Annotated in this window: 114 protein-coding genes, 1 tRNA gene and 1 pseudogene (2 of these 116 cut by a window edge); 48 read left to right on the top strand and 68 right to left on the bottom strand. The window is 68.2% G+C overall.

What is annotated here, in order from left to right; translation table 11 throughout:
• The 5 genes from IEY60_RS18645 to IEY60_RS18625 form a co-directional block, all read right to left on the bottom strand.
• On the bottom strand, positions 1-180 hold the 5' portion of the coding sequence (locus tag IEY60_RS18645) for an alpha/beta hydrolase (RefSeq protein ID WP_189030003.1). The gene continues 753 nt to the left of window position 1, outside the view; 180 of the gene's 933 nt are visible here — the first part of the coding sequence; the start codon lies at positions 178-180; the stop codon falls past the left edge of the window.
• Between the two features lie 163 nt (positions 181-343).
• Positions 344-766: an HIT family protein gene (locus IEY60_RS18640; RefSeq protein WP_229739937.1), complete on the bottom strand. Its 423-nt coding sequence runs from the start codon at positions 764-766 to the stop codon at positions 344-346.
• A gap of 71 nt (positions 767-837) precedes the next feature.
• Entirely contained in the window at positions 838-2,259 is a 1,422-nt protein-coding gene (purB, locus tag IEY60_RS18635) for an adenylosuccinate lyase (RefSeq protein ID WP_189029999.1), read from the bottom strand.
• 6 nt (positions 2,260-2,265) lie between these two features.
• The gene (locus IEY60_RS18630; protein ID WP_189029997.1) at positions 2,266-2,919 is read right to left on the bottom strand and encodes a TetR/AcrR family transcriptional regulator; all 654 of its coding nucleotides are present in this window, start codon (positions 2,917-2,919) and stop codon (positions 2,266-2,268) included.
• A gap of 156 nt (positions 2,920-3,075) precedes the next feature.
• The gene (locus IEY60_RS18625) at positions 3,076-4,239 is read right to left on the bottom strand and encodes a pyridoxal phosphate-dependent aminotransferase (protein ID WP_189029995.1); all 1,164 of its coding nucleotides are present in this window, start codon (positions 4,237-4,239) and stop codon (positions 3,076-3,078) included.
• A gap of 463 nt (positions 4,240-4,702) precedes the next feature.
• Between IEY60_RS18625 and IEY60_RS18620 the strand changes: the two genes are divergently transcribed.
• On the top strand, positions 4,703-5,605 hold the full coding sequence (locus IEY60_RS18620) for a M23 family metallopeptidase (RefSeq protein WP_444543805.1): 903 nt from the start codon (positions 4,703-4,705) through the stop codon (positions 5,603-5,605).
• A gap of 56 nt (positions 5,606-5,661) precedes the next feature.
• Here IEY60_RS18620 and purD read toward each other — a convergent pair whose 3' ends face one another.
• A complete protein-coding gene (purD, locus tag IEY60_RS18615; RefSeq protein ID WP_189029991.1) occupies positions 5,662-6,945 on the bottom strand; it encodes a phosphoribosylamine--glycine ligase in 1,284 nt (427 codons plus the stop codon).
• A 219-nt stretch (positions 6,946-7,164) separates the two neighbouring features.
• Between purD and IEY60_RS18610 the strand changes: the two genes are divergently transcribed.
• A complete protein-coding gene (locus IEY60_RS18610; RefSeq protein WP_189029989.1) occupies positions 7,165-7,542 on the top strand; it encodes a PH domain-containing protein in 378 nt (125 codons plus the stop codon).
• A 13-nt stretch (positions 7,543-7,555) separates the two neighbouring features.
• The gene (locus tag IEY60_RS18605) at positions 7,556-7,981 is read left to right on the top strand and encodes an HIT family protein (protein WP_189029987.1); all 426 of its coding nucleotides are present in this window, start codon (positions 7,556-7,558) and stop codon (positions 7,979-7,981) included.
• Positions 7,982-8,092: 111 nt separating this feature from the next.
• Here the strand turns inward: IEY60_RS18605 and IEY60_RS18600 are convergent, their stop codons facing one another.
• The 3 genes from IEY60_RS18600 to IEY60_RS18590 all read right to left on the bottom strand — a co-directional run bounded on the left by IEY60_RS18600 (position 8,093) and on the right by IEY60_RS18590 (position 9,711).
• Entirely contained in the window at positions 8,093-8,515 is a 423-nt protein-coding gene (locus IEY60_RS18600) for a hypothetical protein (RefSeq protein ID WP_189029985.1), read from the bottom strand.
• 236 nt (positions 8,516-8,751) lie between these two features.
• The gene (locus IEY60_RS18595; protein WP_189029983.1) at positions 8,752-9,048 is read right to left on the bottom strand and encodes a hypothetical protein; all 297 of its coding nucleotides are present in this window, start codon (positions 9,046-9,048) and stop codon (positions 8,752-8,754) included.
• A gap of 354 nt (positions 9,049-9,402) precedes the next feature.
• Positions 9,403-9,711, bottom strand: a complete 309-nt coding sequence (locus IEY60_RS18590) for a WXG100 family type VII secretion target (RefSeq protein WP_229739936.1) — start codon at positions 9,709-9,711, stop codon at positions 9,403-9,405.
• A gap of 855 nt (positions 9,712-10,566) precedes the next feature.
• On the opposite strand from IEY60_RS18590, the gene IEY60_RS18585 reads away from it, so the two are divergent.
• Complete coding sequence (locus IEY60_RS18585) at positions 10,567-11,214, top strand: helix-turn-helix transcriptional regulator (RefSeq protein WP_189031408.1); 648 nt, start codon at positions 10,567-10,569, stop codon at positions 11,212-11,214.
• Positions 11,215-11,241: 27 nt separating this feature from the next.
• Here the strand turns inward: IEY60_RS18585 and IEY60_RS18580 are convergent, their stop codons facing one another.
• The 4 genes from IEY60_RS18580 to IEY60_RS18565 all read right to left on the bottom strand — a co-directional run bounded on the left by IEY60_RS18580 (position 11,242) and on the right by IEY60_RS18565 (position 13,680).
• Positions 11,242-12,171, bottom strand: coding sequence for an SMP-30/gluconolactonase/LRE family protein (locus IEY60_RS18580; RefSeq protein WP_189029981.1), 930 nt, complete (start codon positions 12,169-12,171; stop codon positions 11,242-11,244).
• Between the two features lie 119 nt (positions 12,172-12,290).
• Positions 12,291-12,362 (bottom strand) — tRNA-Thr (locus IEY60_RS18575).
• 127 nt (positions 12,363-12,489) lie between these two features.
• Complete coding sequence (locus IEY60_RS18570; protein ID WP_022565839.1) at positions 12,490-12,726, bottom strand: MbtH family protein; 237 nt, start codon at positions 12,724-12,726, stop codon at positions 12,490-12,492.
• A 120-nt stretch (positions 12,727-12,846) separates the two neighbouring features.
• Positions 12,847-13,680: an alpha/beta fold hydrolase gene (locus IEY60_RS18565; RefSeq protein WP_189029979.1), complete on the bottom strand. Its 834-nt coding sequence runs from the start codon at positions 13,678-13,680 to the stop codon at positions 12,847-12,849.
• Positions 13,681-13,852: 172 nt separating this feature from the next.
• Here IEY60_RS18565 and IEY60_RS18560 point away from each other — a divergent pair, with 172 nt between their 5' ends.
• The 4 genes from IEY60_RS18560 to IEY60_RS18545 all read left to right on the top strand — a co-directional run bounded on the left by IEY60_RS18560 (position 13,853) and on the right by IEY60_RS18545 (position 17,829).
• The gene (locus tag IEY60_RS18560; RefSeq protein WP_019044795.1) at positions 13,853-14,011 is read left to right on the top strand and encodes a hypothetical protein; all 159 of its coding nucleotides are present in this window, start codon (positions 13,853-13,855) and stop codon (positions 14,009-14,011) included.
• Positions 14,012-14,076: 65 nt separating this feature from the next.
• On the top strand, positions 14,077-15,606 hold the full coding sequence (locus tag IEY60_RS18555) for an alpha,alpha-trehalose-phosphate synthase (UDP-forming) (protein ID WP_189029977.1): 1,530 nt from the start codon (positions 14,077-14,079) through the stop codon (positions 15,604-15,606).
• A gap of 67 nt (positions 15,607-15,673) precedes the next feature.
• A complete protein-coding gene (locus IEY60_RS18550) occupies positions 15,674-16,390 on the top strand; it encodes a response regulator transcription factor (protein WP_189029975.1) in 717 nt (238 codons plus the stop codon).
• Complete coding sequence (locus tag IEY60_RS18545; protein ID WP_229739934.1) at positions 16,387-17,829, top strand: sensor histidine kinase; 1,443 nt, start codon at positions 16,387-16,389, stop codon at positions 17,827-17,829. The genes IEY60_RS18550 and IEY60_RS18545 overlap by 4 nt, the downstream gene beginning before the upstream one ends.
• A 50-nt stretch (positions 17,830-17,879) precedes the next feature.
• Here IEY60_RS18545 and IEY60_RS18540 read toward each other — a convergent pair whose 3' ends face one another.
• The 12 genes from IEY60_RS18540 to IEY60_RS18485 all read right to left on the bottom strand — a co-directional run bounded on the left by IEY60_RS18540 (position 17,880) and on the right by IEY60_RS18485 (position 29,413).
• Entirely contained in the window at positions 17,880-18,365 is a 486-nt protein-coding gene (locus IEY60_RS18540) for a h domain protein (protein WP_229739933.1), read from the bottom strand.
• Complete coding sequence (locus IEY60_RS18535; protein ID WP_189029972.1) at positions 18,362-19,165, bottom strand: Rv1363c family protein; 804 nt, start codon at positions 19,163-19,165, stop codon at positions 18,362-18,364. Before IEY60_RS18535 ends, IEY60_RS18540 begins: the two co-directional genes overlap by 4 nt.
• Positions 19,162-20,565, bottom strand: a complete 1,404-nt coding sequence (locus tag IEY60_RS18530) for an MCE family protein (protein ID WP_189029970.1) — start codon at positions 20,563-20,565, stop codon at positions 19,162-19,164. Before IEY60_RS18530 ends, IEY60_RS18535 begins: the two co-directional genes overlap by 4 nt.
• On the bottom strand, positions 20,562-21,788 hold the full coding sequence (locus IEY60_RS18525) for an MCE family protein (RefSeq protein ID WP_189029968.1): 1,227 nt from the start codon (positions 21,786-21,788) through the stop codon (positions 20,562-20,564). The genes IEY60_RS18530 and IEY60_RS18525 overlap by 4 nt, the downstream gene beginning before the upstream one ends.
• The gene (locus tag IEY60_RS18520; protein WP_189029966.1) at positions 21,785-23,047 is read right to left on the bottom strand and encodes an MCE family protein; all 1,263 of its coding nucleotides are present in this window, start codon (positions 23,045-23,047) and stop codon (positions 21,785-21,787) included. The genes IEY60_RS18525 and IEY60_RS18520 overlap by 4 nt, the downstream gene beginning before the upstream one ends.
• On the bottom strand, positions 23,044-24,111 hold the full coding sequence (locus IEY60_RS18515; protein WP_189029964.1) for an MCE family protein: 1,068 nt from the start codon (positions 24,109-24,111) through the stop codon (positions 23,044-23,046). The genes IEY60_RS18520 and IEY60_RS18515 overlap by 4 nt, the downstream gene beginning before the upstream one ends.
• The gene (locus IEY60_RS18510; RefSeq protein ID WP_189029962.1) at positions 24,104-25,132 is read right to left on the bottom strand and encodes an MCE family protein; all 1,029 of its coding nucleotides are present in this window, start codon (positions 25,130-25,132) and stop codon (positions 24,104-24,106) included. Before IEY60_RS18510 ends, IEY60_RS18515 begins: the two co-directional genes overlap by 8 nt.
• Positions 25,129-26,328, bottom strand: a complete 1,200-nt coding sequence (locus IEY60_RS18505) for an MCE family protein (protein WP_189029960.1) — start codon at positions 26,326-26,328, stop codon at positions 25,129-25,131. The genes IEY60_RS18510 and IEY60_RS18505 overlap by 4 nt, the downstream gene beginning before the upstream one ends.
• Before the next feature lie 4 nt (positions 26,329-26,332).
• Positions 26,333-27,184, bottom strand: coding sequence for an MlaE family ABC transporter permease (locus tag IEY60_RS18500; protein WP_189029958.1), 852 nt, complete (start codon positions 27,182-27,184; stop codon positions 26,333-26,335).
• Positions 27,185-27,189: 5 nt separating this feature from the next.
• On the bottom strand, positions 27,190-27,954 hold the full coding sequence (locus IEY60_RS18495; RefSeq protein ID WP_189029949.1) for an MlaE family ABC transporter permease: 765 nt from the start codon (positions 27,952-27,954) through the stop codon (positions 27,190-27,192).
• A 324-nt stretch (positions 27,955-28,278) separates the two neighbouring features.
• A complete protein-coding gene (locus tag IEY60_RS18490) occupies positions 28,279-29,181 on the bottom strand; it encodes a 3-oxoacyl-ACP reductase (RefSeq protein WP_189029947.1) in 903 nt (300 codons plus the stop codon).
• Between the two features lie 43 nt (positions 29,182-29,224).
• Positions 29,225-29,413, bottom strand: a complete 189-nt coding sequence (locus IEY60_RS18485) for a ferredoxin (RefSeq protein WP_189029945.1) — start codon at positions 29,411-29,413, stop codon at positions 29,225-29,227.
• Positions 29,414-29,601: 188 nt separating this feature from the next.
• Here IEY60_RS18485 and IEY60_RS18480 point away from each other — a divergent pair, with 188 nt between their 5' ends.
• Together IEY60_RS18480 and IEY60_RS18475 are read left to right on the top strand one after the other, a co-directional pair.
• Positions 29,602-30,795: an acyl-CoA dehydrogenase family protein gene (locus tag IEY60_RS18480; RefSeq protein ID WP_189029943.1), complete on the top strand. Its 1,194-nt coding sequence runs from the start codon at positions 29,602-29,604 to the stop codon at positions 30,793-30,795.
• Between the two features lie 22 nt (positions 30,796-30,817).
• Complete coding sequence (locus IEY60_RS18475) at positions 30,818-31,915, top strand: acyl-CoA dehydrogenase family protein (RefSeq protein ID WP_189029941.1); 1,098 nt, start codon at positions 30,818-30,820, stop codon at positions 31,913-31,915.
• A 77-nt stretch (positions 31,916-31,992) separates the two neighbouring features.
• Here IEY60_RS18475 and IEY60_RS18470 read toward each other — a convergent pair whose 3' ends face one another.
• The 3 genes from IEY60_RS18470 to IEY60_RS18460 are packed head-to-tail and all read right to left on the bottom strand — an operon-like array spanning position 31,993 to position 33,214.
• Positions 31,993-32,364, bottom strand: a complete 372-nt coding sequence (locus tag IEY60_RS18470; RefSeq protein WP_373291732.1) for a type II toxin-antitoxin system death-on-curing family toxin — start codon at positions 32,362-32,364, stop codon at positions 31,993-31,995.
• Positions 32,361-32,558, bottom strand: a complete 198-nt coding sequence (locus tag IEY60_RS18465) for a YlcI/YnfO family protein (protein ID WP_189029939.1) — start codon at positions 32,556-32,558, stop codon at positions 32,361-32,363. The genes IEY60_RS18470 and IEY60_RS18465 overlap by 4 nt, the downstream gene beginning before the upstream one ends.
• A gap of 32 nt (positions 32,559-32,590) precedes the next feature.
• A complete protein-coding gene (locus IEY60_RS18460; RefSeq protein WP_189029936.1) occupies positions 32,591-33,214 on the bottom strand; it encodes a TetR/AcrR family transcriptional regulator in 624 nt (207 codons plus the stop codon).
• A 99-nt stretch (positions 33,215-33,313) separates the two neighbouring features.
• Between IEY60_RS18460 and IEY60_RS18455 the strand changes: the two genes are divergently transcribed.
• Positions 33,314-34,492, top strand: a complete 1,179-nt coding sequence (locus tag IEY60_RS18455) for an FAD-dependent monooxygenase (protein ID WP_189029934.1) — start codon at positions 33,314-33,316, stop codon at positions 34,490-34,492.
• A 58-nt stretch (positions 34,493-34,550) separates the two neighbouring features.
• Here the strand turns inward: IEY60_RS18455 and IEY60_RS18450 are convergent, their stop codons facing one another.
• Positions 34,551-36,194 (bottom strand): acyl-CoA synthetase, encoded by a 1,644-nt coding sequence (locus tag IEY60_RS18450; RefSeq protein WP_189029932.1) that lies wholly within the window; start codon positions 36,192-36,194, stop codon positions 34,551-34,553.
• Between the two features lie 174 nt (positions 36,195-36,368).
• Between IEY60_RS18450 and IEY60_RS18445 the strand changes: the two genes are divergently transcribed.
• A complete protein-coding gene (locus IEY60_RS18445; RefSeq protein WP_189029930.1) occupies positions 36,369-37,151 on the top strand; it encodes a crotonase/enoyl-CoA hydratase family protein in 783 nt (260 codons plus the stop codon).
• A 53-nt stretch (positions 37,152-37,204) separates the two neighbouring features.
• Here IEY60_RS18445 and IEY60_RS18440 read toward each other — a convergent pair whose 3' ends face one another.
• On the bottom strand, positions 37,205-37,621 hold the full coding sequence (locus tag IEY60_RS18440; RefSeq protein ID WP_189029928.1) for a VOC family protein: 417 nt from the start codon (positions 37,619-37,621) through the stop codon (positions 37,205-37,207).
• A 150-nt stretch (positions 37,622-37,771) separates the two neighbouring features.
• On the opposite strand from IEY60_RS18440, the gene IEY60_RS18435 reads away from it, so the two are divergent.
• Positions 37,772-38,770: a sigma-70 family RNA polymerase sigma factor gene (locus IEY60_RS18435; RefSeq protein WP_189029926.1), complete on the top strand. Its 999-nt coding sequence runs from the start codon at positions 37,772-37,774 to the stop codon at positions 38,768-38,770.
• Positions 38,771-38,783: 13 nt separating this feature from the next.
• Here the strand turns inward: IEY60_RS18435 and IEY60_RS18430 are convergent, their stop codons facing one another.
• Both IEY60_RS18430 and IEY60_RS18425 read right to left on the bottom strand, forming a co-directional pair.
• On the bottom strand, positions 38,784-40,319 hold the full coding sequence (locus IEY60_RS18430) for an acyl-CoA synthetase (RefSeq protein ID WP_189029924.1): 1,536 nt from the start codon (positions 40,317-40,319) through the stop codon (positions 38,784-38,786).
• A gap of 22 nt (positions 40,320-40,341) precedes the next feature.
• A complete protein-coding gene (locus IEY60_RS18425; RefSeq protein ID WP_189029921.1) occupies positions 40,342-41,379 on the bottom strand; it encodes an LLM class F420-dependent oxidoreductase in 1,038 nt (345 codons plus the stop codon).
• Between the two features lie 61 nt (positions 41,380-41,440).
• Here IEY60_RS18425 and IEY60_RS18420 point away from each other — a divergent pair, with 61 nt between their 5' ends.
• Genes IEY60_RS18420 through IEY60_RS18400 form a run of 5 tightly spaced genes read left to right on the top strand, consistent with a single transcriptional unit; the run spans position 41,441 to position 45,913 of the window.
• A complete protein-coding gene (locus IEY60_RS18420; RefSeq protein WP_189029919.1) occupies positions 41,441-42,412 on the top strand; it encodes a Zn-ribbon domain-containing OB-fold protein in 972 nt (323 codons plus the stop codon).
• A gap of 9 nt (positions 42,413-42,421) precedes the next feature.
• On the top strand, positions 42,422-43,441 hold the full coding sequence (locus tag IEY60_RS18415) for a thiolase family protein (RefSeq protein WP_189029910.1): 1,020 nt from the start codon (positions 42,422-42,424) through the stop codon (positions 43,439-43,441).
• Positions 43,438-44,607 carry a thiolase family protein gene (locus IEY60_RS18410; RefSeq protein ID WP_189029908.1) on the top strand — a complete coding sequence of 390 codons (1,170 nt, stop codon included), beginning with the start codon at positions 43,438-43,440 and terminating at the stop codon, positions 44,605-44,607. Before IEY60_RS18415 ends, IEY60_RS18410 begins: the two co-directional genes overlap by 4 nt.
• Positions 44,604-45,494 (top strand): TIGR03619 family F420-dependent LLM class oxidoreductase, encoded by an 891-nt coding sequence (locus IEY60_RS18405; RefSeq protein WP_189029906.1) that lies wholly within the window; start codon positions 44,604-44,606, stop codon positions 45,492-45,494. The genes IEY60_RS18410 and IEY60_RS18405 overlap by 4 nt, the downstream gene beginning before the upstream one ends.
• Positions 45,491-45,913, top strand: a complete 423-nt coding sequence (locus IEY60_RS18400; RefSeq protein WP_189029904.1) for a nuclear transport factor 2 family protein — start codon at positions 45,491-45,493, stop codon at positions 45,911-45,913. Before IEY60_RS18405 ends, IEY60_RS18400 begins: the two co-directional genes overlap by 4 nt.
• Before the next feature lie 67 nt (positions 45,914-45,980).
• On the opposite strand, the gene IEY60_RS18395 is transcribed toward IEY60_RS18400, so the two are convergent.
• Positions 45,981-47,276, bottom strand: a complete 1,296-nt coding sequence (locus IEY60_RS18395) for a cytochrome P450 (RefSeq protein ID WP_189029902.1) — start codon at positions 47,274-47,276, stop codon at positions 45,981-45,983.
• Between the two features lie 132 nt (positions 47,277-47,408).
• Between IEY60_RS18395 and IEY60_RS18390 the strand changes: the two genes are divergently transcribed.
• Both IEY60_RS18390 and IEY60_RS18385 read left to right on the top strand, forming a co-directional pair.
• On the top strand, positions 47,409-48,572 hold the full coding sequence (locus IEY60_RS18390; RefSeq protein WP_189029900.1) for a steroid 3-ketoacyl-CoA thiolase: 1,164 nt from the start codon (positions 47,409-47,411) through the stop codon (positions 48,570-48,572).
• A 365-nt stretch (positions 48,573-48,937) separates the two neighbouring features.
• Positions 48,938-49,354 (top strand): helix-turn-helix domain-containing protein, encoded by a 417-nt coding sequence (locus IEY60_RS18385; protein ID WP_019044759.1) that lies wholly within the window; start codon positions 48,938-48,940, stop codon positions 49,352-49,354.
• A gap of 130 nt (positions 49,355-49,484) precedes the next feature.
• On the opposite strand, the gene IEY60_RS18380 is transcribed toward IEY60_RS18385, so the two are convergent.
• The 5 genes from IEY60_RS18380 to IEY60_RS18360 all read right to left on the bottom strand — a co-directional run bounded on the left by IEY60_RS18380 (position 49,485) and on the right by IEY60_RS18360 (position 54,280).
• Positions 49,485-50,519: a hypothetical protein gene (locus tag IEY60_RS18380; protein WP_189029890.1), complete on the bottom strand. Its 1,035-nt coding sequence runs from the start codon at positions 50,517-50,519 to the stop codon at positions 49,485-49,487.
• The gene (locus IEY60_RS18375) at positions 50,516-51,031 is read right to left on the bottom strand and encodes an ImmA/IrrE family metallo-endopeptidase (RefSeq protein WP_189029888.1); all 516 of its coding nucleotides are present in this window, start codon (positions 51,029-51,031) and stop codon (positions 50,516-50,518) included. The genes IEY60_RS18380 and IEY60_RS18375 overlap by 4 nt, the downstream gene beginning before the upstream one ends.
• Before the next feature lie 11 nt (positions 51,032-51,042).
• Positions 51,043-52,245, bottom strand: coding sequence for a hypothetical protein (locus IEY60_RS36245; RefSeq protein WP_189029877.1), 1,203 nt, complete (start codon positions 52,243-52,245; stop codon positions 51,043-51,045).
• Between the two features lie 200 nt (positions 52,246-52,445).
• On the bottom strand, positions 52,446-53,360 hold the full coding sequence (locus tag IEY60_RS18365) for an SDR family oxidoreductase (RefSeq protein ID WP_189029875.1): 915 nt from the start codon (positions 53,358-53,360) through the stop codon (positions 52,446-52,448).
• Positions 53,361-53,503: 143 nt separating this feature from the next.
• Positions 53,504-54,280 carry an SDR family oxidoreductase gene (locus IEY60_RS18360; RefSeq protein WP_189029873.1) on the bottom strand — a complete coding sequence of 259 codons (777 nt, stop codon included), beginning with the start codon at positions 54,278-54,280 and terminating at the stop codon, positions 53,504-53,506.
• A 71-nt stretch (positions 54,281-54,351) separates the two neighbouring features.
• Here IEY60_RS18360 and IEY60_RS18355 point away from each other — a divergent pair, with 71 nt between their 5' ends.
• The 6 genes from IEY60_RS18355 (at position 54,352) to IEY60_RS18330 (ending at position 61,043) form a co-directional block, all read left to right on the top strand.
• Entirely contained in the window at positions 54,352-55,116 is a 765-nt protein-coding gene (locus IEY60_RS18355) for an enoyl-CoA hydratase family protein (RefSeq protein ID WP_189029871.1), read from the top strand.
• 5 nt (positions 55,117-55,121) lie between these two features.
• Entirely contained in the window at positions 55,122-56,000 is an 879-nt protein-coding gene (locus IEY60_RS18350) for a CoA transferase subunit A (protein WP_189029869.1), read from the top strand.
• Entirely contained in the window at positions 55,997-56,797 is an 801-nt protein-coding gene (locus IEY60_RS18345) for a CoA-transferase subunit beta (RefSeq protein WP_189029867.1), read from the top strand. Before IEY60_RS18350 ends, IEY60_RS18345 begins: the two co-directional genes overlap by 4 nt.
• A gap of 71 nt (positions 56,798-56,868) precedes the next feature.
• On the top strand, positions 56,869-57,954 hold the full coding sequence (locus tag IEY60_RS18340) for an NAD(P)H-dependent flavin oxidoreductase (RefSeq protein ID WP_189029865.1): 1,086 nt from the start codon (positions 56,869-56,871) through the stop codon (positions 57,952-57,954).
• A 374-nt stretch (positions 57,955-58,328) separates the two neighbouring features.
• Positions 58,329-59,768 carry a basic amino acid/polyamine antiporter gene (locus tag IEY60_RS18335; protein ID WP_189029856.1) on the top strand — a complete coding sequence of 480 codons (1,440 nt, stop codon included), beginning with the start codon at positions 58,329-58,331 and terminating at the stop codon, positions 59,766-59,768.
• A gap of 24 nt (positions 59,769-59,792) precedes the next feature.
• Positions 59,793-61,043: an arginine deiminase gene (locus IEY60_RS18330; RefSeq protein WP_189029854.1), complete on the top strand. Its 1,251-nt coding sequence runs from the start codon at positions 59,793-59,795 to the stop codon at positions 61,041-61,043.
• Positions 61,044-61,052: 9 nt separating this feature from the next.
• Here IEY60_RS18330 and IEY60_RS18325 read toward each other — a convergent pair whose 3' ends face one another.
• The 5 genes from IEY60_RS18325 to IEY60_RS18305 form a co-directional block, all read right to left on the bottom strand.
• Positions 61,053-63,023, bottom strand: coding sequence for a molybdopterin-containing oxidoreductase family protein (locus tag IEY60_RS18325; protein ID WP_189029852.1), 1,971 nt, complete (start codon positions 63,021-63,023; stop codon positions 61,053-61,055).
• Between the two features lie 145 nt (positions 63,024-63,168).
• Entirely contained in the window at positions 63,169-64,359 is a 1,191-nt protein-coding gene (locus IEY60_RS18320) for an acetyl-CoA C-acetyltransferase (RefSeq protein ID WP_189029850.1), read from the bottom strand.
• A 10-nt stretch (positions 64,360-64,369) separates the two neighbouring features.
• Positions 64,370-64,981 (bottom strand): TetR/AcrR family transcriptional regulator, encoded by a 612-nt coding sequence (locus IEY60_RS18315; RefSeq protein ID WP_189029848.1) that lies wholly within the window; start codon positions 64,979-64,981, stop codon positions 64,370-64,372.
• Positions 64,982-65,045: 64 nt separating this feature from the next.
• Entirely contained in the window at positions 65,046-65,843 is a 798-nt protein-coding gene (locus tag IEY60_RS18310; protein ID WP_189029846.1) for an SDR family oxidoreductase, read from the bottom strand.
• On the bottom strand, positions 65,840-67,036 hold the full coding sequence (locus tag IEY60_RS18305; RefSeq protein WP_189029844.1) for an acyl-CoA dehydrogenase family protein: 1,197 nt from the start codon (positions 67,034-67,036) through the stop codon (positions 65,840-65,842). Before IEY60_RS18305 ends, IEY60_RS18310 begins: the two co-directional genes overlap by 4 nt.
• A gap of 55 nt (positions 67,037-67,091) precedes the next feature.
• On the opposite strand from IEY60_RS18305, the gene IEY60_RS18300 reads away from it, so the two are divergent.
• The 8 genes from IEY60_RS18300 (at position 67,092) to IEY60_RS18265 (ending at position 75,649) form a co-directional block, all read left to right on the top strand.
• Complete coding sequence (locus IEY60_RS18300; protein WP_189029842.1) at positions 67,092-68,642, top strand: FadD3 family acyl-CoA ligase; 1,551 nt, start codon at positions 67,092-67,094, stop codon at positions 68,640-68,642.
• On the top strand, positions 68,639-69,508 hold the full coding sequence (locus tag IEY60_RS18295; RefSeq protein ID WP_189029840.1) for an enoyl-CoA hydratase: 870 nt from the start codon (positions 68,639-68,641) through the stop codon (positions 69,506-69,508). Before IEY60_RS18300 ends, IEY60_RS18295 begins: the two co-directional genes overlap by 4 nt.
• The gene (locus IEY60_RS18290) at positions 69,509-70,651 is read left to right on the top strand and encodes an acyl-CoA dehydrogenase family protein (RefSeq protein WP_189029838.1); all 1,143 of its coding nucleotides are present in this window, start codon (positions 69,509-69,511) and stop codon (positions 70,649-70,651) included.
• A 49-nt stretch (positions 70,652-70,700) separates the two neighbouring features.
• Positions 70,701-71,723 carry an acyl-CoA dehydrogenase family protein gene (locus IEY60_RS18285; protein ID WP_189029836.1) on the top strand — a complete coding sequence of 341 codons (1,023 nt, stop codon included), beginning with the start codon at positions 70,701-70,703 and terminating at the stop codon, positions 71,721-71,723.
• Between the two features lie 67 nt (positions 71,724-71,790).
• Positions 71,791-72,843 carry an acyl-CoA dehydrogenase family protein gene (locus tag IEY60_RS18280; RefSeq protein ID WP_189029834.1) on the top strand — a complete coding sequence of 351 codons (1,053 nt, stop codon included), beginning with the start codon at positions 71,791-71,793 and terminating at the stop codon, positions 72,841-72,843.
• Positions 72,844-72,970: 127 nt separating this feature from the next.
• Positions 72,971-73,423 carry a MarR family winged helix-turn-helix transcriptional regulator gene (locus IEY60_RS18275; RefSeq protein WP_189029832.1) on the top strand — a complete coding sequence of 151 codons (453 nt, stop codon included), beginning with the start codon at positions 72,971-72,973 and terminating at the stop codon, positions 73,421-73,423.
• 19 nt (positions 73,424-73,442) lie between these two features.
• Positions 73,443-74,693 carry an MFS transporter gene (locus IEY60_RS18270; protein WP_229740014.1) on the top strand — a complete coding sequence of 417 codons (1,251 nt, stop codon included), beginning with the start codon at positions 73,443-73,445 and terminating at the stop codon, positions 74,691-74,693.
• A gap of 206 nt (positions 74,694-74,899) precedes the next feature.
• Positions 74,900-75,649: a DUF427 domain-containing protein gene (locus IEY60_RS18265; RefSeq protein ID WP_189029830.1), complete on the top strand. Its 750-nt coding sequence runs from the start codon at positions 74,900-74,902 to the stop codon at positions 75,647-75,649.
• On the opposite strand, the gene IEY60_RS18260 is transcribed toward IEY60_RS18265, so the two are convergent.
• On the bottom strand, positions 75,650-75,982 hold the full coding sequence (locus IEY60_RS18260) for a hypothetical protein (protein ID WP_189029828.1): 333 nt from the start codon (positions 75,980-75,982) through the stop codon (positions 75,650-75,652).
• Between the two features lie 2 nt (positions 75,983-75,984).
• Positions 75,985-77,163: a 3-ketosteroid-9-alpha-monooxygenase, oxygenase component gene (locus IEY60_RS18255; protein ID WP_189029826.1), complete on the bottom strand. Its 1,179-nt coding sequence runs from the start codon at positions 77,161-77,163 to the stop codon at positions 75,985-75,987.
• Positions 77,164-77,357: 194 nt separating this feature from the next.
• Here IEY60_RS18255 and hsaA point away from each other — a divergent pair, with 194 nt between their 5' ends.
• The 5 genes from hsaA to IEY60_RS18230 all read left to right on the top strand — a co-directional run bounded on the left by hsaA (position 77,358) and on the right by IEY60_RS18230 (position 81,531).
• A complete protein-coding gene (gene hsaA, locus IEY60_RS18250) occupies positions 77,358-78,521 on the top strand; it encodes a 3-hydroxy-9,10-secoandrosta-1,3,5(10)-triene-9,17-dione monooxygenase oxygenase subunit (RefSeq protein WP_189029824.1) in 1,164 nt (387 codons plus the stop codon).
• Between the two features lie 3 nt (positions 78,522-78,524).
• Entirely contained in the window at positions 78,525-79,397 is an 873-nt protein-coding gene (gene hsaD / locus IEY60_RS18245; protein WP_189029822.1) for a 4,5:9,10-diseco-3-hydroxy-5,9,17-trioxoandrosta-1(10),2-diene-4-oate hydrolase, read from the top strand.
• Positions 79,394-80,299, top strand: coding sequence for an iron-dependent extradiol dioxygenase HsaC (hsaC, locus tag IEY60_RS18240; protein ID WP_189029820.1), 906 nt, complete (start codon positions 79,394-79,396; stop codon positions 80,297-80,299). Before hsaD ends, hsaC begins: the two co-directional genes overlap by 4 nt.
• 17 nt (positions 80,300-80,316) lie before the next feature.
• The gene (hsaB, locus tag IEY60_RS18235; protein WP_189029818.1) at positions 80,317-80,892 is read left to right on the top strand and encodes a 3-hydroxy-9,10-secoandrosta-1,3,5(10)-triene-9,17-dione monooxygenase reductase subunit; all 576 of its coding nucleotides are present in this window, start codon (positions 80,317-80,319) and stop codon (positions 80,890-80,892) included.
• 93 nt (positions 80,893-80,985) lie between these two features.
• A complete protein-coding gene (locus IEY60_RS18230) occupies positions 80,986-81,531 on the top strand; it encodes a YdeI/OmpD-associated family protein (protein WP_229739932.1) in 546 nt (181 codons plus the stop codon).
• A gap of 99 nt (positions 81,532-81,630) precedes the next feature.
• On the opposite strand, the gene IEY60_RS18225 is transcribed toward IEY60_RS18230, so the two are convergent.
• Positions 81,631-82,455 (bottom strand): GNAT family N-acetyltransferase, encoded by an 825-nt coding sequence (locus IEY60_RS18225; protein WP_229740013.1) that lies wholly within the window; start codon positions 82,453-82,455, stop codon positions 81,631-81,633.
• 228 nt (positions 82,456-82,683) lie between these two features.
• Between IEY60_RS18225 and IEY60_RS36735 the strand changes: the two are divergent.
• Positions 82,684-83,428: pseudogene (locus IEY60_RS36735) on the top strand (ADP-ribosylglycohydrolase family protein); the annotation flags it as partial.
• A gap of 214 nt (positions 83,429-83,642) precedes the next feature.
• On the opposite strand, the gene IEY60_RS18215 reads toward IEY60_RS36735, so the two are convergent.
• The 5 genes from IEY60_RS18215 to IEY60_RS18195 form a co-directional block, all read right to left on the bottom strand.
• Positions 83,643-83,936 carry a winged helix-turn-helix transcriptional regulator gene (locus tag IEY60_RS18215; protein WP_268241486.1) on the bottom strand — a complete coding sequence of 98 codons (294 nt, stop codon included), beginning with the start codon at positions 83,934-83,936 and terminating at the stop codon, positions 83,643-83,645.
• Between the two features lie 7 nt (positions 83,937-83,943).
• Positions 83,944-84,081, bottom strand: a complete 138-nt coding sequence (locus tag IEY60_RS18210) for a helix-turn-helix domain-containing protein (RefSeq protein ID WP_229739931.1) — start codon at positions 84,079-84,081, stop codon at positions 83,944-83,946.
• Positions 84,082-84,201: 120 nt separating this feature from the next.
• On the bottom strand, positions 84,202-85,257 hold the full coding sequence (gene dmpG, locus IEY60_RS18205) for a 4-hydroxy-2-oxovalerate aldolase (RefSeq protein ID WP_189029812.1): 1,056 nt from the start codon (positions 85,255-85,257) through the stop codon (positions 84,202-84,204).
• Positions 85,258-85,269: 12 nt separating this feature from the next.
• Complete coding sequence (locus IEY60_RS18200) at positions 85,270-86,175, bottom strand: acetaldehyde dehydrogenase (acetylating) (RefSeq protein ID WP_189029810.1); 906 nt, start codon at positions 86,173-86,175, stop codon at positions 85,270-85,272.
• Positions 86,176-86,199: 24 nt separating this feature from the next.
• Positions 86,200-86,985 (bottom strand): 2-keto-4-pentenoate hydratase, encoded by a 786-nt coding sequence (locus IEY60_RS18195; RefSeq protein WP_189029808.1) that lies wholly within the window; start codon positions 86,983-86,985, stop codon positions 86,200-86,202.
• A 168-nt stretch (positions 86,986-87,153) separates the two neighbouring features.
• Between IEY60_RS18195 and kstD the strand changes: the two genes are divergently transcribed.
• Together kstD and chsH3 are read left to right on the top strand one after the other, a co-directional pair.
• Positions 87,154-88,839: a 3-oxosteroid 1-dehydrogenase gene (kstD, locus tag IEY60_RS18190; RefSeq protein ID WP_189029799.1), complete on the top strand. Its 1,686-nt coding sequence runs from the start codon at positions 87,154-87,156 to the stop codon at positions 88,837-88,839.
• Between the two features lie 35 nt (positions 88,840-88,874).
• The gene (gene chsH3 / locus IEY60_RS18185) at positions 88,875-89,735 is read left to right on the top strand and encodes an enoyl-CoA hydratase ChsH3 (protein WP_189029790.1); all 861 of its coding nucleotides are present in this window, start codon (positions 88,875-88,877) and stop codon (positions 89,733-89,735) included.
• A 66-nt stretch (positions 89,736-89,801) separates the two neighbouring features.
• Here the strand turns inward: chsH3 and IEY60_RS18180 are convergent, their stop codons facing one another.
• From IEY60_RS18180 to zapE, 6 genes are all read right to left on the bottom strand, one after another.
• Entirely contained in the window at positions 89,802-90,251 is a 450-nt protein-coding gene (locus IEY60_RS18180) for a hypothetical protein (RefSeq protein ID WP_189029788.1), read from the bottom strand.
• A complete protein-coding gene (locus IEY60_RS18175) occupies positions 90,248-91,522 on the bottom strand; it encodes a DUF58 domain-containing protein (RefSeq protein WP_189029786.1) in 1,275 nt (424 codons plus the stop codon). Before IEY60_RS18175 ends, IEY60_RS18180 begins: the two co-directional genes overlap by 4 nt.
• Positions 91,519-92,481, bottom strand: coding sequence for an AAA family ATPase (locus IEY60_RS18170; RefSeq protein WP_189029784.1), 963 nt, complete (start codon positions 92,479-92,481; stop codon positions 91,519-91,521). The genes IEY60_RS18175 and IEY60_RS18170 overlap by 4 nt, the downstream gene beginning before the upstream one ends.
• Positions 92,482-92,498: 17 nt before the next feature.
• Positions 92,499-92,993 carry a hypothetical protein gene (locus IEY60_RS18165; protein WP_189029782.1) on the bottom strand — a complete coding sequence of 165 codons (495 nt, stop codon included), beginning with the start codon at positions 92,991-92,993 and terminating at the stop codon, positions 92,499-92,501.
• Positions 92,994-93,018: 25 nt separating this feature from the next.
• The gene (locus IEY60_RS18160) at positions 93,019-93,957 is read right to left on the bottom strand and encodes a DUF4129 domain-containing protein (RefSeq protein WP_229739930.1); all 939 of its coding nucleotides are present in this window, start codon (positions 93,955-93,957) and stop codon (positions 93,019-93,021) included.
• 138 nt (positions 93,958-94,095) lie between these two features.
• Positions 94,096-95,115 (bottom strand): cell division protein ZapE, encoded by a 1,020-nt coding sequence (gene zapE, locus IEY60_RS18155; RefSeq protein WP_189029778.1) that lies wholly within the window; start codon positions 95,113-95,115, stop codon positions 94,096-94,098.
• A 63-nt stretch (positions 95,116-95,178) separates the two neighbouring features.
• Here zapE and IEY60_RS18150 point away from each other — a divergent pair, with 63 nt between their 5' ends.
• On the top strand, positions 95,179-95,892 hold the full coding sequence (locus tag IEY60_RS18150) for a TetR/AcrR family transcriptional regulator (protein ID WP_229739929.1): 714 nt from the start codon (positions 95,179-95,181) through the stop codon (positions 95,890-95,892).
• On the opposite strand, the gene IEY60_RS18145 is transcribed toward IEY60_RS18150, so the two are convergent.
• Entirely contained in the window at positions 95,868-96,302 is a 435-nt protein-coding gene (locus IEY60_RS18145; protein WP_189029770.1) for an NUDIX hydrolase, read from the bottom strand. The two genes, IEY60_RS18150 and IEY60_RS18145, sit on opposite strands and share 25 nt — an antisense overlap.
• A 46-nt stretch (positions 96,303-96,348) precedes the next feature.
• On the opposite strand from IEY60_RS18145, the gene IEY60_RS18140 reads away from it, so the two are divergent.
• On the top strand, positions 96,349-96,927 hold the full coding sequence (locus IEY60_RS18140) for a DapH/DapD/GlmU-related protein (protein WP_189029766.1): 579 nt from the start codon (positions 96,349-96,351) through the stop codon (positions 96,925-96,927).
• Positions 96,928-96,933: 6 nt separating this feature from the next.
• On the opposite strand, the gene IEY60_RS18135 is transcribed toward IEY60_RS18140, so the two are convergent.
• Genes IEY60_RS18135 through IEY60_RS18110 form a run of 6 tightly spaced genes read right to left on the bottom strand, consistent with a single transcriptional unit; the run spans position 96,934 to position 103,848 of the window.
• A complete protein-coding gene (locus IEY60_RS18135; RefSeq protein WP_189029764.1) occupies positions 96,934-98,103 on the bottom strand; it encodes a lipid-transfer protein in 1,170 nt (389 codons plus the stop codon).
• Positions 98,100-98,522: a MaoC family dehydratase gene (locus IEY60_RS18130; RefSeq protein WP_189029762.1), complete on the bottom strand. Its 423-nt coding sequence runs from the start codon at positions 98,520-98,522 to the stop codon at positions 98,100-98,102. Before IEY60_RS18130 ends, IEY60_RS18135 begins: the two co-directional genes overlap by 4 nt.
• Positions 98,519-99,496, bottom strand: coding sequence for a bifunctional MaoC family dehydratase N-terminal/OB-fold nucleic acid binding domain-containing protein (locus IEY60_RS18125; RefSeq protein WP_189029760.1), 978 nt, complete (start codon positions 99,494-99,496; stop codon positions 98,519-98,521). The genes IEY60_RS18130 and IEY60_RS18125 overlap by 4 nt, the downstream gene beginning before the upstream one ends.
• Positions 99,493-100,656, bottom strand: a complete 1,164-nt coding sequence (locus tag IEY60_RS18120) for an acyl-CoA dehydrogenase family protein (RefSeq protein ID WP_189029757.1) — start codon at positions 100,654-100,656, stop codon at positions 99,493-99,495. The genes IEY60_RS18125 and IEY60_RS18120 overlap by 4 nt, the downstream gene beginning before the upstream one ends.
• On the bottom strand, positions 100,641-101,723 hold the full coding sequence (locus tag IEY60_RS18115; protein WP_189029755.1) for an acyl-CoA dehydrogenase family protein: 1,083 nt from the start codon (positions 101,721-101,723) through the stop codon (positions 100,641-100,643). The genes IEY60_RS18120 and IEY60_RS18115 overlap by 16 nt, the downstream gene beginning before the upstream one ends.
• A gap of 4 nt (positions 101,724-101,727) precedes the next feature.
• A complete protein-coding gene (locus tag IEY60_RS18110) occupies positions 101,728-103,848 on the bottom strand; it encodes an acyl-CoA dehydrogenase family protein (protein ID WP_189029753.1) in 2,121 nt (706 codons plus the stop codon).
• A gap of 126 nt (positions 103,849-103,974) precedes the next feature.
• On the opposite strand from IEY60_RS18110, the gene kstR reads away from it, so the two are divergent.
• Together kstR and otsB are read left to right on the top strand one after the other, a co-directional pair.
• Positions 103,975-104,589: a cholesterol catabolism transcriptional regulator KstR gene (gene kstR / locus IEY60_RS18105; protein ID WP_019044699.1), complete on the top strand. Its 615-nt coding sequence runs from the start codon at positions 103,975-103,977 to the stop codon at positions 104,587-104,589.
• A gap of 312 nt (positions 104,590-104,901) precedes the next feature.
• Positions 104,902-107,472: a trehalose-phosphatase gene (gene otsB / locus IEY60_RS18100; RefSeq protein ID WP_189029751.1), complete on the top strand. Its 2,571-nt coding sequence runs from the start codon at positions 104,902-104,904 to the stop codon at positions 107,470-107,472.
• Between the two features lie 61 nt (positions 107,473-107,533).
• Here otsB and IEY60_RS18095 read toward each other — a convergent pair whose 3' ends face one another.
• Genes IEY60_RS18095 through IEY60_RS18080 form a run of 4 tightly spaced genes read right to left on the bottom strand, consistent with a single transcriptional unit; the run spans position 107,534 to position 110,614 of the window.
• On the bottom strand, positions 107,534-108,223 hold the full coding sequence (locus tag IEY60_RS18095; RefSeq protein ID WP_189029743.1) for a hypothetical protein: 690 nt from the start codon (positions 108,221-108,223) through the stop codon (positions 107,534-107,536).
• The gene (locus IEY60_RS18090) at positions 108,220-109,974 is read right to left on the bottom strand and encodes a hypothetical protein (protein WP_189029741.1); all 1,755 of its coding nucleotides are present in this window, start codon (positions 109,972-109,974) and stop codon (positions 108,220-108,222) included. Before IEY60_RS18090 ends, IEY60_RS18095 begins: the two co-directional genes overlap by 4 nt.
• Complete coding sequence (locus tag IEY60_RS18085; RefSeq protein WP_189029739.1) at positions 109,974-110,276, bottom strand: WXG100 family type VII secretion target; 303 nt, start codon at positions 110,274-110,276, stop codon at positions 109,974-109,976. Before IEY60_RS18085 ends, IEY60_RS18090 begins: the two co-directional genes overlap by 1 nt.
• 8 nt (positions 110,277-110,284) lie before the next feature.
• The gene (locus IEY60_RS18080) at positions 110,285-110,614 is read right to left on the bottom strand and encodes a WXG100 family type VII secretion target (protein ID WP_189029737.1); all 330 of its coding nucleotides are present in this window, start codon (positions 110,612-110,614) and stop codon (positions 110,285-110,287) included.
• Between the two features lie 333 nt (positions 110,615-110,947).
• On the opposite strand from IEY60_RS18080, the gene IEY60_RS18075 reads away from it, so the two are divergent.
• Positions 110,948-111,832: a metal ABC transporter solute-binding protein, Zn/Mn family gene (locus IEY60_RS18075; protein WP_229739928.1), complete on the top strand. Its 885-nt coding sequence runs from the start codon at positions 110,948-110,950 to the stop codon at positions 111,830-111,832.
• A gap of 7 nt (positions 111,833-111,839) precedes the next feature.
• A protein-coding gene (locus IEY60_RS18070) for a metal ABC transporter ATP-binding protein (RefSeq protein WP_189029735.1) crosses the window boundary here: on the top strand, positions 111,840-112,621 show its 5' portion. Its footprint extends 61 nt past the window's final position; the window shows 782 of its 843 coding nt (coding positions 1-782); it begins with the start codon at positions 111,840-111,842; its stop codon lies off the right edge, out of view.

Genomic DNA, 112,621 nt, shown 5'->3' with positions numbered 1-112,621 from the left:
GGAGCCGCCGCCCGCCGGGTGCAGCACCTGCAGGTCGATATTGCGGCCCATCGCGGGCGAAGCGACCGTGATGGCAGTGCGGGTGGGGGTGAGATTGTCGACCCCGATGATCTGGGCGGCCGCCGCGGGGGCGGGGTTCACCACCGCGGGTCCGAGCAACGCGAGAGCGAAAGCCAGCACTGAAGCAGCAACACCTGTAGAACGCACGTCCCACCCTCCATTACCGCATGCCAATGACAGTCCAAGGTAACCCAGAGGTGAATGAACTGGAAGCATTCGGCGTTTCGGGCGTTTCTTCAGCAAACTCGCTGGTCTGCAATGCCCGGTTCGCCCGAAGCGGGCATCAGCGAGTGAGGGCGCCCCGGATGGAACCGGCCAGATAGTCGAGGTCGGCGCGGGCGGGCGAGGTCGGTCGCGCACGCAGTCCGAAGCCGTCGCCCGGCGTCCGCGGGATCACGTGCAGGTGCACGTGGAAGACTTCCTGCCCGGCCGTGACCCCGTCGGCGAGAAAGAAGTTCACCCCGTCGGCGGCCACCTCACTGGACCGCAACGCGGCCGCGATCCGCTGACCCACCTGGAACAGCTTGCCGCCCAGGACCGGATCGAGATCGGCCAGGCTCGGCGCGGACACCTTCGGCACCACGAGCACGTGGCCGGGTGTCACGGGACGAATGTCCATGAAGGCCAGCACATCGTCGTCCTCGTAGACCTTGGACGCGGGTGCCCGGCCGGCGACGATGTCGGTGAAGATCGTGTAGGGATTCACACCCCATCCTAAAATGCCCGCGAGCCGCCGCGCCCTGGCACGAATTCCCGGACGCGGCAGCGGCATCGGCGCTAGAGAATCGGCGACGGGGTGTAGCGCGCCGCCTCGGGGTTCGCCTCGACCAGCTTCTGCACCTGCGCGATCACCTCGGATACCTGATCGGAGGCGGCGCCGATGAAGGCCGACTTGTCGGCCAGCGCGGCGTCGAGGGCCGCACGATCCAGCGGCATCCGGTCGTCGGCGGCCAGGCGGTCCAGCAGGTCGGGCTCGCGGCCCTGCTCGCGCATGGCCAGCGCCACCGCGACCGCGTGCTCCTTGATGACCTCGTGCGCGGTCTCGCGACCGACGCCCGCGCGCACCGCCGCCATCAGGATGCGGGTGGTGGCCAGGAACGGCAGGTACCGGTCGAGCTCACGCGCGACCACCGCCGGGTACGCGCCGAACTCGGCGAGCACGGTCAGGAAGGTCTCGGTCTGGCCGTCGATGGCGAAGAACGCGTCCGGCAGCGCGACGCGGCGCACCACCGAGCAGAACACGTCGCCCTCGTTCCACTGCGCGCCGGCGAGCTCGGCCGCCATCGAGCCGTAGCCGCGCAACACGACCTGCAGGCCGTTGACGCGCTCGCAGGAGCGGGTGTTCATCTTGTGCGGCATCGCCGACGACCCGACCTGGCCGGGCTGGAAGCCCTCGGTGACCAGCTCGTGGCCCGCCATCAGCCGGATGGTGTGCGCGAACGACGAGGGGCCCGCACCCAGCTGCACCAGCGCCGAGAGAACGTCGTGGTCCAGCGAGCGCGGGTACACCTGGCCGACGCTGGTGAATACGGTCGCGAAACCGAGGTGCGTGGCCACCTGCTGCTCGAGCGCGGCCAGCTTGCCCGCGTCACCGTCGAGCAGGTCGAGCATGTCCTGGGCGGTGCCCATCGGGCCCTTGATCCCGCGCAGCGGGTAGCGGTCGATCAGGTCGCGCAGCCGGGCCAGCCCGACGAGCACCTCGTCGGCGGCGGAGGCGAAACGCTTGCCCAGCGTGGTGGCCTGCGCGGCGACATTGTGCGAGCGCCCGGCCATCACCAGCGTCTGGTACTCGGCGGCCCGCTCGGCCAGCCGGGCCGCGACGGCGACACCGTGGTTGTAGACGTGCTCGAGCGAGAGCCGGATCTGCAGCTGTTCCACGTTCTCGGTGAGGTCGCGGCTGGTCATGCCCTTGTGCACGTGCTCGTGCCCGGCCAGCGCGTTGAACTCCTCGATGCGGGCCTTCACGTCGTGGCGGGTGATCCGCTCGCGCTCGGCGATCGAGGCCAGATCCACGTGGTCGATGACGCGCGCGTAGTCGTCGATCACGCCGGCGGGGACGTCGATGCCGAGCTCCGACTGGGCCCGCAGCACCTCGAGCCACAGCCTGCGCTCGAGCACGATCTTGTTCTCGGGCGACCAGAGCGCGACGAGCTCCGGGCTGGCGTATCGGGTGGCGAGGACATTCGGGACGAGGCTCACGAACGTTCAGTCTAGTTGGCGTGCCCGTTCCAGCTGCTGGGGCATCATGTTGGGGACCACGGGCGGGGCGACGATGTCGATCATGTCCAGCAGACCGGCCCGTGCGGGCCTTCTCGGTTCCGGATGGCCCTCGATCAGCGCGGCCACCACAGCACCGTCGACGACGGCGACCAGCCTGCGCAACTGCTCGGGGCGCACCACTCGGTCGGAGCGGCGCAGCACGTCGGCGAGCAGTTCTTCGAGCTGGGTGCGTAGTCGGAGCTGGACCTCGCGTAACTCGGGGTGCCGGGCGGAGGCGACGGAGCGCTCGTAGCGGGCGATCAGCTGACCGCGGGCGTCGAGGTCGCCCTCGTCGGGCCCGACGAGCAGGTCGAGGACCAGGTCGGCGGTCGCCTCGGCGCCGCGCCTGCGATGGCTGACCTCACCGACCCGGCGACGCATCGCGTCGAGTTCGATCGCGCCGCTGAACTCGACGGCCCGGGCGATCAGATCTTCCAGGGACTCGAAATAGTAGGTGGTCGAGGCGAGCGGAAGATCGGCCCGCGACGCCACCGAGCGATGTCGCACGGCGTCGAAGCCGCCTTCGAGCAACAGTTCAGCCGCCGCCGCCACCAGGGCCTGGCGACGTCGTTCGCCTTTCGGGGTCGTCGCGGTGGTCACCGTGCCATCGTGCCAGTCATCATCAGTTCAACCGTGCGCAATCGTCATCGGGGAAACGCGGGAAATCGGGATAACTGAGTTTTACCGCATCCCGGCACGGAAGTGTTCGTACTAGGCAAAGTTGTTGTCGCACATCACTGTTGACAGCGCGACCGGTCAGCCCTTCAGGAACCTTCCCAACCGGTCCAGTGCTGCGGCGATGTCGTCGGTGGCGCCTGCGAAGGAGAAGCGAACCGTGCGAAGTCCGTGCACGGTGTCGAAGTCGAGACCGGGTGCCAGCGCGACGCCGGTGTGCTCGAGTATCTCGGCGCACCAGGCGCGGGAATCGTTGGTCAAATGTCCAATATCGGCATAGGCGTAGAAAGCGCCGTCGGCGGGCGCGAGATCGGTGATACCGATGCTCGGCAGACCCTCCAGCAACAGTGCCCGGTTGCGCGCGTACCGGCGCACATGACCGTCCAGTTCATCCTTGGCTTCCGGTCCGAAGGCATGCACCGCCGCGTATTGGGAGATGGCGGGCGGGCACACGGTCATGTTCGAGGCCAGCCGCTGCAAGGCGGGCCGCAGGTCCTCGGGAGCGAGCATCCAGCCCAGCCGCCAGCCCGTCATCGAGAAGTACTTCGACACCGAGCCGATGACCACCGCGGAACGGGAGAACTCCCAGGCCGACGAGGTCGGCGTGCTCGCACCCGCGTAGGTGATGCCGTGGTAGATCTCGTCGGAAATCAGCAGGGTGCCGTGTTCCTCGCACCAGCGGGCCAGCGCGGCCAGCTCGGCCGGGTCGATCATGGTGCCGGTCGGGTTGGCCGGACTGGCCACCACCAGGCCGGCGGGCGGCTCGGGCAGTGCCTCGAGCATCGCCACGGTCGGCTGGAAGCGGGTCTGCGGGCCGCAGTCCAGTTCGACCACGGTGCAGCCCAGCGCGGTCAGCGTGTTGCGGTAGGCGGGGTAGCCGGGCCTGGCGACCACCACGGTGTCGCCCGCGTCGAAGGCGGCCAGGAAGATCAGCGTGAACGCGCCCGACGATCCCGTGGTCACCACCACTTCGTCCGGGTGCACGTCGTAGCCGTAGGTCTCGCTGTGGTGCCCCGCGATGGCTTCGCGCAACGGCAGGATCCCGAACGTCTCGGTGTAGCCGAGCAGCTCGTGGTCGATGGCGGCCCTGGTGGCCCGCAACACCGGCGCGGGCGCCTGCGTCGACGGCTGCCCCGCCGCGAGGACCAGCACATCCCCGTGCGACCTGGCCCGTTCGGCCGCCGCCTTCCACACATCCATCACGTAGAAGGGGGGAATTGTCGACCGGCGCGATTCTCTGGACACCCGAGAGACGGTAGAGCACCCGATTGCGCGCGTTCACAGATATGGTCGGCACAATGGCTCCGACAGCGAAGACGCAGCCACCGACGCAGCAGGCGCAGCTACGTCGGTGCCGGGGCGCGGGGGCACCATGGAGTGGATGAGGACGGCGGGGAGAGTGCGGCGGGCGGATACGGGGACGGTCGATCGCGCTGACACATCGGCTGTCGACGGTTCGCCTGCCGAGGGACCGGACCACCCGTCGACGACGGGTGACGGTGTGCGCCAGGCAGACACGGACGCCGACAAGCAGGCCACCGCCGATGGTGGTGCAGCGCAGGACACGTCGGCCGACCACGAGGCCGACGATGCTTCGGGGCAGGCGACCGCCGATCGCGCGGGCAGGTCCGCTGTCAGCCTCACCGGCCATGTCCTGCAGGCGAATTGGCGTGAACAGCTGGCGTCGCAGACCAGTGTTCGCGAGCGCGTGACGACCTGGGTGGACAACCATCCGGCAGTCGGCGAGGTCGCCGGTGAACTGCGCCGCGGCGAGGTGCGCACGGTGTTCTGGCTGCGGCCCAAGGCGCGTGCCGAAGCGCTGTGGGCGCAGCGGCCGAGCCGGGATCGAGTGCGTCAGGTGCTGTTCGAGCGTCGGGTGCTGATCGCAGGCGTCGTCATCGTCGCGGTGTTCGCCGCCGCCGACTCGCAGATCAGGGACATCGCGAGCGATCGTCCGCTGGCGCCAGGGGAAGCGCAGCGGGTGGCGATCGCCTATCCACCGCAGCTCGCGCCGAATCCGCAGTCGTCGACGCGTCTGCTCGCCGCCATCGCCAGGGGTGAGAAGCGGCGCGAGGCAGCGGTGGTCGCCGCCGCCGCCCGCGCCACCCTGGAGCGGGCGAAGGCGGAAGCGGCGGCCGCGGCGTCGGGCGAATGGCAGGACTGGATGGGTCAGCGTGCCCCGGTGGTTCCCGGGGTGATGGTGCCGGGGTCGACTCCGTCCGGCGGCGGCTTCAGCCTGCCCGCCAAGGGCGCGTTCACCTCCGGTTTCGGCTCACGCTGGGGCACCATGCACCGCGGCATCGACATCGCCGCCCCCATCGGCAGCCCCATCTACGCCGTCGCCGACGGCACCGTCGTGGAAGCCGGCCCGGCGCAGGGTTTCGGCCTGTGGGTCCGCATTCGCCACGACGACGGCACCATCAGCATCTACGGCCACATGTACGACTTCTTCGTCTCCCAGGGCGAACGCGTCCCCGCGGGCATGCAGATCGCCCGCATCGGCAACCGCGGCGACTCCACGGGCCCCCACCTGCACTTCGAGATCGTGCAGAACGGCCAGCACGTGGACCCGCAGGCGTGGCTGGCATTGCACGGACTGCGCCTGACCTGACGCACGGCGACAAGGATCAGCGGACACGACGAGCGGTCCGCTGATCACCGTGCGCGCTACTCGGAGACCTTCGTCCGCTCCGGGACAACAACCTCGGTGGCGCCGATATCGGTGCGGAAATGGCTACCGGGAAGCTTGATCTGAGCGAGCCGCGCGTAGGCCCGCTCCCTGGCCTGGGCGAGATCCTCACCGACACCGACCACATTGAGCACGCGGCCACCCGCCGAGACCAGCGCCTTGTCCTCGCGCAGTCCGGTGCCCGCGTGCAGCACCAGCGTGTCGCCGTCCAGTGCGCCGTCCTCGGCGCCGGTGATCACGTCACCCGTGCGGGGGCGCGCCGGGTAGTTCTCGGCAGCCAGAACCACAGTGATCGCGGCGCCGTCCTTCCACCGCGGTATCTCCACCTCTGCCAGGCGGCCGGTGGCGGTGGCGTGCAGCAGCTCGGCGAACGGACTGTCGAGCAGCGCCAGCACAGCCTGCGTCTCAGGGTCGCCGAACCGGCAATTGAACTCGACGACAGCCGGACCGTTCGACCCGATCGCCAGACCGGCGTACAGCAGGCCGGAGAACGAGCTACCGCGGCGCACCAGCTCGGCCGCGACAGGCTTGACCACGTCCTCGACAATCTCGATCAGCGTCTCTTCGGGCAGCCACGGCAGCGGGGTGTAGGCGCCCATGCCGCCGGTGTTGGGGCCGGAATCGCCGTCGCCGACACGCTTGTGATCCTGGGCGGGTAGCAGGGGGACGACGGTCTCGCCGTCGACCAGACAGAACAGCGACACCTCCGGGCCGTCCAGGAACGACTCGAGCAGCACCGGATGGCCCTGTTCGAGCAGCTCGGCACCGTGATCGCGGGCCGCTCGCCGGTCGGCGGTCACCACGACGCCCTTGCCCGCCGCGAGCCCGTCGTCCTTCACCACCCAGGTCGGGCCGAAGCGATCGAGCGCGGCGTCCAGGTCGGCGGGGGTGTCGACGATCTCGCTGTGCGCGGTCCGCACACCGGCGGCCGCCATCACGTCCTTGGCGAACGCCTTCGAGCCCTCGATCCGGGCCGCGTCCTTGGACGGGCCGAACACCGGGAATCCGGCCGCGCGCACGGCGTCGGCGATGCCGAGCACCAGCGGCACCTCGGGTCCGATCACCACGAGATCGGCGGCGACCTCGGTGGCCAGCGCGACGACGTCCTCGGCCGCACACGGATCGACCGGGCGTAGCTCGGCATGCTGTCCGATGCCCGGATTGCCCGGAGCGGCGATGACCGCCGTCACGGACGGGTCCCGGCGCAACGCCAGGACGAGGGCATGTTCACGGGCTCCGGAACCGATGACGAGTACGCGCACGGTCACAGATTAGTCGCGCACTGCGCACCCGCTTCGCACGCCCCAGCTCGCTACCTGGTCGCCGTATCCGGTAGCCGCCGGCCGGCCGCGGCCGCGGATCCGAGCCCTCGCCCGGCACCGGGAATTCACTCGCACACGCCACCCACATCGGGTTCGCTTGGGGGACAATGATGCTGGCGGGACAACGGTCGGCCGGAGACAGGGCGAGGGGAGCACAGCATGGGTCTGCTCGACGGAATGATGGGCAATGCGGGTCGCATCGATCCCGCCGCCGCCCAGCAGGAGTACGCGAGGCTGTTCGGCCAGGGTGAGCAGGTCTATTCGGCCTTCATCCTGGTGCGCGACGCGATGCTGTTCACCAATCGCAGGCTGATCCTGGTCGACAAGCAGGGCGTCACCGGCCGCAAGGTCAGCTACCACTCCATCCCCTACCGCTCGATCACCCATTTCGCCGTGGAGACCGCAGGCACCTTCGATCTCGACGCCGAGCTCTATATCTGGATCGGCAGCGGGAACGAGCCGGTCAAGCAGCGGTTCAACCGTCAGGTCGACATCTACGAGGTACAGGGCATCCTGTCGCATTTCGTCGGGATCTGATTAGGCTCGCCGCATGGCATCCGTCTTCAGCGCGATCATCGCCGGACAGCTTCCCGGCCGTTTCGTCTGGGAGGACGACGAGTTCGTCGCCTTCCTCACCATCGCCCCCGTCACCCAGGGCCACACCCTCGTCGTGCCGCGCGCCGAGATCGACCAGTGGCAGGACATCGACCCCGCCGTCATGGCCCGCCTCACCGGCGTCGCCCAGAAGATCGGCCAAGCCGTCCGCATCGCCTTCGACGCCCCCCGCGCCGGCCTCCTCATCGCCGGCCTGGAAGTCCCCCACCTGCACACCCACGTCTTCCCCGCCTACACCATGGGCGACTTCGACATCTCCGGCGCCGACACCGCCCCCAAACCCGAATCCCTCGACGAGGCCCGCGACAAGATCAAAGCCGCCCTCCGCGAACTCGGCCACGGCGCCAACGTCCCCGACTGAGCGCCGCCGCCGAGGATTGCGTGAGTTCGCACACCTCGGCGGACACCGGTCCGGATCCGCTGTTGTGATCGTTCGGCTACGGCGCGGTTCGTCGTGGCCGACGGATGGATCTCAACCGTCAGCCCGCAGGAGCGGATCATCGGCCCATGGATCGCCGTACTGCGCGTAGGGGTCTCCCAGCTCCTGTAGTCGCTTGCGACCCTCGGAGGTGATCTCAGCCCTGAAGACTTCGTTCGACCCGATCTCGTCGTCTGGAATCTCGAGATATCCAGCACAATTATTGTAGCCGAAGGCAATTCGACGGACCGCATCGTCGACAGATACATTCCATGGTTCCCACGACCGCCCCTGGCCAGGGAAACTACCCAGTCCGATGTATCCCCGAGTAGCGAATTCTCGGATTATTTCCAGAACTCGCGGTCGCGAATATTCGCCTGGTTCGATCTTTCGCACGTCGGCATCGAACTCAGCGATCGGCGCCCAATCGTCGTCGATGGCGTACAGGAGGAAGTTCTCGAGCTTCGTAGTCATCATTTCGGCAGATGCACCTTTACTGGCTTGCCACTCCCGGGATCCTTGATATCGACGGTGACTCCACCCGAGGTACTGGTGTCCCTGATCCGAACCTTCGCACTGGAATGGACCCGCAAGCCGGGCCGACCGAGGACCAACTGCACCTGATTGATCTAGTTCAACAGCGCCCCGAGCGCCGTCCGAAACTTGGTGGCGTCAGCTGCGCGTATACGTCAGCCCTGTCGGCTACTGTCCGTTCAATCGCCACTGAACCAAATATAACCCCGCTGACGTATTGCAAATTCTGCCGCATTGCTCAATATTGCAAACAGTTCGCGTTCGAGATCATTCCTCGGGGACAGTGCTGCAATCTCCTCAATCAGCGCGTCTAGCTGCTTGGCGTTGAACATCGTGTCCGCATGTTTATGAATACCCCAAAGCAGTGATCCACTAGGCGCAGTCGATACCACACTGCTCAACGATTCCAATGCACTGCCAGTGAGGACTTCCATCTGTTTGTGCACCTGATTTTGAATAATGACATCAATTCCCACTTCTACTCCTTAAGGTATCGGATACATCGTTATTACACCACCGAATCGGTCGGTAACCACCTTGTATCGAGTGGTAACTGCGCCTCCGATTTGCTCTGCCACACTACCGATTACTCGCCCCGCATCGACGTCACGTTCATAATTTCCATCGTCATTAGGACCGCGCGCTACGACATTTTCGGCAGCTTCGGCAAGTTCATCGAGGTCAACATCCGCATCGGGCCAAGTGCCCTTTGACGGATTCGACCTGATCATCGATGTCGTCGAGATGATCGGCCACGAACCCAGCCAATCCGGCCAGGCGAGCCACGATCTGATCGAGCTGATCCATATCGACAGAGAATTCCGAACCCATTACAACTCCGATAGATCGAGGCCAATCATATTGAGCGAGAACTGATTCGAGACATCTTGACTCTGGAACGTGTCGGCGGTGACTCCCAGCTTCTCCGCCATCCCGGTCAAGGCGGTGCAGATCTGGCGGCCACCACTGCTGGTTTCGGTCCAACCGGTACCGAATTCGTCGGCCAGATCACCAAGCCATCCGCCACTGAGCAAGGCCTCGACATCCCCACTTGCCGAATCCAACGCTGCGCGCAGCGTTTCGGCCAGGCCGTAGACGTACTTGCCGACTGCACTGACCTCGTCGGGGACTACCGACAACGACTGACCGTCGCTCCCCCCCAGGAGTACTCATGTCGGGAGACGCTACCGGACGGCGACATACGGGGCGAACCCTGGCTGAGCGGCGAAGGGCAATCGCACGGGTCGGGATGCCCGCACCGGCATAGAGAGCCTTCTTCGCCTCGATTTCGCCCGGTTGGCCGATCCACCGCCACTCACGCTATGGAGCCTGCGCTGACGTCTTGCGGTCAAGATAGCCAAGCGGCGGGTCACGGCCGCGGCCAAGCCTATTCGGACCGCTGCTATTTCATAAGGAAGAGGTCGAAGCCGAATCCGCAACTCTCCGAAGTCGTTTGCCCATCGGTTACCCGAGGTGTAACGTCGCGTTCACAGAACGGCCCCCGGTAGCGCGCCAACGCTATCCGAGGGCCTGGGTACGAAGCAGCCAAAACCTGTTCGCACCGTAGGGGACACCCTACCTGCAACGCCTCGGCACCTCTCCACGCCGAGGAGTCGCCCTGACGCCAGGAGCCGTCAACGCTCCCGTGCTCGGACGACCCTGCTGCCTCGTCTCCCAGGCCCCGGTGGACTGTTCCACGGTCGTCACCGACGAGCCCGACCAGGGGGAGCTCTCACTCCGAAACCCAGCCGTCTGCGAGTACCACCGTCGTACGCCTCGCACGTACGCACCGTGTCGGCCGGGGTGCACACCTACGTCACGGTCCAACCTCGCCGCGCGTCACTTCGACGCGGGGCCAGAAGTGTTGGCCGAGATGGTCTATCGGGGCATGGCGACCGGGAGTCCGGGGAAGGGGGTTCGACACCGGCACCCTTGGGTGCTCCGCATGGTCGAACCTCCGGCAAACACTTGACAGATCGCAAAGGAAGGCGACCATGAACTCGGATATCAAGGACATCGCCGATTGGGCCAGAAGTGCGATACCCGGCCACACCCAGCAACGCCCGCCGCAGGATGGCCGACCTGAAAGTCGCACTCCGCGGGGCCGGACTACAGATTCCACCGCCGAGCAAGAAGGAACAACGCGCCCATCGCCGGAAGGAGGACCAGTGATTCAGACGTGGGTCGCAACATTCACCTTCGATCGCGGGGCCGACGAAGCTCACCTGATCGCATGGGAAGAGATGCTCACCGAGCACGATGGCACGGTCTCCCAGAACGAGCGGGGTGTCGAAGTGTCGGTGTACGTCGATGCGGCGGACCCGATCAGCGCCGCCGCGATGGCGCACACGATGATCAGCGTCGCCGTCCCGCTGCCGCCGACCGGGATCGAGGTCATCACCGAGGACGAGCAGGCCCGGCGCGCCGAAGCTCCGACACTGCCGGAGCTGGTATCCGCCCCCGAGGTGGGCGAACTCCTCGGAGTAAGCCGTAAGCGGGTGCACCAGCTTCGCTCGACCCCGGCGTTCCCGCAGCCGCTGTTCGAATTGCGTACCGGTCCGGTGTGGGATGCGGTACCGATCCGCAAGTTCGCGCAGGAATGGGACCGCAAGCCGGGCCGGCCGAGGAGCAACTGCGCCTGACTGGTTCTAGTTCGCCGCCCGAGCCCGTCAGGAGGTGGGTGGGGTCAGCTGGGTGACGGTGCCGAGGAAGCTTGTTACGTAGAGGGCGTGTGGGTTCCAGCCTGGGCCTGCGCCGAAACGGACCGAGGAGGACAGGGGAAGTCCGTCTGCGATGGTGCAGGTTTGGCGGGTGTCGAGGTCGACCTGTTGGATTCGGCCTGCGACGTTGAGTGCCACGTAGGCCTTGCCGTCCGGGCCGACGGTCAGGTCGTCGGCCGCGTTCAGTGGGCCGTGTCCGGGGATCACGGTGTGCGGGGTCGGCCGGGACGGGTCGGCGTAGTCGACGAAGGTGACCACTGTTGTGGGGTCGAAGGTCGTCGAAACTACGAGCCGATTGCGTGCGCGGTCGAACGCGAGGCCGTTGGTGGAGGTGAGTGACGGCGCGTAGGGCGATGCGCTGCCATTCGCCGCTACTCGCGTCATGGATCCCGCGCCGACGTCCTTGCTGACGACGAAATCGCCGTTGGGTAGTTGCGCCAAGCCGTTCGGCATCGTCAGGCCGGTGGCGACCGTGGTGACCGTGCCGGAGTCGAGGTCCAATGCGCGAATGGTTCCGTCCGCGCGGCCAGTCAGCGCGGCGACGGCACTGTTGCCGGTGGTGAAATAGGCCGTGTCGCCGACGACGATGACTCCCCCGGGGCCGTCGATATCGCCCACCGCGACAGACTTCGCGCCGTCGGCCGACAGGCGCTGTAGCGAGCCGCCGACGCCGGTGGCGGATTGCTCCGACAGCAGCAGGTTCCCGCGGCCGTCGAAAGCGAGGTTCTCGAGCAGCCCGTAGCCGGAGGCGGCTGTCCGCTGCGTCCACTGTGGACACGATTCCGGTGCAGCGGCAGCCGGGTTCGTCGGCAGGATGGCGGCCGTCGCGGTGGCGGCCAGTGCGCCGATTGTCCGGAATGTCGGACGAGAGAGGTTCATCGGATCTCCAGGTGGATCACTGGTGAACTCACCCTATGCCGAACGCTTCGCACAGGAGCGCGGTTCGACGCGAAAGGCCCCCGACCGCGCTTCAACGCAGGTCGGAGGCCTGTCTTCGGAGCCCCCTGTCAGGATTGAACTGACGACCTTTCGCTTACAAGGCGAGTGCTCTACCACTGAGCTAAGGAGGCAAGGTACTTCATGGGCCCCGGAGGGCAGCGACCATCATAGCCGCACGCGGCGGCCGCGTGGCATCGGTAGAAGTGCCACACGGCCGTCACGCTCAGCGAGGTCCCGGCGCAGTATCTGTGTTACTGCTCAGGACTGGGCGCGAGCCGCATCGTCGGCGGCCATCGCGTCACGCAGGCTCTTGGGACGCATATCGGTCCAGTTCTTCTCGACGTATTCGACGCACGCGGCCCGGCTTTCTTCACCGAACACGACACGCCAACCCGCCGGGACCTCCGCGAACGCGGGCCACAGGGAGTGCTGCTCTTCGTCGTTGACCAGAACGAAGAAGCGGCCGTCCTCGTCGTCGAAGGGGTTGGTGCTCAATTTCACCTCACTGGATACTGGCGCTGTGTACGGGATCGCTCAGGGGTGCGCACCCCCGGGCGTTGTGTCGACCCTAGCAAGGCAGACGTTACGTGTAGGTGGTTACCTCAGCCTCGGCGGTCAGGCCGCGAAGAAATCGAGGAGGATCTTGTTGACCGCCTCGGGGCGTTCCAGGTAGCCGTAGTGCCCGGTGTCCGGAATCTCCTGGTACCTGGCGCCCGGGATGGCCTCGGCAACCTCCCGTGACAGATAAGGCGGAATCATCCTATCATCGGCGAAGCCAATTGCCAGGCAGGGCACCGTGATTGCGCGGTAGGCGGCGATCCGGTCGAACTCGTGGTCCATCGCCCGCTGGGCCCGGATTCCGGGGGGCGTGGCCCCGCCGGTGAACTCGAACAGATCCAGCCAATCGCGGGCGGCGTTGGTGTCGGCCATGGTCGCGGGCGACAGATTCATCACCGCGGTCAGCGCCGCCTCGAATTTCGCGGGCAGCTGCATACCCGCGGCGTCGAGGTCCTGCTCACCGGCCGACAGCGTCTTCTGGAACTGGTCCAGCCTGCCGTGACCAGCCATGAAGACAGCCTTGCGGACCAGGTCGGGACGGGCCAGCGCCAGCTCCTGGGCGACCCGGGCGCCCATCGAGGTGCCCGCGATCAGGGCGGGTCCCTCGTCGAGGAACTCGATCAGCGCCGCGGTGTCGGCCACCAGATCCTCGATCCGCATACCGCCTGCGGCCTCGAACGACGGCGCGATGCCACGGTTGTCGAAGACGCAGACGCGGTACCCGGCCGCGACCAGCGCGGGAACCTGATGCAGATCCCACACCCGGCCCGGCGACCCGGTGCCCATGATCAACACCACCAGCGGACCGCCGCCCTTGACGTCGGTGCCCTTGGTACGGTCGCCCTTGACCTGATAGTTCAGTGCGATGCCGTTCACCGTGGCCAGTGGCATGAAAGAAACCTCTCTGCGGGGTGGAGCTGTCCGACAACCACGGTAACGGGACCGCCACGACACTGCACCGGGGTGGGGTGATCGGGTCGGGAGTTCATCGGTCGTGCACAGACGACCGATAGTATTGACTACTCGCACGCAGAGCGTTTGGAAACCGGGAGGACGTACCACTATGGCCGCCAAGAGCAGCGCCAACGACATCGCCGACGACGAGCTCGAGCCACTGGCCGACGAGACCGCTCGCCAGGCACAGCGCGTCGTCGCGGCATACGCCGAAGACGCCGACGAGTGCCGGATGCTGCTGTCGATGCTCGGCATCGGCCCCAGCTGACCCTCCCTACAACCACAACCTCAAAGCGGGACCCTGCGACGCGCAAAGGATGCGTGAGTGGACCAATGATCGATAAACAGTCCAACGACCGTCCGTCCGATGACAGCGAATCCGTCGCGAGCGGTGCGGGCTCCGGGTTCGTTGTCGTCGCCAATCGGCTGCCGGTAGACCTGGAGCGCCTGCCCGACGGCACGACCCGATGGAAGCGCAGCCCCGGCGGTCTGGTGACCGCGCTGGAGCCGGTCCTGCGCAGCAACAAGGGGGCCTGGGTCGGCTGGGCCGGCGTGCCCGACGTCGAGGTCGAGCCGATCATCGAAGACGGCCTGGAACTGCATCCGGTGCCGCTGACGGCGCAGGAGGTCGAGGACTACTACGAGGGGTTCTCCAACGGCACGCTGTGGCCGCTGTATCACGACGTGATCGTGCGTCCGGTCTACGACAGGGCCTGGTGGGCCGCCTATGTCGAGGTCAACCGCCGGTTCGCGGAGGAGACGGCGAAGGTGGCCGCCGAGGGCGCGACGGTCTGGGTGCAGGACTACCAGCTGCAGCTGGTGCCGAAGATGCTGCGCATGCTGCGGCCCGACCTGACCATCGGCTTCTTCCTGCACATCCCGTTCCCCCCGGTCGAGCTGTTCATGCAGATGCCGTGGCGCACCGAGATCGTCGAGGGCCTGCTCGGCGCCGACCTGATCGGTTTCCACCTGCCCGGCGGCGCGCAGAACTTCCTCTACCTGGCCCGCAGGCTGGCCGGTCAGCCCACCTCACGGGGCACCATCGGCGTGCGGTCCAAGCTGGGTGTGGTGCAGGTCGGCTTCCGCACGGTGCGCGTCGGCGCGTTCCCGATCTCGATCGACTCCGCCGAGCTCGACGAGCATTCGCGGCGTCGTTCGGTGCGCGAACGGGCCGCCAAGATCCGCGCCGAGCTGGGCAATCCGAAGAACATCATGCTCGGCGTCGATCGCCTCGACTACACCAAGGGCATCGACATCCGGCTCAACGCGCTGCAGGAACTGCTGGAAGAGGGCCGGATCGACCCGTCCGAGACGGTGATGGTGCAGCTGGCCACCCCGAGCCGCGAACGCGTGCAGAGCTACATCAAGATGCGCGGCGACATCGAGCGCCAGGTCGGCCGGATCAACGGCGAGTTCGCCCGCGTCGGCTACCCGGTCGTGCACTATCTGCACCGCCCGATCCCCCGCGACGAGCTGATCGCCTTCTTCGTCGCCGCCGACGCCATGCTGGTGACCCCGCTGCGTGACGGCATGAACCTGGTCGCCAAGGAGTACGTGGCCTGCCACAGCGACCTCAACGGCGCCCTGGTGCTCAGCGAGTTCACCGGCGCTGCCGCCGAGCTGCGCCAGTCCTACCTGTGCAACCCGCACGACCTGGACAGCGTCAAGGACGCCATCGTCGGCGCGCTCGACGACGACCGCGACACCAAGCGCCGCCGGATGCGGTCGATGCGCCGCCAGGTGCTCACCCACGACGTCGAACGCTGGGCCCGTGCCTTCCTCGACTCGCTCTCGCACGGCAATATCGCCGGCTCGGCTCTGCTCAGCGAAGACGAGGACGTGTTCGGCGAATCGTCGCGCTGAGCGGCGCACAGCGACCTCACAGCATGGGTCCAGCCACTTCCCAGCAGGGTGGTGGACGATGAGACCCATGAGCGGTGTGCCTGATGCACCCGAAGCCAGGGTGCTCGTCGTCGACGACGAACCGATGATCGTCGAACTGCTGGCGGTGAGCCTGCGCTACCAGGGTTTCGAGGTGGCGACGGCCGCCGACGGCGCCGAAGCGCTGGACAAGGCGCGCGTGTTCCGCCCGCAGGCGCTGATCGTCGATGTGATGATGCCCGGGATGGACGGCTTCGGCCTGCTGCGCAGGTTGCGCGCCGACGGCATCGACGCCCCTGTCCTGTTCCTGACCGCCCGCGACGAGGTCGAGGACAAGATCACCGGCCTCACCCTCGGCGCCGACGACTATGTCACCAAGCCGTTCAGCCTCGAGGAAGTGGTGGCCCGGCTGCGAGTGATCCTGCGCCGCGCCGGACAGACGGCGCCGGAACAGGCGAGCACCCGGCTGCGGTTCGCCGACATCGAACTCGACGACGACACCCACGAGGTGTGGAAGGCGGGCGAGCCGGTTGCCCTGTCCCCCACCGAATTCACGCTGCTGCGCTATTTCATGGTGAACGCGGGCAGCGTGCTCAGCAAACCGCGCATCCTGGATCACGTGTGGCGCTACGACTTCGGCGGTGAAGTGGGCGTGGTCGAGACCTATGTGTCGTATCTGCGCAAGAAGGTCGACACCGGCGAGCAGCGGCTCATTCACACCTTGCGGGGCGTCGGGTATGTGATGCGGGAGCCTGCCGCGCGATGAGGCTGCGCGTCCCCAGGTTCTCGGCGATCCCGCTACGGGTGACGCTGGTGCTGATTCTGGTGGCGATGGCCGGATTCGGCTTGGTAGCTTCGGGTTTCGTTGTCACCAAGGCGATGGAGACCTCGCTGCAGAATCGCACCGATCAGCAATTGACGGATGCGGCGATCGAATGGGAACGCCGGGTCGGCCTGCCCGCCCCCGTCCTGCCTGCCCCGGCACCGGACCGCCAGCCTCCCGGCCGGTACTACCTGCACGCCGAGAGCTCCGACGGAACCCGGGACATCACCCTGGACAACGTCTTCGGCACCGACGCCACCCCGGCGCTGCCCGATCCGCCTGCGCTGCAACCGGTCACGGTCGGCTCGGAAGGTGACTCGGACGACCGGTGGCGGGTGCTGACGGTGCACGGCAAGCACGCGTCGGCGACGGTCGCCTGGCCACTCACCGAGAACATCGAGACCGTACGCAATCTCGTCGTGCTGGAACTCGTGGTCGGCGCGATCATCCTGACGGCCTTGGCGATCGCCGCCTACTTCGTGGTCCGCGGCAGCCTGCGGCCGTTGCGCCGGGTCGAGGCCACCGCCGCGGCCATCGCGGAAGGCGAGCTGCACCACCGAGTCCCGGTGCGCGGCAACGATACCGAGGTCGACCGGCTGTCCCGCTCGCTCAACAGCATGCTCACCCAGATCCAGCAGGCTTTCGCCGCCACCGAGGCTTCCGAGGCGGCCGCGCGCGAATCCGAGGCCCGCATGCGGCGTTTCGTCGCCGACGCCAGTCACGAACTGCGCACCCCGCTCACCACCATCCGCGGCTTCGCCGAGCTGTACCGGCAGGGCGCGACCGGCGACCCCGCGACCTTCATGAGCCGCATCGAACACGAGGCACAGCGCATGGGCCTGCTGGTGGAAGACCTGCTGATGCTGGCCAGACTCGACGCGCAACGCCCCGTCGACCTGCGGCCGGTCGACCTGCTCGCCATCGCGGGCGACGCCGTGCACAGCGCACGCGCGGTCGAGGAGGCCGCGGGCGAGCACCGCCCGATCACCCTCGACATCGCCGAGGGCACCGGCACATTGGAGATCCTCGGCGACGAGCACCGCCTCCGCCAGATCCTCACCAACCTGCTCAACAACGCCCGCACGCACACACCGGACGGCACGACGATCACCGTCCGGCTCACCCCGGCCGAAGACGAGGTGCGCGTGGAGGTCGCCGACACCGGACCCGGCCTTACTTCCGAGGAGTCCGCGCGGATCTTCGAGCGGTTCTACCGCGCCGACACCTCACGCGCCCGCAGCAGCGGCGGCACCGGCCTCGGCCTGTCCATCGTGGCCGCGCTGGTGGCGGCCCACAACGGCATGGTGGAGGTCGCGCCGACGCCGGGCGGTGGCGCGACGTTCGTGGTCCGGCTGCCCCGAGACGACCGCGGCCCGGCCTGAGTTCAGGCCGGGCCGACGACCACAGTGGATGCGATCCGCGTCGCGGTGGATCAGACCGGCGTGACCTGGGCGACCAGCCAGCGGTCGTCGGCCTTGTCCAGCGAGACCCGCACCCGGCTGCCCGAGGTGCTACCCTGCGGCGAATCCTTGCTGGTGGTCAGCTGATTCAGGTACAGCAGCACGACGGCGTGCTCCGGATCGGCGGACACGACGCCCTCGGCCTGGGTGGTGGCCTTGACGGTGAGCTGCTTCTCCTTGGCGCCCGGCGCGATGGCTTCCTTGATCAGCTTCAGGTAGTCGTTGCGAAAGCCTTCGGTCAGGCCGTCGGCCGCCTTCGGCAATTCCGTGTCGACGGTGGCGGGCTCGTAGGTGAACATGGCGCTGACCGTTCGGCTGGCCGTGCTCATCGCGTCGGTGCGGGCCTGCTCGGTCCGGTCGTGCTGCCAGAGCTGATAGCCGCTCACGCCGAGGACGATCGCGGCGATCAGGCCGAGGGCCGCGAGGCCGCCGAAGACGATCTTCATACGCTGGCTCATCCGACGAACTCCACCTTCGACACGGTCATTCCGGTATCGCTGTTCGACACGGTGATCCGGAACCGGTACTGCCGCGACTGCGGTTCGGGCGAGCCGTTGTTGCTCACCGTCTGCTTCGCGGCGACGAGCACCTGCGCGGACTTGTCGTCGGCCGAGACGATGCCCGACTCGACCACCTCACCGGTGGAGACCACGTTCGCCTGCTTGACGATGTCCATGAACGGATCTACGCGACCGTCGAACTCGGTCTTGAAGTCGCCGGAAGCCACCGAGAGAATCCGGTCGATGTCATCCTTGGCCGTGTCGGCGCGGATCGTGGTGAGGTTCAGCACGGCTTGGCGGGCGGTCTCGGTGTACTGCGCGCGCAGGTCCTCGTCCCGGTTCACCGAGTAGGCGGTGAAGGCGGCGAAACCGGCGCCGGCGACCAGGGCGAGAACGAGCACGATCGCCGCGGCGAGGGCCAGGATGCGGGCACCCGAGCGCGGGGCCGCGTCGGTGTCGTCGGGGGACTTCGCCAGATCGACCGGGGGCTTGACTGTGGTCGCCGGGGCGTCCGCGAGCTTCACGGTGTCTTCCGCGGACTTCACGGTGGTGACGTCGGACTTCACGGTGGCGTCGGTGAGCTTCACCGTCGCGTCCTCGGACTGCGCTGTCGCCTCGGTGAGCTTCACCGTGTCGTCCGTGATTGATGCGGTTTCACTCTTACTGATGGTGACCGTTTCGGCCGCCGTCTCGTCGACCGGTGGTCCGGCCGAGCGTGCGGCCCGCCTGCGCGGGCGGCGGTTGTCGTTGTCGTTCATCGTTGCTGCTCCTCCAACATCGCCTGCCAGCTGGCCGGAACGGTGCCCGAGCCATCCGCGGCGATGTCGCCTTGGCGGTACGTGCGTCCGTCAGTGCCCAGATAGCTGCTTGTGGACGGATCATAGGGGCGCGCTGCGGCGGGGGTCACACCACCCGTCGATGCGCCTGCCGGTGCCGACGCCGGAGCGACCGGCTGAACCGGTCCGAACGGCGGGTTGTTGCCTTCCGGCACGTACCCGGTCCGGCACAGTTCGGGCGTGGGTGCCCGGACCCCGGGGAACTCCATGCACGGCGTGTTGCGGATGCCGCGTACCGCGATATTCGAGTCCTGCGGCACCTTGCAGTACAGCCCGGGCGGAGTGTCCACCTGGTTCAGTTCGCTCGGCTGTCGCCACTGGTCCGCGGGCAGGAAGCCGGTGGTGCAGGCGGGCGGGTCGTTGACGACGGTCATGAAGTCGACCATCACGCCGTACTGGATCGGCCCGCGGATGGCGGTCCGCAACGCCGCGATCAGCGGCGGGAAGACGACCATGAGCTGTTCCAGGCTCGCGTTGTACGTCACGCCGACCTGCCCGAGGCTCACCAGATTGCTGGCGAGCAGCGGCAGGGTGGGGCGCAGGGACTGGAACTGCTCGGTCACCGTCTCCATCGCGGAAGGACTGTTGCTCAACAGGTTCCGCAGCGCCGGATCGTGCTCGCGCAGTTGATCGGTGACCGTGGCCAGATCCGCTGTCCAGGAACGGATGTCGTCGGCGGAACGGGTCTGGGTGTCCAGCAGCGGGCCGATCTGGTCGAGCAGCTTCTTGGTCGGCTCGATATCGGTTTCGGCCTGCTGCACCAGCAGCGCCGCCGAGTCGATGAACCGCTGGAGATCGGGCCCGGCGCCGTTGAACGCGTGGAACGCCTCGTCGATCACCTGCTTCAGGCGGGTGTCGGCGACGGTGGCGAGCAGCTTGTCGGCCTGGTCGAGCATCGCGCCGACATCCTGGGGCAGGTGGGTGCGCTGCTCCGGGATCACCGAGCCGTCGCGCAGATGCTTGTCGGACGGTTGCTCGGTGGGCACCAGGTCGACGTACTGCTCGCCGATGGCCGAGACACTGCGCACCCACGCGCTCGAATCAGCGGGCACCTTGTAGTCGCTGTCGATCGACAGATCCGCTTCGACCCCGGCCGTCGTCAGGCGCACCCCCTCGACCTTGCCGATGTTCTGCCCGCGGTAGGAGACATTGGCGGTGGGATAGAGCCCGCCGGTGGCGGCCAGCTGCACGGTCACCGCGTACCGGCCGATCCCGAACATCGCCGGTACCTGCAGGTAGCTGCCGCTCATCACGACCAGACCGATCACCGTCAGCACCGCGAAGATCGCGAGCTGGATTCGCACGAACCGGGTGAGTTTCATCGCCCCGTCCCTTCCTGGCCGGGCAGCGGCGCGGTGATGCCGGGGATAGCGGGCAGGCCGGGAATGGACGGCAGCCCTGGGATGGTGGGCATGGGTCCGGGGGCCGGTGGCGCCGCGAACGGCGCGGTGGCCGGGTCGGCGGCATCGGTGGCGGTCGACGGCGCGAACGAGCCGACGACGCCCTCGACACCACCGAAGCGCCCGCCGAGCGGGGTACCGGTGAGCCAGTTGCTGTCGAGGCGGCTGGCGGTCAGGTCGAACGTGATGAACAAGTTCATGTAGTCGCCCATGATCGCGTTGTCGATGTTCTTGATCGGGAACGGGAAGGTCGGCAGGATGCCCAGCGCCGCGATCAGGTTGTTTCCGGTGTCCGCCAGTGTCTTCAGCACCGGACCGAGGCTGCGGAGATTGGCCACCAGATCGTTGCCACTGGTCTTGATGAGCCGTTCGCTGACGTCACCGAGCTCACCGAGCGCGGTGATCGCCGCGGTGATGTTCGCCGACCGGTCGGCCAGCGCGGTGAGCGCGGGATGGATCTGTTCGATCGCCTCGGCGATGACATCACGCTGACCGGCCAGTTTCACCGACAGCTGGTCCAGGCCCTCCATCGCGGCGATGATGCTGCCGGTCTGTCGCTCCAAGCCGGTGGTGAGCTCGTTGAGCTGGGGCAGCAGGTCGGCGATCTCGTCCTCGCGGCCGTTCACCATCGCGTTCAGCTCGGTGGTGATGGTCTCGAGCTGCGCGATCCCGCCACCGTTGAGCACCACCGACAGCGAGGACAGCACCTGCTCGGTGGTCGGGTAGGCGCCGGCCCGCTCGAGCGGGATGACATCGCCGCCGCGCAACTGTCCTTCCGGCGCGACCGCGGTCGGCGGGGACAACTCGACGTGGTTGCTGCCGAGCAGACTGGTCTGGCCGATCTTGGCGATCGCGTTGGCGGGCAGCCGAACTTCGGGGTTGAGCGAGACCGTGACCAGCGCGTGCCAGCCCTCGACCTCGATCCCGGTGACGTTGCCGACCTCGACGTCGTCCACCCGCACCGGTGAATTCCGGGTCAGGGTGGTGACATTGGGCATCTGGATCCGCACGGTGTACGAGCCGGGCCCGCGCCCCTCGGAGCCGGGCATGGGCAGGGAGTTGAGCCCGTCCCATTGACAGCCGGTGGTGCCGAGCGCGACGGCGACGCCGACGGCCAGCCCGGCGAGTGTGCGTTGCCGCCTCATCGCTGTCCTCCTGGAACGGCAAGCCCGGCAAGACCTTCGGGCACGGTGATCGGAGCTGCCGCGGGGGCCTGGTTCGGCTGGCCGGCGCCGGCAAGGCTCGGGTCGCTGTACACCAACTGCTCGGGGAAGGCTGTCACGCCGCTCGCCGGGTTGGTCATGATCGGTACGTAATTCATTGCCAGCGAACTGATCACCGGTGCCAGGAACTCCGCGCACAGATCCGCGGACCTGTCCGAGTTGTTGTGCTCGAGCGCCCGGATCGAACCACACAGGAAGCTGAGTGGATTGGCCGTGTTGTTCAGCGCTACCGCGCCGGTGAGCGAGCCCTGAGCCGGCTTGTAGAGCTGGTAGAAGTTCACCATCGCGGTGGGGCCGGAGTGCAGCACCTGTTCGAGCTGGGGTCGCTTGTCGACCAGCGTCTGGGTGACATCGGCGAGCTTCTCGACGCCCTCGGTCAGTTCACCCCCGGTGCCGTCGAGGAACCGCTTCACATCGGCAAGCGCCACATCGAGACTGTCCAATCCGGCGCCGAGTTCTTCCGACGCGCCGGCCAGGACCGAGGACACCGAAGCCAGCCTGCCGCTGAACTGCACGATCTGCTCATTGCTCGCCGAGAGCACCTCGACGAACTTCTGCAGGTTGCGGATGGTGCCGAACAGGTCGGTTCGCCCGTCGGACAGGGTGGTCAGCGTCGCGGACAGTTCGCGCAGGGTGTCCCGGAATTTCTGTCCGTTGCCGTCGAGGTTCTCGGCCGCGGTGTCGACGAAGCGGCCGAAGGAGCCCTGCTTGTCGTCACCGACGGGTCCGAGCGCCGTCGACAGTTTGGTCAATTCGGCCTTGATCTCGTCCCACTCCACCGGAACCGCGGTGCGCTCGAGCGGAATCTGCGCACCGTCGGCCAGTTTCGGGCCGCCGCTGTAGGCCGGTGCGAGTTGCACGAAGCGGGCCGAGACCAGCGACGGCGCGATGATCACGGCGCGCGCGTCGGCGGGCAGATCGACGCTGCTGTCGATACTCATCTGCACCCGCACCTGGCCCTTGCCCGGTTCGATCGAGTCGATGCTGCCGACGGTGACGCCGAGTACGCGAACCTCATCGCCCTTGTACAGGCCGGTGGTGGAGGTGAACGCGGCGGTCACCGTGTTCTTTCCACCGCCGGTGACGAGGTAGACGCCGACCGCGACCAGAGCCGCGATCACTACCACCGCCACCGCGATCGTCCAGCGCGGCAACCCGCGCACCTGCTGGGTCAAGCTCATCGCGGGGGATCCTCCTCAGCAGGAGCGATGTACGGCGTCCTCGGGTTGGTGAAGATGTCGATCAGGTCCTGTGGCACTTGTTCCGGCCAGACGAGCGCGTCGACGAGGGGGCGCAATTCGGTACTGGTCGCGTTCACCACGTAAGCGTTGAACCAGGGTCCGTTGCCGACCTGCTCACCGAGCGCGGCGGCGTAGGGGCCGAGGCCGTCGAGGGCTTCGTTGAGGTTCTGTTCGTTGCGCTGGAGCAGCGCGAGTACCGAATTCAGGCGGTCCAGCGTCGGCCGCATCTGCGGCTCGTTGTCGGCGACCAGGCCCGAAAGCTGCCTGGCGACATCGTCGATGTAGACGACGAGCTGATTGATCGCCGCCCGGCGCCGGTCGAGCTCGCCGAGCAGCTCGTTGCCGTCGATGAGCAGCGTATTGAGCTGGGTGCTGCGATCGGCCAGGATCTTGGTGACATTCTGCGCCCGGGCCAGCAGGTCGGTCAGCGCCTGGTCGCGCACATTGATACTGCGGGACAGGGCGGTGACACCGTCGAGCGCGTTGCGCAGCGGGCCCGGCGTGTCGGCGAAGGCCGCCGACAGGGTGTCGAGGGTCTGGTCGACCTGATCCAGATCGAGATCGCGCACGGTCCCACCGAGATCGCTCAGCGCTTCGTTGAGCGAGTAGGGCGAGGTGGTGCGGTCGACCGGGATGGTGTCACCGGTGCCGATCGCGCCGGGGCCGGTCGGCACCACGTCCAGCGATTTGCGGCCGAGCACCGTATTGGTCTTGATCGCGGCGGTGGTCTTCTCCCCCAGCACGATCGACTCGTCGAGGTCGAACTTCACCAGGACCTTGTCACCGTCGAGGCTGACCTGCCGCACCTCGCCGGAACGCACACCGGCGACATGCACCGGGTCGCCCGGGACGAGACCGCCCGCATCGAGGAAGTTCGCGGTGAAGGTCGCTCCCGAACGGATGAAGGGCAGCTCGGTGAACTGCAGCGTCGCGAGCGAGATCGTCACCGCCAGAACCACACCGACGATGCCGATCGTCGCCGCCGACGATTTGTTCTCATTCATTGGGCGTGCACCTTCCGGTCGCCTGCAGACCCGGCGCGTGAACTTCCATCGGCTGGCCGTTGGGGCCGCTGACCAGGAAGTTGGTACCGCAGATATACAGCTGCAGGAACGAACCGTAGGCACCGATCCGGATGAGCTTCTTGTAGGTATCCGGCAGTTTCCCGAGCACCCACTCGATGTGATCGGAACCCTCGTCCAGGTTCGTGGCGAGCCTGCCGGTCTGTTCGATGGTGTTGCGCAGATCGGGACGGGCCTGCACGAGCAGGTCGTTGAGTTCCTGTGTCGCGCCAGCGATCCGCGGCAACGCGTTGCCGATCGGGTCGCGCTGGGCGGACAGGTCGCTGACCAGGCGCTGCAGTTCGTCGATGGTGGTGGCGAACTGGTCACCGCGATCGTCGATGGTGGCGAGCACGGTGTTCAGGTTGTCGATCACGCTGCCGATCAGCGCGTCCCGGTCGGCCAGGGTCTTGGCGAAGCTCCCGCCACTGTTCAGCAGCGAGACCAGGGTGCCGCCCTGTCCCTGGAAGATCTGCAACAGCGCCGCGGTGAGGTCGTTGACCTGTGCCGGGTCGAGCCCGCGCAGCAGCGGCTTGAATCCGCCGAGCAGCAGGTCCAGATCCAGGGCGGGCGAGGTCTGCTCGCGGCCGATGGTGTCGCCGTCGGAGAGCCGCCGAGCCGAGCCAGGCCCCTCCAGCAGTTCCATGTAGCGGTCGCCGACCAGGTTTTCGTACTTGATCGCCGCGCGGGTGCTGGCCAGGACCGCGTACTTGGTGTCGACATCGAACTCGACGTGGGCGAGGTTGTCGTCGCCGACCTTCACCGAGGTCACCGAACCCACCGGCACACCGGCGATGCGCACCTTGGCGCCGGGCAGCATGCCCGAGGAGCTGGTGAACACCGCGCGATAGCCGTTCTCGCTGGCGAACCGCGCCTGACTCAAGACGATCGCCAGACCGGCGAACACCAGCGTCATCACCACGGTGAAGATCGCCAGTTTGATCGTCGTCCCCGTGTTCCTCACCGCGTCACTCCCGGCAATCCGTCCAGCAGCAGCTGGAATACCTTTGGCACACCGTGGAATTCGTGTTGGGTGTTCGGCGTGTACACCGTGCCCTCGCTGGTATCGGTCACCAGATAGTCCGAATGGCTGTTCGGTACCCGGTCCACCACACCCTCGCAGCGCGGGCCGCCGGTGGCATTCACCTTGGGCAGGTCGTTCGGGTAGGTGTAGGGCTGGGCACCGAGCATGAAGCTGGCGTTCATGCCGACACCCGGCAGCCGCCCGCCCATCATCTCCTCGGCGATCGGCATCAGCGGACCGAGGCCGTCGATGATGCAGCTCAGCGCCGGCGCGTACTCGAACAGCAGGGCGGTCGTCGGCCGGAGCAGGTCGAGCGCTGTCACCAGATCGTGTTCGTTCTCGCGCAGTACCGATCCGACCGTGTCGGACAGCCCGATCACATTGACCAGCACGTTGTCGAGCTGGCCCTGCATCTCGGCGATGGTCTGCGAGGTGACCGTCGCGTTGTCGACCGTGCGCAACAGCGGGTCGGTGACCTCGCCGTAGAGGTCGGTCACCGCGGCGGTCTTGTCCAGATCCGACTGCAGAGTCGGCAGGTACGGATTGAGTTCGCGCAGATAGCGATCCGAGCGCACCAGCAGGTCGCCGAGCTTGTCGCCGCGCCCTTCCAGGGCGGTGCCCAGCGCGGTCAGTGTCGCGTTGAGCTTCTCCGGCTCCACCTGGGCGAGCACGTCGGACAGGTGCTGGAACAGGGTGTTGAACTCGACGGTCACCGAGCTCACCGACACCGTGCTGCCCGGGGCCAGCGCGGTGGCGGCCGGCTGGGCGGGGACGACGAAGTTGACGTACTTGGCGCCGAACACCGTGGTCGAGCGGATGTCGACACCCGCGTTGGCGGGTACCAGCTTGAGCTGGTCGGGGTCGAGCTCCAGCCGCAGCTGGGCGCCGTCGTCGCGCAGGTCGATGTCGGCGACCCGGCCGATCTCGACACCGCGCACCTTCACCTTGGCGTCGGGGTCGAGGACCAGACCTGTGCGTGGCGTATCCACCAGCACCACAGCGGTGTTGGTGAACGCGCCCTGGAACAGTGCGATCGCGAGCGAGGCGCCCGCGACGAGCAGGCCGACCAGGGCGAGCGCGGCGAGCTTGCGCCCGAGCCCGCCCTGGAGTGCGGCAACGAACCGATTGGTATCCATCGCGCTATCCCGAGAGGTGGAAGTTGCCGGAGGTGCCGTAGATGGCCAGCGAGATCAGCAGCGTCACAGTGACGACCGCGACCAGCGACGCCCGGACCGCGTTACCGACCGCGACACCGACGCCCACCGGCCCGCCCGCGGCGGTGAAGCCGAAGTAGGTGTGGATCAGCATGACGGCCAGCGCCATGACGATCGCCTGCGCGAACGACCACAGGATGTCGCTCGGAATGAGGAACGTCGAGAAGTAGTGGTCGTAGACGCCCGCCGACTGTCCGTAGATCACTACCGTCGCGAAGCGGCTGGCGAGGAAGGACGCGATCACCGCGAGCGCGTAGAGCGGCACGATGGCGATCAGACCGGCCAGCACCCTGGTGCCGACCAGGAACGGCACCGGCCGGATAGCCATGGACTCCAGCGCGTCGATTTCCTCGGCCACCCGCATCGCGCCGAGCTGAGCGGTCGCGCCGGCGCCGATCGTGGCGGCCAAACCGATACCGGAGATCACCGGTGCCGCGATGCGGACATTGATGAAGGCGGCGAAGAAGCCGGTCAGCGCTTCGACACCGATATTGCCGAGCGAGCTGTAGCCCTGCACCGCGATGGTGCCACCCGCCATCAGGGTCAGGAAGCCGACGATCACGACGGTGCCGCCGATCACCGCCAGCGCGCCACTGCCCATGCTGATCTCGGCGATGAGCCGGATGGTCTCGGTGCGGTAGTGCACCAGCGCGCGTGGCACCGAGCCGAGCGCCTTGACGAAGAAGATCGCCTTGTCGCCGAGGGAATCCACCGATTTCGACACCCGGTCGAAACGGCGGACCGTGCGCGGGAATCTGCTGCGAACAACGAATGCCATTTCGGTCACCGCACCGTGAATTTCAGGCCGATCGCGGTGACGACCACATTCACCACGAACAGCGCCATGAAGGCGAATACCACCGTTTGGTTCACCGCGTCACCGACACTCTTGGGTCCGCCTTTCACCTGCAGTCCGAGATAGCAGGCGACCATTCCGGCGATCAAACCGAACAGGCCGGCCTTGATCTCGGAGATGATCAACTCGGGCAGATTCGTCAGCAGCGGAATGCCATTGACGAACGCGCCGGGGTTCACACCCTGCAAGAACACCGAGAACGCGAAGCCGCCGACGATACCGACCGTGCACACCAGGCTGTTGAGCATCAGCGCCACGAACATCGAGGCGAACACGCGCGGCACGACCAGCCTGCTGATCGGGTCGATGCCGAGCACCATCATCGCGTCGATCTCTTCGCGAATCGTGCGTGCGCCCAGGTCGGCGCAGATCGCGGTGGCGCCCGCGCCCGCCACGATCAGCACCGTGACGATCGGCCCGACCTGAGTGACGGCACCGAACGCGGCGGCCGCACCGCTGAGGTCGGCGGCGCCGATCTCGCGCAACAGGATGTTGAGGGTGAAGACCACCAGCACCGTGAACGGAATCGCCACCAACAGCGTCGGCACGATCGAGACGCGAGCGACGAACCATGACTGGTCGATGAACTCACGCCATTGGAACGGTCGACGGACCGTAGCCTTCGCCACGTCCGCGCCGAGTTCGAAGAATCCGCCGACCGCCCGCAACGGGACAGCAAGGAGGTCGTTCATGCGTTTTCCTCCTCGTTCGACGGGCGAGCCGATGTGCCCGCATACCCGTACTTCACCGCCACCCCGATCTGAAGACTGCCCAAAGACTAGAACATGTTCCTGTTGATGTCTGCCATTTGGGGAGACTATTACCAGGACTTTTTCGCGAAATGTGCCGCTGAAACTGAAACGAATACTGACCGAATGCCGTTTACCTCCTGTGAGGCGTCACACACCCCGACGCTCATGTCTACCAACACCTGGACCTGTGATCAACACAACTCGGCAGACATGCCCGTCGTGGCGCGCGGCGAGCCAACACCCGGCAAATCGGTGCTGCGGCGATCAGCCCAGATCGCGGAGCGAACGGGCCGAGAACATGTGGTCGGCGGGCCGCTCGGCAAAGTAGCCGTGCAGAGTTTCCGCGAGGTCGGCCTCGGACCATTCGGCGCCGGCCGCGTCGAAGCGAGCTTCCACCTCGGGCGCCGCCATGAGGGCGACCATCGGGCCGTAGACGACGAACACCTGGCCGTTCACCGCGTCGGCGGCGGGCGAGGCGAGGTAGGCGACGAGCTTGGCCACGTGCTCGGGTGCGAGCGGGTCGACCGAACCCTCGGGCGCCTCGGAGAACACGGCCTCGGTCATCGCGGTCCTGGCCCGGGGGCAGATCGCATTGGAGCGAACGCCGAACCGGGACAGCCCACGCGCGGCCGACAGCGTCAGCGCGGTGATACCCGCCTTGGCGGCGCCGTAGTTCGCCTGACCTTCCGGCCCGAGCAGCCCGGCCTCCGAGGAGGTGTTGACCAGCCGGCCGTAGACCGGCGCGCCCGCGGCCTTCGACGCCGCGCGCCAGTAGGCGCCCGCGTTGCGCGAGAGCAGGAAGTGCCCGCGCAGGTGCACGGCGATCACCGCGTCGAAGTCCTCGTCGGACATGTTGAACAGCATGCGGTCGCGGGTGATGCCCGCGTTGTTGACGACGATGTCGAGGCCGCCCAGGGAATCCTGGGCGGTCGCGATGAGCGCGTCGGCCGTCGAGCGCTCGGCGATGCTGCCGCCGACGAACTCCGCCTTGCCGCCGAGCTCGCGAATCGCGGCAATGGTCTCGGCGGCGGCATCCTCGGTGAGGTCGTTGACCACGACCGCCGCACCAGCGCCTGCCAGCGCGAGGGCTTCGGCCCGGCCGAGCCCGGCCCCGGCGCCGGTGACAATGGCGACCCGGCCGTCCAGTGAAGTCTGCATCACACTCATCGGGCCGACTTTAGAACGTGTTTCACTATCCGACAAGAGGCGATCACGCCAACCTCAGCGCAGCCTTGGGGCACTGCGCCACTGCTTCCTCCGCATCGGCGACGCGATCGGCGTCCACCTCGGCATCGGTGACGTGCAGCAGATCGTCGTCATCGAGTTCGAACATGTCAGGGGCGATTCCGACGCACACCCCGTTCGCTTCGCACCGGTCGAAATCAACGATGATCTTCATGAGAACTTCCTTCCACGCGGTCTCGGCGACACTAACTCAGACAGTATGGCCCGCGGAGCGGAACCGGCGCCGATTCACTGTCAATACTGGAACATGTTTCAGTCGGTATGCAATGATCGGTTTCGGCGGGGCCCATCCCCTGCGCCCCGCCGCGTCCGTTTTCGCAGCAGAGACCGAGGTAGGGACCCATGCGCGTCGCGTATACGCCGCAGCAGGAAGAATTGCGCGCCGAGCTGCGCGAATATTTCGCCCGGCTGATGACCCCGGAACGACGCGCCGCGCTGAGCCTGCAGACCGGCGAGTACGGCGAGGGCAATGTCTACCGCGAGGTCGTGCGCCAGATGGGCCGCGACGGCTGGCTGACGCTGAGCTGGCCGAAGGAGTACGGCGGTCAGGACCGCACGACGATGGATCAGCTGATCTTCGTCGAGGAAGCCGCCATCGCGGGCGCGCCCGTCCCGTTCCTCACGCTCAACTCGGTCGCGCCGACGATCATGCAGTACGGCACCGAGGAGCAGAAGAAGTTCTTCCTGCCCAAGATCGCCTCCGGTGAGCTGCACTTCGCCATCGGCTACTCCGAGCCGGGCGCCGGCACCGACCTGGCCTCGCTGCGCACCGCCGCGGTGCGCGACGGCGACGACTTCGTCATCAACGGCCAGAAGATGTGGACCAGCCTCATCGCCTACGCCGATTACATCTGGCTGGCGGTGCGCACCGATCCGACGGCCAAGAAGCACAAGGGCATCACGATGTTCATCGTGCCCACCGACGTCGACGGGTTCTCCTGGACGCCGGTGCACACGATGGCCGGGCCCGACACCAGCGCCACCTACTACCAGGACGTGCGGGTTCCCGCCTCCTCGATGGTCGGGCCGGAGAACGGCGGCTGGTCGCTGATCACCAACCAGCTCAACCACGAGCGCGTCGCGCTGACCTCGGCCGGGCCGCTCTCGCTCGCGGTCAACCAGACGGTGCAGTGGGCACGCGAGACCACCGGCCCCGACGGCAAGCGGGTGATCGACCAGGAGTGGGTGCGCCTCAACCTGGCTCGCGTCTACGCCAAGGTCGAATACCTCAAGCTGCTGAACTGGGAGATCGCCAGCCGCGCCGACCTTGGCGGCGAGGCGGCGCCCAAGCCGTGGGACGCCTCCGCGTGCAAGGTCTACGGCACCGAGCTGGCCACCGAGGCCTATCGCCTGCTGATGGAGGTCGTCGGCTCGCACGGTTACCTGCGCCAGGACTCCCCCGGCGCGGTCATGCTCGGCAGGCTAGAGCGGATGCACCGGGCCGCGCTGATCCTCACCTTCGGCGGCGGCACCAACGAGGTGCAGCGCGACATCATCGCCATGACCGCCCTGCGCCAGCCCGCGTCCGCCCGCTGATCCCGAAAGCCGGTATCCCCTCATGGATTTCACCCCCACCGAAGCCCAGACCGATCTCGCCCGGCTGACCGGCGAGATCTGCGCCAAGCTCGTCACCGCCGACCGCCTGCGTGAACTCGACACCGCCGGCCGCTACGACGAGCAGCTGTGGAAGTCGCTCGCCGAGACCGGCGTGCTGGCCGCCGCCCTGCCGGAAGACCTGGGCGGTAGCGATTTCGGCATGCTCGAGCAGACCGCGATCCTGCGGGAACTCGGCCGCGTCGTCGCCGCCGTGCCCTACCTGTGGTCGATCGTCGTCGGCGCGGGTGCGCTGGCGAAGTTCGGCGATGCCGGTCAGCGGCAGCTGGCCGCGCGGGCGGGCGCGGGCGAGATCGTGCTGACCGCCGCGCTCGCCGAGGAGCTGCGCGCCACCACCGCCGCGCCGGGCATCGTCGCCGAGCCCGCCGGTGCGGCCTGGACGCTGACCGGCACCGCGACCACCGTCGCCTACGCCGATCGCGCCGAGCGAATCCTGGTGCCCGCCATCACGTCCAATGGTGTCGGCGTCTTCGTGGTCGACCCGGACCACGCGTCGGTCACCCGCACCGCCCAGCAGGTCGTCGACCTGAGCCCCGAGTTCGTCGTCGAGCTCGCGGGCACGCCCGCCGAACTGCTCGGCACCGTCGAAGCCGGCGCCGACATCCTCACCTGGCTGCGTGAACACGCCTGGCTCGGCCTCTCGGCGCTCCAGCTGGGCACGCTGGAACGCGCACTCGAACTGACCGCCGAGCACACCCGCACCCGCGAGCAGTTCGGCAAGCCGATCGGCTCGTTCCAGTCCGTCGCCCAGCGCCTGGCCGACGCCTACATCGACATCGGCGGCCTGCGTCTGACCGTCACCCAGGCCGCCTGGCGCCTGTCCGAGAACCTCCCGGCCGCCGAGTCCATCCACATCGCCAAGTTCTGGGCAGCCGACGCGGGCCACAAGGTCGCCCACACCGTCGTCCACGTCCACGGCGGCCTCGGCATCGACCGCGACCACATCGTCCACAACTACTTCACCGCCGCCAAGCACAACGAATTCGCCCTCGGCGCCGCCACTCCCCACCTCCTCGCCCTGGGTGCGGAACTGGCGAGCTAGCCACCGTCACATCCCGAAGCAGGGCCCGTCCGGATCGATGTCCGTACGGGCCCTGCTCGGTGCGTCGGGCCGACGCCCTATCGCGCGAAGCGGACGAGTTCCTTGGCGATAGCAGGCACATCGAGCCGTCCTTGACACACGGCGAGCACGAATTCCTCGGCGTGATCTACATCGAAAGCCTCGTCGAGCGGACATCCGTTGAGATGCAGGAACACCCAGGTGGCATACCAGGCGAGCCGCTTGTTCCCGTCCACCAAGCCGTGGTTGCGGGCGAGCGATTCCATCAGCGCGGCAGCCTTCTGCCATAGATCTGGATAGGCATCCTGTCCGAACACACTCGACTGGGGCCGCGCCGCGGCGGAATCGAGCAGCCCGTAGTCACGGACGTCCGGCGTACCGAGCCGCTCCGCCAGGCTCAGGAGCTCGGGCAGCGTCAGGTAGTGGATCACGCCAGTCTCCGGTTCAGCTCTTCGCTGACCCGGAGCACATGGTCTGCCGCCTCGTTGAACAATCGCGATCGCTCGTTGATCGCGGCCACAACCGCATCATGCGCGAACTGCTGCATGCTCCGCCCCTCGGCCTCAGCGCGCTGCCGGAGCGCGTCCAGTTCCTCGTCGGTGAATCGCACATTGAGACCAGCCATGGCTCGATGGTACCGCGTGGTACCAGCTGGTTCTATGAAGTTACGGTCCGCGCAGCCTCCGGGCTATCGGCCGTCGGAGCAGGGTCCGAGGTCAAGTAGCGCTGGAGGGTGGGGGCGATGTCGGTGACTATCCGGGGTGGGGTCAGGTCGACTACCGGAGGGATGCGCAGGACGTAGCGGCACAGGGCGAGGCCGAGGAGCTGGGTGACGATCAGGGCGGCGCGGCGGGGGGCGTCGGCGGGGGTGCCGAAGCGCAGGACGGCGGGCAGGACCTGCTGGGCGAAGACCTCGCGGAAGCGGGCGGCCACCGCGTCGTCGGTGATCGAGGAGCGCAGCAGGATCAGCAGAACGGTGTTGTCGTTCTCCTCCCAGATCGCCAGGAAGTGGCGGATCAGCACCTCCCCCATGGCGTCCGGGTCGGCGGCGGCGAGGTCGGGCAGGTCGAGGTCGATCTGGGCGGCGGCGGCGAAGAGACCGTCCTTGGAGCCGAAGTAGCGCATCACCATGGACGGGTCGATCGCGGCGTCGGCGGCGATGGCGCGGATGGTCGCCTTCGCGTAGCCGTCGGCGGCGAAGCGGGCGCGCGCGGCGGCGAGGATCGCGGCGCGGGTGGCGTCCGAGCGGCGGGCCGGGGTCTCCTGGTCGTCGGAAGTCATGCCAACAAGTGTAGGCCAACAACTGTTGACTTTCATCGACGGTCGAGTCTACCGTTATGCCCACAAGCGTTGGCAAACAAGCGTTGACCAGGAGTCGTCATGACCGCCACCCCACTGCCCGAAGCCACGTCCGTCGTCATCGTCGGCGCGGGCCCCGCCGGTCTCACCGCCGCGATCGTGCTCGCCGAAGCGGGCGTCGACCACGTCCTCATCGATCGGCTGAGCGAGGGCGCCAACACTTCTCGCGCCGCGGTCGTGCACGCCAGGACCCTGGAGGTCCTCGACGAACTCGGCATCGCGAAGGACCTCGTCGCCCGCGGCATCCAGGTCCCCACCTTCAAGGTGCACGACGGCCCGAAGACGTTGGCCACCATCGAATTCGGCGACCTGCCGACCGCCTACCCCTACACGCTGATGATCCCCCAGGACGTCACCGAGCAGGTCCTGCTCGACCGACTGCACCAGCTGGGCGGCACCGTCCACCGCCCGCTCACCGTCGAGCGGGTCGACGACGAGAACGGCCGCGTCACCGTCGGCTACACCACCGCAGACGCCACGACAGGCACCATCACCGCCGACTACGTGATCGGCGCCGACGGCATGCACAGCGTCGTGCGCGCACAGGCGGGTATCGGCTTCACCGGCGACACCTACCCCGCGTCGTTCGTCCTGGCCGATGTCCGGATGAGCTGGCCGACCCCGCGTTCGGAAGTCTCGCTGCACCTTTCGCCGGAGGGCGTCACCGTGGTCGCCCCGCTGCCCGACGCGGCGCAGGAGCGCTACCGCGTCGTCGCCACCGTGGACGAGGCCCCCGAGCACCCGACCCGCGACGACATCCAGACCCTGCTCGACGCCAGGGGCCCCGCGGGCGAGGTGCGGGTCGACGAGGTGCTGTGGAGCTCACGCTTCCGCGTGCACCACCGTGTCGCCGACCACTACCGCGCGGGCCGCGTCCTGCTCGCGGGCGACGCCGCCCACGTGCACAGCCCGGCGGGCGGCCAGGGCATGAACACCGGCATCCAGGACGCCGCGCTGCTTGCCCGGCTGCTGGCGAAAGTGGTTGCCGGCGGTCCGGATGCACTGCTCGACGAGTACGAGACGGTGCGCAGGCCGATCGCGCTGGACGTCGTCGCCTTCACCGACCGGATGACCCGCATGGCCACCCTGCAGTCGGCCCCGGCCCGCACCGCGCGCAATACCGCGCTGCGCCTGCTCACCGGCATCCCCGCGGTTCGCAGCAAGCTGGCCTACCAGCTCGCCGAACTCGCCAACCGCTGACACACGAGAGGGGCCCTTCCGGCGACATCGCCGAAAGGGCCCCTCTTGCTGTCGATACCTAGGCCGAGCCCGCGTCGGCGTGCTCGTCGGCAGGCCGCTCGTCGGTCTGCGCCTTGGCCCACCGGTAGTCCGGCTTGCCCGCGGGCGAGCGCTTGATCTCGTCGACGAACCACAGGCTGCGCGGCTGCTTGTACGACGCGATCTCCTGCGCCAGCACCGGCTTCAGCTCGGCCAGGGTCGGACGCTTGTTGTCACGGCACTGGACCACCGCGACGACCCGCTGACCCCAGCGCGCGTCCTCGACGCCGACGACGAGGGCGTCGAAGACATCCGGGTGCGCCTTGAGCGCGCCCTCGACCTCTTCGGGGTAGATCTTCTCGCCACCACTGTTGATGCTCACCGAACCACGGCCGAGCATGGTGACGGTGCCGTCCTCCTCGACGCGCGCGAAGTCGCCGGGGATCGCGTAGCGAACCCCGTTGAACTCCTTGAACGTCGCGGCCGACTTGACCTCGTCCTTGTAGTAGCCGAGCGGGATGTGGCCGCTGCGCGCCAGCAGGCCGACGACGCCGGAACCCGGCTCGACCGGATTGCCTTGTTCGTCGAGCACCTGGGTGGCCGCGTCGATCTTCACCCGCGGGCCGCCGGTGTGGGTCTGGCCCTTGGCGATCGTCGCCAGACCACCGAAGCCGGTCTCCGAGGAACCGATGGAGTCGGTGAGCAGCCGGTTGGGCAGCAGCTCGAGGAACTTGTCCTTCAGCGGCGGCGAGAACAGCGCGGCGCTGCTGGCGAGCACGTACAGCGACGAGAGGTCGTAGGGCTCACCGGTTTCCGGGTTCCCCTCCTCCAGCGCGTCGAGCATCGGCCGCGCCATCGCGTCGCCGGTGATGAAGATCAGGTTGATCTTGTGCTTGTCGACGGCCTGCCAGACCCCGTGCCCGCTGAACTCGGGGATCATCACGGCCTTGCCGCCGCCGAACAGGCTGTGGAAGGTGGCCCACTGCGCGCCGCCGTGGATCATCGGCGGAATCGGGTAGCGCACCATCTGCGGGTTGGCCGCGCCGATCTTGGCCAGCTCCCACTCGTCCTTGGTGTACTCACCGGTGATGAAGTTGATGCCGGCGCCGAGCACCCGCCACACGTCCTCGTGCCGCCACATCACGCCCTTGGGCAGGCCGGTGGTGCCGCCGGTGTAGAGCATGTAGATGTCGTCGGGCGAGCGCTCGCCGAAGTCGCGCTCACCGGAGGAACGGGCCAGCGCCGCCTCGTACTCCACCGTGCCTGGCGCGGTCGGGCCGTCGGTGCCGTCCTCGACGACGAGCACCGTCTTCAGGTCGGGCACCTTCGGCAGGACCGCTTGCACCTTGTCGGTGTAGCGGCGCTCGTGGATCAGCGCGACCATGTCGGAGTTGTCGAAGATGTGCAGTAACTCGTTCTCGACGTAGCGGTAGTTGACGTTGATCATCACCGCCCGCGCCTTGAAGATCGCGACCATCGCCTCGACGGCTTCGACGGTGTTCCGGGAGTAGATTCCGACTTTGTCGCCGGGTTTCACACCCTGTTCCAGCAGGTAGTGGGCCAGCTTGTTGGCCCGCTCCTCCAGTTCGGCGTAGGTCGACTCGCGATGTTCGCCGACCAGCACGATCCGGTCGGGCATCAGGTCGACGGCGTGTTCGACGAGATCGGCTATGTTGTAGCTCACAGGAACAAAAATAGAACGTGTTACTGTTTCTGACAAGGTCTTCGGCGTCTCGATCTGGACTGACCGGAGGGTGCGACGAAGGAGTACCCGGAGGGAGGGAAGATCGAGACAGAGGGCCGAAGACCTGCGCGCGTCAGCGCGCCATGACAGAGCTCGAACGTCAGGAGATATCGAATGGCCCACTGTCTGGTCGAGAAGCGAGACCACGTCCTCATCGTCACCATGAACCGGCCGGAGGCACGCAACGCCCTCTCGGGCGAGATGATGGCGATCATGCGCGATGCCTGGGACCAGGTGGACAGCGATCCCGATATCCGCGTCGCGATCCTGACCGGCGCGGGCGGGGCCTTCTGCGCCGGGATGGACCTGAAGGCGATGAGCTCGCAGCATCCGGGGGACACCGCCTCCGAGGGCAGCTGGGACCCGGCCTACCTCCCCGCGCTACTGAAGGGGCGGCGACTGGCCAAGCCGCTGATCGCGGCGGTCGAGGGCCCGGCCATCGCCGGTGGCACCGAGATCCTGCAGGGCACCGACCTGCGCGTGGCCGGGGAAAGCGCCAAGTTCGGCGTCTCCGAGGCGCGCTGGGGCCTGTTCCCGCTCGGCGGTTCCGCGGTGCGGCTGGCTCGGCAGATCCCGTACACGGTGGCCGCTGATCTGCTGCTGACCGGTCGGCACATCACTGCCGCCGAGGCCAAGGAGATCGGCCTGATCGGCCACGTGGTCCCCGACGGCACCGCCCTCGACAAGGCCTTGGCACTGGCCGGCCAGATCGCCGACAACGGCCCGCTCGCCGTCCAGGCGATGCTGCGCACGCTGCGCGAGACCGAGGCGATGCCGGAGAACGAGGCGTTCCCCATCGAGGCGAAGATCGGCATCGAGGTGTTCAGATCCGCCGATGCCAAGGAAGGGCCGCGCGCCTTCGCGGAGAAGCGCAAGCCGAACTTCACCGGGCAGTAGTCACCGCGAACAGGGCGCGAGCCATCGGCCTCGCGCCCTGTTCGGCCGGGCGCCTACGCGCCCGGGTAGTTCATGTAGAACGGCTCCCACTGGTGACCGTCGGGGTCGAGGAACGTGCGGCCGTGCATGCCCACCTGGGCCTCCTGGGCGCGCTTGTCCTCGTTGGTCTGCTCGGTCGCGCCCGCGGCGACGGCCGCGTCGGTCAGCGCGTCGACCTCCTCGGCGCTGGCCAGCGAGAGCGCGTAGCCCGCGGCGGCGGTATTGATCGTGTCGGCGATCGGGCGGGTGCTGAAGGTCGAGAAGAACGGCTTGGTCAGCAGCATCAGGCAGATGTTGTCGTCGATGACGATGCACGACGCGTTCTGATCGGTGAAGTCCTCGTTGACCTTCCAGCCCAGCGCCTCGTAGAAGCTCTTCGAGCGGTCGAGGTCGGCGACGGGAAGGTTGATGAAGATCATCTTGCTGCTCATGGGTGTCAGCCTTTCGTGGCGTCGTTGCGGTCTCGAACATGTAGACGCGACGGCTCACCGGAATTCATCGCGCCGGGCAAAGTTCGCAAATCTCGCCGGTCCGTTTTCGCCTCTGTCGGCTGTCGGACCCCTGTGGCATCGTGAGGAACTATGAGCGACGCCACAACCGCTACCACCGGCCCCGATCCCGACGTACTGGCCGAATTCGAAACTCACCGGCGCGAATTGTGCGCGTACGCCTACCGCATGCTCGGCTCCTCGTTCGAGGCCGAGGACGCGGTGCAGGAGACCTTCACCCGCGCCTGGCGCTCCTACGATTCATTCGAGGGCCGCGCGAGCCTGCGCTCGTGGCTGTACAAGATCGCCACCAATATCTGTCTGGACATGCTCGATCGTCCGCAGAGCCGGGCACGGCCGATGGATCTCAACGGACCAGGTCGCCCGGATTCGCCGCTGCCCGCACCGCAGCCCGATTACGTGTGGATCGAGCCGATCCCGAACGGGCTCGCCTTCGGCGCCGATCCGGCCGAGCACGCCTCGACCAAGGACACCCTGCGCCTGGCCTTCGTCGCGGCCTGCCAGCATCTGCCCGCCACCCAGCGCGCCATCCTGATCATGCGCGAGGTGCTGCGCTTCTCCGCGGGTGAGACCGCCGAGGCGCTGATGATGTCGCCCGCGTCGGTGAACAGCGCGCTGCAACGGGCACGCGCCACCATGTCCAAGGTGCAGCCGACCGTCACCGACGGGTTCGACGAGAGTGATCCCGAGCAGCGCAAGTTGGTCGACGATTTCGTGAAGGCCTTCGAGGCCTACGACATGGACGCGCTCACCACGCTGCTGAAAGCCGATGTGGCGCTGTCGATGCCGCCCTTCGATCTCTGGATCTCCGGGCCGGAGAATGTGGCCGCGTTCATGCTCAGCACCGGCAGCGCGTGCCGCAATTCGCGCATGGTGCCGCTGGAAGGCGCCAACGGGCTGCCCGCCTTCGGCCACTACAAGCCCAGCGGGGAGCCCGGCGTATGGGTGCCGTGGTCGATCACCGTGCTCGAGCTCGAGGGCGACACCATCTCGGGCCTGAACTTCTTCCTCGACACCGAGAAGTTGTTCCCGCTCTTCGGGCTCGCGCCGGAGTGGCGCGAAGCCGTCTGAGCGGGAACATCTTTCAGAGCAGGCGGCGCTTGTACAGCTTGCCGTTGGGATCGCGGGGCAGCTCCGCACGGTATTCCACCGTGCGGGGCAGCTTGTACTTGGCGAGCTGACCGGCCGCGAACTCGAGGATCTCGGCGGTGAGCGCGTCGTCGGCCGTCGCACCGTCGACCGGCTGCACGAACGCCTTGACCTGCTGACCCCAATCCGGGTCGGGCACACCGAGAACCGCCACGTCGGCCACCTTCGGGTGGCTCATCAGCACGCCCTCGATCTCGGCCGGGTAGATGTTCACGCCACCGGACAGGATCAGATCGGAGCGGCGGTCGCAGAGGAACAGGTAGCCGTCCTCGTCGAGGTAGCCGATGTCGCCGACGGTGAACAGGTCACCGACGCGCGACTCCTCGGTCTTCTCCTTGGCGTGGTGGTACTCGAAGCTGGACGCGCCCATCTTCATGTAGACCATGCCCTCTTTGCCCGCGGGCAATTCGGTGCCGTCGGTCTCGTCGAGGATCTTGATGACCGACCACGGCCAGGCCTTGCCGACCGAGCCGGGCTTGTTCAGCCACTCGGTCCCGTTGATCACCGTGCCGCCGCCCTCGGTGGCGGCGTAGTACTCGGTGACGACCGGACCCCACCAGTCGAGCATCTGCCGCTTGGTCTGCTGCGGGCACGGCGCCGCGCCGTGCACCATGCTGCGCAGCGAGGACACGTCGTAGCGGGCGCGCACGTCCTCGGGCAGGGCGAGCAGGCGATGGAACTGGGTGGGCACCATGTGACTGTGGGTCACCTTGTGGCGCTCGATCAGCGCGAGCATGTCCTCGGGATCCCACTTGTCCATGAGCACGAGCTTGTGGCCCATCTGGATCGAGATCGTCGAGAAGTTCAGCACGGCCGTGTGATAGAGCGGCGAGCCGCAGATGTGCACGTGGTCGTCGTAGGGCGCGAGCTCGAACAGGGCGAAGAAGGCCTTGTTCGGCGCGGGGACCTGATCGGGATCGGCGCCGGTCAGCGGCCGGCGAACGCCCTTGGGGCGCCCCGTGGTTCCCGAGGTGTAGAGCATCGGCGCGCCGACCGAACGCTCGTCCGGGCGGCCGGTGTCGGCGGCGCCGAGCCAGGAGACCGGCCGGAAGCCGTCGATGGTGCCTGCCGAGAACCGGGCTTCGGCGGGCAGTTCGGCCAGGTCGGCGGCCTCGGCGGCGGTGGCGGCGAACCGTTCGCTGGCCAGGAAGGCCGAGGCCTCGCTGTCGCCGAGGATGTAGGCGATCTCGGGCGCGGTGAGGTGCCAGTTCACCGCGACGATGTACAGGCCCGCCTGATACGCGGCGAAGTACGCGGCGATCGCCTCCACACCGTTGTGCAGCATGCTGACGACCACGTCGCCGGTGCGCAATCCGATGCCGCGTAGTCCGTTGGCGTAGCGGTTGGCGAGAGTGGCCAATTCTCGATAGGTGATCTCCCTGCCGTCCGGGTCGACGACGGCGATCCGCTCGGGATCGGCCGCGGCGATATTCCACAGTCCGAGGACTTCCGTTGTCTGCTGGCTGCTCACCCCATCGAATTTAGAACGTGTTCTAGGTGGATACAAGGGTTTGGAGCCGACGCATCTGATCGACATCGGAAACCGAGATCAGCATCATCGTCACCCCCGCGTCCTCCCATTCCTTCAACCGCGACCGCACGTGGGCCTCGTCGCCGAAGATCGCGGTGTCGGTGATCAGCTCGTCGGGCACCGCCGCGGCGGCCTCGGCCTTGCGGCCCGCCTGGAAGAGAGCGGAGATCTCGTCGACCTCCTTGCCGTAGCCCATCCGCTTGTACACCTGGGCGTGGAAGTTCAGCTCCGGCGCGCCCATGCCGCCGATGTAGAGCGAGGTCACCCAGCGCATCCGCTCGATCTCCCCCGCCGGATCGTCGGTGACGACCACCTGGGCGCTCGCGGCGATCTCGAAATCGGCCCTGCTGCGCCGGGCGCCCGGCCGGGCGAACCCCTCGTCGAGCCACTCGTTGTACATGCCGGCCAGGCGCGGCGCGTAGTAGATCGCCAGCCAGCCGTCGGCGATCTCGGCGGTCTGGGCGACGTTCTTCGGACCCTCGGCACCCAGCCAGATCGGCAGCTCAGCGCGCAGCGGATGCACGATCGGCTTGAGCGGCTTGCCCAGGCCGGTCGCTCCGGGACCGGTGTAGGGCAGGCCGTAGTGCTTGCCGTCGGAGGTCACCGGAGCCTCGCGGGCCAGCACCTTGCGCACGATGTCGACGTACTCGCGGGTTCGGCGCAGCGGCTGGGCGAACGGCTGTCCATACCAGCCCTCCACCACCTGCGGACCGGAGACGCCGAGGCCGAGGATGGCCCGGCCGCCGCTGAGGTGATCGAGGGTGAGCGCGTGCATCGCGGCCGCCGCGGGCGTGCGGGCCGACATCTGCGCGACCGAAGTACCCAGGCGCACCCGCTCGGTCGACGACCCCCACCAGGCCAGCGGAGTGAACGCGTCCGAGCCCCACGATTCGGCCGCGAACACCGCGTCGAACCCCGTTTCCTCGGCCGCGACGACCAGCTCGCCGGCGTTGGCGGGCGGCTGCGCACCCCAGTAACCGAGTTGCAGTCCGAATTTCATGACCGACGCCCTTTCCGGCGAATCCTTGCAAGCAGAATAAGAACCTGTTCTACTCGATATCGTGACCCAGGGGAATACCGCAGTGGAAGTATTGAGTGCACCCCTCCGGGTGCAGTTCGACTACACCAGGTCCGTCGGACCTGTCATCGGCGCCTTTCTGACCGGACTGCGCGACCGCCGGATACTCGGCGTGCGCGGCAGTGACGGCCGGGTATTGGTGCCCGCGCAGGAATACGACCCGATCACCTCGGCCCCGCTGGCCGAGCTGGTCCAGGTCGAGACGACCGGCACGGTGCAGTCGTGGACATGGGTGGCCGAGCCGCTGCCCGGGCAGCCGTTCGACCGCCCGTTCGCGTGGGCGCTGGTCCAGCTGGACGGGGCCGACACGGCGATGTTGCACGCGCTGGACGTGACCGACCCGAGCCAGGTGAGCACGGGTATGCGCGTGCGGGTGCGCTGGGCCGAAGAGCGCACCGGAACGATTCAGGACATCGCCTGCTTCGAGCCGGGCGAAGGGGCCGAGACCGCGGCGCCGTCCGAGGACACCGCCGAGCCGGTGACCATGCTGACCACGCCCGTCGACATGAGCTACAAGCACACGGCCTCCCCGCAGGAGAGCGCCTACCTGCGCGGCCTCGCCGAGGGCAAGCTGATCGGCGGCCGCTCCGAAGCGGGCGGGCGGGTGTACTTCCCGCCGCGCGGCGCCAACCCGACCGACGGCACGCCGACCGACGACCTGGTGGAGCTGCCCGACAAGGGCACGGTGACCACCTTCTGCATCGTGAATGTGCCGTTCCTCGGCCAGCGGATCAAGCCACCGTATGTGGCCGCCTACGTGCTTCTCGACGGCGCCGACATCCCGTTCCTGCACCTGGTTCTCGGCTGCGAGGCCTCCGAGGTGCGAATGGGCATGCGGGTCGAAGCCGTGTGGAAGCCGCGCGAGGAATGGGGCCACGCGCTGGCCAATATCGACCACTTCCGGCCGAGCGGCGAGCCAGATGCCCCGTACGAGTCCTACCAGCACCACCTCTGAGAGGCGACGTTGAGTACACCAGAAATCGCGGTGGTCGGGTTCGCCCACGCACCGCACGTGCCGGAGACCTTCGGCACCACCAACGGCGTCGAGATGCTCGTGCCGTGCTTCCAGCAGCTCTACGCCGACCTCGGCATCAGCAAGACCGATATCGACTTCTGGTGCTCCGGCTCCTCGGATTACCTGGCGGGGCGGGCGTTCTCGTTCATCTCCGCGATCGACGCGATCGGCGCGGTGCCGCCGATCAACGAGTCGCACGTGGAGATGGACGCCGCGTGGGCGCTCTACGAGGCGTGGGTGAAACTGCTCTCCGGCCAGGCGCAGACCGCGCTCGTGTACGGCTTCGGCAAGTCGTCGGCGGGCACCCTGCGTCAGGTGCTGACCAGGCAGCTCGACCCGTATCTGGTCGGCCCGCTGTGGCCCGACGCCGTCTCGGTCGCGGGCCTGCAGGCACGCGCCGGGCTGGACGCGGGCCGCTGGACCGAGCGGGAGATGGCCGCCGTCGCCGGTGGTGACATCGAATCCCTGCTCGCCGCACCGTATGTCGCCGATCCGCTGCGTGCGCACGACATCGCCCCGATCACCGACGGTGCCGCCGCGATCGTGCTCGCGGTCGGCGATCGGGCCAGGGAGCTGTGCGAGCGCCCGGCGTGGATCACCGGCATCGCGCACAATATCGACGCCCAGGCGCTCGGCGGCCGCGACCTGACCCGCTCGCCATCCACCACCAGGGCGGCAGCGGCCGCGACCGGTGGTGACACCACCTTCGATCTGGCCGAACTGCACGCGCCGTTCAGCCATCAGCAGCTGATCCTGGCCGAGGCGATCGGCCTGTCCCCCGACACCCCGGTCAACCCGTCCGGCGGTGCGCTCGCAGGCAACCCGATGTTCGCGGCGGGCCTGGAGCGGATCGGCAACGCCGCGACGGCCATCATCTCCGGCACCGCCAACCGGACTCTCGCTCATGCGACCAGCGGCCCCGCGCTGCAGCAGAACCTGGTCGCCGTTCTGGAATCGGAGGCACGATGAGCTTCCCCGCGGCGGTGCTCGGCACCGGCCAAACTCATCACGTGACGAAGCGCACGGACGTGTCCATGGCGGGCATGTGCCGTGAAGCGATCGATCGCGCGCTCGAAGACTCGGGCCTGACCATCGACGACATCGACGCCGTCGTCGTCGGCAAGGCGCCCGACTTCTTCGAGGGCGTGATGATGCCCGAGCTGTATCTCGCCGAGGCGCTCGGCGCCATCGGCAAGCCGCTGCTGCGCGTGCACACCGCCGGTTCGGTCGGCGGGTCGACCGGTGTGGTCGCCGCCAACCTGGTGCAGGCGGGCGTGCACGGCAAGGTCCTCGCGATCGCGTGGGAGAAGCAGTCGGAGTCGAATGCCATGTGGGCGTTGTCGATTCCGGTGCCGTTCACCATGCCGGTCGGCGCGGGCGCGGGCGGCTACTTCGCCCCGCACGTGCGCTCCTACATCCGCCGCTCCAATGCCCCGATGCACATCGGCGCCATGGTGGCGGTGAAGGACCGGCGCAACGGCGCGAAGAATCCGCTCGCGCATCTGCATCAGCCCGACATCACCCTCGACTCGGTGCTGGCCTCCCAGATGCTGTGGGACCCTATCCGTTTCGACGAGACCTGCCCGTCCTCGGACGGCGCGTGCGCCCTGGTGATCGGCAATGCCGAGGCCGCCGCTGCCGTCGAGGCCGAGGGCAAGAAGGTCGCGTGGATCCACGGGACCGCGATGCGCACCGAGCCGACGACCTTCTCGGGTCGTGACCAGGTCAACCCGCAGGCTGGTCGCGACGCGGCCGCCGCGCTGTGGGCCTCGGCCGGGATCACCGACCCGCTCGAGGAGATCGACGTCGCCGAGATCTACGTGCCGTTCTCCTGGTTCGAGCCGATGTGGCTGGAGAACCTGGGCTTCGCCGCCGAAGGCGAGGGCTGGAAGCTCACCGACAAGGGCGAGACCGAGATCGGCGGCCGCATTCCGGTGAACCCGTCCGGTGGCGTGCTCTCGTCGAACCCGATCGGCGCCTCCGGCCTGATCCGCTTCGCCGAGGCGGCCAAGCAGGTCATGGGCCGGGCCGGTGCGTACCAGGTCGAGAATGCCCGCAAGGCGATGGGCCACGCGTACGGCGGTGGCTCCCAGTACTTCTCGATGTGGGTCGTGGGAAGCGAGCGCCCGGAATGAAGTTCACCCTCGGAATCGCGCTGAGCCCGCTCGACCAGCTGACCGAGCTGGCCAAGACGGCCGAAGAATGCGGGTTCACCTCGATCGGCCTGCCCGACTCGCTGTTCTACATGAAGTCGCAGGCCGCCGACTACCCGTACACCCCGGACGGCAGCCGGTTCTGGGGGCCGGAGACACCGTGGGTCGACCCGCTGATCGCCGCGGCCTCCATGGCCGCGGTGACCACGAACCTGCGGTTCTACACCAACGTCCTCAAGCTCGGCTCGCGCAATCCGCTGCTGCTGGCCCGGCAGGTCGGCTCGATCGCCAACATGTCGGGCAACCGCTTCGGCTTCGGCATCGGGATCGGCTGGGCCCCTGAGGAATTCGAGTGGTGCGGCGTGCCCTACGCCCGCCGTGGCGCCAGGGTCGACGAGATGATCGAGATCATCCGGCTCGTCCTCGACGGCGGCATGGTCGAGTACCACGGCGAGTTCTTCGATTTCGGCGAGCTGCAGATCAGCCCGGCGCCGAGCGAGCGGGTGCCGTTCTATATCGGCGGCCACACCGGTCCGGCGCTGCGCCGGGCCGCCCGCATCGGTGACGGCTGGACCTCGGCGATGATGAAGTTCGACGATCTGGTCACCACCATCGCGACCCTGCGCGAGCTGCGGGCCGAGTACGACCGGTCCGAGGTGCCCTTCGAGATCCAGGCCGTGTGCATCGACAAGTTCGGCCGCAGCGGTTACCAGGATCTGGCCGACGCCGGCGTCACGGACACCATCGTGGTGCCGTGGCTCTCCGACGGCATCGGCTTCGACGGCGAGCTCGAGGCCAAGCAGGATTCGCTGCGCAAGTTCGCCGAGAAGTACATCGCCGATCCGATCGTCGCGAGGACAGCGTCATGAGTGAGACAGCTATCGATCGATCGGCGCGCGCCGCCGGGCTGGCTTCCCAGGCCGCGGTGCGGGCCAGGGACCGGGCGGCGTGGGTCGCCCTGTTCGCCGAGGACGGGATCGTCGAAGATCCCGTCGGCCCTTCGGGTTTCGACCCCGAGGGCGTCGGCCATCGTGGGCACGAGGCGATCGGCGCGTTCTGGGACAAGGCGATCGCGCTGACCGAGTCGATCGAGTTCCTCTTCGAGGACTCCTTCGCCTGCGGCAACGAGATCGCCTTCACCGGAAAGATCCGCACGACCATGGCGGGCCACGTGATCGACGCCGAGGGCGTGTTCACCTACAAGGTCGACGCCGAGGGCAAGATCGCCGCGCTGCGTGCCTTCTGGGAGGTCGACCGCGCGATGGCGACCACCCGCCCCGTCGCCTGACGACGAAACGAGTTCCGCCCCGGTACCCTTCGGTACCGGGGCGGAACTTTTCGTATTGCCGGACAGCTCAGTGGGCGACCGGGCAGCCCTTGGTCTTGTAGTCGACCGGGAGCTCCTTGATGCCGTTGAGCCAACCCGAGTGCAACCGCTTCGGCTTGCCGATCTTGGTGATATCGGGCAGGTGGTCAGCGATCGCGTTGAAGATCAGGTCGATCTCGAGCCGCGCCAGGTTGGCGCCGACGCAGAAGTGCGCGCCGGTACCGCCGAAGGCCAGGTGCTGGTTGTCCTTGCGCATGATGTCGAACTTCTCCGGGTTCTCGAAGACGTCTTCATCGAAGTTGGCGGACCGGTACAGCATCACCAGACGCTGGCCCTTCTTGATCTGCACGCCGTTGAGCTCGGTGTCCTCGAGCGCGGTGCGCTGGAAGGAGGTGACCGGGGTGGCCCAGCGAATGATCTCGTCGACCGCGCTGGCGGGCCGTTCCTTCTTGAACAGCTCCCACTGGTCGGGGTTCTCCATGAACGCGATCATTCCGTGGCTGATGGCGTTGCGGGTGGTCTCGTTGCCCGCGACAGCGAGCACGATGACGAAGAAGCCGAACTCCTCCGCCGTGAGCGCCTCACCGTCGACATCGGCCTCGATCAGCGTGGTGACCAGGTCGTCGGCCGGGCAGGCCTTCCTGGCCTCGGCCATCTGGTACGAGTAGCCGAGCAGCTCCATCGACGCCTTGACCGGGTCGACATCCACGTTGTCGGGGTCGTCGTAGCCCGTCATGTCGTTGGACCACTCGAAGACCTTCATCCGGTCTTCCTGCGGCACGCCGATCAGTTCGGCGATGGCCTGCAGCGGCAACTCGCAGGCGACCTGAGTGACGAAGTCGCCCGAACCCGATTCGGCGGCGGCCTTCACGATCTTCTCGGCACGCGCTGACAGCTCGGCGCGCAGGCCGTTGACCGCGCGCGGGGTGAAGCCCTTGGCGATCAGCTTGCGGAGCTTGGTGTGCTCCGGGGCGTCCTTGTTGAGGATGACGAAACGCTGCAGTTCGATCTGCTCACGCTGGATGTCGTCGTTGAAGCGCGGGATCGCGGTGTTCTCGTAGGTGGAGAAGACGTCGCTGCGACGAGATACCTCCTTCACGTCGGCGTGCTTGCTCACCACCCAGAAACCGTCGTCGTGGAATCCGCCGACGTCGGGCGACTTCGGGTTCCACCAGATCGGAGCCGAACGCCGCAACTCGGCGAACTCCTCCATCGGAACACGCTCGGCGTAGATAGCGGGATCGGTGACGTCGAACCCGTCCGGCAGGTTCGGCCGGCCCGTGGCTTGACCAGGGCCGGCTTGTTCGGTGCTCGGATCTACCACCAGATGTCTCCTTCGACAAACTGAAACACGTTCTACAATCATTCAAGCACAGAGGCTGCCGTGACGAAAGAACCTCGCGGTTTTACCCTGGGCTATAGACCAGAACTTGTTGCAGTTACGAGGGAGAATCAGATGGGAACACCCGTCATCGTCGAAGCCGTGCGGACGCCGATCGGCAAGCGCCGCGGACAGCTTTCGGGACTGCACGCCGCCGAGCTGCTCGGCCTGGCCCAGCGCGGCCTGCTCGATCGGGCCGGCATCGACCCGGCCGAGGTCGAGCAGGTGATCGGCGGCTGTGTCACCCAGGCGGGCGAGCAGTCCAACAACGTCACCCGGGTCGCCTGGCTGCACGCGGGCCTGCCCTGGCAGACCGGCGCCACCACCATCGACGCGCAGTGCGGCTCAGCACAGCAGGCCAACCACCTCATCGCCGGCCTCATCGCCACCGGCGCGATCGACACCGGCATCGCCTGCGGCGTCGAGGCCATGAGCCGCGTGCCGCTCGGCGCGAACGTCGGCACCGAGGCGGGTTCGCGCCGGCCCGCGTCGTGGTCGATCGATCTGCCCGACCAGTTCGGCGCGGCCGAGCGAATTGCCCGCAGGCGCGGCATCACCCGCTCCGACATCGACGAATTCGGCCTTCGCTCACAGCAATTGGCGGCGCAGGCCTGGGCCGAGGGCCGCTTCGATCGCGAGGTGCTCCCGGTGTCGGCGCCGGTGCTCGACAGCGAGGGCAATGCCACCGGCGAGAAGCTGGAGGTGACTCGCGACCAGGGTCTGCGCGCCACCACGCTCGAGGGTCTCGCGGCACTGAAGCCCGTCGTCGCCGACGGCATCCACACCGCGGGCACCTCGTCGCAGATCTCCGACGGCGCCGCCGCGGTCCTGCTGATGGACGAAACCGTCGCGCGCAACAAGGGTTTGCGGCCGCGCGCGCGCATCCACACCCAGGTGCTCGTCGGCGCGGAGCCGGAGTTTCACCTCGACGGCCCGGTGCAGGCGTGCACCCGGCTGCTCGAGCGCTCCGGAATGAAGATTGCAGATATCGACCTTTTCGAGATCAATGAAGCATTCGCGTCGGTGGCACTTTCGTGGGCTTCTGTACATCAGCCGGACATGGACCGGGTAAATGTCAACGGCGGTGCGATCGCAATCGGGCATCCGGTCGGCTCCACCGGTTCCCGGCTGATCACCACCGCTTTGCACGAGCTCGAACGAACGGGCAAGGGCACGGCCATGGTGCTGATGTGCGCAGGCGGCGCGCTCGCGACCGGAACGATCATCGAACGCCTGTAGACTGGGCCTCACCGAAACCGGGCGCCCAGGTTGAACATTCATCCCAGGGCGCCCGGAACGTGTCGTACGCCACACAATCCAGGGGACTTGGGGGAACATGAGACATCAGCTAACTTGGGGCTACCATCGACCCAAGGTCGAAGAACCCCGCGACGGGCACGAACCCCGGCACCCTCCGGCTCCACAAGAGTCGTTGGCGTGACCCGCAAACGCGACCGCCGCCGCCCCTGCACGCAGGTGGGCGTCGGAAATCGCAGAGAAATCCCGAATCAGGCGTAGGTTTTCAGTTACTGAGCCGCTAATATCAATGATACGTATCCGAGATAACGACTGTTAGTACAGTGAAGGGAATTGGGCGGCTCACAATGGCTGATTTCGCGGCGCGGCTGAACAAGCTGTTCGAAACCGTGCATCCCCCGGGGCGCAAGCCGCACACCAACGCAGAGGTTGCGGCTGCGCTGACTGCCTCCGGGCATCCGATCTCGAAGCCGTATCTCTCGCAGTTGCGGTCGGGACAACGAACCAACCCGTCCGACGAGACGGTGGCCGCCCTGGCGAAGTTCTTCAAGGTCAAGCCTGACTACTTCTTCAACGACATCTACGCGGCCAAGATCGATCACGACCTGGAACTGCTCGCGCAGCTGCAGGGCTACGGGCTGCGTCGACTGTCCAGCAGGGCATTCGACCTCTCGGAAGAATCACAGAATTTGCTCACCTCCATGGCGGAGAAGTTGAGGGCCAGCGAAGGCTTGCCCGAAATTCCTCCGGACGGAACGGAATAGGAACCACAGAGCGGTCGGCCTGACGCACCTGATGGTGTCCTGGGACCGGCCGTGAAAGACGGATACGTGCACAGTGAACGGGCCTGAGACGGTGTGATCCACCAGCTCAGGCCCGTTCTCTGTGTTCGGCTCAGTTCGAGGCGGCGGTGCTCTTCGGCGTCGCGCCCGCGGCGGCGACCGCCGCGTCGTACTCGGACGCGATCGTCAGCACCCAGCCGCGCGGGCTGACCCCGGGCGGCGGCGCGATCCAGCGCGCGTCGACGAACAAGTCCCCCAACGGATCTCGCACCCATTCGGCGACGACCGCGGCCCGCTCCGAGACCGACGTGGGCGGCTCGCCCGCCGCCGGGATGACGATGCCGCTGCCCGAGAGCAGATACAGCGCGTCCATCACCTGGGCCACGTGGTCGGACGCCTTGAGCTGCGTCGACGTGGCGTTCTGCTCCGGCGCGACCACATCGGGGAAGCGGCCGACCATCAGCTTGTGCAGCGGTCGGATCCGGCGCAGCAGGATCCGGGCCCGCCACCACAACTCGACCACGATCGACACCGCGCCGAACGCGATGAGCAGACTCGCGATCTCCCAGGCCTGCCAGCCCCAGGTGGGCTCGCCGGGCGGGGCCGGCTCGGCGTGCTGGAAGGCGCGGCCCGCGTTGGCGACCGCGAGCACGGCCACCAAAGCCGTTCCCGCCGTGTAGATCGCGATACCGCGACCCAGGGTGGTCCAGTCCAGATTGCGCAGACCGGTGGCCACGATGAACACCGCGCCGAGCGCGACCACGATCCAGCCGAAGGTGAACGACCACCCCAGCGTGATCGCGATGGCGAGCGCGCCGATGCCGTAGACCACCATGGCGATCTGGCGCAGATTGCGGCGCGAGACCACCGGCCACGCCGCCGAGGCGACCACGGAGGTGGCGGTGGTGAACAAAATCCACGCCGAATCCACGATGCCGGTGGACAACCACCCGCTACGCACCCCGCCGGGCAGCAGATTGTCGATCGCCACCGCGATATCGGGAATTGCGACGGTCGCCGCGAGCGCGACTGCGGAGACCGCGACGACGATGGCGACGCGGGCGGTCGTCGCCGGCTTGACCAGCACGCGACCCACTCGCGCACCCGCGGCAACCCAGACCAGCAGGGCTGTCAACCAGAGTGTCATCCGAGTGCCTCATCGAATCGAAGGACCGAGACGCCTGCGCCCCGGTTGTTGAACACGCGCAGCCGGGTCATGAGCATGGCCGCGAAGGTCTCGGCCTCCCACTCGGCGAGGTCGTCGGCTCCGTCGTCGACGATCTGCGCGTGGGCGCGCTGGCTGAGCATGTAGGCGATCAGGTCGTCGCTGACCTCGAGCGTCGTCTCCACCGCGGGCGCGCCCTCGTGGTCGAAGACGATGTGGCCCAGTTCGTGCGCGAGGGTGTGGTCGCGGCTGGGCAGGGCGTCGGCGAGGACGATGATGTCGCGTTCCGGGTAGAACCGGCGCTGACCACAGACGCCGGGACCCAATTGCGCACTGGTGATCTCGATTTCGCGCTTCCGCTCGCGCGAGATCGCCGCGACCACCTCATCGAGGGTGGTCGCGTCGGAATCGGCGGCGACCGCGCACACCGCGTCCACCGCGGCGGCGACACGGCGATAGGACCTCGAGGTGCTCCGGGTCTTGCTCTTGCTCATCGAAGATCCCCTCACGACCTCGGTCCGAAGAACTCGGCACGCGCCGCGTTCACCCGGGCTTGGGCTGCCGCGGCACCTTGGAAACTCACTGCGCCCGAGCCGGTACCGGCCAGCGCCAACGCGATCAGGCCGCCGATCACCGACAGCAGTTCCGGTTCGGGCAGGCCGCTGTTGTCGCTGGTCGGCTTGAACGCGTGATTCGGCGCGGCCGCCGGGGCGGGCGCGGCGGCGGCGGGCGGCGCGGCGGGAGCCGCGACAGCGGGCGGTGTAGCTGCCGGAACCGGTGCTGCTACAGCTACATTCGGCACAGCGGGCGACGAGGGCGCGGGCGGAATCGCGATCGACGGCAAGGCGGGCGCTGCCGGGGCGGAGGGGATCGGGATCAGCAGCAGGAGCAGCGGCGAGGCCGAGCCCACCGCGGCGGAACCGACGGCGGCCGAGCCGACCGCGGCCGAACCCGTACCTGCGGAACCGACGGCAGCTGAGCCGACAGCCGCGGAACCCACTGCGGCAGAACCGGTTCCGAGGACTGCGGAGCCCAAGCCGAGGGCCGCGGAACCGGTGCCCGCGGCGGCCGAACCGACCGCGGCCGAGCCGGTGCCGAGCACTGCCGCCGCACCTGCCGAACCGGTCGCGAGGACGCCTGCGGCGCCGGCCGAACCCGTGCCGAGGACTGCCGCGATACCAGCCGAACCGGTACCGAGGATGGCGCCGACGCCGGCCGAGCCGGTGCCGAGCAGCAGGCCGAGACCCGCGGAGCCGGTACCGAGGACAGCGCCAGCGGCGGCCGAACCCGCGCCCGCGGCGGCCGAACCGGCGGCAGCGGAGCCCGAGGCGGAACCGGAGCCGTTGACTTCCTTCTTCGGAACGTCATGCGTGGACTGGCCGGGGATGTTCAGCGGCTGCCACTCGCCGTCACCGGCTACGGGCGCGCCCGCGGGGTGCTGGGTATCGGCGGGGGTCTGGCCGTTGTCGCCCTGGCCGCCGTCACCGGAGCCGCTGGGCAGCCTCAGCTCGGGGCCGGGCTTGCCGTTGTCCTGGCCGCCGTTGTTCTGACCGTTGTTCCCCTGTCCACTGCTTCCGCTCCCTGGCGCCTGAGCAGCGGGAGTCGATGGTTTTTCCGGTGCGGCTGTGGCGAGAGCCGGCCCGAGCAGAGCAGAACCGGCCAGCACGCTCGCAGCGGCAAGTACGCGCAAGATGCGACCAACGGCCATGCGCTTGTCATCCCCTTAGCTATTCAGCGCAGCAATACCCCCGGTCGCGACACATTCCGGGATCGACGAACAGTAGCCCATGGTAAACCCACCGTTGCTTCCACGCAGGAGAGAGCAAGAGTCGTCCAGCCCCCTTAACGCTCGTGACATGGCAAAAGCGCAGGCCGGGGAGTTTCCGCGGCCTGCGCTCTATGGGTTTGCTATGCGCCGTACACCGGTTCCGGCTCGACGCTCTTCTCGATCAGTTCGGCCACGACCGGACCGAGCTCGGCCGGGTTCCAGCGGGCGCCGCGGTCGACCGGAGCGCCGTGGCGCCAGCCCTGCGCGAGCGCCACCTTTCCGCCCTCGACCTCGAACATCCGGCCGGTCACCCCGGCCGACTCGGTGCTGCCGAGCCACACGACGAGCGGGGAGATGTTCTCCGGCGCCATCGCGTCGAAGCCGGAATCGGGGGCGGCCATGGTCTCGGCGAAGACCGTCTCGGTCATCCGGGTGCGGGCGGCGGGCGCGATCGCGTTCACCGTGACGCCGTAGCGGCCGAACTCGGCCGAGGCGGTGAGGGTGAGACCGGCGATGCCCGCCTTGGCCGCGCCGTAGTTGCCCTGGCCGACGCTGCCCTGCAGACCGGCGCCGGAGCTGGTGTTGATGACGCGGGCATCGACCGGACGGCCCGCCTTCGACTCACCGCGCCAGTACTCGGCCGCGTGCCGCATGGTGGCGAAGTGGCCCTTGAGGTGCACGCGGACCACCGCGTCCCACTCGTCCTCGCCCAGGTTGACCAGCATCCGATCGCGCACGAAACCGGCATTGTTCACCAGCACGTCGAGGCCACCGAAGGTGTCGACGGCCTGGCGGATCAGGCGCCGGGCGCCCTCCCAGTCGGCGACGTCGTCGTAGTTGGCGACGGCCTCGCCACCGGCGGCGACGATCTCGTCGACGACCTGCTGGGCCGGGGTCTCGGTGGTCTCGGCGCCGTCGAGCGCGGTGCCGACGTCGTTGACCACCACGCGCGCGCCCGCGGCGGCGAAGGCGAGCGCGTGCGCGCGGCCGATCCCCCGGCCCGCGCCGGTGACGATGACGGTGCGGCCCGCGCAGATCAACTGCTGGTCGTCCATAGGAAGCTCCTGTATCTCTGGCGGCTGGTGCCGCGGGTTTTCGGCCTCGTGACCTCGCATCCGAGGGGCGATACTGCGCCTTCGGCGTTCCGTCTCGCCCCTCGGATGCGAGGCGGCCGAAAACCGTGGTGGTCGGGTAGGGATTAGTGGTTGGCGGTGGCGGCGTCCAGGAAGGCCGGGCGTTCGCCGCCGCCGTGGACGAGCAGGGTGGCGCCGCTGATGTGCGCGGCCAGGGGTGAGGCGAGGAACAGCGCGGCGCTGCCGACGTCGGCGGGGCTGGCCAGCCTGCCCATCGGCACGGTCTTGGCGACCGCGGCCACACCGTCGGCGTCGCCGTAGTGCAGATGGCTGAGTTCGGTCTCGACCGGGCCGACGACGACGGAGTTCAGCCGGACCTTCGGCGCCCATTCGACGGCCAGCGAGGAGGCCAGGTTGTCCAGGCCCGCCTTGGCCGCGCCGTAGGCAGCGGTACCGGGCGAGGGGCGGTGCCCGCTGACGCTGGTGATCATCACGATCGAGCCGCCCGCGTCCTGCTTCTGCATCACCGCGTTGGCCTGCTGCGAGATCAGCAGGGGCGCGAGCAGATTCAGCTCCACGATCTTGGCGTGGAACTTGGGGCTCGCGGCATCGGCCATCGCGAAGGGCGCGCCGCCCGCGTTGTTCACCACGTGGTCGATCCGGCCGTGTCCGGCCAGGATCTCGGCGAACATCGCCGCCACCGCGTCGACGTCGCGCACATCGCAGGTGAGGTGTTCGGTGCTGCGGTCCCCCACCGTGATCGGTTCGTCCGCGGGCCTGCGCGCGCAGGTCAGCACCGTCGCGCCCGCGGCGAGGAAGGCCCGGCTGATGCCTGCGCCGACACCGCGGACGCCGCCGGTCACCAGAACGATCTGCTCGGAAAGGTCGATTTCTACAGCCACCGTGCTAACCTACCAAGCAATTGCTTGCTTTGTCTCGGGTTCGCCCGAGTCGCGCACGATGGGACTTTGCGATGGGGATAAACCGTCACACCGAAACCGAGGGCGTCGAAGTCGTCACAGTCGACTACCCGCCGGTCAACGCACTGCCGTCCGACGGCTGGTTTGCCCTGGCCGACGCGATCCGGGAGGCAGGCCGTAATCCGGAGACCCGGGTGGTGGTGCTGCGGGCCGAGGGCCGCGGCTTCAACGCCGGCGTCGACATCAAGGAGATGAACGCCGACACCGGCCACACCGCGCTGATCCGCGCCAACCACGGCTGCTTCGAGGCCTTCGCGGCCGTCTACGACTGCCAGGTACCCGTTGTCACCGCCGTCAACGGCTTCTGCCTCGGCGGCGGCATCGGGCTGGTCGGCAACTCCGATGTCATCGTCGCCTCCGACGACGCCACCTTCGGCCTGCCCGAGGTGGACCGCGGCGCGCTCGGCGCGGCCACCCACCTGGCGCGACTGGTCCCCCAGCACCTGATGCGGACCATGTTCTACACCGCGGGCAAGCTCACCGCCCAGCAGCTGCACCACTTCGGCTCGGTGTACCAGGTGGTGCCGCGCGCCGAACTCGACGCCGCGGCCATGGAGGTCGCCAAGAACATCGCGAACAAGGACGGCCGCGTGATCCGGGCCGCCAAGCGCGCGCTCAACGGCATCGACGTGCAGGACGTGCACCGCTCCTACCGCTACGAGCAGGGCTTCACCATGGAGCTCAACCTCGCCGGTGTCGCCGACGAGATCAGGGCGCGTTTCGACGACGATCTCGCCGCGCAGAAGAAGGAGAAGTAGACGCCATGCGCGACAAGAGAATGACGCTCGACGAGGTCGTCGGCGAGCTGCGCAGCGGCATGACCATCGGCATCGGCGGCTGGGGTTCCCGGCGCAAGCCGATGGCGCTGGTGCGCGCGCTGCTGCGCTCCGATGTCACCGACCTGACCGTGGTCACCTACGGTGGCCCCGATCTGGGTCTGCTGTGCTCGGCGGGCAAGGTGCGCAAGGCGTACTACGGGTTCGTCTCGCTGGATTCGGCGCCCTTCTACGATCCGTGGTTCGCCAAGGCGCGCACCGAGGGCGCGATCACCGTGCGCGAGATGGACGAGGGCATGGTCAAGTGCGGCCTGCAGGCCGCGGCGGCCCGGCTGCCGTTCCTGCCGATCCGGGCCGGTCTCGGGTCGTCGGTGATCGACTTCTGGGAAGGCGAGCTGAAGACGATCCAGTCACCCTACCCGGCCGCCGACGGCAAGACCGAGACGCTCGTGGCGATGCCCGCGCTGAACCTCGACGCTTCCTTCGTGCACCTGGATCTGGCCGACAAGCACGGCAATGCCGCCTACACCGGCGTCGACCCGTACTTCGACGACCTGTACTGCCTGGCCGCCGAGCGGCGCTACGTCTCGGTGGATCGCCTGGTCGAGACCGAGGAACTGGTGAAAGCCGTTCCGCAGCAGTCGATCATCCTCAACCGGATGCTGGTCGACGGTGTCGTCGAGTCGCCCGGTGGCGCGCACTTCACCTTCTCCGGCAGCTACGGCCGCGACGAGAAGTTCCAGAAGCACTATGTGGCCGCCGCGGCGACTCCCGAGTCGTGGGCCGAGTTCAAGGCTCGCTACCTGGATGTCTCCGAAGCCGAATACCAGTCCGCCGTCCACGCTTTCGCCGAGGAGCAGAAATGAGTACAGCATCGCTAGGCGATTCCGTGAGGGGTGGCGGCCGGGAGACGGGCGGGCGCATTACCCGTGCTGAAATCTGCGTCGTCGCCGCCGCGGAGATCTTCCGCGGAGCCGGTGAGATCATGGCGAGCCCGATGTCGACGGTCACCACCATCGGCGCCCGGCTGGCCCGGCTCACCTTCGAGCCCGATCTGCTGCTGTCCGACGGCGAGGCGCTGTTCTTCGCCGAGGTTCCGGCGATCGGCGCGAAAGCGCCGGTGGAGGGCTGGATTCCGTTCTCCAAGGTGTTCGACGTGGTCGCCTCCGGCCGTCGGCACGTGGTGATGGGCGCCAACCAGATCGACCGGTTCGGCAACCAGAACCTGTCGGCCTTCGGTCCGCTGCAGCAGCCGACCCGGCAGATGTTCGGTGTGCGCGGCGCGCCGGGCAACACCATCAACCACGCCACCAGCTACTTCGTGCCCCGGCACAACAAGCGGGTGTTCGTCGATCAGGTCGACATCATCTCCGGAATCGGTTACGACCGTATCGATCCCGAGAACCCGGCCTACCGCTTCCACCACCTGCACCGGGTGGTGACCAACCTGGGCGTGTTCGACTTCAACGGTCCCGACCACACCCTGCGCGCGCTGTCGCTGCATCCGGGCGTGAGCGCCGACGAGGTCGCCGAGAACACCTCCTTCGAGGTCGCCGAGCTCGGCACCGCGGGCGAGACCAGGCTGCCCACCGAGGAAGAGCTGCGGATCATCCGAACCGTGCTCGATCCCAAGGGTTTCCGGGAGAAGGAAGTGGCGGCGTGAGCGGTCAGCGGCCGGAGGCGGCAGCGGAGCGTAACCACGCAGGCCGCCCGAGCACGCCGAGAGGAGACAGCGTGCGCGCGCGGCTGCGGACTCCGCTGACCGAGCTGGTCGGGATCGAGCATCCGGTCGTGCAGACCGGCATGGGCTGGGTCGCCGGTCCGCGCTTGGTCGCGGCCACGGCCAACGCGGGCGGGCTCGGCATCCTGGCCTCGGCCACGATGACCTTCGAGGAGCTCGAGGCGGCGATCGCCAAGACCAAGTCGCTCACCGACAAGCCGTTCGGCGTGAACATCCGTGCCGACGCGACCGATGCCACCGAGCGCATCGAGCTGCTCATCCGGGAGCAGGTGCGGGTCGCCTCCTTCGCGCTCGCGCCGAAGCAGGACCTCATCGCCAAGCTCAAAGACGCCGGTGTCGTGGTGGTTCCGTCGATCGGCGCGGCCAAGCACGCGGTGAAGGTGGCCTCCTGGGGCGCCGACGCGGTGATCGTGCAGGGCGGCGAGGGCGGTGGGCACACCGGCCCGGTCGCCACGACGCTGCTGCTGCCCTCGGTGCTCGACGCGGTCGACATCCCGGTGGTCGCGGCGGGCGGTTTCTTCGACGGTCGCGGCCTGGCCGCCGCGCTGTCCTACGGTGCGGCAGGCGTCGCCATGGGCACCCGCTTCCTGCTGACCCAGGAGAGCACCGTCCCGGAGGCCGTGAAGCAGGAGTACCTGGCGCGCGGTCTGCAGGACACGGTGGTCTCGGTGAAGGTCGACGGCATGCCGCACCGGATGCTGAACACCGAACTGGTCGAGAAGCTGGAGCATTCCGGCGGCTGGCGCGGCCTGTCCGCGGCGGTCGGCAACGCGGCCAAGTTCAAATCCATGACCGGCATGAAGTGGTCGACGCTGATGCGCGACGGCCTGGCGATGCGCAAGACCAAGGACCTCAGCTGGTCCCAGGTCGTGATGGCCGCGAACTCGGCGATGCTGACCAAGGCCGGTCTCGTCGAGGGCCGCACGGATGCGGGCGTGCTGCCCGCGGGCCAGGTCACCGGCATCATCGACAGCCTGCCGACCGTGGCCGAGCTGATCGACGGGATCGTCACCGACGCCGTCGCCCGGATCGAGGCGATCTCGGCGCTGACCGTCGAGTCCGCGTCCGAGGCCCACTGACCGGAGCCGGAAAACGGCTCCACCCCGAAGCTCGCCCCGATCGACGGCCCAGAGCCAACCGTCGGTCACACGGGGCGACCGAACACCGGACCCGGTGCCGCACTCACGAGGTGCGCATCGGGTCCGGTGCTTTTTCGGCGGGACGTTGTCCGGGTCTCGTGGTCACGACACGGGCTCGAAGGCGCTGCCGACGGCGCCCGGTCGCCTAGAATTTGCCGGACATCGACACCGTGGCGGGAGGTCGCGCGAATGCCGGATATGAGCGGCAGGTCCGGGCCTCGCCGATGCGGTATGCGCGATGATTGCCACCCTTGTCGCCGCCTCGTCGGCCCGCGTCCGCCTCGTCGCCGATACCGATCCGGAGGAGTAGCGCGATGACAGCCTCGGAACAGACAGCGACGAAGAAGATGCCGTTGCTGACCTTGTCGGCGATGGTGGTCGGCTCCATGGTCGGCGCGGGCGTCTTCTCGCTACCGCGCAACTTCGGGCAGGCCACCGGCGGATTCGGCGCGATCATCGCCTGGACGATCGCGGGCACCGGAATGCTGATGCTGGCGTTCGTCTTCCAGGCGCTGGCCGTGCGCAAACCAGACCTCGACGCCGGTGTCTACGCCTACGCCAAGGCCGGCTTCGGTGAGTACCTCGGCTTCTTCTCCGCGTTCGGATACTGGGCCAGCGCCTGTGTCGGCAATGTCAGCTACTGGGTGCTGATCAAGTCCACCCTCGGGCAGGTGCTGCCCATCTTCGGCGAGGGCAACACCGTTCCCGCGGTGCTGCTGTCGACGGTGTGCATCTGGGCCTTCCATTTCATGGTGCTGCGCGGGGTCCAGGAGGCCGCCGCCATCAACCAGATCGTCACCGTGGCCAAGCTGGTGCCGATCCTGGTGTTCATCGTGGTGCTGCTGTTCTTCTTCGACCCCGGTGTCTTCGCCGACAACTTCTGGGGCGGCGACGCGTATTCCGAATCGCTGGTCGAACAGGTGCGTTCGACGATGCTGGTGACGGTCTTCGTGTTCCTCGGCATCGAGGGCGCGAGCGTGTACTCCAGGTACGCGCGCAAGCGCGAGGACATCGGCCGCGCCACTGTGCTCGGATTCCTCAGCGTGCTCGCCATTTTCGCGTCGGTGACCATGGTGTCGTTCGGCATCATGCCGCGTGACGAACTCGCCGCGGTGCAGCAGCCGTCGATGTCGCCGGTCTTCGAATCCGCCGTCGGCACCTGGGGCGCCTGGTTCATCAGCATCGGACTGATCATCTCGGTCCTCGGCGCCTACCTGGCCTGGACGCTGATGGCCGCCGAAGTGTTGTTCGTGGCGGCGAAAGACCGGGACATGCCGTCTTTCCTGGCCCGGGTCAACAACGCCGATGTGCCGGTGATCGCGCTGATCTTCACCACCGTGCTGATCCAGCTCGTGCTGATCACCACGCTGTTCTCCGACGACGCGTTCACCTTCACCCTCAAGCTGTGCAGTTCGCTGTCGCTGGTGCCGTACCTGCTTGCCGCGGCCTACGCGCTCAAGCTCGCCTACACCAGGGAGACCTACGAGCAGATCGAACCGGACAACCGCACCAAAGAGCTCGTCATCGCCTTCGTCGCCACCTTCTACACCGCGTTCATGCTCGTCGCGGCCGGACTCGAATTCCTGCTGCTGTCCTGCATCATCTACGCGCCAGGCACCATCTTGTTCGCCCTGACCCGTCGCGAGGCGGGCAAGCGGGTCTTCTCGCCCTGGGAGGCGGCTCTGTTCGCCGCCGTCGCCCTCGGCGCCGTCATCGGCATCGTCGGCCTGGCGACCGGCGCCATCTCGATCTGAGTCCGCCCGATCCGAGGAGCAGAAATGACTGGAACCCCCGCCACCGCGTTCGGCGTCCATTCCGAAGTCGGCACGCTGCGCAAGGTGCTGGTGTGCGCGCCCGGCCTGGCCCACGAGCGGCTCACTCCGACCAATTGCGATGACCTGCTCTTCGACGATGTGCTGTGGGTGCAGAACGCCAAACGCGACCACTTCGACTTCATGACCAAGATGCGCGACCGCGGCGTCGAGGTGGTCGAACTCCACAATCTGCTCGCCGAAACCCTCGCCGTGCCCGGCGCGAAGGACTGGATTCTCGATCGCAAGATCGTGGCCAACGAGGTCGGGCTCGGACTGATCGACGACACCAGGGCCTACCTGGAGTCGGTCGACGACCGCACCCTGGCGACCTACCTTCTCGGCGGACTCGCGACCGCGGACCTGCCCGCCGAATTCCGTTCCGGTTACCTGGCGCTGGCGCGCGAGCAGAGCGGGGTCCGCGAGTATCTGATGCCGCCGCTGCCGAACACGCTCTACACCCGCGACACCACCTGCTGGCTCTACGGCGGCGTCACGCTCAATCCGCTCTACTGGCCCGCCCGGCACGACGAAACGCTGCTGATGGCCGCGATCTACGCCTTCCATCCCGACTTCACCGGCGCGAAGGTCTGGTGGGGCGATCCCGAACAGGATTGGGGGCTGGCCACTTTCGAGGGCGGCGACGTGATGCCCGTCGGCAACGGGGTGGTCCTGATCGGGATGAGCGAACGGACGTCCCGGCAGGCGATCACCCAGGTCGCCGCGTCGCTGTTCGAGGCGGGCGCCGCCGAGCGGGTGATCGTGGCCGGAATGCCGAAGCTGCGCTCGGCGATGCATCTCGACACCGTGTTCACCTTCGCCGACCGCGACCTGGTCACGGTCTACCCCGACATCGTCTACGGCATCCACCCGTTCTCCCTGCGGCCCAGCGACCGCGCCCCCGGTGTCGAGGTGATCGAGGAGACCGCACCGTTCCTCGATGTGGTGGCCGATTCGCTGAACCTGCCGAAGCTGCGGGTGGTCGAGACCGGCGGCGGCTACTACGCCAACGAACGCCAGCAGTGGGACAGCGGCAACAACCTGGTCGCCGTCGAACCCGGTGTCGTCTTCGCCTACGACCGCAACACCCACACCAATTCGGCCCTGCGCAAGGAAGGTGTCGAGGTGATCAGCATCGTCGGCGCCGAACTGGGCCGCGGCCGCGGCGGCGGACACTGCATGACCTGCCCGCTGATCCGCGACGCCGTCGAGTTCTGAGCGGGGCGATCAGCGCGGGCGCACCTCGACGCGGTTGTCGTGGAACACCGCGCCGCCGCCGTAGTCCGAATCCCGTTCGGCGATGGTCGCGTTGACGGTGGCGCCGTCGGTGAACTTGGCCCAGCGGCCCTTGGTCGTCGCGGCGACGCCCGGCCTGACCCGGTCCGACACCTCGGCCACCGCCTCGAACGCGCCGCGCGCGTTGGACACCAGCACCGCGGCACCGTCGGTGATGTCGCGGGCGGCGGCGTCGTCGGGGTGCAGGGTGATCGTGGAATCGCCTGCTCGGCGGCGTAATTCGGGGTTGCTGCCGAACGAGGTATTGAGGAAGTAGTGCGAGGCGGCGGAGATCAGGACCAGCCCGTCGCCCTTGTCGGCCGGTGGCGTGTAGTCCGGCAACGGGTCATGTCCGGCCAGTTCGGCTCGCGTGGAGACGAATTGCAGCTTGTCCGCCGGGACCGAACCGGGCTGAATCTTCAGGAATCCGTCGGCCCTGAGCCGGTCGAGGTCGTGGCCCTTCAACAGCTGCCTGGCCAGTTCCTCGTCGGAGTCGTACAGCGCGGGTTCGGTGAGGCCGAGGCGATGCGAGAGCCTGCGGAAAGTCTCGGTGGTGGACAGGCATTCGCCCGGCGGTTCGACGGCGGGCTCGTTCCAGACCAGGTAGAGGTGGCCGTAGCCCGCGATGACATCGAGGTGTTCGGGCTGCATCGTGGCCGGCAGCACGATGTCGGCGTAGTCGACGGTGTCGGTGGCGAAATGCTCGAGCACCACGGTGAACAGGTCGTCGCGGGAGAGGCCTTCGATCGCCCTGCGCTGGTCGGGGTTCGAGCCGACCGGGTTGGCGCCGATCACGAACAGCGCCTTGACCGGCGGATCGTCGGTCTCGAGCAGAGCTTCGCCGAGGCGGGTCATCGACAGCGTGCGGACCGGGTGCGGCAGGAGATCGTCGCGAACCAGCGCCGCGTCGTCGAGCCGGAAATGCCCACTCGTCGAATAGTGCAGTCCACCACCGGGAATCGCCCAGTCACCGGTGACACCCGGCAGGCAGGCGAGCACCCGCAGCGCCATCCCGCCGCCGGCATGGCGCTGCATGCCCTGGGAGGCACGGATGGCGGTCGGCCTGGTGCGGGCGATCCGCTCACCGAGCGCGACGATCTGTTCCTGCGGTACGCCGGTGATCGCGGCGGTGCGCTCCGGGGTGAATTCCGTGATGCGGTCGCGGAATTCGGGCCAGCCCTCGGTGTGCTCGGCGATGAACCGCTCGTCCTGCGCGCCGAGCGAGACGATGACATGCAGCAGGCCCAGTGCCAGCGCGGCGTCGGTGCCGGGCAGCGGGGCGATGTGCTCGTCGCAGCGTTCGGAGGTCTTGGTGCGCACCGGGTCGATCGAGACCAGGTAGGCGCCGCTGTCCTGCACGAACTTCCACAGGTGGTGACCGGAGGTGAGCGGGTTGGTGCCCCACAGCAGGATCAGCTTCGACCTCGCGAAGTCCTCGGGGTCCATGCCGCCGGAGGTGCCGAGCGTGTAGCGCAGCCCCGTGCCGCCCGCGACCGAGCAGATCGTCGCGGCGTGATGCGAGGCGCCGAGCACGTTGAACATTCGCCGGCCGGGATAGCCCTCCAGGCCCTGCAGGTAGCCGAGGCTGCCGGTGCCGTGGAACGGCCAGATCGCCTCGGCGCCGAACCCGGCGACGATGCCGGTGAGCCGCGTGGCGATCTCGTCGAGCGCCTCGTCCCAGCTGATCCGCTCGAATCGGCCGGAGCCCTTCGGTCCCACCCGGCGCAGCGGATAGCGCAGCCGGTCCGGTGACCCGACCTGCTCGAGATACCGATTCACCTTGACGCACAGCGCGCCACGGGTCACCGGATGGTCCTTGTTGCCCCGCAGCCCGGTGGCTTTCCCGTCCTCGACGGTCACCACCCACGAGCATGCGTCCGGGCAGTCGAGCGGGCACGCGCCGAGCACCTTCACCCGGCCCATCGTAGGCCCGGCCGGGCCGGTCCGGCATCAGGAGCGGATCGAGCGCAGGCACTGCCGGGGTTGGTTCGGCGGCAGCTTGGCCACCGACGAACGTGGGCCGACGACGTGTGCGGTCGTCGGCTCCACGCCGATCGGAAGTGCCTGGCTACGCGCCCAGCCGCTCGATGATGGTCACGTTCGCCGTGCCACCGCCCTCGCAGATGGTGAGCAGGCCGTAGCGGCCGTTCACCCGCTCCAGCTCGTTGAGCAGCGTGGCGAACAGCTTGGCGCCGGTCGCGCCGAGCGGGTGACCGAGTGCGATGGCACCGCCGTTGACGTTCACCTTCGCCGGATCGGCGCCGATCTCCTTGATCCAGGCCAGCACCACGGGAGCGAAGGCCTCGTTGATCTCGATGACATCGATGTCGTCGATGGTCAGGCCGGTCTTCTCCAGCGCCCACTGAGTGGCCGGGATCGGCGCGCTGAGCATGAAGATCGGGTCGGCGCCACGCGCGCTGACGTGATGGATGCGGGCGCGCGGGGTGAGGCCGTATTCCTTGACCGCCCACTCCGAGGCGAGCAGCGTGGCGCTGGCGCCGTCGGAGATCTGGCTGGCGACCGCCGCGGTGAGCGGGCTGCCCTCCGACAGCGGCTGCAGCGCCGCCATCTTCTCCAGGCTGGTCTCGCGCGGACCCTGGTCGACGGTGAAGTCGCCGACCGGCACGATCTCGTTGTCGAAGCGGCCCTCGGCGATGGCGGTCCTGGCGCGCTCATGGCTCTGCAGCGCCCAGCGCTCCATGTCCTCGCGGCTGATGCCCCACTTCTCGGCGATCATCTCGGCGCCCTTGAACTGGGAGACCTCGCCGGTGCCGTAGCGCGAGTCCCAGCCCTTGGCGCCGATGAACGAGGACTCGAAGCCGTACGGCTTGGCCGCGAGCATGGCGGCGCCGATCGGGATGGCGCTCATGTTCTGCACGCCGCCGGCCACGATGACCTCGGCGGTACCGCTCATGATGGCCTGCGCGCCGAAGTTGATCGCCTGCTGGCTGGAACCGCACTGCCGGTCGACGGTGACGCCGGGCACCTCCTCGGGGTATCCCGCGACCAGCCACATGGTGCGGCCGATGTTGCCCGCCTGCGGGCCGAGGTTGTCGACACAGCCCACGATCACGTCGTCGACGATCGCCGGGTCGATGCCGGTGCGCTCGACGAGACCACGCAGCGCGGCCGCGCCGAGATCGGCGGAGTGCACCTCGGCCAGCGCGCCACCGCGCTTGCCGACCGCGGTACGCACCGCATCGATCACATAGGCCTCCCGTAGTGGGGCGTAGGGGCGGCGCTCGGCGGATGCGGTCATGATGGAACTCCTATTTCGCGGTGCTCCCGGGCACGGTCAGCCCGTCGAGCACGATGGTGAGATATTGCTGGGCAAGGCTTTGCACGGTGATCGGGCCACCGGGGGTGTACCAGCGGACCGCGACCCACACGGTGTCGCGCAGGAAGCGGAACGCCAGTTCCACGTCGAGTTCGGGACGGAAGCTGCCGTCGGCGACACCGGCGGTGAGCACCTTGTGCCACAGCTCCCGGAACTCGGTGTTGAAGTCGCGGATGTAGCCGAAACGTTCGACGTCGCGCAGGTTCTTGGCCTCGGCCTGGTAGATGGCGACCGCGGCGTGATGCCGGTCGAAGGCCTCGTAGGAGGCGATCACCAAGGCTTCCAAGGTCTCTCGCGAGCTGAGCCCGGCGGCCGCGATCTCGCGATAGCGGCCGAACAGGTCGTCGAGGAAGCCGCGCAGGATCTCGTCGACCATCGACTCCTTGGAGTCGAAGTGGTGGTAGAGGCTGCCGGAGAGGATCCCCGCCGAGTCGGCGATGTCACGCACGGTGGTGGCACGCAGTCCACGTTCGGCGAACAGGTTCGCGGCGAGGTCCAGGAGTTCGTCGCGGCGAGTACGTTTCACGGTGTCGGATGCGGTCACAACGTCATCCTACAACCAAGCATTTGCTTGGTTCGCGGAAACTCCGCACGCTCGCGCCCGCTCATCATGCGCGCTGACTACTCACCGAGACCACCTCACCGGTCAGGTACGAGGTGTAGTCACTGGCCAGCATGGCGATCGTCGCCGCGACTTCCCAAGGCTCGGCCGCGCGGCCGAAGGCCTCGCGTTCACTGAGCGCGTCGAGCAGCTCCGAGGAACTGACCTTGTCCAGGAACGGATGCCGCGCGATGCTCGGCGCGACGGCGTTGATCCGAACACCGAACTCGGCGGCTTCCACCGCGCTGCACCTGGTCAGCGCCATCACGCCCGCCTTGGCCGCGGCGTAGTGCGCCTGGCCGTGCTGGGCGCGCCAGCCGAGCACGCTGGCGTTGTTGACGATCACGCCGCCATGGCCGGCGGACCGGAAGTACCCGAGCGCGGCACGGGTGCAGCGGAAAGTGCCGGTCAGGGTGATGTCGAGGACCTGATCCCACTGCTCGTCGGTCATGTCGACCACCGGCGTCTCGCCGCCGAGGCCCGCGTTGTTGACCATGATGTCGATCCGGCCGAGTTCGGCGGCGGCATCGGTGAGCAGCTGGTTCACCTGCGCGGTGTCGCGGACATCGCAGACCACCGCGCCGACCTTGCGCTCGGGGAATTCCTTGGCGAGCAGCTCGGCGGTCTCGGTGAGCCTGCGCTCGTGCCAGTCGGAGACGACGACGTCAGCGCCCTCTTCCAGCAGCCTGCGGGCGGTGGCCGAGCCGATGCCGGTGCCCGCCGCGGCGGTGATGACGGCCTTGCGGCCGGTCAGCAGGCCGTGGCCGGGGATGGACGGAGGCGGGACGGACAGCGGGCCGGTCACGGGCGGGCCTCCCGCGGCAGGCCGAGCACACGCTCGGCGATGATGTTGCGCTGCACTTCGTTCGAACCTCCATAGATCGTGTCGGCGCGGCTGAACAGGTACAGCCGCTGCCATGCGGTCATGTCTGGGTTGTCTTCGGGGCCGAGGACCAGCCCGGCGGCGCCCTGCACCGCCATGGCGAGTTCGCCGAGTCCGCGATGCCAGTTGCCCCACAACAACTTCGAGACCGACGCGCCACCGGCATCGTCGACGTCCTCGCTCATGGTGCGCAGCGCGTGCGCGCGCAGTACCCGAAGGCCGACCCAGGCGTTGTCGATGCGCTCGGCGATCAGCGGGTCGTCCGCCGCGCCGGTCCGCCGGGCCAGTGCCTCGATGTCGGCGAGTTCGCGGGCGAAGCGGATCTGCTGGCCGAGCGTGGAGATGCCACGCTCGAAGGTCAGCGTCCCCATGGCGATGCGCCAGCCGTCGCCCGGCTCGCCGACGACCAGGCCCGCCTCGGTGACGGCGTCGTCGAAGAACACCTCGTTGAATTCGGAGGTGCCGGTGAGCTGCTCGATCGGGCGCACCTCGATGCCCGGCTGATTCATCGGCACCAGGAGGTAGGACAGGCCCTTGTGCCTGCTCGACCCCTTCTCGGTGCGCGCGATGACGAAGCACCAGTCGGCGACGTGCGCGAGCGAGGTCCAGATCTTCTGGCCGTTGATCACCCAGCGGTCGCCGTCCAGGCGCGCGGTGGTGCTCACCGCGGCCAGGTCGGAGCCTGCGCCCGGTTCGGAGTAGCCCTGGCACCACAGCTCGCTCACCGAGCGCACGCCCGGCAGGAAGCGCTTCTTCTGCTCTTCGGTGCCGAAGGCCAGCAGGGTCGGGCCGAGCAGTTCCTCGCCCACGTGCGAGACCCGCGCGGGCGCGTCGGCCTTCGCGTACTCCTCGTGGAAGATGACCTGCTGGCGCACGCTGGCGCCGCGGCCGCCCCATTCGACCGGCCAGCCCAGGCAGGTCCAGCCCGCCGCGGCGAGGTGCCGGTCCCAGGCCAGCCGCTCTTCGAAGAACTCGTGCTCGCGCCCCGGCCCGCCGGTGCCACGCAGGTCACGGAACTCCCCGGCCAGGTTTTCGGCCAGCCAGTCGCGTATTTCCGCGCAAAACTCCGCGTCGGAGGTCGCGGTATCGGAATCTGAGGTCTGGATCACGCCCACGCCGGTAGGATAACCTACCAAGCACTTGCTTTGTTAGCCGATTGGTGAGGACCCCGTGACAACCCCTGCACAGACCACCCCGCAGGCACTGCGAGACGTCGCCGCGGCGCATCCGCACGAGCCGGCCCTGATCGACGGCGCGACCCGCCTGACCTGGGCCGAGCTACTCGACCAGGTCCGGATCGCGGCGCGCGCGCTGATCGCCCGCGGCATCGCCCCCGGTGACCGGGTCGCGATGTGGGCGCCCAATACCCACCACTGGGTGATTGCGGCGCTGGCCGCGCACTCGGTCGGCGCCGCTCTGGTTCCGCTCAACACCCGCTATGTCGCCGCCGAGGCGGCCGACGTGCTGGTCCGGGTGGACGCGAAGGCGCTGTTCGTCGCCGGGCCGTTCCTCGGGCGCGATCGCGCGGCCGAACTGCGCGCGGCGGCGCCGGAACTGAAGATCGGCACCGTCGTGGTGATTCCGGTCGAGGGCGACTCCCCCGCCGACGACGCGTCGCTGACCTGGTCGGCGCTGCTCGACCTGGCCGACACCGTCTCCGCCGAGGCGGGCGAGGAACGGGCGAACGCGGTCTCCCCCGACGACATCTCCGACATCCTGTTCACCTCCGGCACCACCGGCCGCAGCAAGGGCACGCTCGTCGCGCACCGGCAGGCACTGGGCGTCGTGCGCGGCTGGGTCGAGTGCTCGACGCTGCGCACGGGCGATCGCTACCTGATGATCCCGCCGTTCTTCCACAACTTCGGCTACAAGGCGGGCATTCTCGCCTGCCTGGTCACCGGGGCCACGATCGTGCCGCAGGCCACCTTCGACGTGCCCGCAGCGCTGGCGCTGATCGAGTCCGAGCGGATCACCGTGCTGACCGGTCCGCCGACGATCTACCAGACCATCCTCGAGCATCCCCAGCGTGGCGAGCGCGACCTGTCGTCGTTGCGGGTGGCGGTGACCGGCGCGGCGACGGTGCCGGTGGTGCTGATCGAGCGGATGCGCGACGATCTCGACTTCGAGGTGGTCATCACCGCCTACGGCCTGTCCGAGTCGGCCGGTTTCGGCACCATGTGCCGACCCGACGACGACGCGGCCACCATCGCCAACACCTGCGGCGGGCCGATCGCCGACTTCGAACTGCGCCTGTCCGAGGCCGGCGAGGTACTGCTGCGCGGCCCCAACGTGATGCTCGGCTATCTCGACGATCCCGAGGCCACCGCCGAGGCGATCGACGCCGACGGCTGGCTGCACACCGGCGACATCGGCATCGTCGACGAGCGTGGCTACCTGAAGATCACCGACCGGCTCAAGGACATGTACATCACCGGCGGGTTCAACGTGTACCCCGCCGAGATCGAGCAGACCCTGGCCCGGCTCGACGGCGTCGCCGAGTCGGCGGTCATCGGTGTGCCGGACGAGCGGATGGGCGAGGTCGGCAAGGCGGTCGTCGTCCGGCGGGCAGGCTCGACGCTGACAGAGGACGAGGTGATCGCCTTCGCCGCATCCACATTGGCCAATTTCAAAGTGCCCCGGCTCGTGGAGTTCCGCGACCAGCTGCCCTACAGCGCGGCGGGCAAGGTGCTCAAGCGTGAGCTACGTGAGGAGAAGTCGTGAGTCCCGAAACCGAAACCGAGGTCGTCACCTACGAGGTGCGCGGGTCGGTCGCCGTGGTCACCATGAACCGGCCCGAGTTCCGTAACGCGCAGAACTCGAAGATGACCTACGCCCTCGACGCCGCGTTCGTGCGGGCCGTCGAGGACCCCGAGGTCAAGGTGATCGTGCTGGCGGGCAACGGGAAACACTTCAGCGCGGGCCACGACATCGGCACGCCGGGGCGCGACCACGATGTGCACTACGAGAACAAGGCCGCGCTGTGGTGGGACCACGTCGACCGCGCGGGCGGCGATCAGCGCTTCGCCCGCGAGTCCGAGGTGTACCTGGGCATGTGCCGCCGCTGGCGGGAGATCCCCAAGCCGACCGTCGCGATGGTGCAGGGCGCCTGCATCGCCGGCGGGCTGATGCTGGCCTGGGTGTGCGATCTGATCGTCTGCTCCGATGACGCGTTCTTCTCCGATCCCGTTGTCCGGATGGGCATTCCGGGTGTGGAGTACTTCGCGCATCCGTGGGTGATGGGTCCGCGCGCCGCCAAGGAGTTCCTGTTCACCGGTGACCGGTTCGACGCTGCCCAGGCCAAGGAGTGGGGCATGGTCAACCGGGTCGTGCCGCGCGCGGAACTCGAGTCCGAGGTGATGGCGCTGGCCGAGAAGATCTCCGCCATGCCGCAATTCGGGCTCGCGCTCACCAAGAAGGCCGTCAACCAGGCCGAAGACCTGATGGGAATGCGCTCCGGGATGGATTCGGTCTTCGGGCTGCACCATTTCGCGCACGCGCACAATGCCGAAGTCGGCGCCGATTCGCTCGGCGGGATGACCGCCCGCTCGATGAAGGGCGCCGCGACCGAACAGAACGGGACGAAGTAAGTGGACCTCGAGATCGACCCGGCAGTACGGGAGTTCCAGCTGGAGGTGCGCGAGTTCCTCGCCGCCAACGTCCCCAGCGAACCACTGCCGTCCATGGACACCGCGGCGGGCTTCGAAGCCCATCGCGCCTGGGAGGCCACGCTGGCCGAGGCTCGCCTCTCGGCGGTGTCGTGGCCCACCGAGTACGGCGGCCGCGACGCCTCCATCCTCGAGTGGGTGCTGTTCGAGCAGGAGTACTACGCGGCGGGTGCGCCGGGGCGCGTCGCCCAGAACGGCATCTTCCTGCTCGCGCCGACCCTGTTCGAGCACGGCACCGAGGAGCAGCTGGCCCGGATCCTGCCGCGGATGGCGCGCGGTGACGACATCTGGGCGCAGGCCTGGTCCGAGCCCGAATCCGGCAGCGACCTGGCGAGCCTGCGCTCGACCGCGCGGCGCACCGAGGGCGGCTGGATCCTCAACGGCCAGAAGACCTGGAGCTCGCGCGCCACCTTCGCGGATTGGGCCTTCGGCCTGTTCCGCAGCGATCCCGAGGCGCAGCGTCATCACGGCCTGACCTACGTGATGTTCCCGCTCTCCGCCGACGGCGTGAGCGTGCGGCCGATCCCGCAGCTCGACGGCGAGCCCGGGTTCGCCGAGATCTTCCTCGACGACGTCTTCGTCCCCGATCGCGACGTCATCGGCGCGCCGAACGAGGGCTGGCGGGTCGCGATGGCGACCTCGAGCAACGAGCGCGGCCTGTCGCTGCGCAGCCCCGGCCGCTTCAGCGCGACCGCGCAGCGGCTGATCGACCTGTGGACCGAGACGACCGAACCCACCGACACCGCCGCGCGCAATGCCGTGGTGGACGCCTGGATCGGTAGCGAGGCCTACCGCCTGCACACCTTCGGCACCGTCACCCGGCTGACCGACGGCGGTCAGCTCGGCGCGGAATCCTCGATCACCAAGGTGTACTGGTCCGAACTCGACATCGCCATGCACCAGACGGCGCTCGACCTGCTCGGCCCCGCCGCCGAGCTGACCGGCAAGTGGACCGAAGGCTACCTGTTCTCGCTGTCGGGCCCGATCTACGCGGGCACCAACGAGATCCAGCGCAACATCATCGCCGAGCGCATCCTCGGCCTGCCGCGGGAGAGCAAGCGATGACCGTCGACGCACCGGGCGCCTTCGCCCGTCCGAGCACAGGAGGCCTGCGATGAAGTTCGCCCTCAGCACCGAACAACTCGATTTCGCCGCCGAACTGCGCAAGGTCCTCGACGCCGCGCAGGTGCCGACGGCGACCCGCGCGTGGGCCGCGGGCGACACCGCCAAGGGCACGGCCGTCCTGCGCCAGGTCGCCGAGGCAGGCGTGTTCGGGCTCGTCGTCGCCGACGAGTACGACGGCGCCGACGCGACCGCGGTCGATCTCGTCGTCGCGCTGGTCGAGCTCGGCCGGGCCGGCGTGCCCGGCCCGGTCACCGAATCCGCGGCGGTGATTCCGGCCCTGCTGCAACGTCTTCCGGACGCGACCGCCGCCCAGCGGTGGCTGCCCGCGCTGGCGGGCGGTGGGCTGCTCGGCACCATCGCGCTCACCGACACGGGCACGCTGCCCGGCATCGCGCTCGACGCCGACACCGCCGACCTCGTGCTGCTCGCGACGGGCGACCGGGTCTCGCTCGGCGTGCGCACCGACGCACCCGGCGACCCGTTGCGGTCGATCGACCCGGCGCGCAGGCTGTCCCCGGTCGGCGCGGGCGAACTGGTGGCCGACGACGCCGCCGACGCCATCTCCTACGCCGTCGATCTGGGTGTTCTCGCGACCGCGGCGCAGCTGCTCGGCGCGGGCCGCGCGCTGCTGGACCAAACCACCACCTATGCCAAGCAGCGCAAGCAGTTCGGCCGCGCGATCGGCGAATTCCAGGCGGTCAAGCAGCAGCTCGCCGACGTGCTGATCGCGCTGGATCTGGCCGAGCCGCTGCTCTACCGCGCCGCCCTCACGCTGGACTCCGACGATCGCGCCCGCGATGTGTCGGCGGCCATCGTGGCCTGCGGCGATGCCGCCCACCGCGCATCCCGCGCCGGTCTGCAGGTGCACGGCGCGATCGGCTACACCGCCGAATGCGACCTGTCGCTGTGGATCACCAGGGTGGCGGCCCTGCGCACCGCCTGGGGCACCGCCGATTTCCACCGCGGCCGCATCGCGGACGCGCTGCGCGCGGCCGAACCCGCGGCGGTCTGAGGCGAGCGGATGCCACTCCCCGTACCCACCGACGCGGTGACCACCACCGACTCTGCCGAGGAACCCCATGTCATCGAATGAACTACTCGAATTCCGCACCTCCGTCCGCGCCCTGCTGGCCAAGCACGCCACGCCCGCCGCGGTGCGCGCGGCCATGGACACCGACCTCGGGTACGACCCGAAGCTGTGGACCATGCTGTGCGAGCAGGTCGGTGTCGCCGCGCTCGCGGTGCCCGAGGAATGGGGTGGCGCCGGCGCCGGGCTGGTCGAATCGCTGATGGTGGTGGGCGAATTGGGCCGCACCCTGGCCGGGGTGCCGATGCTCGGGTCGGCCGTGCTCGGGGTGCAGGCGATCCTGAACTCGGGTGACGAGCAGGCCTGCGCTCGGCTGCTGCCGGATCTGGCCGAGGGTTCGCGCACGGCGGCGCTGTGCTGGGCCGACGCCGGCGGCTGGGACTCCGCGGGCGTGCGCGCGAGCGACGGGAAGCTCACCGGCGCAGCGCATTACGTGCTGCACGGTGCCCAGGCCGATCTGCTGCTCGTCCTCACCGACGACGGCCTGTTCGAGACAACGGCCGACGCTCCCGGCGTGGTCGTCGCCCCGACGCCGGGCCTCGACCCCACCCGCAAGCTGGCCGTCATCACCTTCACCGACACCCCGGCGATGCGGATCGGCTCGGGCGACCCCGCCGCCCTGCGGACACGCCTGCGCGAGATCGCGTGGGCCGCACTCGCCGCAGAGCAGGTCGGCGCCGCGAGGCACTGCCTGGAGATGACCGTCGAATACACGGCCTCGCGGGTGCAGTTCGGCAGGCCGATCGGCAGTTTCCAGGCGCTCAAGCACCGGATGGCCGATATGTACGTGCTGGTGGAGTCGGCCGAGTCGACCGCGCTGGCGGCGGCGCAGGCCGTGGCCGAGAACAGTGACTCGGCCGCCGAGGACGTCTACGTCGCCCGTAAGCATTGCACCCAGGCCTTCTCCCACGTGGCCGCCGAGACGATCCAGTTGCACGGCGGCATCGCCATCACCTGGGAACACGACGCCCACCTCTATTTCAAGCGGGCACACGCCACCGCCGAGCTCTTCGGCACCGGCCGCCGTCCGGTCGCGGCTGCCTGACCGCGCCCATCGAAAGCCCTGGTCGCGCCCCCGCGGCCGGGGCTTTCGGCGTGTTGTGCGAGATGTCACCAGCCCCGAGTCGCCGATCGCTGGGTTTAGATAGTTAGCTTATGCAATAATATCCTTCGTGCAGCCCACAGAGCAGCCCTCCCCGGACGACATCGTGGTCGACCTGTTGGTCACTGCCGGTCGGCTCACCCGGCTCGCCGGGACGATCAGCGACGACGATCTGCCCCGCGCGGTTCTGCGCGCCCTCGCCGTGCTCGACGAACACGGTGGCCTGCGGGTCAGCGACTTCGCCCGGATCGATCGATGTTCCCAACCGGCGGCAACGGCGCTGATCGGTCGGCTCGTCGCCGACGGCTTCGCCTCCCGCACCAGAGACCCGCAGGACTCCAGGGCGGTTCTCATCGAACTGACCCCGGCGGGCCGGAACCGCCTCGTCGAGGCCAGGCGCGCCTTCGCGGCCGCCATGGCTCCCGGACTGGCCGATTTCGATCTCGATCGCCTGATCCGGCTCGACACCGACATGAACGACCTGCTGACAGCCCTGCGTGCGGTTGCCCGCGGTCATCAGTGAAGCAGGAGCGCCAGTGAGCATCCCCGAGTTGACTCGCGCCGACGACGACACCGCCGCCGCAGCCACCACCCCGTCCGGACAGCCCAAAGCCGTCTGGGCCGTCGCCTTCGCGAGCGTGATCGCGTTCATGGGCATCGGCCTCGTCGATCCCATTCTCAAGCCGATCGGCGAACAGCTGCACGCGAGCCCGTCGCAGGTCTCGCTGCTGTTCACCAGCTACATGGCAGTCACCGGTGTGGCCATGCTGATCACCGGTGTCATCTCCAGCCGCTTCGGCGCCAAGAAGACGCTGCTGTCCGGCCTGGCGATCATCGTGGTGTTCGCCGCACTGGCGGGCATGTCGAGCACGATCGGCGAGATCATCGGCTTCCGCGCGGGCTGGGGTCTGGGCAACGCGCTGTTCATCGCGACCGCGCTGGCCACCATCGTCGGCGCGGCCACCGGCGGCGTCGCCAAGGCGATCATCCTCTACGAGGCCGCGCTCGGTATCGGCATCGCGACCGGTCCACTGCTGGGTGGTCTGCTCGGCGGCATCAGCTGGCGCGGACCGTTCTTCGGTGTGTCGGTGCTGATGGCCATCGCCTTCGTCGCGATCGTCGTGCTGCTGCCCGAGATGCCCAAACCGGCCGAGCCGACCTCGATCACCGCGCCGTTCAAGGCACTGCGGCACAGGGGCCTGCTGACGGTCAGCATCACCGCGCTGCTCTACAACTTCGGCTTCTTCACCCTGCTCGCCTACACCCCGTTCCCGCTGGACATGGGTACCTACGCGATCGGCTTCATCTTCTGCGGCTGGGGCATCCTGCTCGCGCTGGCCTCGGTGTTCCTCGCGCCGAGACTGCAGGCGCGCTTCGGCACCCTGCCGATGATGGCGCTCTCGCTTGCCCTGTTCGCCGCGGATCTCGCGGTGATGGGCATGTTCGCCGAGCACAAGATCGTGCTGATCGTCGGCGTCGTCATCGCGGGCCTGTTCCTCGGCGTGAACAACACGCTGATCACCGAGGCCGTGATGATCTCCGCGCCGGTCGAGCGTTCCACCGCCTCGGCGGCCTACAGCTTCGTCCGGTTCGCCGGTGGCGCCGCGGCGCCGTGGGTGGCGGGCAAGCTCGGTGAGCACAGCGTCTCGCTGCCGTTCTGGCTCGGCGCCGCCTTCACCGCCGCCGCGGTCGCGGTCCTGTTCCTCGGCCGCAGCGCACTGGCCCACATCGACGACCACGACCCGGCCCCGCACAGCATCGAGGAAGCCCAGGCCATCACCGTCGGCGACTGAGTTCTTGGAGCGCTGGCGCGCTCGAGGTCGCGGCCCCTCCTGTCCCGCCGGTCAGGCACCGTTGCTTGCTCCTTCGTCGCCTACGCAACGGCACCTGACCGGCGGGACGGCCGCGACGGCCGACTGCGTCGGCCTGCCCTCCTCGAGGTCGGGCGGACGGGGCTGGGAATCGAGCGACGGCGCGGTCGCGGCGTAGCGTCGAGCACATGAGCGACGACAAGCGCGGGCGGGTCAGGGTCGAGCAGGCACACAAGCGCGTGCGGGCTTATCTCGACGGCAGACTGGTGGCCGACACGCTGCGGCCCCTCCTGGTCTGGGAGGTCCCCTACTACCCGACCTACTACGTCCCGCTGACCGATGTCAGAGCGGATCTGGAACCGAACGGGATCGGCGAGCACTCCCCCAGCCGTGGCGAGGGCACCGGCTACGACGTGGTGTGCGGCGGCCTGCGCGCCGACGGAGCGGCACTGCGCTACCTCGACTCACCGCTGCCCGACCTGAAAGACGCTGTCCGCCTCGACTTCGCGAGGTTCGACTGGTTCGAGGAGGACGAACCGATCTTCGTCCACCCCCGTGACCCGTATTCCCGGGTCGACATCCTTGGCAGTTCGCGCAATGTGCGGGTGGAGATCGACGGCGTCACCGTCGCCGACTCGTCCTCGCCGCGCATCCTCTTCGAAACCGGCTTGCCCGCACGGTATTACCTGCCGCTACCCGATGTCCGGATGGACCTGCTGACAGCCTCCGACACACACTCCAGGTGCCCGTACAAGGGCACCGCCGACTACTGGAACGTCCAGGTCGACGGCACCGAACACCCCGACATCGTGTGGATCTACCGCGCACCGCTGCCGGAGAGCCAGAAGATCGCGGGCCTGGCCTGCTTCTACAACGAGAAGGTCGACATCTACCTCGACGGCGTCCTCCAGGATCGCCCGCACACCCCGTTCAGCTGACTACTCGGGCACCTCGAGCACGCCCTCGTCGACCGCCCATTTGATGGACTTCTCCAGCGACGGACACGATTCCGGCCTGCCCGGTCGCGCGCCGTGCGCACTGAGCTGGGCGAAGACCGGGCAGTGCGTGTCCGGCGGTTCGGTCCACTGCACCGAAGTCTGGTGCGCGCTGGACTTGCGCACCAGGACCTCGGCCTGGCAGGCCTGACACCGCAGCGGTGTCAGGCCCTCGTCCAGGTAGCGCTGCTTGTCGACCGTGGTCTGGGCCCGCACCGCGGCCTGCCGCACGGGCTGATCGGCGAAGTCGGGTGCCTTGGCCCAGGTCGGTGGCATGGTTACACGCCCGCTTCGGCTTCTGTCTCGGCCTTGCGGCGCAGGTTCTCCGCCACCTCGGCCTCCCACGCCTGGTTGGCCTTGGTGGTGTCGACCTCGAACTCGAAGCGCTGGGTCATCTTCTCGGTGACATCGGCGATATCGACGTAGAACTGCTCGTACCAGCGGCGCAGCTGGTAGACCGGGCCGTCCTCCTCGCACAGCAGCGGATTCTCGACCTTGGACTTGTGCTTCCAGATCTCGACGTCCTGCAGGAAGCCGTCGCCGAAGAACTCGGTCATCGAGGCCGCCAGCTTCTCGGCGGTCGCGTCGTCGATGCCCTTGGGCTTCTCGACGGTCAGGCCGTACTGGAGCACGAACTCGTCCTGGCTGACCGGGTAGTGGCAGTTGATCAGCACGACCTTGATCTCGTATCCGCCATAGATGTTGACCAGCGGATTGATCATGTAGGACGGGCCGAAGTACGACGCCTCCGACTTCAGCAGCGTCTCACCGCCGTACTTGGCCGCCATGCCGATGTCGGGGCGGCCCTTGGTCTCCAGGAACTGCGTCGCCACATGACCCTCGAAGACGTTCTTGAAGTACGTCGGGAAGGCATAGTGGATGTAGAAGAAGTGCGCCATGTCCACGACGTTGTCGATGATCTCGCGGCAGTTGGAGCCCTCGATGCGCATCGTGTTCCACGTCCACGGCGTCCAGCCGCTGTCATGATCCTCGCGCGGATTGCCCTCGGAGTCCGTGTAGGGACCCTCGATGTGCGGGATCGTGACCTCGGCGGGCGGCTCGTTGCCCTCGTGGTCGTGCCAGATGAACAGCTGGCCGTTGCGCTCGAGCGTCGTCCACTTCCTGGTGCGGGCCAGCGGCGGAACGCGGCGCGCGTAGGGAATCGACGTGCACTTGCCGCTGGCGCCCCAGCGCCAGTCGTGGAACGGGCAGGCGATGTCGTCGCCCTTGACCGTGCCCATGCTCAGGTCGCCGCCCATATGCCTGCAGTAGGCATCGAGCACGCGGATCTCGTCGTTGGTGTCGGTCCACACCACGAGCTTGGTCCCGAAGATCTCGATCGCGTGCGGCTTGCCGTCGCGGAACGACGAGGCCAGGCCGACACAGTGCCAGCCACGCGCAAACCTCGTCGGCGTGGTGCCGACATCGAGTTCCCTCACCTTGGGGTTGACTGCCATCCCGAACCCTCCTTGTTCACTAGAACACGTTACAAAACGAGGCCGCTTCACGCCAGCTGTCCAGCGAACTTCGCTCCACGCCCCTGTTATATCCGAGGTAGGGCGATCTTCTCGACAGAAATGAGAACCTGTTCTAATCTCAGAGTCGAACAAGAACCGGTTGTCGATCCGACAAGGCAGGAGCGGGCTCCGAAATGACGCAAGAAGTGACCGAACGGGTCGAGGCACTGCTGCCGACACTGCGTGAACGTGCGCAGGAGGCCGAGGACCTGCGCCGCATTCCCGACGAATCCATGAAGGCGCTGCAGGAGACCGGCTTCTTCCGGCTGCTCCAGCCCAAGCAGTGGGGTGGCCACGCCGCCGACCCGGTCGTCTTCTACGACACCGTGCGCAAGATCGCCAGCGCCTGCGGGTCCACCGGCTGGGTGGCGGGCATCATCGGCGTGCACAACTGGCACCTCGCGCTGTTCGATCAGCAGGCCCAGGAAGACGTCTGGGCCGAGGACACCGACGTGCGGATCTCGTCCTCCTACGCCCCGATGGGCGCAGGCCAGGCCGTCGACGGCGGCTACATCGTGCGCGGCTCGTGGGCCTGGTCCTCGGGTTCCGATCACGCCACCTGGGCGGTCCTGGGCGGTCCGGTGATCAAGAACGGCAAGCCGGTCGACTTCGGCAGCTTCCTGATCCCGCGCTCGGACTACCGCATCGACGACGTCTGGAACGTCGTCGGCCTGCGCGGCACCGGCTCCAACACCGTGGTCGTCGAGGACGTCTTCGTCCCGTCGCACCGCTTCCTGAGCTTCCGCGCGATGAGCGAGGGCCGCGCGCCCGGTCTCGAGCAGAACACCGACGCGGTCTACAAGATGCCGTGGGGCACCATCCACCCCACCACCATCTCCGCGCCGATCGTGGGCATGGGCTACGGCGCCTACGAGGCGCACGTCGAGCACCAGGGCAAGCGCGTGCGCGCGGCCTACGCCGGCGAGAACGCCAAGGACGATCCGTTCGCCAAGGTGCGCGTGGCCGAGGCGGCCAGCGACATCGACGCCGCGTGGCGTCAGCTCTCGGGCAATGTCGCCGAGGAGTACGCGCTGCTGCTGGCAGGCGAGGAAGTGCCGTTCGATCTGCGCGTGCGCGCCCGCCGCGACCAGGTCCGCGCGACCGGCCGGGTGATCGCCTCGATCGACAAGCTCTTCGAGTCCTCGGGCGCGACCGCCCTGGCCAACGGCACTCCGCTGCAGCGCTTCTGGCGTGACGCGCACGCCGGGCGAGTGCACGCGGCCAACGATCCCGAGCGCGCCTACGTCATGTACGGCACGCACGAGTTCGGCCTGCCCGTCACCGACGCCATGGTGTAGCCGATGACTCGAACCGCGGAAATCACCTACGAATCGACCTCCCGCTACGCGCAGGTCACCCCCGAGCTGAAGCTGCACTACCACGAGGCGGGCGTCGGCAACGGCCCCACGATCGTGCTGCTGCACGGCGGCGGGCCCGGCGCCTCGGCGTGGTCGAACTTCGCCCGCAATATCCCGGTGCTGGCCGAGAACTTCCACGTGATCGCGCTCGACCAGCCCGGTTTCGGCAAGTCCGACAAGCCGGTCGACCACCCGCAGTACTTCGTGCACGCGTCCACCGCACTGCTCGCGCTGCTGGACCACCTGCAGATCACCGACCGCGTGCACCTGCTGGGCAACTCACTCGGCGGCGGCACCTCGGTGCGCTTCGCCCTGGACAACCCCAAGCGCGCGGGCAAGCTCGTGCTGATGGGCCCGGGTGGGCTGAGCACCAACCTGTTCGCGCCCGACCCCACCGAGGGCGTGAAGCTGCTCTCGGCGTTCAGCTACGCGCCGACCAGGGAGAACCTGGAGAAGTTCCTGCGGATCATGGTCTTCGACCAGTCGCTGATCACCGAGGAGCTGATCGACGAGCGGTTCGCCCTGGCGAGCACTCCCGAATCGCTGGCCGCCGTGCGGGCGATGGGCAAGTCTTTCGCCGGCGCCGACTTCGAGAAGGGCATGCTCTGGCGTGACGCGTACAAGCTGCGTCAGCCGGTGCTGCTCATCTGGGGTCGTGAGGACCGGGTCAACCCGCTCGACGGCGCGCTGGTCGCCACCAAGGTCATCCCGCGCGTGCAACTGCACGTGTTCGGCGGCTGCGGGCACTGGGCGCAGCTGGAGAAGTTCGACGAATTCAACCGGCTGACGGTCGATTTCCTCGAGGAGAAGCAATGAGTATTCGTGCCCTCGGCTACATGCGCATCGAGGCCACCGACATGGCGGCCTGGCGCGAGTACGGCCTCAAGGTGCTCGGCATGATGGAGGGCTCCGGGCTCAACCCCGACGCGCTCTACCTGCGCATGGACGATTTCGCCGCCCGACTGGTGATCGTCCCCGGCGAGCATGACCGCCTGCTGGTCTCGGGCTGGGAGGTCACCGACGCGCGTGGCCTGCAGCAGCTGCGCGAGACCCTGGACAAGGCCGGGGTCGACTACACCGAGGGCACCAAGGAAGAGCTGGGTGAGCGCCGCGTCGAGGGCATGATCCGGTTCCAGGATCCGTCCGGGAACACCCTCGAGGCGTTCTACGGCGCGCAGTACCTGGGCCGCCGCTTCGTGAGCCCCTACGGCCACAAGTTCGTCACCGCCGAGCAGGGCCTGGGCCACGTGGTGCTGACCTGCACCGACGATGCCGCGGCGCAGGCTTTCTACCAGGACGTGCTCGGCTTCCGGCTGCGCGACTCCATGCGTCTGCCACCCCAGATGGTCGGCCGACCCGCCGACGGCGACCCGGCCTGGCTGCGCTTCTACGGCTGCAACCCGCGCCACCACGCGCTGGCGTTCCTGCCGCTGCCGAATCCGACCGGCATCGTGCACCTCATGGTCGAGGTGGAGAACTCCGACGACGTCGGCCTCTGCCTGGACCGCGCGTACCGCAAGAAGGTGAAGATGTCGGCCACCCTCGGCCGGCACATCAACGACAAGATGCTGTCCTTCTACATGAAGACTCCCGGCGGATTCGATATCGAATTCGGCTGTGAGGGACTGGAAGTCGACGACGACGACTGGGTCGCCCGCGAATCGACCGCGGTCAGCCTGTGGGGTCACGACTTCACCGTCGGATTCAAGCAGCAATAGGAATGGCGGCGAGGGACATGACCGAACAGATACCGGCGATCGACGGCCGGCAATTTCGTAATGTGCTGGGGCAGTTCTGCACCGGCATCACCGTGATCACCGCACTCGATCCGGCGGGTGAGCCGATCGGCTTCGCCTGCCAGTCCTTCGCCGCCCTCTCGCTCGATCCGCCGCTGGTGCTGTTCTGCCCCACCAAGGGGTCGCGCTCCTGGGCGGCGATCGAGGCGGCCGGCAAGTTCTGTGTGAACGTGCTCGCCGAGGAACAGCAGCCGACCTGCGCGCGCTTCGGCTCGCGCGAGACGGACAAGTTCGCCGGAGTCGCCTGGCACACCTCCGAATTGGGTGTGCCCGTGCTCGACGACTCGCTGGCCACCATCGAGTGCACGGTCGACTCGGTCGTCGACGGTGGTGACCACTACATCGTCATCGGCCGGGTCCAGGCGCTCGCGGAATCGGAGACCACCAACGGTCGTCCGCTGCTGTTCTACCGCGGTCAGTACACCGGCATCGAGCCGGACAAGACCACCCCCGCGCCCTGGCGCGCGGATCTGGACCATTTCCTCACGACCACCAGCCTCGACACCTGGCTGTGAGTCTCCCGGTCGCGGGCGCGCACACAATGCGCGGCCGCGATCGGCTTTTTAAGTGCTCATTCGGTGAGCACTTTGCGGCGGATCATGGTTCGTATGAGCATCGACTACATCACCTGCGCCGAAGCGAGCGACTGGGATTCGTGGCTGGCCGCCCATCACGACACCGCGGGTGAGGTCTGGGTGCGGATCGCCAAGAAGGGCGCCCCCGAGCCATCGGTGACGATCACCGAAACCCTCGACGGCGCCCTCTGCTACGGCTGGATCGACAGCCATCGGCGAGGCCTCGATGCCCACCACTACCTACAGCGTTACTCCCCGCGTCGGGCCCGCAGCCCATGGTCGCAGGTCAACGTGGCCAAGGCCGAGGCCCTCATCGCGGCCGGGCGGATGCGGCCCGCCGGGTTCGCGGCGATCGAAGAAGCCGTCGCCGATGGCCGCTGGGCGGGAGCCTACGAGCGTCAGCGCACCGCCGAAACCCCCGCCGACCTCATCGCCGCGCTCGCCGACGCGCCCGAAGCGCGAGCCGCTTACGCCGCACTCGGCCGCTCCGACCAGTACCGGCTGTTCCTGCCGATCCTCAAGGCGAAGACCCCCGCTGAACGTGCGATGCGGATCGCCCAGGCCGTCAACGCCTTGTAGCGCAACGAGATCGCGGGCGCGCGCCGAGCACTACCAGCGTCGCCGGTACGCAGGCCGGTCCGTCGGCCGCGGCGAGCGGGCGGTGCGCCGGCCAGTCCGTCAGACCTCTTTGATCAACACCGCGCGGGTGTAGAGCAACGAGAACCCTCGGCCCTGTGCGTTCCGTTGCGACATGGAGCCGGGCTGAGTCGTGATCACCGCGAGGTCGCACCCCGCTGCCACCGCCTCGGTCAGGCGCGCCGACAGGAGTGCGGTCTGAACCCCGTGCCTGCGGTGCGCGGGCAGGGTCGCGGCACCCGCGAGCGCCGCGACGCCACCGCCGGCGCGCATGCTGGCGGCACCAGCGGGCTCACCGTCCCGATAGGCGACATAGCGACGGGTGTCGTCGACGGAAGCCATGTCTCGCATCACCGCGGCGATCGCCTCCCGCGGAAACTCCTCGTGCGAGGGGACCCCCTCTTCGTCCGGATGCGCGAATCCGTCGACCACGACATCGAGCCAAAGATCGAACCCCTCCTCGTCACGGCGCACCTCGACCCGCTCGGGACCCGCCCAGGTCCGACCGGCCAACTCCATTCCGAGCACATTCTCGAACGACATCAACCGATACCCCCGCCCGGTCAACTCCACCGCGATCCGCGGATCCCCCAAGTGCGCCAACTCCACCTGCACCGGCGCCCCCACCTCCGCGTACGCCCCTTCCACCGCCTCCCACTCCCCCACCGAAGGCACCCCACCGAACCCAACCCCCACCACCTTGTTCAACGGCGACCCCTCCCCCGCGAAACACGCCGCCCCACCAGCGAACTCCCGCACGAACCCCCCACCACCCGGCACCCGCCCAACCCTCACCCGAGCCGCCCCGGCAATGGCATCGGCCTCCAACCGCTCGACCCGCGCCGCCATCTCGACCCCACAGAACAAAGTCCCCGCAGTTTCACCCATGACTCACTTATATCGCCCTTGTCCAGCGACTTTCGCGAACACAAAGGCAGCCGTGTGACGCATGTGGTGTCTGGTACGAACTTCGAAGCTCGCGCGCGGTGCGCCGCTTCTTCCTCCGCGACAGCACCAGTCGGAATATGCTGCCCGACAGCGCTACCCACCCTCGGCGACTACGGTGGCGATCATCATGTCCACCAACCACCACCGATGACCGCGCTACGTCTGAGGCGGGCACTGGACTCCTTGCGTGGCCTGGCCGTCGGAGACGCTTTCGGTGCCTGCTGGGCAGCCGATTCCGCTGTGATGACCTCCCCGCTGCCCACCGGCCCCTGGTTGTGGACCGACGATACCGAGATGGCCTGCTCGATCGTCGATGTCCTCGCCCGATTCGGGCGCATCGACCAAGATGCCCTGGCCACCTCCTTCGTCACGCACTACGACATCTACCGGCGATACGGCCCGGGAACCAACCGCATCCTTCGCCTCCTCCGTGCCGGCCGCGGCTCGTGGCGCGACCTCGCGCCACGAGCCCGCAACGGGCAGGGGTCATGGGGCAACGGAGCCGCCATGCGGATCGCCCCGCTCGGCGCGTACTTCCTTCGCCGACGACATCGACCGCGTGATCGCCGCGGCGACCGCTTCCGCGGAGGTCACCCACACCCACCCCGACGGAATCGCGGGAGCGATCGCCGTCGCTGTCGCCGCGGCAACCGCAGCCACCTACTCGCCCACCGAAGAATGGCTGGACCACGTCATCGAGCACACCCCGGACGGCACCGTCCGCCGAGGGATTCGATACGCCGGGAAACTCCTGACCAGCACCGACCCACACCTCGCAGCCGCCGAACTCGGCAACGGCGCACAGACATCGGCCGCCGACACCGTCCCCTTCTGCCTCTGGACAGCAGCCAACCACCCCGCCGACTTCCCCCGCGCCCTCCGCACCGCAGCATCCACCGGCGGCGACACGGACACCACCTGCGCCATCGTCGGCGGAATCCTCGCCACCCGAACACCCCCACCCGGCATGGACCAACCGCTGCGAACCCCTCCCCACCTGGCTCCTACCCCCACCCTGAACCAAGATCACCACGCTCTGGTGGCGGGCTGCTCTCGGCCGATGCTCACACCACAGCGTGGTGATCAATCGTCCAGCGCTCAATGGGCTAGCGGGTGGGGCGCCAGGGGATTCGGCCGTTGCCGTCGCCGGTGGGGGTCCATTGTTCGGACCAGAGGGGTTGGAGGGACTCGGCTAGGAGGGCACCTTCGGTGGTTAGTTCGTAGGCGCCTCGGGGGCCATTTTTGGTGGTGAGGCCGGCGGATTGGAGTTGTTGCAGGCGAGCGGAGAGCATGTTTGACGAGCAATTTCCCATGCGGCGGCGGAGGTCGAGGAAGCCGAGGGGGCCGGATTCGAGTTTCCAGATGACGCGCAGCATCCAGCGCTGACCGAGGAGGTCGATCGCGGGTTCAGGCGACGCGGGGGCGCACCTGGACTACGAGGTCGGCGTCGAGGGCTCGAGCGAGGCGCTCGAGTACGGGCAGGCTGGGGACCATTCCGCCCGCTTCGAAGCGGGCGACCGCGGACTGCGTCAGCAAGATAGTCATGCGGAAATGGAACATCCGAAGGAGAGGTGCCCAGGATGTCAGGGCGCTGGCGGATCCGGTCGCCCGGAAACGCCAAACGGCGTGACCCGGGTGTCGGGTCACGCCGTCGGGGGTGTGGGGTCAGGCTGAGGCGTTGGCGGTGGCTTCGCGCTGGAGTTCCAAGGCGATGTCGATGAGCTGGTCTTCCTGGCCGCCGACGAGCTTGCGCTTGCCTGCGCGGACGAGCATTTCGGCGGCGGAGACGCCGTAGCGGTCGGCCTGGCGTTCGGCGTGACGCAGGAAGCTGGAGTAGACGCCCGCGTAGCCCATCATCAGGGCTTGGCGGTCGAGGAGGCATTCCGACGGCATGGCCGGGCGGACGACGTCCTCGGCGGCGTCGGTGACGGCGAAGAAGTCGACGCCGGTCTTGATGCCGAGCTTGTCGCAGACGCCGATGAAGGCTTCGACCGGCAGGTTGCCGGCGCCCGCGCCGAAGCGGCGAGCCGAGCCGTCGATCTGCGTGGCGCCCGCGCGCACGGCGTAGACCGAGTTCGCCACGGCGAGGCCGAGGTTCTCGTGGCCGTGGAAGCCGACCTGGGCGTCGTCGCCGAGTTCGGCGACCAAGGCCGAGACGCGGTCCGACACCTGCTCGAGGACGAGGGCGCCCGCGGAATCGACGACGTAGACGCACTGGCAGCCCGCGTCGGCCATGATGCGGGCCTGCTTGGCCAGGTTCTCCGGCGTGGTGGAGTGGGCCATCATCAGGAATCCGACGGTCTCCAGACCGAGTTCGCGCGCGAGACCGAAGTGCTGGATCGAGACATCCGCCTCGGTGCAGTGGGTGGCGATGCGGCAGATGGACGCGCCGTTGTCCTGGGAGATCTTGATGTCTTCCTTGACGCCGACGCCCGGCAGCATGAGGAAGGCGATCTTGGCCTGCTTGGCGGTCTCGGCGGCGGCCTTGATCAGCTCCTGCTCAGGGGTTTTCGAGAAACCGTAGTTGAACGAGGAACCACCGAGACCGTCACCGTGCGTCACCTCGATGACCGGGACACCCGAACCGTCGAGGGCGGCGACGATATCGCGTACCTCGGCCACGGTGAACTGGTGCCGCTTGTGATGCGAGCCGTCGCGCAGCGAGGTGTCGGTGACACGCACATCGAGTTCGCCCGAGAAGGGCTTCAGGATATTGCTCATGGTCGAATCTCCTTACACCCGAGCCGAGATGATCTGGTCGGCCAGCACGTCACCCACGCGGGTGGCGGCGGCGGTCATGATGTCGAGATTGCCCGCGTACGGCGGCAGGAAGTCGCCGGCGCCTTCGACCTCGACGAAGATCGACACCTTCGCCATGCCACCGGAGATCACCGACGGGTCGTCGAACTGCGGATCGTTGAGCAGCCGGTAGCCGGGCACGTACTCCTGGATCGACTTCTCCATGCGGAAGATGCTCTCGGCGATGGCATCCCGATCGGCGTCCTCCGGAATGGCGCAGAAGATGGTGTCGCGCATGATCATCGGCGGCTCGGCCGGGTTCAGGATGATGATGGCCTTGCCCCGCTGCGCGCCGCCGATGGTCTCGACGCCCTTGGAGGTGGTCTTGGTGAACTCATCGATGTTCGCGCGAGTTCCCGGACCGGCGGACACCGAGGACACCGACGCCACGATCTCGGCGTAGGCCACCGGCACGACGCGGGAAACGGCCGCCACCATGGGAATCGTGGCCTGGCCACCACAGGTGATCATGTTGACGTTCGGCGCGTCCCGCAGCGAATCCAAGTTCACCGGGGGAATCACGGCCGGGCCGACCGCGGCCGGGGTGAGGTCGACGGCGCGGATGCCGGCGGCCTCGTATTTCGGCGCGTACGCACGGTGCACGTAGGCGGAGGTGGCCTCGAACAGCAGATCAGGCTTCTCGTCGAGGGCGAGCAGCCAGTCCGCGCCCTCGGCGGAGGTTTCCAGACCAAGCCCGCGCGCCCGCTTCAGCCCTTCCGAGTCCGGGTCGATGCCGATCATCCAGCGCGGCTCGATCTTGTCCGAGCGCAGCAGCTTGTAGAGCAGATCGGTGCTGATGTTGCCGGACCCCACGATCGCGGCGGTGACTTTGCTGGTCACGGTGTACTCCTTGGGAAGTCTGGTTCAGCTGAAACGCAAACGGACGGAACCGAGTCCGGTGAACTCGGCGAGGAAGTCGTCACCGGGGCGGGCGTCGATGGCGCGGGTGCAGGAACCGGGCAGCACGATGTCGCCCTTCTTCAACCGCACCCCGAACGTCGCGACCTTGCGCGCCAGCCACGCGACCGCGATCACCGGATCACCGAGGACGGCGTCACTGCGCCCCTCGGCGATGACCTCGCCGTTGCGGGTGAGCACGGCATCGATGGCCTTGATGTCGATGTCGCCGGGCGCGACGCGCTCCTTGCCGAGCACGAAACCGGCCGAGGAGGCGTTGTCGGAGATGGTGTCGGCCAGGCCGATCTTCCAGTCCTTGATGCGCGAGTCGATGAGTTCGATCGAGGGCGCGTACGCGACGGTCGCGGCCAGCACGTCGGCCTCGGTGCAGTCCTCGCCGGGCAGGTCGGCGCCGAGCACGAACCCGACCTCGACCTCCACGCGCGGCAGCAGGTACTTCGAGGTGTCGACGGGGACATCCTCGAAGACCTCCATCTCGGCGAGCAGGTGACCGTAGTCGGGCTCGTCGACACCCATCATGTCCTGCATCGCCTTCGACGACAGCCCCACCTTGTGGCCGACGATCTTGGCGCCCGACTTCAGCCGGCGCTGGATGTTGAGCAGCTGGATCTCGTAGGCATCGACAACATCGATGTCGGGAAACCGGTCGACGAGCGGCGAAACAGCGACCCGGTCGTCTTCGGCGCGGGCCAGTTCGTCGGCGAGTTGAGTTCGTACCGCGTCGGGCAGCACGCGGACCTCCTTGGCAGCACGGGGCGTGGATACCAAAACTGTAACCGGTTTCCCGGATGAGCTTCAGCCGTTCTTCCGGTGAATATAACGCAGTCACCGGTGATTTTTGCAACGTGTTCCGCCATTGGGATGGCGCAACTACGGGACCATTCTATAACGTGTTCTACTATGACAGATCGGGAATACGATGTGGTGGTCGTCGGTAGCGGCGCCGCTGGAATGACCGCCGCCCTCGCCGCGGCCCACAAGGGACTGAGCGTCGTGCTGCTGGAGAAGGCCGCGCACTACGGCGGGTCGACGGCCCGATCCGGCGGTGGCGTCTGGATTCCGGGCAACAAGGCCCTGAAGGCCTCCGGCCGCCCCGACGACCGCGAGGACGCGCGCACCTACCTGCACAGCATCATCGGCGACGTGGTGCCCGCCGAGAAGATCGACACCTACCTCGATCGCGGCGCCGAGGCCTTCGACTTCGTCCTCGATCACACCCCGCTGAAGATGAAGTGGGTTCCCGGCTACTCCGACTACTACCCGGAGGCACCGGGCGGGCTCGGCCAGGGACGCTCGTGTGAGCCGACGCCGTTCAACGGCAAGGTGCTCGGCGCGGAGCTGGCCAACCTGGAACCCCCCTACGCCAAGGCTCCGCTGAACGTGGTGGTCATGCAGGCCGACTTCGTGCGGCTCAACCTGATCAAGCGCCACCCCAAGGGCATGATGCGGGCACTGCGCGTCGGCGCCCGAACCTACCTGGCCAAGTTCACCGGCAAGCACCTGCTCGGCATGGGTCAGGCGATCATCGCCGCCATGCGCAAGGGCCTGCTCGACGCGGGCGTTCCGGTGCTGCTGAACACCCCGCTCACCGAGCTGGTGGTCACCGACGGCCGGGTCACCGGGGTCAAGGCCACCGTCGACGGCGAGTCGGTCACCTTCACCGCGCGCTACGGCGTGGTCCTTGGCAGCGGCGGGTTCGAGCACAACGCCGACATGCGCGCCAAGTACCAGCGACAGCCGATAACCACTGAGTGGACAACGGGCGCCGCGGCCAACACCGGTGATGGCATCGTCGCGGGCATGGCAGTGGGAGCGACGGTCGGATTCATGGAGGACGCCTGGTGGGGTCCGACCATCTTCAAGGGCGGCAAGCCCTGGTTCGCCCTCGCCGAGCGCAATCTGCCCGGCACCATCATGGTCAACGACCGGGGCGAGCGGTTCGGCAACGAGTCGGCGCCCTACGTCGAGGCGGTGCACACCATGTACGGCGGCGAGTACGGCCAGGGCGCGGGCCCCGGCGAGAACATCCCGGCCTGGCTGGTGTTCGACCAGCGCTACCGCAACCGCTACATCTTCGCCGGTCTGCAGCCGGGTCAGCGTTTCCCGTCGCGCTGGCTGGAGAACGACAACATCGTCAAGGCCGACACCATCGAGGAACTGGCCGAGCGCATCGGCGTGCCCGCCGAGAGCCTCAGCGCGACGGTCACCCGGTTCAACGGCTTCGCCGCCGCGGGCAAGGACGAGGACTTCGGTCGCGGCAACAGCCACTACGACCGCTACTACGGCGACCCCACCGTCAAGCCCAACCCGTGCCTGGCCGAGATCTCGCAGGGCCCGTTCTACGCGGCCAAGATGGTCCCCGGCGACCTCGGCACCAAGGGCGGCCTGGTCACCGATACCGCCGGTCGCGTGCTGCGCGAAGACGATTCGGTGATCGAGGGCCTGTACGCCGCAGGTAACTCCAGCGCGCCGGTGATGGGCCACACCTACGCGGGCCCCGGCGCCACCATCGGCCCCGCGATCACCTTCGCCTACCTCGCGGTGCTCGACATCGTCGCCGCGAAGAAGGCGAAAGCCGCCGCGTGACGATCGACCACACCCCGACTTCGCAGGAGTAAGCAATGCCCATCGACCTCGAGACCGCACTCGGCGCGCCACTGCCTGCGCGGGAGTTCAGCTGGACGCCCACCGACGTGCAGCTCTACCACCTCGGCCTCGGCGCGGGTGCGCACCCGCTCGACCCGGTCGAGCTGACCTACCTCGACGACCAGGCACCCCAGGTGCTGCCGACGTTCGCGACGGTGGCCCCGACCCTCGGCGAGACCGAGGCGCCGAAGGTGAGTTTCCCCGGCATCGAGATCGACCTGGCCAAGGTGGTGCACGGCCACCAGGAAGTGGTGGTGCACCGGCCGATTCCGGCCGCGGGCAAGGCGACCAGCACCGGCCGGATCAGCGAGATCTGGGACAAGGGCGCCAATGCGGTGATCGTCCAGGAGAACACCGTCACCGGCTCCGACGGTGCACCGCTGTGGACCGTCCGCTCCTCGATCTTCGCCAAGGGCGAGGGCGGCTTCGGCGGCGAGCGCGGGCCGAGCACCAAGGCCGCGCTGCCCGATCGGCCGGCCGACGCCGAGATCCTGACTCCGACGCTGCCGCAGCAGGCCCTGCTCTACCGCCTCTGTGGTGACCGCAACCCCTTGCACTCCGATCCCGAATTCGCCAAGGGCGCGGGCTTTCCCGCGCCGATCCTGCACGGCCTGTGCACCTACGGCGTGGTCTGCAAGGCCCTCACCGACAGCCTGCTCGACGGCGACGCGAGCCGGGTCGGCGGCTTCCGCGCCAAGTTCGCCGGGGTGCTGTACCCGGGCGAGACGCTGCGCATCAAGGTGTGGCGCGAGGGCGATGAGCTGATCGGCGCCGTCACCGTTGTCGAACGCGAGGACGCGCCCGTGCTCGGGGACGTCGCCCTGCGGATCGTCTGATCCGACAGCCGAATGCCCGCCGATCCTGGTGATCGGCGGGCATTTTCGCGTTTCCGGAGCAGCCGATCAGTCCGCCCGCACCTCGGGAGCGGTCTGGCCTTTGGGAGTCAGTCCGCCGACCAGCAGCGCGTAGATCAACATGATCAGGACCGGTGCGGCCAGCGGCGCCCACACCAGCTCCACCGGAACCAGGGCAGCGGTCGCCGCCGCGATGGTGAACAGCACCGCACCGCCGACCGACGGAATCGTCGTCGGCACAACACCTTCGGGCGCGTGCAGCACGGCCGCGTTGAGCAGGTAGGTGGTCGCAACCAACCCCGTCGCGGCGGCGGCGACCACGCCGACATCGGAGAACGCGAGCGCCGCGATCACCACCAGCACCGCGCCGATCGCGGCGGGCCGCCACCACCAGCTCACGACGACCAGCACGAGCGCGGCGACCCCGGCGAACGGGTTGATCAACGCGACCGCGGCGACCAGCAGCAGGCCGGCGAGCAGGGCAAGGAATCTGGTCATCGGCGCACCCGCACTGTTCGGCGATGGTCGGGCAGCAGGCGCATGGCCTGATCGAGCCTGGTGTCGGCGGGCCAGGCGATGATGTCGACGCCGACGGTGCCCATGTCGCGATACATCGAGGCGCGCTCGAGCTGCCACATCTTGGCCATCGTCGGGTCGAGGCCCTCTTCGAACGGGGTGCCGCGCAGGACGTCGACCGCGATCACCACGTGGCCGCGTTTGCGCAGGTCGATCAGGGCCAGCGCGAACTGGGTGTCGAGCAACGTGGAGAAGGCCACGACGATCGCGCCGATCGGCACCGCGGCGTGCGGGGCAAGCGTGCCGGTGGTCTCGACGTGCTCGTCGCCGACGCCGAGCACGGTGTCGACGATCCGGTAGAACTGCCTGCGCCCGATATCGGGGCGCAGCCAGCGCGGCGAGTCGCCAAGGCAGACGACGGCGGTGCGGTCACCGGCTTGCAGGGTGGACTGCACCACCTGCGCCGCGCCGCGCACCGACAGTTCCAGTGAGGCGGTGGCGGGGCCGGGCGCCTGCAGGGAGGTGTCGACCAGGACGACCACGTCGGCGGAACGGTTGGTGAAGCGTTCGGTGACGTAGAGCCTGCCGCGGCGCGCGCTCACCGGCCAGTTGACGGTGCGCAGCTGGTCGCCGGGCGCGTACGCGCGGATGTCGGCGTATTCGACACCGGGACCGTGCTTGCGGGTCAGATGGGTGCCGATCCGGTCGGGAAGTTCGGTGCGCGGCAAGCGCATTCGCTGCGGATCGGCGATCGGGTACACATACAGCTTGGCCGCGGGCAGCTCGGCGGTGGCGATCGCGAGCCCGGCGGGGCTGAGCGCGGACACCTTGACCTGCACCGGATATCGGCCCCAGCGCGCCGCCGAGAGCGCCAGCTGCATGCCCGCCGGCGCACCGCCGGAGTCGTGCGACTCCTCGACCTCGATCTCGAGACCGGTCAGCGGCACCGCCGTCATCCGCAGCAGCGCGTGCCCGCTCTCGACGAAGGCGGCGGCGTTGCAGCCCACCACCTCGCCCTCGAAGCAGCGCACGGTGCCGCTGCCGTCGACCTGGATCCTGGTCGGGTTCTGCTGCCACGGCGCGGTGGCGAGCACACCGAGCATCGGCGCGGCGAAGACCACGAGCTGCCACTGCCCGCGCAATACCGCGACGACCAGCGCCGCCGCGGCGCACCCGGCGAGGATGAACACCAGCGGCGCGGGCCGCCAGCGCAGGTCGACCTCGACCGTCCTGGATTCGTCGCGGTGCTTCATGTGCTGGTGGCGCGGGGCACCGGTAGCCGGCGCAGCAGTTCGGCGATGACGTCCTCACCCCGGATGCGGCGCACCCACATCTCCGGACGCAGGGTGATGCGGTGTGCCATCGCGGGCACCGCCAACGCCTTCACGTCCTCGGGGATCACATAGTCGCGCCCCAGCAGCAGCGCCCTGGCGCGCGACATCTGCACCAGATCGAGTTCGGCGCGCGGACTGGCGCCGACCTCGACCTGCGGGTGGCTGCGCGTCGCCGAGGCGAGCGCGACCACGTAGTTCACGACATCGGGATGCACGGTGACGAACTCGACCGACTGGCGCATCTCCATCAGGCCCTGCGCGTCGACGACCTGGCCGACCTGCGGCGGCGTCGCGCCGCGTTCGAGCCTGCGCCGGATCATCTGGGTCTCGTCCTGCTCGGACAGATAGCCCAGGCGCAGCTGGATGGCGAAGCGGTCGAGCTGGGCCTCCGGCAGCGGGTAGGTGCCCTCGTACTCGATCGGGTTGTCGGTGGCCAGCACGATGAAAGGCTGTGGGAGCAGGAAGGTTTCGCCGTCGATGCTCACCTGCCCCTCGGCCATGGCCTCCAGCAGCGCCGCCTGCGTCTTGGGCGGAGTGCGGTTGATCTCGTCGGCGAGCAGAACATTCGTGAAAACCGGACCGCGGCGGAAATTGAAACGGCCCGACGACATGTCGTAGATCGTCGAGCCGAGCAGGTCAGCGGGCAGTAAATCGGGCGTGAACTGCACGCGGGTGAAATCCAGGCCGAGCGCGGCCGCGAAGGACCGCGCGATCAGCGTCTTGCCCAGACCTGGCAGATCCTCGATGAGGACGTGTCCTCCGGACAGCACGGCGATCATGATGAGCTGCATCTCATCTCGCTTGCCGACCACGACTCGGCCCAGCTCACGCAGCACGGCGTCGGAGCGCTGGACGGTCACGTTCAACGGCATGGTCATCGGTGGCCTCTAACCCCTCACATCGTCTGCAATCGGCGCAGGATCTCGTCCAGCGCCTCCCTACCCGGTGCGCGACCGGTCTGGTCGCGCAATGCCGAGTTCGCCGGGTCGACCCAGCGCCACAACTCGGGTCCGAACTGCAGTTGCCCGGCAGCTTCGGTGGCCCTTCGGTTCTTGGCGACCCGCAGGCCGGTGGACAGTTCGAACTCCTTGGCCAGCAACGGCCGCAGGTGGCGGTCCCAGTCGGCGCGCGTGCCGTCGGCGCGGGCGGCCAGCATCTCGGCGCGCGCGTGCCAGCGGCCGAGCATCTCCGCCGGGCCGTTGTCGATGTACTCGGTCAGCGGTTCCTCGCGCACCACGCGATGCCGCATCGACCAGAGCAGGGTCGCCAGCGCGATCGCGACCGGCAGCGCGACGGCGAGCAGCACCGCGTCGCGGGCCACCCGCACCAGCGCCACCTCGATCAGCAGCACGACGACGACCGCGGTCACAATCACGGACGACCGATTCATGCTGTGACCCCCTGGCGCTGACTTCTCATACCGCGACCAGCCTTCGCTGCAGATCCGACAGCACGATGCGCAGCAGCTGCTCGGCGCGCATGCGCTGCCATTCGAGCATCGAGTGCGGGCTGAACCGCGCCTCCTCGAACAGCGCGACCAGCTCACGTGCCGAAGCATCGTGCAGCACACCGCTTTCGAAGGCGCGGGCCAGGACTTCCATCGGCGTGTCGGAGGCCTGGGGGCGGGCGGCGCTGTCGCTGGACAGGCCACGTTCCATGGCCACGTAGCAGGCGATGATCGCGGTGCGCGGGTCCTGGCCGGGCGCGTTCATCGCGGCCAGGCCCATCTCGGCGGCCCTGGTGAGCGAGTCGACGGCGCTCGGCGCGGTGTCGGGAAGAGCGGGGGCGGCGGGCGCGGGCTCGCGGCGCGAGGCCAGCGCGACGACGATGAGCCCGAGCAACGCCAGCGCGATCAGCACCAGGGCCAGCACGCCCGCGATCACCAGCGCGGTGCCGGTCAGTTCGGCGGGGCCGGTGCCCGGGTCGGGAGTCGGCGCGTCGGTCGGGGTCGGGACGGGGCCGGAGCCTTCGGGCAGGGTCTCCGAGGCCGGGCGCATCGGCCGGGCTCCCGGCAGCAGGAACAGCGCGGTCACCCCACCCGCGAAGACCAGCGCGAGCACGGCCAGGATGAGCGGGCCGAGCAGTGCCAGGCGACGCCACTGGAAACGGGGCGTCGCGTCGCGTTCGGCTTGCGGCATGGCCAGCGGGAGACGATGCTGGCTGGCGATCACTCCGGCGATCAGGATGACGATGGACACCAGCAGCAACACCGGCATCACCGCCACCAGCAGTGGCGACGGCGTGCTGGTCGAGGATTCGGCGGGAGCGGCACCGGGGAGATAACCCTGCAACGCGATCGTCGCAGCGACAAGCAGTGCGATCACGACGATCGCCCGCGGAATGGGCTGACTCACCCCGATCACAGCTGTACCACCAAACCCCAGAGCCTGCACAAAACAGCCACATAGTTACACGCCGAGTGGTTCGCTCGGGAGGAAATCGATACTTTGGATAACCTCCCCTTTAATTGTCCCCCCGAATTCCCTGGCTTGTTACGCGGTGCGAACGATCGCGTCGTCGACCAGGGGCAACTCACCGAGCCTGCTCGCCGTCCGGGCCAGGCCGGGGATCGCGGGAACACCCGCCGTCAGCTCGGCCACCGGTTCGGGCGCGTGGATGGTGCAGGGTAGGTCGGCGTCGTAGAGGACGTCGATCAGGTTCACCAGCCGCATGGCCCAGTCCGGTGGCACCTCGCGCAGAGGCGGGACCGCTAGCAGGGTCCAGCGGTGGAATCGGCTGGTCAGGGCGAGGTAGTCGGCCGCGCTGGTCGGTGTGCCGCACAGTCGCTCGAAATCGAAGGTCACCGCGTCGCCGTCGACGGTGTGTGCCCGCACCGTGCGACCGTTCCCTGGAGACAGGTCGACCCCGGACCGAGCCCCCGCCTCGACGCCAGTCCGACGCGCTGTGCCGATGCCGGATCGGTGTCCAGCCGGGTGCGTCGGCTCGAGGATGAAGCCGCCCGAGACGAAACCGCTGTCGCGGTGGGCGCCGAGGGTCCGGTAGTCGAGTGGACCGTCGAGGGTGACGACGTCGAGGTTGGTCAGGATGCGCTCGATGGTCGGCACGAAACGGTCGTGGAACAGCGGGTTCGGCAGCAGGTCGAGGGGCGGGTAGTTCGAGGTGACGACCAGCGTGCGGCGCTGGGCGAACAGGGTGTCGAGCAGGCGGGCGACGAGCATCGCGTCGCCGATGTCGTTGACGTGGAATTCGTCGAAACACACCAGGTCGGCGTCGTGGAGCAGCGCAGCGACGGCCCGTTCGATCGAGCCGAGCTCGTGTGCCGCCGTGTGCAGGGCGGCGAAGAAGCTGTGGAAATGGAAGCGGCGCTTGCGGTCTGAGTCGACGCTCGCGAAGAAGCGGTCCATCACCATCGTCTTGCCGCGTCCGGGCCTGCCGTGGAGGTAGAGGCCCCGGTGCCGCTTGCGTGGGCGGGCGTGCCGGTCGAGCAGGGCGGCGAGCGCGTCGGCCGCCGTCACCTGGGCCGGGTCCAGAACCACCGTGCCGGAATTCATCGCAACCTCCTCGTCCTCTACAGTTGTAGAGGACGGTGCGGCAGCCGACCAGAGAAGGTGACCATGTCCACAGACCGGCGCGGCCAGATCGTGGCGGGCGCAATCGATCTCATCGCGACGCGCGGCATCCGCGCGCTCACCCATCGCGCGGTCGATACCCAGCTCGAGCTGCCCGCGGGCTCCACGTCCTACTACTTCCGCACCAGGCACGCCCTGATCGAGGCGGTCGCCGACGGCATCACAACCAGGTCGCGCACCGATTTCGCCGCCGCACAGCGCAGACGCACGGCCGACGTTGCACACACCATCGCCGGACAGCCGGAACCCCCGGCCGACGTCACGCCCGGCATCCCCGCCGGGCCGCGGGAACTCACGGCCGACATCGCGTACGACTTCCCCGCCGCACAGCGCCAATCGACGGCCGAGATTGCCCGCGACATCGCCGCCTGGCTCGCTCACCTGCTGAAACATCGCCGCAACGAGCTGATCGCCAGGCACGCGCTGATCGTCGAAGTGCTCTCCGACCCCGACCTGCACGCCCGCCTGGCGGGCAGCCTGTTCTCTCTGGAGCGCGCCACCGAGCTGTTCACCGCGCTCGGCGCCGCCGACCCGGCGGCCGCGGCGGGCGACTTCCTCGCCGTGCTGGAGGGACTGGTCTTCGACCGCTTCGCCGGTCTGCGCGCGGATCAGCCCGCGACCGCCGAGCAGCTGGCCGGTCCACTCTCACAGTTTCTGGCGAGCGCGAGTTGTGACTATTCCCAGCCCAATTCGGAATAGGGCGACGCGGAATTGAGCGCGGCAATTCCGAGCGCCGAATATTCGATCAGGCCGGCGGGGAGATCATTCAGTGGAAACCACTGCAGCGCATAGCATTTGTCGGGCTCCCTATTGAAAGGCTCGCCCCGCCACCGCTCGGCGCGAAAGAACAGGCCGAGCCGCGAATCGCGCCCGGGGGCGGTCACATGGGCGACATGGACGAGGCGCAACGCGGCAGGCTCGAGCTCGACCCCGATCTCCTCCGCTGCTTCGCGCACCGCGCCCACCGCGGCGGACTCGCCCGCTTCGAGCTTGCCCGAGGGCAGGTGCCAGCGGTTGTCGTACTTGTCGCCGCTGCGGCGCAGGCTCAGCAGGATCCGGTCGTCGCGGATCAGCAGGATGTGGACATCGACCAGGTGGCGTGCGATCACCGTGCCGAGCCTACGAAACCGGCGGGCCGCGGGTGAGAATCGGTGGATGCCGAGCGAGAATCTCATGCTGATCCACGATCCCGAACGACTGGCCCGTGGCGAACGGGTGCTCGGCGCCGAGTTCACCGCGATGCACGAGCGGGTGCTCGCGGTGACCGCGCTGACCTCCCGCCTCAACATCACGCCCTTCGAGGACGAGGCGACGAAGGCCGCGCTCTTCGAGCAGATCCTGGGCCGCCCGCTCCCGGCGGGCGTCACCATCTACCCGCCCTTCTACACCGACCACGGGCTGAATCTGGAGCTGGCGGAACGGGTCTTCGTCAACCAGGGGTGCACGTTCCTCGACTACGCGGGCATCCGACTGGGCCGGGGCGTGATGATCGGCCCGAAGGCCACGCTGATCACCATGAGCCATCCGGTCGACCCCGGGGAGCGGCGCGAATACCTCACGGGCGGGCCGATCGACGTCGCGGAGAACGTGTGGATCGGCGCGGGCGCGACGATTCTGCCCGGGGTGCGCATCGGGCGCGACGCCGTGATCGCCGCGGGCGCCGTCGTGGCCGACGACGTGCCCGCGGCGAGCCTGGTGACCGGCCCCAAAGGCGCCGTGCACCGCAGCTGGTAGCCCGGGTCAGGCGGTCAGCACCAGGCCCGAGGTGGGGACACCGGTGCCCGCGGTGACGAGGATGCGCTCGAGCTCGTCGACCTGGTTGACCGACGTGCCGCGGATCTGGCGGACGGCTTCGGCGATGCCGTTCATGCCGTGGATGTAGGCCTCGCCCAGCTGACCGCCGTGGGTGTTGAGCGGGAGCCTGCCGCCGATCTCGATGGCGCCGTCGGCGATGAAGTCCTTGGCCTCGCCGCGGCCACAGAAGCCCAGCTCCTCGAGCTGCATGAGCACGAACGGGGTGAAGTGGTCGTAGAGGATCGCGGCCTGCATGTCGGCGGCGGTCAGGCCGCTCTGCGCCCACAGCTGGTCACCGACGAGGCCCATTTCCGGCAGGCCGGTCATGGCGTCGCGGTAGTAGCTGGTCATCACGTACTGGTCGGCGCCGCTGCCCTGGGCGGCAGCCGCGATGATCGCGGGGCGCTGCGGGAGGTCGCGGGCGCGTTCGGCGCTGGTGACCACGATGGCGACGCCGCCGTCGGACTCCTGGCAGCAGTCGAGCAGGTGCAGCGGTTCGGCGATCCAGCGCGAATCCTGGTGCTGTTCCAGGGTGATCGGCTTGCCGTAGAAGAAGGCGTTCGGGTTCACCGCGGCGTGCTTGCGGTCGGCCACCGCGACGGCGCCGAAGTCTGCGCTGGTCGCGCCGGTGACGTGCATGTACCGGCGGGCCACCATCGCCACCTGCGCGGCGGGAGTGCCCAGACCCTGCGGGTAGGCCCAGCCAGCGTCGATGCCCGACGACGTCGGCGCGGCCGCCAGCGCGGGCGAGAACTGGCCGAACCTGGCGCCGGAGCGCTCGTTGAACGCGCGGTAGGCGACCACCACATCGGCGACGCCGGTGGCCACCGCCATGGCAGCCTGCTGCACGGTCGCGCAGGCAGCGCCGCCGCCGTAACCGATGTGGCTGAAGAACTTCAGGCTCGGGATGCCGACCGCCCTGGCCACGGCGGCCTGGGTGTTGGTGTCCATCGTGAAGGTGGTCAGGCCGTCGACGTCGGCGGGGGTGAGGCCCGCGTCGGCCAGCGCCGCGCTGACGGCCTCGGCGGCCAAACGCAATTCGCTGCGGCCGGAATCCTTCGAGAAGTCGGTGGCGCCGATGCCGACGATGGCGGCTTGCCCGGACAGGCCCGTCATGAGTTCTCCAATGAGGGAAGGGCGATCACCGCGGTGGCCGTGATGTGCTCGCCGAGACTGTCGCGACCACGCACATCGAGGGTGACCAGCGTGCCGGACACGTCGGTCACGGTGCCCGAAAGGGTCAGCGTGTCACCGGAATACAGCGGCACGCCTAATCGCAGCGCGATGGACTTCACCAGCGCGCGCGGCCCCGCCCAGTCGGTGACGAAACGCTGCACCAGGCCGGTGTCGGTGAGGATGTTGACGAAGATGTCGCTGGAACCGCGCTCGACCGCCTTGTCGCGGTCGTGGTGCACGTCCTGAAAGTCCCTGGTGGCCAGGGCGGTACTGATCACGAAGGTGGGATCGGCGTGGATCACCAGCTCCGGCAGCGTGGTGCCAACCGCGACGGCGGTGGGTTCGGTGGTGGCGGTCACAGCGCGGCCTCCCAGTAGGGCAGAACGGTTCCGTCGGCGAGCTTTTCGAAGGCGACGCGGACGGGCACGCCGATGGCGACCTCACCCGGTTCGATGCCGCGCAGCTCACCGAGCATGCGCACGCCCTCGTCAAGTTCGACCAGGGCGACGACGAACGGCAGGTCGCGACCGGGCACCTTCGGCGCGTGGTGCACGACGAAGCTGAACACGGTGCCGGTGCCCGCGGCGACCACGTAGTCGGTGGTCTCGGCCTTGTCCTGCCACAGGGCAGGGACCGGTGGGTGCCGCAGCGAACCGTCGGGCAGACGCTGGATGCGCAGCTCGCCGATTTCGGTACCGGCCCAGAAGAATTCGGTGTCCTTCGAGATGACGGGACCGACGCGGTCGGCGGGCGCGAGGGCGATGTCGCCCGCGTCCGGCGCGGCCGCTTCCAGCGCGGCGGGCGCGAACTTCAGGATGCGGAACAGCATCTCGGTGACCACCTCGTCACCGACGGACCAGGTGGTGGCGAAGGTCAGGAACCAGCCGTCACCGAGCCCGGTCCGCTTGGGGCCCTTGAACTCCGAGAGCCTGCTGGTGACGGTCACCTCCTCCCCCGGCTGTAGGTAGCGGTGGTAGGTCTGCTCGCAGTTGGTGCCGACGACGGAGGTGTAGCCCGCCTCGTCGAGCAGCTGCGTCGCCAGCCCCAGCGGATCGTCGGCGGCGCGCACGCCGTGCAGGCCGTTCATCGTCCACACCTGCGCCATGGCGGGCGGGGCGACGATGCCGGGGTGACCGGCGGCCTTGGCGGCGTCGGCGTCGACATAGATCGGGTTGGTGTCGCCGATCGCCTCGACCCAGTTGTTGATCATCGGCCGGTTCACCGGGTCGCGCCCGGCCCGCGGTGCGGACTCGCCCGCGGCCGCCAGCTTCGACAGCGCTTCTGGAATGTCTTCGGGGGTGATGCTTTCCGGCACGCCCTGCTCCTTGCTCATCGGGGGACGCGCGGCAGTTCCAGGCCGGCGGAGGCGACCAGTTCGCGCATGATCTCGTTGACGCCGCCGCCGAAGGTGACGACGAGGTTCTGCTTGGTGCGCCGGTCCAGCCAGCCGAGCAGCTCGGCGGTGCCTAGCTCGGCGGGATCGCCGTAGCGCCCGACGATTTCCTCGACCACCCGGCCCGCTTCCTGCAGCGACTCGGTGGAGAAGATCTTGGTGGCCGAGGCGTCGGCGATCACGGTGTTCTGCGCGGCGGCCGGGTCGGCGGCGGCGACCTGCCAGTTCAGCAACTCGTTGAGCCGCACCATGGTTCGCACCCGGCCCAGCGCACGGCGCACCTCGGGCTCGCCGAGCAGCTGGTGCTGCGCCGACCAGTCGTGCAGGCGGTCGTAGAGCTGCTCGATCTTGCCCGACGGGCCGAGGCTGACCCGCTCGTGGTTGAGCTGGGTGGTGATCAGGCGCCAGCCGCGGTTCTCCTCGCCGACCAGCATCTCCGCCGGCACCCGCACATCGTCGAAGTAGGTGGCGTTGGTGTGGTGGGCGCCGTCGCAGGTGATGATCGGGGTCCAGGAGTAGCCCGGGTCCTTGGTGTCGACGATCAGGATGGTGATGCCGCGGTGGCGCGACTCCACCGAACCGGTGCGGCAGGCCAGCCAGACGTAGTCGGCCTCGTGCGCGCCGGTGGTGAAGATCTTCTGGCCGTTGACGATCCAGTCGCCGTTGTCGTCGCGCACCGCGGTGGTGCGCAGCGCGGCGAGGTCGGTGCCCGCTTCGGGTTCGGAGTAGCCGATCGCGAAATGGATGTCACCGGACAGGATTCCGGGCAGGAACTTCTGCTTCTGCGCGTCGGTGCCGTACTTCTGCAGCGTCGGGCCGACGGTCAGCAGCGTCACCAGCGGCAGCGGCACATCGGCGCGCACCGCCTCGTTGAAGAAGATCTGCTGTTCCATCGGGCCGAAGCCCTGGCCGCCGAACTCCTTCGGCCAGCCGACACCGAGCCAGCCGTCGCGGCCCATCCGGCGCACCACCTCGCGGTAGGCGTCGCCGTGGCGGTCGACGGCCATCGCGGCCGCTTCCTCCGGGGTCACGAGATCGGCGAAATAGGAACGCAATTCTTCGCGCAACCGCCGCTGCTCGGCGGTCAGATCGATGAACATCTTGCTCCCAGAAGGTCGAGGCGCAGGCCCGCGCCGCCGAGCAGACGGGCGAGGTCTTTGGCCTGTGAGTAGTAGCGGTGCATCGGGTGGGTGATATCCACGCCAAGTCCACCGTGCAGGTGATGACATTTCTGCATGGCGCGCGGAACTTCGGCGGCCGCCCAGTAGGCGAGCACCTCGAGATCCTCGTCGACGCGGCTCTGATGCTCGGGCGACGAGTCGTCCTGGGCCAGCGCCCAGCACGCCGATTCCGCGGCCACGTGCAGCGTCCGCGAGACCACGTACAGGTCGGCGATCTGCTGGGCCACCGCCTGGAACTCGGCCAGCGGCCTGCCGAACTGCTCACGCGTGCGCACGTGCTCGGCGGTCAGCGTGAGCGCGCCCTTGAGCAGGCCGTCGGCGACCGCGCCGATGGTGGCCAGCGCGTAGCGGTGCAGCCGGGGCAGCACGTCGGCTGGCAGCAGCTGGTCGGCGGGGATCTCGACCTCGTCGAGGACCAGTGTCGCCTCCGGGATGCCCGCCGAACCGGCGACCGGGATGATCCGGAGCCCCGGCGCGACCGATTCCACCAGCGCCACACCGGCGTCGGTGGGCACCAGGATCCAGCGGGCCTGCTCGGCGTAGAGCACGCCGACCTTGCGGCCGGTGATCCGCACGGTGTCACCGTCGCGGACCGCCTTGGTGCTCGGCGCGGTGGTGAACGGCGCACCCTGCTCGCTGAGCGCGGCGGTGAGCACGGTGCCCTTGCCGACCTCGGCGACCACGCGCCCCGCGAGCTCCTCGGACAGCGAGGGCAGCAGCGGCAGCACGCCGAACCCGAAGGTGGGCAGCGCAGGCACCGCCACCGCGTCGGTGGCCAGCTCCATGAGCAGAGCCGACACCTCCAGCAGGCCCATGCCGTCGCCGCCGAACTGCTCGGGCACGGCGACCGCGAGCAGGCCGGAGTCGATCAGGCTCGGCCACAATTCCATATCTCGGGCCCGCTCACGTTCGAGCAGGCTCACGACCACCTCGGCTACTGCGTCGGCGCTTTCGTCGCGGGTGAAGTCCACGGCGTCCTCCCTCATCGAGCTAACTGTCCGCATCGCGCGGCAGGCCGAGAATCCGTTCGGCGGCCACGGTCAACAGGATCTGCTCGGTACCGCCCGCGATGGAGAGACAGCGTGTGAGCAAGAATTCTTTCAGGGCTTCGTTTTCCAGGGAGCCTTCTCGGCCGGAAAGCTCCAGGGCGTACTCCGCCAGGTCCTGCCGGTGCCGGACACCGACGAGTTTGCGGACGCTGGCTTGGGCGCCCGCGTCGACTCCGGCCATGGTCGCCACCGCGATCCGCTGCTCCAGCAAGGAGCCGGCGATCGAGGAGGTGATCAGGTCGCCGAAGCGGTCCTCACGCAGTTCAGTTCCCCATCCGCCGACCGGGAAACGGTCCAGCAGCGCCTCCAGCGCGCCGCCGATACCGCCGCCGCCCATGGCGACCCGCTCGGCCGACAGGGTGGTGCGCGCGATCTTCCAGCCGTTGTTCAGCGCGCCGACCAGTCCGTCGTCGGGCACGAAGACGTCGTCGAGGAAGACCTCGCTGAAGCGTTCCTCACCGGTGATGGTGACCAGCGGGCGTACCTGCACGCCGGCCGCGCGCATGTCGACCAGGAAGTAGCTGATCCCGCGGTGCTTGGCCGCGGAGGGATCGGTGCGAGCCAGGCAGATGCCCCAGTTCGCGATGGTCCCCAGCGACGTCCACACCTTCTGGCCGCGCAGCACCCAGCCGCCGTCGACCTTCTCGGCCGTGGTGCGCAGGGCCGCGAGGTCCGAGCCTGCGCCCGGTTCGCTGAACAGCTGGCACCAGGTCACCTCGCCGTGCAGGGTCGGCCAGACGAACCGTTCGATCTGCTCCGGAGTACCGAAGCGCAGCAGCGTCGGCACCGCCCAGCCCGCGACGGCGAGATCGGGGGTCTCCAGGTCGGCGCGGCGCAGCTGTTCGGCGATCTGCAGGCAGGTCATCGGATCGGCTTCGCGCCCATACGGTTTCGGCCAGTGCGGCATCACGAAGCCGCCCTCGACCAGTGCGCGCTGCTGCTCCGCCGGCGCCAGCGCTGCGATGGCGGCGATCTCGGCGGTCAGCGCGGAATCGCCCGCGGCGTCCCCGAGGACGCGCTCGGCGCCGGTGGTGCGACGCTGCCCGGCCCTGGTGAGCTCGGCGACCCTGGCCCGCCAGCGCGCCGTTCCACCGAGCAGCTGACGCAGCGAGCTGGCCCGGCGCAGGTAGAAGTGCGCGTCGTGTTCCCAGGTGAAGCCGATGCCGCCGAGGACCTGGATGGCGTCCTTGGCGGTGTCGACCGCGGCGTCGAGCGCGGCGGCCGCGGCGACGGCGGCGGCGATCGGCAGTTCGGCGCCGCCCTCGTCGATGGCGGCGGCCGCGTCGGCGGCGACCGCGCGGATCAGCTCGGTGCGGCACAGCATCCAGGCGCAGATGTGCTTGATCGCCTGGAAGCTGCCGATCGGCTTGCCGAACTGCTCACGGACCTTGGCGTAGTCGACCGCGGTGCGCAGGCACCAGCCCGCAATGCCGGCGAGTTCGGCCACCGCGAGTGCGACGAACAGGTCGGTGACGTCGGCCTCGGGCGCGAAGCTCGACGACACCGCGACCCCGGCGGCCTCCACCCGGGCCAGCGGCACGGTGTGGTCGGCGTTCGGCAGCGGCGTGATCGTCACCGCCGTGGGCGAGAGCAGCAGCCAGCGGGTGCCGTCCGGTGTGCTCGCCGGCACCAGGACCTGGGTGTCCTTGTCGGCGCCGTAGACGTAGTCCCAGGCGCCGGTGACGGTCCAGCCGTCGCCGTCCGAACCGACCGCTGTCGCGGTCGGCTGCTCGCCCGGCACGGCGACACCGCACGGCGCACCGCCGGTCACCGCGCCCTGGGTGATCAACCCGGCCAGGGCGGTGGCCAGCACCGGACCGCCGACCAGGTCGTCGGCGGTCTGTTCCAGCAGCACGGCCAGGTCGGCGGCGGTGCCGCCCAATCCGCCGTGCTCCTCGTCGAGCGCGACCTCGAAGAGGCCGAACTCGGTCAGCGCGGGCCAGTACTGGTGCCAGCTTCCGGCACCGCCGGCCCGCATTGTTGCAATCGGCGCGACCGAACTCGCCCAGCCCCGCAGCGACTCCGCGGCGGCTTTATGCTCGTCAGTGGTGGCGATGGTCACAAGAAAAACCGCCCTTCCGGCGTGGCTCCCACTCCTAGAACATGTTCTAATATCCGGGCCGGGTGTAAGTCAAGAGACCTACACTGGGCGGACATTTCAGGCGCACGCAGCGAAAGGGTTTCCACGATGGACAGTCCGGCCCCCACGCCCACCGTGACGACACTGTCCGAGGACGAACTGAGCTCCAACGCCCAGCGCGAGCGCCGCAAGCGCATCCTCGACGCCACCCTGGCGCTGGCGTCCAAAGGCGGCTACGACGCCGTCCAGATGCGCGCGGTCGCCGAGCGGGCCGACGTCGCCGTCGGCACCCTCTACCGCTACTTCCCGTCCAAGGTGCACCTGCTCGTCTCGGCACTGGCCAGGGAATTCGAGCAGTTCGAAGGCAAGCGCAGGCCACTACCCGGCGACGGTCCGTCCGAGCGCATGCACGGCCTGCTGACCCAGATCACCCGGATGATGCAGCGCGACCCGCTGCTCACCGAGGCCATGACGCGCGCGTTCATGTTCGCCGACGCCTCCGCCGCGGCCGAGGTCGATCGCGTCGGCAAGGTGATGGACCGCGTCTTCGCCCGCGCGATGAGCGACGGCGAGCCCGACGAGCGCCAGCTCGCCATCGCCAGGGTCATCTCCGACGTGTGGCTGTCGAACCTCGTCGCGTGGCTCACCCGGCGCGCGTCAGCGACCGACGTCACGGAACGACTCGAGCTCACCGTCGACCTGTTGCTGGGCGATCGCGGATAGACGACAAATCCCCCACAGCTGTTGACACACGTCGGCTGTGCGTCTTCCCCTTGGAAGATGCATAGTCGACGTCGCATATGCGGAACCATGCATCTACCAGCCACGCGGGCGTCGCCACCGGGCCGGCGGGCGCGATGAGCTCGGCGAACAGGGCCTGTCCCGATGGGCGAAAGGCCCGGAATTAGCGACGTGGTCGCGAGCCGCCGGCCGACACTCGAGCGCACAACCCGCCGCGCCGCTCGCGCGGCAAAATTGACGCAGTATTGTTTTTCGCGCCCCCTGATCAACTCCTCCCATCACTAGGTTGGATGCGTGAGCGCACAGGATCTGCCCTTGGAAGTCCGCCGTGCACTGGCGTCGGTTGCGCGCGTGCCACGGCTCTTGGTTGCCTCGGACTACGACGGGACTATCGCCCCGATCGTGTCCGACCCCGCCAAAGCCTTTCCCCAACGGGAATCGGTAAGCGCCTTACGCGCGCTGGCGGGGTTGGCGAACACGACCGCGGCGGTGATTTCCGGTCGGGCACTACGTGATCTGGCGGCGCTGTCGCGCCTGCCGGTCGAGGTGCAGCTGATCGGCAGTCACGGCTCGGAGTTCGACGTCGGCTTCGTGCACGCGATCGACAACGACGCCAAGCAACTGCTGACGGAGATCAACTCCGCATTCACCCAGATCGCCGCCGAGAACCCCGGCGTCGCCGTCGAGATGAAGCCGGCCAGCGCCGCGTTGCACGTGCGCAATGCCAGCCCCGAGATCGGCAGGCGCGCACTGAATTCCGTGCGCCAGGGCCCGGCCTGCTGGGTCGGCGTTCAGGTGACCGAGGGCAAGGCGGTGATCGAGCTCGCGGTGATCCCCACCGACAAGGGCACCGCGCTCGACACCATCCGGCACCAGGAGAGCGCGTCGGCCGCGGTGTTCTTCGGCGACGACGTCACCGACGAGAAGGCCTTCCGGGTCCTCTCCGGCCCCGATGTCGGGATCAAGGTCGGCGACGGCGAGAGCCTGGCCAAGCTGCGGGTCGATTCGACCGAGGACGTGGCTCGGGCGCTGGCTTTCCTGGTGGAGGAACGCCGCACCTGGCTGGCCGGCGCCAGCGCGCCGCGGATCGAGCGGCTGTCCATGCTGGCCAGCCCGCGCTCGGTCGCGCTGCTCACCCCGGACGCGACGGTCACCTGGTTCTGCCATCCCGAGCCGGATTCGGCGGCGGTGTTCGCACACCTGCTCGGCGGCGCCAACGCGGGGCATTTCACCGTGGCGCCGGAGCGGGCGGGTCTGCCGCTGTCGCAGCGGTACGTGGACGGCACGATGACCGTCCAAACCCGCTGGGCCAGTTTGCAAGTCACCGACTACCTGCCGCACGACGTCGCCCCCGACCGCACCGATCTGACCCGCGTGATCACCGGTGACGCGAAGGCCGTCGTCACGTTCGCGCCGCGGCCGGAGTTCGGCCAGGTGCCGGTGCGCATCGAATCCGTGCCGAACGGGCTGCGGGTCAGCGGCACCAACGATCCGATGGTGCTGCGCTCACCCGGCGTGCAGTGGGAGATCCTCTCCGACGGCACCAACGAGCAGGCGCGCGCGGTGGTCGACCCGTCCGGCGCCCCCGTCGTACTCGAATTGCGCTGCGGCACCGCCGATCTCGCGCCGTCGATGACGCCGGAACACCAGCGCCGTCAGCTGGCCGAGCAGTACTGGTCGCAGTGGGCGGCGGGCCTGCAGCTGCCGCCGCTCAAGCCGGATCTGATGAAGCGTTCCGCGCTGACCCTGCGCGGGCTGGTGCACCGCCCGTCCGGTTCGATCCTGGCCGCGGCGACGACTTCGCTGCCCGAGGACATCGGCGGCGTGCGCAACTGGGACTACCGGTACTGCTGGCTGCGTGACGCGTCGCTGACCGCGCAGGCGCTGGTGACGCTGGGCTCGCTGACCGAGGCCGAGGAGTTCCTCGGCTGGACGCACCGGGTCCTCGACACCATCCCCGGCCCCGAGCGGCTGCACCCGCTGTACACGATCTACGGCGAGACACTGCCGCCGGAGGCCGTCATCGATCTGCTGCCCGGTTACGCGGGTTCGCGGCCGGTGCGTGTCGGCAACGCGGCGAACATGCAGGTGCAGCTGGATGTGTTCGGGCCGATCGTCGACCTGATCACCTCGATGGCGCACGAGCGGGAACGCCAGGGCATCATCGAGCCGTCCAGGGCGCTGCCCGACCCCGACTGGGAGCTGGTGCACGCGATGGTGTCGGCGGTGCAGCGGCGCTGGACCGAGCCCGATCACGGCATCTGGGAGATCCGCGGCAACCCGCGTCACCACGTGTACTCGAAGGTGATGGGCTGGCTGACGATCGATCGCGCGCTGACCCTGGCCGAGCGCTTCGACCGCCCGGCCGATCCCGAGTGGGCGCTGCTGCGCGACACCATCGCCGACGAGGTGAAGGCCAAGGGCTGGAACGACGAGGTGCAGTCCTACACCGCCGCCTACGACGGCACCGATCTCGACGCCGCGACGCTGCACATCGGGCTGAGCGGGCTGATCGATCCGGCCGACCCGCGTTTCGCCGCGACGGTCATCGCGACCGAGGCCGAATTGCGTAGCGGCGCGACGGTCTACCGCTACCACCACGACGACGGCCTGCCCGGCGGCGAGGGCGGGTTCCACCTGTGCGCCGCGTGGCTGGTGGAGGCGTACCTGCTCATCGGCAGGCGCTCGGACGCCGAGGCGCTGTTCGCCCAGCTGGTCGCGGCCGCGGGGCCGACCGGCCTGCTGAGCGAGGAGTACGACCCGGTCGCCGAACGCTCACTGGGCAACCACCCCCAGGCCTACAGCCACCTGGGCCTGCTGCGCTGCGCCCAGCTGTTGAGCCAGCCGGCCGACGTACTGGTGTAACTACCGGCATGGTGGGCCGGGCTCCTCTGAGCCTGGCCCACCATCGGACCAGGCGCGGCCCTCAGTTCCTCGCCTCATCTCCGAACGTCACCAAGGTCTGGTCGTTCCGAACTTTTACCCACACGTGCATCGTGCTGCGGTCGAGCCCCCAACCCTCGCGGCGGGTGCCGCTCCACCAGCCGGGATTCTCGACGTAGGCCAGTTGCCACTTGTCCACATCTTGGAGATGCTGGACCATCTTCATCGCGACTTCACGGGCAGACGCCTCGTCTGCACTCCCGATACGGAACTCCCGATCACAGAACATCGAGGAACTGCCGTAATGGCAGCCCATATCGGTGTCCGCGACTATCGTGAGGCCTGGCGGTAGGGGCGACAGGATGTCGCTGGGCGGCACCGAAGAACGCTCCCCACCCAGCGCGACGACCATCATCAAGGTCATCACCAGAGCGACGAGGCAGTACGCGCACCCCAGGATCAGGCCCACGACGACCGACCCGGACCGCCGCCTGCCGGCCGCCGCATCGGCAACGAATCCAGCAATCAAGACCACAACGTGAACCACTACCAGCGAGGCAAGGGTTGTAGTCGCCAAGTCGGGAAGCAACCAGCTGTCCGCGACGGCGAACTCTGCCACGGCGATGAGAATAAGAAGCACCCCCACACCGAGCCGGAGCCGGGGCGTGCGTGCCGCCAGCAGCCAGCACAACGGCGCTGCGAGGAAGGCAAGTGCAAGAATCACCGATTTCACCGGTAGGCTCCCGTTCCGCGCAGGATTGTGTCCGCCAACGCGAATGTTCCGCCGGGCTTTACAGTGCTGCTTCCGTGTTCTACCTCGTGGTCAGTGAAGGTATCGCCCTCGGCAACCGATCGCGAGCGGTCCACCACCCCGAGCGCGTTGTAACTGGAGCTGAGGAATTGGTTCAAGGGCTGACTGGCCCGGACATCAGCAGTTGCATGCGAAGCCGAATCGTCTGTCAGCAACTTCAAGTTGTAGGCAGTAGCCTTCAGCGCCAATTCGTCGTTTCCGACAAGATCCGACCATTCCTGACCCTCGAACTGCGATGGGTACTTCTGTTTTATTTGGTCGAACTGGATTTCCTTCATGTTTGTCAGGCCGATCGAATTTCCTACCCCATCGGGACGACCCTCCTGCCATTCCCTGAGGTCGGTAGTATCCTTGCGGAATTCGTCATACATGGTTCCCGCGCCAATGCCTCCTTCACGGGGATGATAGGTCGACGGACCGCCTGACAGGTCTTCGTAGAAGGTGCTTCCGAGTCCTGACCGCAGGGGTGCGCCCTCCTGCAACGCCATCGCAAGGACCATCCTGGGGTCGACCCCCGCTTCGTTGCCGTATTGCACCGAAAGCATCGCCCAAGTCTTCATCTGCGGGCCGTATGCGTCCAACGCACTGAGGTCGACAGCAGTCAATGTCGGCGGCGGAGTGTTCCAGGTAGCCATATTCTCCAGGTCGTCAATGAGGGCGGTATTGGAATCCTGGTTTCCCGTCTCCACAAGCAGCGGCAATTCGTTGATCGCTTTTAGCGTCGCAAGACTGTTCAACGCATTCGAGTCGACAAATCCCCGGTTCCCGACGCCGATCGACCCGAGGACAGTGAACAATGTGGTGCCGCGCGCTGCGGCGTCGAGGAGACCCTCAGCCTCGGCGATGTCGTCCGCGCTCAAGTCCGCAGCAACCGAGATGTTGACCGAGGTGTTGTCCGATGTTGCCGTTACCTGGGCATCGAGATGATCCGGGAAGGACCCTGCCGCAGCTGAGGCGAGGTGGCTCCTCGCCTCGACGAGATTGTCGCGATGCGCCTGGACCGCGGATGCGAGAGCCGTGGCAACCGTGCGGATCTGCTCGGCTCCACCACGGAGCGCTGCCAGCGCATCCTGGATATCGGGCGCTTCGGGTGCCTGCACACCGGTGAACGAATCACGCACCGCTTGGAGCGCCGCGCCCGCGCCCGCCAGCTCATAACTATTGGCAAATCCATGCCAAGCGGTGCCGGCGGTGGCGAGTGCATCAGCGCGACCGTTCGGGGTCCCCCGCCGCGAGTTCGCACCCTGTCCAGCGGACGTGATTACCATGCCCGCACCGTTGTCTGCGATAGCGACCGGAATCTCCGGAAAACTGACGCCCCCTCCCGAGCCGACTCCGGCACGGACCGGATGCGACGGTGCAGCGCCCTTGTCCGGATTCAGATCCGCATTATATTCGGCCACATCCCAGTTGTATCCAGCGGAGTTGAGGATCTCGCCGAAGTGGCGCAGTGCGCCCGCATAGGTTTGCACGACCGTGCGCAGCTCACTGGCGTGCATGTAGTAGGCGGTACACCAGGCGACGACCGCCGGATAATTTCCGCCCATTCCAGCAGTGGACGTCAATCCGGGAGCCAGGTCGCGCGTGACAGCGGTGCCGATCTCGTCGGCCAAGTCGGTTAGCTTCTTCGCCGCCTCGTAGTACACGTTCGCGTCGACCGCCAGTGGGGACATCAGCGACCACCGCCAAGCATGCGGGCATTGACATCGATCGCGGCGGTGTAGTGGCCGTGCGCGGCACTGGCCGCAGTACTCATATCGCGGATGCCCTCGGCGAATTCGCGGGCGCCGGTTACCCACTGCGCATGGGCTACTCGGTAGGCCTCGGCGGCCACGCCCTCCCAGCCGGTGCCCACCAATTCGGCTACCTTGTCGTCGATGACGTCCAGGTGGTCCGCGACGAAGCCGGCAAGGCCGGCGAGCTTGATGACAATCTGGTCGAGATGGTCGAGGTCGACCTTGAATTCGGCTGCCACAACGACTCCTAGAGGTTCAGGCTGAAATTGCGTAGCAGCTCCGAGTTGGATTCGTCTCGCTGGGTATAGGTCTCGGCCGTCACGCCGAGCTTCTCGGCCATCGTGGTGAGAGCGGTCATGATCAGCAGGCCGCCTTCTCGGGTCTCGGACCATCCGGTCGCGAAGGTGCTTGCTGCGGCGCCTGCCCAACTCCCGCCGACGCAGGACTCGACTTCACTGCTGGCAGCGTCGAGAGCCTGGCGCAATGTGTCAGCGAGGCCGTAGACGTAGTTGCCGACGTCACGGACGCCGGCGGGGACCACTGACATGGCCCCGTTCTCTCCCCCTGGGGTGCTCATAGTCCGCGATGGTATCGCGAGCGGATCGACCCGGACGACCTCGCATTTCACCGCAGCTGAGGCTGAATTGCGCAGCGGCGCAACGGCCTACCGCTACAGACACGACAACAGCCTGCCCAGCAAGAGGGGGTGCCCCCGTGCGCCGCCTGACCCATGGAGGCATACCAGCTCATCGGCGGGGGCTGCCGGTCTCGACAAGCCGGGCTCGAACTCGAGCCCGGCTTTTCGGTGTGGTTCGTACCGGGTACTCGTTCCTGCTAAAGTAAAACGGTAACGGTTTCCATTATGATCTAGGGCACAGCCTGCCTGATCGAGTACGGCCAGGAGTACTGCGTGAACAGTCGATTCGCCCGCGTGTGTGCCGGTCTCACGGCGGGAGTGGCGGCCACGGTCGTGCTCACCGCCTGCGGTAGTGGCTCGAAGGATTCCGACGGCCTGTCGATCGTGGCCTCCACCAATGTGTGGGGATCCATCGCGACCGCTGTCGCCGGACCTGATATCCAGGTCACCTCGATCATCAGCGACCCCGCCGCCGACCCGCACTCGTTCGAGACCTCGGCCACCGATACCGCCAAGATCAGCGATGCCGATCTGGTCGTGTTCAACGGCGGGCACTACGACGAGTTCATCGAGAAGGCGATCTCCGGTAAGGACAAGCGGACCGTCGAGGCGTTCGAGCAGCGGGCCGACAAGAGCGACGAGAACGAGCACGTCTGGTACGACGTCAGCACCGTCGCCGCCGTGGCCGACCGGATCGCCGCCCAGCTCGGCGAGCTCGACAGCGCCAACTCCGCCGCCTACACCGAGCGGGCGACCACCTTCAAGAACCAGCTGATCGGCGTCAGCACCATCACCGGGACCATCGCCACCCAGCATCCGAACGCGCCGGTCGCCCAGTCCGAGCCGCTCGCGCACTACCTGCTGGTGGCCGCGACCGCGCAGGACAAGACCCCGCACGAGTTCCAGGAAGCGATCGAGCAGGAGACCGACCCGGCCCCGGCCGCCGTCGCCGCCACCCGCGACCTGATCACCGGCAAGCAGGTCAAGGCGCTGATCTACAACAGCCAGACCGAGGACAAGATCACCCAGGACCTGCGCGCCACCGCGCAGACCGCGGGCATCGCCGTCGTCGAGGTCACCGAGACCTTGCCCGCCGGTATGGATTACGTCCAGTGGCAGACCGCGAACGCCAAGGCGCTCGCCGCGGCATTGCGCTGAGGCTGACATGTCGACAACCGAGGAAGCAGCGCTGACCGTCGCGCCGACGACGTCCGCCACCGCGGCCATCCGGCTGCGCGGGGCCACCCTGTCCTTCGGTGGGCGCACTCTCTGGCGCGACCTCGACCTCGACGTGGCGCCAGGGGAATTCATCGCGGTCCTCGGCCCCAACGGTTCCGGCAAGACCTCGCTGCTGCGGGTGCTGCTCGGCAAGCTCGGCCTGACGGCGGGCACCGCGGAGGTCGCGGGCAAGCAGGCCGATGTCGGCAATCCCGGCATCGGCTATGTCCCGCAGCAGAAGACCATCGACGCCGGGGTGCAGTTGCGCGGGGTCGATCTCGTCGGGCTCGGCGTCGACGGGCATCGCTGGGGTCTGGGCTGGCGTGGTCGCGGCGAGCGGGCCCGCAAGGTCGAGGCCGCCGTCGCCGCGGTCGGGGCGCAGAGTTTCGCGCACGCACCGCTCGAGACGCTCTCCGGTGGTGAACAGCAGCGGCTGCGGGTCGCGCAGGCGCTCGTCGGCGATCCGTCGGTGCTGCTGTGCGACGAGCCGCTGCTGAGCCTGGACCTGGCCAATCAGCGGCTGGTCGCCGAATTGGTCGACAAGCGCCGCCGCGAGCACGACACGGCGGTCCTGTTCGTCACTCACGAGATCAACCCGATCCTGCCGCTGGTCGACCGGGTGCTCTACCTCGTCGACGGCGAGTTCCGGATCGGCACGCCCGACGAGGTGATGACCTCGGCGACGCTGTCGGAGCTCTACGGCACCGAGGTCGAGGTCCTGCGGGTGCG

The sequence above is a fragment of the Nocardia rhizosphaerihabitans genome (genome assembly GCF_014646295.1).
GTDB classification, from domain to species: Bacteria; Actinomycetota; Actinomycetes; order Mycobacteriales; family Mycobacteriaceae; genus Nocardia; species Nocardia rhizosphaerihabitans.
The sequence above is the reverse complement of the archived record's forward strand: the minus strand, read 5'-3'. Positions and strand labels throughout refer to the sequence as shown.

Excerpts from the sequence above, each read along its gene's own strand:
- IEY60_RS18610 (WP_189029989.1), top strand. The coding sequence starts at position 7,165 with ATGGGTCTGCTCGACGGAATGATGGGCAATGCGGGTCGCATCGATCCC.
- IEY60_RS18605 (WP_189029987.1), top strand. The coding sequence starts at position 7,556 with ATGGCATCCGTCTTCAGCGCGATCATCGCCGGACAGCTTCCCGGCCGT.
- IEY60_RS18600 (WP_189029985.1), bottom strand. The coding sequence starts at position 8,515 with ATGATGACTACGAAGCTCGAGAACTTCCTCCTGTACGCCATCGACGAC.
- IEY60_RS18585 (WP_189031408.1), top strand. The coding sequence starts at position 10,567 with ATGAACTCGGATATCAAGGACATCGCCGATTGGGCCAGAAGTGCGATA.
- IEY60_RS18580 (WP_189029981.1), bottom strand. The coding sequence starts at position 12,171 with ATGAACCTCTCTCGTCCGACATTCCGGACAATCGGCGCACTGGCCGCC.
- IEY60_RS18565 (WP_189029979.1), bottom strand. The coding sequence starts at position 13,680 with ATGCCACTGGCCACGGTGAACGGCATCGCACTGAACTATCAGGTCAAG.
- IEY60_RS18560 (WP_019044795.1), top strand. The coding sequence starts at position 13,853 with ATGGCCGCCAAGAGCAGCGCCAACGACATCGCCGACGACGAGCTCGAG.
- IEY60_RS18555 (WP_189029977.1), top strand. The coding sequence starts at position 14,077 with ATGATCGATAAACAGTCCAACGACCGTCCGTCCGATGACAGCGAATCC.
- IEY60_RS18550 (WP_189029975.1), top strand. The coding sequence starts at position 15,674 with ATGAGCGGTGTGCCTGATGCACCCGAAGCCAGGGTGCTCGTCGTCGAC.
- IEY60_RS18545 (WP_229739934.1), top strand. The coding sequence starts at position 16,387 with ATGAGGCTGCGCGTCCCCAGGTTCTCGGCGATCCCGCTACGGGTGACG.
- IEY60_RS18540 (WP_229739933.1), bottom strand. The coding sequence starts at position 18,365 with ATGAGCCAGCGTATGAAGATCGTCTTCGGCGGCCTCGCGGCCCTCGGC.
- IEY60_RS18535 (WP_189029972.1), bottom strand. The coding sequence starts at position 19,165 with ATGAACGACAACGACAACCGCCGCCCGCGCAGGCGGGCCGCACGCTCG.
- IEY60_RS18530 (WP_189029970.1), bottom strand. The coding sequence starts at position 20,565 with ATGAAACTCACCCGGTTCGTGCGAATCCAGCTCGCGATCTTCGCGGTG.
- IEY60_RS18525 (WP_189029968.1), bottom strand. The coding sequence starts at position 21,788 with ATGAGGCGGCAACGCACACTCGCCGGGCTGGCCGTCGGCGTCGCCGTC.
- IEY60_RS18520 (WP_189029966.1), bottom strand. The coding sequence starts at position 23,047 with ATGAGCTTGACCCAGCAGGTGCGCGGGTTGCCGCGCTGGACGATCGCG.
- IEY60_RS18515 (WP_189029964.1), bottom strand. The coding sequence starts at position 24,111 with ATGAATGAGAACAAATCGTCGGCGGCGACGATCGGCATCGTCGGTGTG.
- IEY60_RS18505 (WP_189029960.1), bottom strand. The coding sequence starts at position 26,328 with ATGGATACCAATCGGTTCGTTGCCGCACTCCAGGGCGGGCTCGGGCGC.
- IEY60_RS18500 (WP_189029958.1), bottom strand. The coding sequence starts at position 27,184 with ATGGCATTCGTTGTTCGCAGCAGATTCCCGCGCACGGTCCGCCGTTTC.
- IEY60_RS18495 (WP_189029949.1), bottom strand. The coding sequence starts at position 27,954 with ATGAACGACCTCCTTGCTGTCCCGTTGCGGGCGGTCGGCGGATTCTTC.
- IEY60_RS18490 (WP_189029947.1), bottom strand. The coding sequence starts at position 29,181 with ATGAGTGTGATGCAGACTTCACTGGACGGCCGGGTCGCCATTGTCACC.
- IEY60_RS18485 (WP_189029945.1), bottom strand. The coding sequence starts at position 29,413 with ATGAAGATCATCGTTGATTTCGACCGGTGCGAAGCGAACGGGGTGTGC.
- IEY60_RS18480 (WP_189029943.1), top strand. The coding sequence starts at position 29,602 with ATGCGCGTCGCGTATACGCCGCAGCAGGAAGAATTGCGCGCCGAGCTG.
- IEY60_RS18475 (WP_189029941.1), top strand. The coding sequence starts at position 30,818 with ATGGATTTCACCCCCACCGAAGCCCAGACCGATCTCGCCCGGCTGACC.
- IEY60_RS18465 (WP_189029939.1), bottom strand. The coding sequence starts at position 32,558 with ATGGCTGGTCTCAATGTGCGATTCACCGACGAGGAACTGGACGCGCTC.
- IEY60_RS18460 (WP_189029936.1), bottom strand. The coding sequence starts at position 33,214 with ATGACTTCCGACGACCAGGAGACCCCGGCCCGCCGCTCGGACGCCACC.
- IEY60_RS18455 (WP_189029934.1), top strand. The coding sequence starts at position 33,314 with ATGACCGCCACCCCACTGCCCGAAGCCACGTCCGTCGTCATCGTCGGC.
- IEY60_RS18445 (WP_189029930.1), top strand. The coding sequence starts at position 36,369 with ATGGCCCACTGTCTGGTCGAGAAGCGAGACCACGTCCTCATCGTCACC.
- IEY60_RS18440 (WP_189029928.1), bottom strand. The coding sequence starts at position 37,621 with ATGAGCAGCAAGATGATCTTCATCAACCTTCCCGTCGCCGACCTCGAC.
- IEY60_RS18435 (WP_189029926.1), top strand. The coding sequence starts at position 37,772 with ATGAGCGACGCCACAACCGCTACCACCGGCCCCGATCCCGACGTACTG.
- IEY60_RS18425 (WP_189029921.1), bottom strand. The coding sequence starts at position 41,379 with ATGAAATTCGGACTGCAACTCGGTTACTGGGGTGCGCAGCCGCCCGCC.
- IEY60_RS18410 (WP_189029908.1), top strand. The coding sequence starts at position 43,438 with ATGAGCTTCCCCGCGGCGGTGCTCGGCACCGGCCAAACTCATCACGTG.
- IEY60_RS18405 (WP_189029906.1), top strand. The coding sequence starts at position 44,604 with ATGAAGTTCACCCTCGGAATCGCGCTGAGCCCGCTCGACCAGCTGACC.
- IEY60_RS18400 (WP_189029904.1), top strand. The coding sequence starts at position 45,491 with ATGAGTGAGACAGCTATCGATCGATCGGCGCGCGCCGCCGGGCTGGCT.
- IEY60_RS18390 (WP_189029900.1), top strand. The coding sequence starts at position 47,409 with ATGGGAACACCCGTCATCGTCGAAGCCGTGCGGACGCCGATCGGCAAG.
- IEY60_RS18385 (WP_019044759.1), top strand. The coding sequence starts at position 48,938 with ATGGCTGATTTCGCGGCGCGGCTGAACAAGCTGTTCGAAACCGTGCAT.
- IEY60_RS18380 (WP_189029890.1), bottom strand. The coding sequence starts at position 50,519 with ATGACACTCTGGTTGACAGCCCTGCTGGTCTGGGTTGCCGCGGGTGCG.
- IEY60_RS18375 (WP_189029888.1), bottom strand. The coding sequence starts at position 51,031 with ATGAGCAAGAGCAAGACCCGGAGCACCTCGAGGTCCTATCGCCGTGTC.
- IEY60_RS36245 (WP_189029877.1), bottom strand. The coding sequence starts at position 52,245 with ATGGCCGTTGGTCGCATCTTGCGCGTACTTGCCGCTGCGAGCGTGCTG.
- IEY60_RS18365 (WP_189029875.1), bottom strand. The coding sequence starts at position 53,360 with ATGGACGACCAGCAGTTGATCTGCGCGGGCCGCACCGTCATCGTCACC.
- IEY60_RS18355 (WP_189029871.1), top strand. The coding sequence starts at position 54,352 with ATGGGGATAAACCGTCACACCGAAACCGAGGGCGTCGAAGTCGTCACA.
- IEY60_RS18350 (WP_189029869.1), top strand. The coding sequence starts at position 55,122 with ATGCGCGACAAGAGAATGACGCTCGACGAGGTCGTCGGCGAGCTGCGC.
- IEY60_RS18345 (WP_189029867.1), top strand. The coding sequence starts at position 55,997 with ATGAGTACAGCATCGCTAGGCGATTCCGTGAGGGGTGGCGGCCGGGAG.
- IEY60_RS18335 (WP_189029856.1), top strand. The coding sequence starts at position 58,329 with ATGACAGCCTCGGAACAGACAGCGACGAAGAAGATGCCGTTGCTGACC.
- IEY60_RS18330 (WP_189029854.1), top strand. The coding sequence starts at position 59,793 with ATGACTGGAACCCCCGCCACCGCGTTCGGCGTCCATTCCGAAGTCGGC.
- IEY60_RS18325 (WP_189029852.1), bottom strand. The coding sequence starts at position 63,023 with ATGGGCCGGGTGAAGGTGCTCGGCGCGTGCCCGCTCGACTGCCCGGAC.
- IEY60_RS18320 (WP_189029850.1), bottom strand. The coding sequence starts at position 64,359 with ATGACCGCATCCGCCGAGCGCCGCCCCTACGCCCCACTACGGGAGGCC.
- IEY60_RS18285 (WP_189029836.1), top strand. The coding sequence starts at position 70,701 with ATGAAGTTCGCCCTCAGCACCGAACAACTCGATTTCGCCGCCGAACTG.
- IEY60_RS18280 (WP_189029834.1), top strand. The coding sequence starts at position 71,791 with ATGTCATCGAATGAACTACTCGAATTCCGCACCTCCGTCCGCGCCCTG.
- IEY60_RS18265 (WP_189029830.1), top strand. The coding sequence starts at position 74,900 with ATGAGCGACGACAAGCGCGGGCGGGTCAGGGTCGAGCAGGCACACAAG.
- IEY60_RS18260 (WP_189029828.1), bottom strand. The coding sequence starts at position 75,982 with ATGCCACCGACCTGGGCCAAGGCACCCGACTTCGCCGATCAGCCCGTG.
- IEY60_RS18255 (WP_189029826.1), bottom strand. The coding sequence starts at position 77,163 with ATGGCAGTCAACCCCAAGGTGAGGGAACTCGATGTCGGCACCACGCCG.
- hsaA (WP_189029824.1), top strand. The coding sequence starts at position 77,358 with ATGACGCAAGAAGTGACCGAACGGGTCGAGGCACTGCTGCCGACACTG.
- hsaD (WP_189029822.1), top strand. The coding sequence starts at position 78,525 with ATGACTCGAACCGCGGAAATCACCTACGAATCGACCTCCCGCTACGCG.
- hsaC (WP_189029820.1), top strand. The coding sequence starts at position 79,394 with ATGAGTATTCGTGCCCTCGGCTACATGCGCATCGAGGCCACCGACATG.
- hsaB (WP_189029818.1), top strand. The coding sequence starts at position 80,317 with ATGACCGAACAGATACCGGCGATCGACGGCCGGCAATTTCGTAATGTG.
- IEY60_RS18230 (WP_229739932.1), top strand. The coding sequence starts at position 80,986 with ATGAGCATCGACTACATCACCTGCGCCGAAGCGAGCGACTGGGATTCG.
- IEY60_RS18210 (WP_229739931.1), bottom strand. The coding sequence starts at position 84,081 with ATGACTATCTTGCTGACGCAGTCCGCGGTCGCCCGCTTCGAAGCGGGC.
- dmpG (WP_189029812.1), bottom strand. The coding sequence starts at position 85,257 with ATGAGCAATATCCTGAAGCCCTTCTCGGGCGAACTCGATGTGCGTGTC.
- kstD (WP_189029799.1), top strand. The coding sequence starts at position 87,154 with ATGACAGATCGGGAATACGATGTGGTGGTCGTCGGTAGCGGCGCCGCT.
- chsH3 (WP_189029790.1), top strand. The coding sequence starts at position 88,875 with ATGCCCATCGACCTCGAGACCGCACTCGGCGCGCCACTGCCTGCGCGG.
- IEY60_RS18180 (WP_189029788.1), bottom strand. The coding sequence starts at position 90,251 with ATGACCAGATTCCTTGCCCTGCTCGCCGGCCTGCTGCTGGTCGCCGCG.
- IEY60_RS18175 (WP_189029786.1), bottom strand. The coding sequence starts at position 91,522 with ATGAAGCACCGCGACGAATCCAGGACGGTCGAGGTCGACCTGCGCTGG.
- IEY60_RS18170 (WP_189029784.1), bottom strand. The coding sequence starts at position 92,481 with ATGACCATGCCGTTGAACGTGACCGTCCAGCGCTCCGACGCCGTGCTG.
- IEY60_RS18165 (WP_189029782.1), bottom strand. The coding sequence starts at position 92,993 with ATGAATCGGTCGTCCGTGATTGTGACCGCGGTCGTCGTCGTGCTGCTG.
- zapE (WP_189029778.1), bottom strand. The coding sequence starts at position 95,115 with ATGAATTCCGGCACGGTGGTTCTGGACCCGGCCCAGGTGACGGCGGCC.
- IEY60_RS18150 (WP_229739929.1), top strand. The coding sequence starts at position 95,179 with ATGTCCACAGACCGGCGCGGCCAGATCGTGGCGGGCGCAATCGATCTC.
- IEY60_RS18140 (WP_189029766.1), top strand. The coding sequence starts at position 96,349 with ATGCCGAGCGAGAATCTCATGCTGATCCACGATCCCGAACGACTGGCC.
- IEY60_RS18135 (WP_189029764.1), bottom strand. The coding sequence starts at position 98,103 with ATGACGGGCCTGTCCGGGCAAGCCGCCATCGTCGGCATCGGCGCCACC.
- IEY60_RS18125 (WP_189029760.1), bottom strand. The coding sequence starts at position 99,496 with ATGAGCAAGGAGCAGGGCGTGCCGGAAAGCATCACCCCCGAAGACATT.
- IEY60_RS18120 (WP_189029757.1), bottom strand. The coding sequence starts at position 100,656 with ATGTTCATCGATCTGACCGCCGAGCAGCGGCGGTTGCGCGAAGAATTG.
- IEY60_RS18115 (WP_189029755.1), bottom strand. The coding sequence starts at position 101,723 with ATGAGGGAGGACGCCGTGGACTTCACCCGCGACGAAAGCGCCGACGCA.
- kstR (WP_019044699.1), top strand. The coding sequence starts at position 103,975 with ATGGACAGTCCGGCCCCCACGCCCACCGTGACGACACTGTCCGAGGAC.
- IEY60_RS18090 (WP_189029741.1), bottom strand. The coding sequence starts at position 109,974 with ATGTCCCCACTGGCGGTCGACGCGAACGTGTACTACGAGGCGGCGAAG.
- IEY60_RS18080 (WP_189029737.1), bottom strand. The coding sequence starts at position 110,614 with ATGAGCACCCCAGGGGGAGAGAACGGGGCCATGTCAGTGGTCCCCGCC.